The following is a 115,343-nucleotide window of genomic DNA, read 5'->3' as shown; positions in this document are numbered from 1 at the left end:
CCGGGCAACTGGCAGCAGTTCGCCGTCATTCAGCCCTTGTAATACTTTCAGCAGCTCGTCACGTTCTATAGACTGCCCGGCTCTGGCAGCCTTGGATAGCTGCCGAATGGTTTCAATCTTGTCCAGAAACGCTTCGCCGCGATCATCGCGGATGGTGTCACCCAGTAGTTGACCCAGAAGGTGAACATGACGACGTAACTGGGGATGAGTTTCCTGCATGCGATTCTCTCTGCTTCCCCCGGGGGGCGGGGATTGATTCGTAATAACTGTCTGAAGATCAGCATGTTAGCCAAGAAGCCTTCTGAAAAGTCATGCTGGTGCATAACAACCTTTCCCGTGTTGTGCTGACTCGGTGATTAGAACCCGTTAACAGTTCACGAGAAGGATAAAGCGAGGGCTTTATATCCCCGGCTGCCGGCAGCTTTTGCTGCGAGCAGGCTTTTCAGACGGCATCTGAGGCAGAATCATAGCATAAGAAAACTGAACGATAGCACTTATTACTTGTTGCAAAGTACCTCTGGACTGAGAGTGTTATTCGATAGCTGCAGAAGCGGAGATTCCATAACTACCCAGATAACGCCAGTGATGACTATCCAGCAAATAACCCTGCAATGCCGGTGGGCTGGTATAACGGGCATCCAGCGCCATTAGCCAACTTGCGTCATCCGGCCCCAGTGCGGCCTGCCAGGCAGCTATCACCAATGTGGTGCAGGCCATCCCGGTCGCAGCCAGCGTTCCGGGATGATACTGCAATTCAGCCGGAACATCTGAAGCAAAGGTCGCCAGACGGGTTACAAACGCTCTTGCTCCAGAACCATAACCGCTGTTATGAAGGTAGTGTGGAACACCATAAGTATTGGGAACATACAGCTCCATGCTGCCCGAATAAGCCTGTTGTTGCCATTCAACATAACAGAATCCATGTTCATCACACTCCTGCTCTTCCCGCATAACCAGAGCCGATTTCTTTGAAACCACACCCTGATGGTTCTGCACCCAGCTTCGAGCAATATGAGCCGCAGATACCGCATATGCCTGATACCCTTCACAACGAAAAACATGCCTTTTTTCCCCGGACTCGTATCTTTCAGACAGATTTTTTCTAACCAGGGCAATGCCACAATTAAGGGCGTGAGCCACCAGCATGCTGGTATCCGTTACTTCGACCACAATCGCGGTGTGGATGCTTCTAACAGAACCTTTACGAATGGCTGCGCCATGAAAAGTTAACCACGACAGCTTTCTTACTCTCTGGTGATGAACAACATCACCATCAATATCAGTGGCTCTGATATTTTCATAAACAAGAATATCACCGGGTATGAGATCAGCCGCAGCGACTGGGGATGAAAGCGTTGTTCCTGCTGTACACATAACAAGCAGCTTTACTCTCACCAAGGTCAGTAACAAATAACGGCCAATATTGAAAAACCAGCTTAGCTGATATTGCCAACGACACATTAAGTTTTATTTTTTGCTTTCATACACATAGTTTGCGACAGAGTCCTGTAATCCACTCACGTCAAAGCTACTTGGCAATTCTGCAATTTGCAGAATTTAGAACATAAAATGTATAACAGGCAGGAGAACTTGTTGTTATCACTGCCACCGTTTTCCACTCAATCCATTAGCAGAAAGTCAGTCAAAATTATTCGATTTTATTTAGAAGTAGAAAAGCAATTGAAGAAACTTGAATGCCAAACTGATTGAGATCAACAAGTTTTTGAGATTGCAGAGAATTAGGGCTTCTAGCTGCCTGCCACCTGATCAAAAAACAGACCGGCAGGCAACTTTAATCTCAAACAATAGCGATATTAGCGCTGTCGACCACGACGCTGACTGGCAGCAGACGCCTTGCTACCATGCTTGGAACGAGTCTTCTCACCATAACGCTGCGGCTTCTTACCTGGGCGCTCGGCACGCTTGGTCGCACGACGCTGTGCCGGCAGTCCAACCAGCTCGGCCAAAGCATTGATATCCTTGTCTTCCAGCTCGGTCCAGCGACCTACACGCAGGTGATCCGGAATAATCAGTGAGCCGTAGCGTACCCGCTTCAGACGGCTGACCTGCAGTCCCTGGGATTCCCACAGTCGACGCACTTCACGGTTACGGCCTTCCATGATGACAACGTGGAACCAGCGGTTAATACCCTCACCACCGGACTCAACGATATCGGTAAAACGAGCCTTGCCATCTTCCAGTTCAACACCGGTAAACATGTTGTGCAGGTGCTCTTCGGTGACATTACCCATAACCCGCACGGCATATTCACGCTCAACGGTGTAGGACGGGTGCATCAGACGGTTGGCCAGTTCACCGTCATTGGTGAACAACAGCAGGCCAGAGGTGTTGATATCAAGACGGCCAATACTGATCCAGCGGCCAGTGCCCGGGTTCGGCAACTGATCAAATACGGTTGCACGCCCTTCCGGATCACGACGTGAGCACACCAGACCTTCAGGCTTGTTAAAAGCCAGTACCCGGCGCGGATGTTCTTCAGCCTGGAATTTCACCGGACGGCCATCGACCCGCACCACGTCGGTATCAACCACACGATCACCCAATGTGGCGGTACGGTCATTAACCATCACCCGGCCATCAGCAATCCAGCGTTCCAGCTCACGACGGGAGCCCAGGCCTGCACGGGCCAGTACCTTCTGCAGTTTCTCACCTTCCGGTGCGAGTTCTTCACCCAGTGGCAGTTCGGCATCAAGGGGGGAGTTTATATCGGTCATATACTGCTTATACATCTCACGCCCTGGATTTACCTTCGTATGTAAATCCAGGGCAACATCAAATTAAAAACAAGAATCAGATATCGTCGCTTTCGACATCTGCAGCGGTTGATGCCTCGGCATCCGGCACAGGCTGTTGCTCATTATCCGTCAGATCAGCATTTTCTGACAGTATTTCTGCATCCTGCTGATCACTTTCCGGCTCCAGGCTTTCTACTTCGAGATGCTCTGCTGACAGCTCATCCTCATCCAGACCTTCAGCCTCAGCTGCAACGACATGTGTGTCATCTGCGTCAGTGTCAGCTTCATCAACAGCCAGCAGCTCGGCCACTTCTTCCGGAGAGATATCCTCATCCAGCGGCTCGGTAGAGGTTTCAGAGGTTGCTTCCTCTGCTTCGCCTTCTGCCTTCTGCCTGGCTGTTTCTTCAGCGGCCCGTTTGATCAGGTCATCGAAGTTATCCGGCAGGGAAGCTTCCAGTTCATCCAGTTCGGCAAAAAGTTGTGCCGCACTGTCTTCATCTGAAGACAGCTCATCACCCTCTTCTGCACCTTCGCCGGTTGCAGCCACCTGACCTTCTTCACCGTCAGGAACATCCAGTGGAATGCTGGCCTGCAGTGCTGCTTCAGCAGCCTGCTGTTCTTTCAGCCGTTCTTCCTGTTGCTCCAGATCACGAATTTCGGACAGTGTTGGCAGCTCATCCAGATTGCCCAGATTGAAGTAATCCAGGAACTGACGGGTGGTCGCAAACATGGCGGGCCGGCCCGGTGCTTCACGGTGCCCGACAACCCGAATCCATTCCCGCTCCAACAGTGTCCGAATAATATTGGAGCTGACACTGACACCCCGAATATCTTCAATTTCACCCCGGGTAATGGGCTGACGATAAGCCACCAGTGCCAGCGTTTCCAGCAAGGCCCGGGTATAACGGGGCGGTTTTTCATCCCACAGCCGGCTGACCCAGGGCGCCAGATTCTGGCGTACCTGAAATCGGTAACCACTGGCCACCCGTTTCAGTTCAAAGCCCCGTCCTTCACAATCATGTGACAGTTCAATCAGGGCGTCCTGCAACTCTGAAGCATCTGGCTGTTCATGTTCATCAAACATCGCCAGGAGCTGTTCCAGTGTCATCGGTTTGGACGCTGCCAGCAGAATGGCTTCAATAATCTGTTTCAGTGGCGGCCGTTCACCGTTGGGGCGCAGCCGCTCTTTCAAATCTGAAGCGTTCCGGCTTGATTCCACGCTACTCAGTTGTTCACACTCCAGCTCGGTTACATCATCAAAATCAGCTGTGACATCGACATCATCAGCGTGTTCACTGTCTATACCATACTCACTGTCCCTGTGTTCAGGATCATCCTCCACCAGCACATCATCAGCAAACAGGTCATTAGTTTCTGACAAGTCGCTGCTCTCGGATGATTCGCTTTCCAACAGCTCACTTTGTGCCTGATCATCGTCTACATAATCATCTTCTACATGATTATGTTCCGGCAGTTCACTGCTTTCCGGCAGGGCATCCTGATCAAAATCCGTTTCTGTCGTCATTCTCCGCGTGCCTTCACATGAATGGGGCCATAAGCCTCGCTCTGTACCAGCTCAACCAGAGATTCCTTGATCAATTCCATAATGGCCAGAAAGGTTACGACAACGCCTAGCCGGCCTTCTTCAACTCGAAACAGGGTTACAAACGGGGTAAAGCGCTCAGTGGTCAACTGACTCAGCACCTCTGCCATCCGCTCCCGGGTGGACAGAGCTTCCTGCTCGACCTGGTGATGCTCGAACATATCAGCCCGACGCAATACCTCGGACAATGCATGCAGCATTTCTTTCAGGTCGACATCCGGATAGACGGTTCGGGCTTCGATCTCCGGCGGATGTACATCCGCCTGATGAATTTCCCGTCCCATTCGCGGCAGGCTGTCCAGGTCTTCGGCCGCCTGTTTGAACTGTTCGTATTCCTGCAGTCGCCGGATCAGTTCGGCGCGTGGATCTTCCTCTTCCTCTTCGACACTTTCCGGTCGTGGCAACAGCATTCGTGACTTGATTTCAGCCAGGGTTGCAGCCATCAACAGGTATTCTGCTGCCAGCTCGAACTGGTTGGACTTCATCAGTTCGATATAGCCCATATACTGCCGGGTGATCTCTGCCACATGGATATCCAGAATATCCATGTTGTTGCGCTTGATCAGATACAGCAGCAGGTCCAGCGGCCCTTCAAAGGCATCCAGAAATATTTCCAGCGCATCGGGGGGAATATAAAGATCCTGCGGCAGCTCACTGACGGTTTCACCACGCACCAGTGCCAGTGCAAGCTCGCCCTGGTCACGCATTTGCTGCAGGCGATGCGGGTGATCACCAGACTGTTCATCGACAGCCTGCTCATCGCCAGCCGGCAACTCGTCTCCGGTTTGCGGATGACCTTCCATGTCTGTCTTCTCTTCCACTTCAGCGGTCTCAGCGTCCATGCCAGTCCTCAGCGGTAGTCCAGACCCATGGCCTCGCGCACATCCCTGAGCGTGTCGCGGGCTTCATCCCGGGCTTTTTCAGTGCCTTCGGTCATAATGTTGCGCACAACATCGGGTGTATCTTCCAGCTCCCGGGCCTTGATCCGCAGCGGAGTCAGTTCTTCCACCACGGCTTCAATGACCGGTTGTTTGCAATCGATGCAACCAATCCCTGCGCTCTTGCAACCATCCTTTACCCATGCACAACGGGCATCATCGGAGTACACCTGATGCAGCTGCCACACCGGACAGTTGTCCGGGTTGCCGGGATCGTTTCGCCGAATACGCGCCGGATCGGTTGGCATCCGTCGTATTTTTGTGGCGATGGTATCCGGCTCATCACGCAGCTCTATTGTATTAGCATAGGACTTGGACATCTTCTGTCCATCCAGACCCGGCATTTTTGATTCAGTTGTCAGCAGTGCCTGCGGTTCTGTCAGGATAACCTTGCCGGTACCTTCAAGATAACCTAACAGTCGCTCCTGATCACCCAGAGTAATATTCTGCTGTGCTTTCAACAGAGCCTGAGCCCGTTCCAGCGCTTCATCATCACCCTGCTCAACATAGGCACGACGAAACTGGCGATAAAGCTTCGCGGTTTTTTTGCCCATCTTGTCAATGGCGGTTTCGGCATTCATTTCAAAGCCAGGTTCACGACCATAGAGGTGATTAAACCGGCGGGCAATTTCCCGGGTAATTTCAATATGGGCTTCCTGATCGGCTCCGACCGGTACCCGTCCGGCACGGTAGGCTAGAATGTCCGCACTTTGCAGCAGCGGATAACCCAGAAAGCCATAAGTTGAAAGATCTTTCTCTTTCAACTTTTCCTGTTGATCCTTATAGGTCGGAACCCGTTCCAGCCAGGATAACGGTGTCATCATCGACAGCAGCAGATGCAACTCTGCATGCTCCGGTACCCGTGACTGCAGAAACAGGGTGGACGCGCCCGGGTTAACACCAGCCGCCAGCCAGTCAATCACCATGTCCCAGACACTGTCTTCAATCACCACCGGATCATCATAATGTGTGGTGAGCGCATGCCAGTCTGCTACGAAGAAAAAACATTCATACTCATGCTGGAGCTGAATCCAGTTTTTCAGTACTCCGTGATAATGGCCAAGGTGCAGACGTCCGGTTGGTCGCATACCGGACAATACCCTCGATTCGGGTTCAACAGCGCCCAATTTGTTCTCCTGCTACAACCCGGCGCCAACTGAAATTCAAAGTTGAACAGCTGCACCGGTGGTATATTACGTTAAGGCTTCCAGAGTACGACAGTTGGTGCGACAAGAAAAGCCGGAGAAACCGTTCCGGTCTGCTATTAATAAATAACTTTTCACTTTAAGCGGATTAGCATTCAATGCAGAAGTTTATGCGCCGGCAGGATATTCGCATTAGCGGCCGCCGGGTCGCTACCTATCATGCCGGCTCGGGTGATAATGTTTTATTGATGATTCATGGCGGGCCGGGCTGTTCAAGCCACTATCTGCACAGGGGACATTACCGGCTGACTGAACAGGGATTCCGGCTGATAACCTGGGACCAGATGGGAGGAGGTAATTCCGAATCACCTGTCGATCCCTATCCATGGCGAATGGAGCGGTTTGTCTCTGAAGTGGAATCCATCCGCCTCGCTCTGGAACTGGAAGACTTCCAGATACTGGGACACTCCTGGGGTGGTATCCTCGGGTTGGAATACATTCTGACCTACCCCAATATTGCCCGGTCATTTATCGCCGCTAACACCAGCTTTGACATGACTCGCTCCTGTCAGAGCTTTGAACGCTGCCGGGCAGCACTGGGGCGAGAAACCTGTCGAATGATGGCGTTGCGGGAAGCAGAAAACAGCACGGATCATCCGGAATATCAGGCAGCCCTGACACTGCTGCAATATCGCCACAGCCTACGACTGGATGAGTGGCCGGAAGAGTTTCGACACTGTCTCAACAAATACAATCAAAATATCAAGGCTTCAGTATTTGGCTCCCGCAACTACCGCCCATCCGGCTGGCTCCGGCATTACAACCGAATGGACAAACTGGACCGGATCAGAATACCGGTACTGTTGATTGCCGGTGAATATGATTTCCTTGAAGCCGACTGGGCTGACCTGGCTGCCGAGCAAATGCCCAGTGCTACCGTAAAAGCCTTCCGAGGCTGCTCTCACTCACCTTTCCTTGAAGCCCCTCAAGCCTATCTTGAGACTGTGGGTAATTTTCTTAAACAGCAGATATAAATCAGGCCTGGGGGCTGGCCACCTCCACGACACCTTCTCTCCGGGGATACAGCTTCAGCGCCAGAACAAAACCCAGGGCACTGAGAGCAGCCATAATGAAGAATGTTGTTTGTAATCCTAACAGGCTGCTGCTCCAGCCTGTTAGCAGATACGTAAAGAACCAGCAGAAGTGGGACAGGGAAAAATTAGCCGCAAAGAAAGCCGGGGCATCACTTTCTGAACATGCATTTTTCACCAGAGCCGCAGCCGGTGTCTGTACCATCGACAACCCCATTCCCAGCAATGCCCACAATAAGATAAATCCATTCCAGCCCGGCAACAGGCTGCCAGCCAAAAGGCAAACAGCAATCAGGAAGCTACCCTGTAGCAACAGGGTTCGAGGCGAGAACCGTTTCATCCAGGATGGCATCAACAACGCCACCAGCATAGAACCGAAACCTGCTGCCGAAAGTCCCAATGCAGCCTGTACCTCACCACCATCAAGAATATTTCGGACATAGACCACGGTATTAACAATAATCATGGCACTACCGCTGGCAACAGCAATGTACGTCGCCAGCAGTGCCCTTAATGTCGGTGTTCGCAGATAACCGGTAATACCGAAACCGAGATTCGTCCATATACCACGACGTCGTTCCGGTGCAGCTGCCGCAGGAATAACGACAGCAAATAACAGGGCTGCAGAAACAAGAAAGGTCAGCGCATCAGCTATAAATAATTGCTGGAATGACATCACTGACAGCAGAGCTGCTGCCAGTACCGGACTGATCAGCTGCTCCAGATCATAAGCCAGCCGACTGAAAGACAATGCCCGAATATATTGCGGCTGATCCGGCAGAATCTGCGGCAGGACTGACTGATAAACCGGCGTAAATCCGGCAGAGCAGGCATTAATGACAAAGATCAGAAGATAAACCTGCCAGATAGCCGTAACAAATGGCAGGCACAACACGAGCCCGAGGCGAATAACATCCAGCGCAATCAGCCATTGCTTTCGCGGTAACTTGTGAGCGAAGGCACCAAACACCGGAGCCAGTACAACATAGGCCACCATCTTCAGTGCCAGCGCCACACCCAGTACCGAACCGGCATTATCTCCGGCCAGTTCCCACGCCAACAGCGACAAAGCCACTGTACTGAGACCGGTTCCCGCCAGCGAAACGACCTGGGCCAGAAAAAAGCAGTAATAGTTTCTGTTGTGAAGCAGAGAGGATAACGATGAGCGCATACAAGCCCCGAACCCGATGAATATCAGAGTTATTCTACGGCTCGCCACATCATCAATTAAATTGGCAGTTTTGTTAGTACCAATCAGTTTTTTCGATACACCTGTTCATTCTTTTGGCTGACGGGCCAACATTGCTTTTTGGTTGCCATATCTCTGTTTACGGTATTTAATTACACAACCGTATAAATAAATGTGAGTACCTGAAAATGACACCCGTTGCCAGCCGGGGCCGTCCTGTCGACCCCGCAAAGCAGAAAGAGCAAAAGCAGAAGCTGATTCAGGTGACACTGACCCTGATGAATGAAAAGAGCTACCGGGATATTACGATCAGGGAGCTGGCAGCAGCTGCCGGAATTAATCCGGCAATGGTTCGCTACTACTTTGGCAACAAGGAAGCGCTGGTGCTGGAAAGCTTCAAGACTCTGTCCTCACAGTGTTTTGAAGATGTACAAGATATTTTTGCAGGTGATAACCCGGTCAAGTCACTGATTCATTTCATGCTGCAGCTACTGACCCGGCACGCGGGACTGGCACGTATTCTCCATGATGAGATGCTGAACCGGGAATCCAGCCTCAGTGAAGCGATTATTGACGGTTTTCCCAAGCGAATGGCTACAGCACTGCCGGAACTGATTGCGGCAGAAGCCAAAAGAATCAACCCGGAAGCCCGCATCAACGCCAAATATTCTGCGTTCAACCTGATCAGCATGATTGTGATGCCCATTGTCGGCGCCCCGGTCAGACGACAGGCCTGGGGCATTACAGATGCAGAAATTGCCAGCCCGGAATGGGCAGAACACATCTATCACCAGTTTATGTATGGCCTGACAGGAAAGCCGGTCGATGTCTGAATATCTGTCTAAAAAATGGCTGCTGCCGGGTATTGCTGCGGCCGGATTATTAATCGCCATTCTGTTCGTTAAACTGCAACCCTCGATGGTGCATACGGCACAGCAACAACCTGCAGTCCCCGTCAGTACCATCAAGGTTACCAGTCATATGATCAGGCCTGCCATTACCGGTTTCGGGGTCGTTGCACCCGACCTGAAACTACAGGCCAAGGCCGAAGTCAGCGGCCGTATTACCTATATACACCCCGGCCTGAAGAAAGGGGAGATTATTCCGCAGGGCACGCTGGTCCTGACCATTGATGACCAGGATTACCGGCTGGCACTGGAACAGTCCCGTTCAGACCTGCTGGCAGCACAGGCTGCACTAAAAGAGCTGGAGCTCAATGTTGAAAACAACAAGCTCGAACTCAAACTGGCCAACGAAAAACTGAAAGTGCGGGAAGATGAACTGAAGCGGTTTCAGAAACTGAAAAACAGTGGCTCGGTATCCCAGTCCAGGCTGGATCAGGAAAAACAGACACTGTTACAACAACGTCAGGAAGTACAGCAACTGGAAAACCAGCGATCCACCCTGCCCTCGGATATTGCAGTCCAGAAAACCAAAATTGATATTGCCAGATCCCGGGTTGAGCAAAGTCAGCGAGACCTGGACCGAACCCTCATCAAACTACCTTTCGATGCCCGCATCGCCACCGTCAGTGTTGAAAAAGAACAGTATGTTGCCAAGGGTAATCCGGTATTTGATGCGGTCGGGATCACCAAAGTCACAATCAACGCGCAGTTTCCCATTGACCAGTTTCGCTATTTCAGCTCGGGTATCGATCGCAGCAAAATAAACACGCAGGACTGGGCCGGTTTTCCCGGCATGAGCCGTTTACTGACAGACCTGGGCCTTACCGCAAAAGTTGAACTGGCCGGCAGCTCATTCAAGCCCTGGCAGGCCAAAGTCGAGCGTTTTAGCGATAGTCTTGATCTGCAAAGCAGAACCGTGGGTGTGATCGTATCGGTAACAGGCAGTTATCAGCAAGCCGAACCGGGTATTCGGCCACCCTTGCTCGAAGGTATGTACATGCAGGTTACCCTGCAGGGTAAAGCCCAGGAGTATCTGGCATTGCCCCGGTTTGCACTGCATGGCGAGGAAGTATTCAGACTGGCTGAAAACAATACCTTGCAACGGATAGCACTTGATGACCTGCAGCTTCAGGGTGAGCTGGCACTACTGAAGCAGCCCGCAACAAGCGGACTGGTAGAAGACGACAGCGTTATTGTATCTGATGTTTTCCCTGCCATTAACGGTATGAAAACCAGTCCGCGATCTGATAACGCTGTATCCAGTCAGCTACAGCAGTGGGTGGAGGCGGCGCAATGATCCGTTTTTTTGCTGCCCACCCGACAGCGGCCAATCTGGTCATGATCCTGTTTCTGGTGTTGGGTATTATCAGCCTGCCTGATATCAAGCGAGAGACTTTTCCCGATATCAAAAATTATACCGTGGAAATCAAGGTTCCCTACCCCGGTGCTGCACCGCTGGATGTAGAGCAGAGTATCTGTCTGCCGCTTGAAGATGCACTGGACGGGATCAGTTTTATTGAAGAAAAAACCTGTACTGCCCGTCAGAACCTCGGTCTGATGAAAGTAAAAATGCTGGAGCACGGAGACTTCAGCAAATTTATGACCGATGTCAAAACCGCCGTGGACGGAATCAGCGATTTTCCTGATCAGGCCGAATTGGCGACGGTGACCGAAACCGATCGCACCCAGGACGTGATCTCTATTGCGTTGGCAGCCGACATTCCCAAACCGGAACTCAAGCAACTTGCCGAACAGCTGAAACAGAAACTGTTACTGCATCCGATGATTCCATTGGTAGAAGTTCAAGGCTTTTCGGATCATCAATTATTGATTGAGGTTCCAGACTACAGTTTGCGCCGTTACGGTCTCAGCCTGCAGTCACTGGCCAGCCTGATAAAAAAGCAGGATCTGGACCTGCCTCTTGGCACCATTGAAACCACTGACCGGGAAATCCAGCTTCGCTTCAAGGATGAACGACGCAGTCCAGCCGAACTGGCTGAACTGGTGATTCTCACCGGCGAACAGGGCAATGATGTCCGGCTGGGTGACATTGCCATCATCCGTGATACATTCGAGCTGGCCGAGGACCGGATTGATTTTAATGGTAAACCGACAGCGTTACTGAAGATAAAGAAAAACACCATTGACGACAGTCTTGATGTACTGACAGCGGTTGAGTCAGCTGTTGCCAAACTTCAAACAGAATTACCACAAGGTATCACTCTGGAGCTCACTCAGGATGCAACCAGCATTGTCCGGGATCGTATCGGCATGCTGGTAACCAATGCCTGGCAGGGCCTGTTGCTGGTATTTGCTGTAATGTGGCTGTTCTTTACTATCCGCTATGCGTTCTGGGTCGTCATGGGCTTACCGGTTGCCTTTCTGGCCGGAGCCTTTGTTCTCGGATATCTCGGTATCACAATCAATATGCTTTCACTGGTGGCACTGCTGCTGGCACTGGGCATTTTGATGGATGATGCGATTGTGATTGCCGAATCCATTGCCAGTCAGATCCGGCGCGGACGTTCACCCCTTCAGGCAGCTATTGAAGGCACTCAGACCGTAGCACGGGGCATTATATCTTCGTTTGCCACCACGCTGTGTATCTTTGTCGGACTGATCTTTCTCGAAGGCAACCTCGGCCAGATATTAAAAGTTATTCCTATCGTACTGATTGCTGTTATTACAGTGTCGCTTGTAGAAGCCTTTCTTATTCTTCCCAGCCACCTGTACCACTCGCTCAGCCATGCTCATGAAAAGGAGATGAAACCGTTCCGGCGCAAATTTGAACACCGGTTTGAATTGCTTCGGCAGCACGTTTCTTCTTACGTTGAAGTGCTGGTGCAGTATCGATACGCTTTTATTGGTGGTGTATTTGCCCTGTTCTTTCTCTCTGTCAGTCTGCTTGCTTCCGGCTTTCTCAAATTCTCGGCTTTTCCCACTATTGAAGGAGACCAGGTTGAAGCGCGCATTCTGATGCCTAGTGGCACCCCGCTGAATCAAACAGAAACCGTTGTTAACCAGCTGTTAGTTGCGCTGAAACAGTCCGAGCAGGAGCTGGCTCAAAGTGAGAGCAAGCCTCTGGTCAAGGCCATTACCGTAAGTTATAACCAGAACGCTGATGTTACTGAAGCCGGGCCTCATCTTGCGACAATCGCCGTTGATCTGCTAACTGCAGAATCCCGAAATACACGACTGCAGGATCTGATCAACCTGTGGCGGGAAAACTCCGGTACAATTCCACAGGCACAGGCAATTTCTTTCAAGGAGCCGGTTATTGGCCCCAGCGGCCGGCCGATTCAGATCCGGCTTTCCGGTAATGATTTTGAGCAGCTGTCTGCAGCCGCTTTTGAACTACAGCACTGGCTCAGTGGTTACCCGGGAGTCAGTAACCTGGTCAACGACTTACGCCCGGGTCGCCCGGAGTTTTCATTACAATTGAAACCCGGCGCTCTGAATCTGGGTATTGATGCCGAAACCATCGCCAATCAGACCCGTGCCGCTTTTCAGGGAACAAAAGTACTGGAAACCTATATTGATCAGGAAACTTATGAGATCACTGTAAAGCTGGCACCTGAGTCTCGCGATGGTTTCAGTGACTTTGATACCTTTCCGATTATTCACCCCGGGACAGGCGCACAGATTCCACTCTCTACTGTGGCATCAATTGATCAGACCCGCGGCTATTCCAGTATTAACCGGGTTAATAATCTACGAACGGTCACGGTTTATGGTGATATTGATACCCGGGTCAACAACACTGCTGCAGTGATAAAGGATGTACAGCAACGCTGGTTGCAGTCATTCACCGAGAAACACCCGGATATTACTGTCAGCTTTGAAGGCGAAATCAAAAATGCAGGTACAACCCAGAAGTCCATGTTAAAAGCCTTCGTGCTCGGACTGGTTGGTGTTTTCCTGCTGCTTTCATTTCAGTTCAAAAGCTATATCGAACCGGTTATCGTGATGGCTGCCATCCCGCTGGCACTGATCGGGGTAATCTGGGGACATGTGATTATGGGGCTGAGTTTTACCATGCCATCCATGCTTGGATTTGTATCACTGGCAGGTATTGTGGTGAACGACTCGATACTGCTGGTTGAATTTATCAAACGCCGGATTGGTGAAGGCCTGTCTGTACATGATGCCGCAATCAAAGCCAGCTATGACCGTTTCAGAGCCGTTTTTCTGACCTCTGTTACCACCATTGCCGGTATGACTCCACTGTTGTTTGAATCCAGCCTTCAGGCTCAGGTGCTAATTCCGCTGGCAACCAGTATTGTGTTTGGTATTGCCACCTCGACCCTGTTGGTTATTTTTGTGATTCCCTGCCTGTACAGCATTCTGGAAGATTTCGGGTTTGCCCGATACAGCACGCCGTCAACAGAGCCTGTTGCCTGATCTAACTATTTCAAAATTTTCAGGGTCTTCAGAATCATTGCTGCTCTGCAGAGCAGCAATGATTCTGGCAATTACTCAGGCCCTCCGCTTCTGGAAAGCGTGTTTGCCAAGACTCATAAACATCTGTGCTACAACAACCCAGGCCGACAGATTAGCCTGCGGCAGTTTCTTGCTGCCTATGCGCTGCAACTGTGCTTCAAACCAGGTAATATCCAGCATCGCCATTCGATCCAGCGCCTTGACTCCAGTAGATGGCCGATTGAATGCAATGCGGTAGTTGCTATCGGCAATTGCCTTATTAGGCAGATCAGGCTGCAGCGCCATCGGCCGGGCAACACCGATCATATCGGTTGCACCTGACTGCAAGGCAGCTGTCATGGCTTCAGAAGAACGGAAACCGCCTGTAACTACCAGTGTCGTTTTAATCTGCTGGCGGACTTTTTCTGCATATTCCAGAAAGTAGGCTTCCCGACGACGAGTGCTTTCCCGAACATTAGCACCCATCATACTGGGTGATTCATAGGTGCCACCGGAAATTTCAATCAAATCGATGCCGGCTTCATCCAGTGCCCGAACCACAGCCATTGACTCATCCTCGGTAAAACCGTCTTTCATAAAGTCCGCCGAGTTCAGCTTGATGCCTACCGGGAAATCCTGCCCTACTTTTTCCCGAATGGCATGGTAGACCGCCAGCACAAACCGCATTCTGTTTTCAGCCGAACCACCCCACTGGTCGATTCTCTGGTTATGACGCGGGGACAAAAACTGACTGACCAGATAACCATGGGCACCGTGAATTTGGATACCACTGAACCCAGCCTCTTTTGCCAACCCTGCGGATGTCGCAAAGCGCTGGATAATGGCCTGTATTTCGGATTCGGTGAGGGCCCGGGGTGTATTGAATCCTTTTTCCAAGCCACCTGTCAGCGGGATGGCTGACGGTGCTACCGGCTCTTCGGTCAGAATAGCCGGAATCTGCTTACCCGGGTGGTTCAACTGCGCCCACAACTGGGTGTTATTTTGGGTGCCGCTTTTCGTCCACTGACGGAACAAGGCCAGATCACTTTGTTCATCCAGCACAACATTTTTCGGCTCTCCCAAAGCAGTACGATCAATCATCACATTGCCGGTGACATTCAAACCAACACCACCTGCAGCCCAGGTACCATACAATCGGGCCAGATCAGGTCTGGGATTATGCTGCTTGTCTCCCAGTTGCTCGCTCATCGCTGATTTAAAGAATCTGTTTTTTATAGTGACAGCAGAAGTCAGCTGCAGCGATGTATCCAGTTTCACGTTCTCACCCATGATTCACACCTACTCTCAATTCATTTATTAGACCGGTCGTCTTTAAATAAGACCAAAAAATACCCGGATATGCATCCGGGTGCTTAACGCGATAATCAGGGCCTGAACAGGTGATTCAGTGTCAGATCCAGAGCCCGTTTTAATGCCTCCGCAGAACCTTCAAGCTTCATCTGCAACAGGCCACCTTCCCACAAATTCCAGAACAGCTCAGTCAGTTCAGCCGCCGAAATATCCTGCCGGAATTCACCCTGCTGCTGTCCCTGCTCAATTAACACCACAAAATGGGACAACCAGGCTTGTCTCCCTTCCTGCAGCGCTTCAGTACATAGAGGATGTGTTCCTCCAACTTCTGCGGTCAAATCACCCAGAAGACATCCCTTGCGACAGTCATCCTGCTGCAGGTACTGGATAATAAAACTGTAGATATTATGTATTGTCTCTGCTGGTGAAGCCTTGCTGGCACCGATACCTGCCTCCAGCTGGGTCGTCATTCTGTCCGCGTAGTGTCGTATGACTTCGGCAACAAAATGTTCCTTGCTGGGGAAGTAATTATAAAAAGAGCCTTTGGGTACTTTCACCGCATCCAGAATCTGCTTCAATCCAGTACCGTGATAGCCCTGCTCTGACAGCAACTCTACTCCCTGCTCGAGAATGGATTGCCGACTGTGTTCACTGCGTCTTGGTCTTGCCATGGGGGAATAATATGACCGGTCGTCTTACAATGCAAGCTCTAAGAATCTCGGCTCCATGTCAGAAAACTGTCTAAGGAAAGTGACCACGTCTGCCAACCCTGGTCTTTGGCTTGCATCTGGGTGCAAAAGGTAGGCTGCCATTATAAGTAAAATACCATTTGTTGATATATTATCTAATGAGTAAAAGCAGCTTTCCGCTTTCAAATGACCTAACGAACTTGCATATAAATTATGAACACCATAAGCATGGATATTTGTTGTCACTTTCTTCTGAAGTGACCGGGAAAATTCTTTCATGTTTATATTATCAGGACCTTCCAATGCATCAGGAAGACTCCCGCAATAGAACTGATAGAAAAAGTCGATGTCTGCCATCATCCCCAAAATAATAGCCAACTGCCACATAGAAACAGAAAGAGATGCTTCATATCTTGGTTCTTCATCTTCTCCAAATATAATCTCGGGCGGTAAAAAAGTTTCAGGACAATCAATATCATTTACCTGGGTTCCTTGCGGAAAAATTGCATCAAGACAACCGATTAAAACATGACTCTGGCTTTCGGCGCTATCATCTTCAACCACATCAATCAAACTAGGAAAAAGACAAATATGAACAGCTCCATGATCTCTATTCAGGCTTAAGATACCACCCAATAGATTGTAAACATATCCCAGCAACAGCTCAGGTTTAATACCAATATATTTACTTGATTTATCCGAAGGAACTAATAAATCCATCAAACTTTTATCATATCGGGAAAAAACCTGACAAGTGGGTTCCGGATCGTTTGTGTTAAAATCTCCACCAAAAGCACAATATAGTTCAGAAAAAAAATCATAGCTCCATAATTTTCTACCCCACTCACACTCTCGTTGAAATGAAACCCATTCTCTAGAGTCTCGAGTAATAACCGATGCATCATACACAACAATAGGCCAGAGGAGCTCATTATAGATAACATCACCCTCCAGAGTCACAATACTTCCATCCCTTCCACTTTCTGGGATAGAGCCATTTCTTAATTCAGCTAGAATCACCTCAACCAGTTCTCTTGTTTGAGTATTAGTGTCATAGGTTAAGGAGTTTCTTTCAACCCTATAAGAAATTTCTGCTATCGAAGATGAGTATGTTTGTCCAACTCTTCGTTCAGGTCTATTTCTCCTACAACAACTCAAAAATGGGCCTGCAATAAGACTATCCGGCGCGAAATTAAAATAACGAAGATCAGGAAAAGAATTATTCTCTAGCACATGCGACAGCATTTCATATTCTAAAAATGCTGAGCTTTCAACACATGAAAAATAATCCTTAATTTGTTCTAAAGGTGTAAAACTATCAGAAGTTTTATTTTTATGTAGACCTGCAGAGACGGTAACAGCAAAGAAAAGGCATAAAACAAGTATTCCCCCTGATTTATACATTAATTCTCTCCGCAATTAGTGAACTTATGATTTAGCATCCTAGATCAAGTGCGGAATTAATAAATAAATACCATAAAAAAACCACATCCTGATTCAAGTCAGGATGTGGTTTTTCAAATTTACAGTACTTTGGTTACTCTAGTGTTCAGGAAGTACTGATCCGATTCTCAATCAAATGATCAACCACACTCGGGTCAGCCAAGGTTGAGGTATCTCCCAGACTGTCACACTCATTAGCAGCAATCTTGCGCAGAATCCGGCGCATGATCTTGCCCGAACGGGTCTTGGGCAGATCCGGTACCAGCTGGATAATATCCGGCGTAGCAATCGGACCGATTTCCTTGCGAACCCAGGCTTTCAGGTCAGCAACCAGAGTGTCATAGCACTCGACATAATGGTACAGGGAAGCATACACATAGATGCCCTGCCCCTTGATATCGTGCGGATAACCAACCACTGCTGCTTCAGCAATACTGGTATGAGCAACCAGTGCAGATTCGATCTCTGCGGTACCCATTCGGTGACCAGATACGTTGAGGACGTCATCCACCCGGCCGGTAATCCAGTAGTAACCGTCTTCATCACGACGAGCGCCATCACCAGTAGTGTAAACACCATCAAAAGTAGAGAAGTAGGTCTGGATAAAGCGGTCATGGTCACCGAAAACAGTCCGTGCCTGACCGGGCCAGCTGTCCTTGATAATCAGGTTGCCATCGACTGCACCTTCCAGCTCATTACCCTCACCATCTACCAGTGCTGGCTGTACACCAAAGAACGGACGGGTTGCAGAACCAGGTTTCAGATCGGTCGCACCCGGCAGCGGAGTAATCATCGCTGCACCGGTTTCAGTCTGCCACCAGGTATCAACAACCGGGCAGGACTGGTTACCAATATGCTTGTAGTACCAGTGCCAGGCTTCCGGGTTAATCGGCTCACCGACAGAACCCAGCAGGCGCAGGCTGCTACGGTGGGTTCCCTTAACAGATTCTTCACCATCTGCCATCAGGGCCCGGATTGCAGTCGGAGCAATATACAGAATATTAACGTGGTGCTTGTCGACAATCTGGCTCAGGCGGTTCTTGGTCGGATACTGGGGAATACCCTCATGCATCACCATGGTTGCACCGTTCAGCAGCGGACCATAGGTGACATAAGAGTGACCGGTAATCCAACCGATATCAGCGTTACACCAATACACATCACCCGGCTTGTAGTCAAAGACATATTCATGAGTCATTGACGCATAAACCAGATAACCACCAGTAGTATGCAGTACGCCTTTAGGCTTGCCGGTAGAACCAGAGGTATAAAGAATAAACAGCGGATCTTCCGCATTCATCACTTCAGGTTCGCAGACCGCAGAAGACTGTTCAGACAGTTCACTCCAGTCCACATCGCGGGCATCGTTCCAGGCAATATCAGCCTTGGTATGACGGAACACGACCACCTTCTTGATGGTGTTAACGTCCGGATTTTCCAGCGCCAGATCAACATTGGCCTTCAGTGGCACAGATTTACCACCTCGACGACCTTCATCAGCAGTCAGTACCACCTTGGCGTTAGAGTCAATAATCCGACCAGAAAGGGCTTCGGGTGAGAAACCGCCGAAAACAACGGAATGAATAGCACCGATCCGGCTACAGGCCAGCATGGCTACCGTTGATTCGACGATCATCGGCATGTAGATCGCAACCACATCGCCTTTCTTCACGCCCAGGCTTTTCAGACCATTGGCCATGCGGTTGACCATTTCGTGCAGTTCACGATAGGACACTTTGCGCTCTGCACCCGGCTCGTCCGGTTCCCAGATAATGGCGGTCTGATCGCCCATTTTTTCCAGGTGACGATCCAGGCAGTTGTACGACGCATTCAATTCACCGTCGTAAAACCATTTGATATGCAGATCTTCTTTGGCGAAGGAGACATCCTTCACTTGGGTAAAAGGTTTGAACCAATCAAGACGTTGAGCCTGTTCACTCCAGAATCCTTCAGGATCTTCGACAGACTGCTGGTACATGGCAAGATAGCGGTCATTATCCGCAAGAGTTGACGACTTCACCTCCGGCTGTACCGGATAAACAGTTACTTCCGTCATGTTGTCCCTCTTTGTTTTTCTTATTCTTGTATCGCTTGTTTTTATTTTTAATATGAGAATGCAGCTCTATCAGGCTCTGTGGCACTGTTTATTTTTCGGTGTGAGCTGCATTTTCTGCTCACGGCTACTTGTTCCGCTCACGGCTGCTTGGTGCGATATCAATTCGCTGGCTGATGCAACTGCCATGTAAAGTGGGGGGCAATGCTACCAGCGCGAATTCTGTACTGCTTTTCCCAGATGGCTTGCAGAGTATCAGTAGTTTCCGCAGCAATCCAGAGTAAATATCACATTAGTTACATAATTATATACTTACGGCCGGGTATAACTTTGCCATCCAGATTCGTGACGACTTCAGTTCAAGGGCACCGGAAGCGGTTAAACAGAGGCCGTAAATGCCCTTTCTTCTTATCTGGACAATATCCAGAATTGCCCGCCCTTTTAATCATTAAAGAGATGATACTGATATGGCACGAGAGGCTGATTCCAGACTGTATGCCGTTGCCGAATACCTTGATGACCTGAGTTCAAGAACAGGTAAGCCCAAGACCGGAGGTCATGGAGAAGTTGGCTATACAACAATTATTAAAACAGCGTTTGGCACCAGAGGTTGTGCTGTAAGAATGCATCACTGGGTTGATGACCGGTTAACGATTAATCTTGGCGTTACACCTACCTGCCCTGACTCAGCGTCCGTTGATCGTTCTCTCGACTACCTGACCGAGCTGTTTGGGGCCTGCATCCAGCCTCCTGTCAAAGAGCCTCGGCTGGACGGGCAGTATTACCATATTGATGTGGCCAGATTTAATATCGATGAAATTCTGGATATGGTGAAAAGAATTCAGCAGAAGTTTGGTTGCTAAGAGCCAGCCTGCCCGAATGGCCGCCTGATAAATAAGGCGGCCGACATCAGCAACAATATTCGCTTCCTGATAACTATCAGTAGGCAAACGGCTCTACATCGCCTACACCTTCACGGATCACTTCCGGTACGGCGTCCGTCAGGCTGATCACAGTGGTCGGATCCAGTCCGCAATAACCACCATCAATAATCAGATCCAGCTGCTTCTCCAGCCGCCAGCGAATATCTTCACAGTCATTCATTGGTTCTTCTTCACCCGGCAAAATCAGGGAAGTACTCATTAAAGGCTCGCCCAGCTCAGCCAGCAGTGCCTGGGTAATGGCATGATCCGGAACCCGAAGACCAATGGTACGGCGCTTGGGATGCATCAAGCGACGAGGGACTTCTGTGGTGGCATTCAGGATAAAGGTGTAAGCACCCGGAGTATGTGCTTTCAACAGGCGATAGAGAGAGTTATCCACCTTGGCATAAGTCGCCAGTTCGGACAGATCACGGCAGATAAGTGAGAAGTTATGTTTATCACCCAATTGGCGTATCTGGCGAATCCGGTCCAGTGCTTTCTTCTCACCCATACAGCAACCAAGGGCATAGGCAGAGTCGGTTGGGTATGCAATAACACCGCCCTTTCGCAGAATTTCTACCGCATGCCGGATCAGCCGAGGCTGAGGTGTATCCGGATGCATTCTGAACAGCTGACTCATCCCTTTGGTTCTCCCCTTTGACGCACCACTTTGGCACCCGGGTCTTCACCAATCTAACCACGAGCAATAACAGGCGCCTGTTTGCTGACATGAAAACAGGTAACGTTTTCATGGTCATTCCGGTCCGGATTATGTCCGGGTCAATGCCGCGCGATTATACGGAGACAAACAACAACCGCAATCCCTGTAATTAATCATGACGACAACCCGCAAGCACAGAGCAAGAAACAAAAACCTCAAACGCAATTGATAATAATTATCATTTAAGTATTATTGCCGAGCCAATAATACTCACAAAGACGTAGTTCACCATGACCATACCAGCAAAGTTTCGTATATCACTCCTGTCAGCTGCTGTTATCACCCTGCAATCCCATGCAGCTACAGACCCGACTGAACTGAGTCCGGTTGTTGTAACAGCCAAGGCTCCGGTTTCTGCCGAAGACTTTGCCGGTACTGTCAGTGTTGTTACTGCGGAAGATATTGAGTTGAGTGGAGCCACCAATCTGCTGGAAGCTATTGAATCCCTGCCAGGCCTTTCCACCAGCCGGGTAGGCTCAGGCCGTGAAGGGATCAGAATACGTGGCATGCAAACTGATCACACCCTGATTTTGGTGGATGGCAAAAGAATCAGTGACACCGATGCCACAGTGCCGTTTTCAAATTTCCAGTATAACTGGGTACCTGTCGGCATGATTGACCGCATCGAAGTTATTCGCGGGCCGATGTCCAATCTTTACGGCTCTTCCGCTATCGGCGGTGTTATCAACATCATTACTAAAGGTGCGGGAAAAGAGTGGAAGCAGTCAGCCCGTGCCGAAGCATCAAAAATACACTCTGCAGATGGTGGTGACGAATATGCGGTCAGCTATAGTGCACGTGGCCCGCTATCTGACAAAGCAGATTTGAAGTTTTCCATTGAGCACCGGAAATCAGATCCATTCCAGAAAGAATTCAATGTTAACGGCAACCAGCTGAAATCTGCGGAACAGGGTAAAAAGCTGACCAATATTCTGGCCGAAACCGGTATCAATCTGCCCAATAACGATCTGCTGACACTGGGTATTATTTATGGAAAGGAAGAAAGGGAAGATCACCCATCAACCCCCTACTACGATATCAAACGTCATCAGGTAAGTGTCGGATACGAAACATCACTGGCCGGTTTCGATGTCAAGGCACTGGCTTATCAGAGTCAGTCCAAAAACAAGAACATATCCGGCGGCTATAACCGGAATATCACCGAGAATATGGCAACTCTGGATATTACCGGAAATCTGACTGATAACCAGATTCTCAGTGCCGGAGCCGAGTACTCTACAGAAGAGTCCGAACGTACTGATATTTCCTTCAAGGATAAGTTCACTAATCTGTCAGCTTTTGCAGAAGACCGTATTGCCCTGACTGATTCCCTGACATTTACAGCGGGTGCCCGCTACGATGATCACAAGCAGTACGGCAGCAAGTTCAGTCCAAAGGCTTATCTGAATTATGCATTCAATGATGCCATCGGATTCAAACTCGGGTATGGACAGGGGTTCAAGTCACCTTCCGTCAACGAAGGCTCAGAGAACTATATCTACACCAATAAAAGCGCCGGCTATCAGATTATCGGTAACGGCAACCTGAAGCCTGAAACCAGCAAAACATTTGAAGCCGGATTATCCATTCATACCGGTGATCTGAACTTTTCCACCACCCTGTTTTACAATGATGTGGAAAATCTGATTACAACTAAATCACTGGGCTTTGATCCGGCTCAGGGAGTAGTCCGGTTACAGTACACCAACGTCAATAACGCCAAAATCAAGGGTATTGAGACCACAGCAGGCTATCGGGTAAATGAAGCAATCCAGCTCGATTTCAGCCACACCTACCTTGATCCGAAAGACAAGGATACTGACGAGCGACTGGAAAAACGCTCTGATCACGAAGTATCTGCTGCAGTTACTTACAAGATGGCAGCTCTCGGCCTGAAGACCAAACTCGACTGGCAGTATATCGGCTCTCAATATGAGACCCGTTCAGTGCGTGGCCCGAATGCCCGATCCATAAAGGCCAAGATCCCCGGTTACGACCTGTTTAACCTGTCATTCCACAAGCGGTTTAACGACAACGTATCAGTCAACTTCGGGGTTAAAAACATGTTTGACGTGTACCCGGCAGAGAAAGACAAGAATAGCATTGCCGGAACGTATTCAGATACCGGTAGGGAACTGTTTGCAAACGTCACTGTAGATTTCTGATTATTGACCTGAAGGGGGAAGCCTTAACCAGGCTTCTCCTGACACTTGCTAATCCGTTGGAGATGAAGACACCATGCGTCTGATTACTTTCCTGTTCACTGTATTATTTTCCCTGACAACTGTCGCAGCAGATGGAAAACAGATAGAGGTCAGGGTACAACTGGCAGAATCGCTGCAGGCCAGTATGGATCCATCATGGCCAGTCTATGTCTATGCATCCCACCCGGGTAATAAAATACCATTGACTTCAGCTCAGCTAACCGTAGCCGATCTTCCTGATACTATTCTGTTGACTGAAGATATGTATATTCTACCGAACCTGACCCTTGCAGGGACTGACCGTGTTCGAGTGACAGCCAAAATTTCCAGCTCTGGAGATCCTCACAAGACCAGTGAGCTCGACAAGGTTGGCAAGACAGAAGCCTTTGACCTGTCAGAAGGACAGCAGGTAAAAACTACCGTTTTGATTAATCAGTCAGCACTGGAAAATTGATCCGCTCCTCTGATGTCAGAGTAGATAAAATACCCTCACCAGTAACAGATTGCTTTCAACCACAGCCTGCGTCCGGGTTCATTCACCCGGACCGCATCCGGGCTGAACGGATCTCTGGAAATACTGCTGATATGCCGCGCCCAGGTTTTATCGAACAGGTTTTCAAGGCCCGCCTGCAAAGCAAGTGACGGAGTTACTTTATATTCACTACTGAAATTCACCACACCATATCCAGGTGTTTCACTAGCATCCAGACCACTGGTTTTGTCTATTTTTGTTTGCCGCCTTGCCAACCACCAGTCCACACTGCAACGCAGCCCTTGATATAGATAATCCGCTCCCAATGTAAGTGTCAGTGGAGGTATCTGGGCCAGATCATGATGATTTGAGGTGTCCCGCCCCTTAACCCAGCTACAACCCGCACGATAATTCCAGGAATCACTGTAAGCAAACCTGCCACCAAGATCTGCTCCCCAGAGTCTGGCCCGAGTATTTTGATAGCGGGTCACACCCTGGTGCTGATAGCGCTCGATATAATTCGATACATCATCGCACCAAATGGTCCCCAGCCATTCCAGCTTTTGCTGTTGGTGTAACAATTCCATACTGTATTGCTGATGGGTTTCCGGTTTCAGCCCGGGATTCCCCACCCAGCTGCCACTACCACTGCAACATCCACCGAATGATGCAATATAACTCTCAGTAGCATCCGGACTACGACGGGTACGTGCGGTTTGAACAGACAAGGTGTCCTGCGAACTTAACTCACAACTCCAGCCCAATAGCAGACTGATATTATTATCATGCCGCGACAGTCTGCCGGAACCACTGTATTGATTGTAAAGGCGTTGAGGGTTGGCACGCTTTAATTCAGGTTTTACCGCGTTCCGGGCTCGGGTTTCGACATAGTCATAGCGCAACCCGGCTTTAAAACTGTTGCGGGCATCAATGTCATAATCCAGTTCGCTAAACAATCCAGCCTGCTGTATTTCAATATCCGGCCACAACATCGACACCAGACGATTATTAATAACGCCTTGTTTATCCACTTTCCAACGACTGGCATCCTGCTCAGTCCTTAGCCAATCGACACCACACGTTATGACAGCAGCATCATGATTAAACAAACCGGTAGCTCGGAAGCCTGTCGTTGTTGCTGTTGATGGTGCACGCACACCATAGCGACTGCCAGGCTTTCGATCTCGCAGGGTGTAATCATCCATTAAATGCCTGACTGCAGTTTGCCAGAAATTAACCTCCACACTGTCAAAACACCCTGCCGTTCCCTGCCACATCAATCGCCAGGATTCACTGTCGCCATAGGGTGCATCCATACCATTACCGGCATACAGCAGGTTTTTATCATTTACAGTTTCGATATTCAGCTCCAGTCTTGAACCACCAGCCAGTGGCAGTGCAAACAGCAATCCTCCGGAACTTCCTTTCCATGCGGCACTGACCATATTGCCATTGCCATCATGGTAGTTACCCTGATCCGTAGTTTCTGCATAAAGCCGTAACTGGCCAGTCAGCGATTCAAATCTGCAGTCGGCTTCACTATGCCAGCTGTCACGGTTGCTTTTATAGGCTGTCGATATCCGTCCGGAAGTGCCTGAGTCAGAAAAATGCCTGCGATCACGTTCAAAAAGAACAATGCCTCCGGAAGGTGAGGCACCATACTGCAGTGTTGATATACCTTGCAGCACGGTTACCCGGTCATATCCGGCAGGACTGAACTGCCCTGCCGGCGGATCCATTCTTGAAGGGCAGGCACCTGCCGCACGGGTACCATCAGTCAGAATGCTGATTCGGGATTGCTGCTGACCTCGAATGATCGGTTCAAATCCTCGCCCGCCCTTGCGACCCGACTCCAGTCCCTGCACATTATTCAGGGCTTCTCCCATGTCTGCAGCACTATTGAGGTTGAGACCTTCCAGTGACAGATTTTGCCCGGCAGTTAATGGTTCGGCCGGTGCGTTAATTTCAATCACGATTTCATTCAAGCCATCATCAGATCCGGCAAAGCTCAGACCTGGCAATCCGGCAACCAACATAACGAGAAATCTTGCCCGCACATTCACTGTACCCATAGCGCATTCCTGCCGCAGTATTTTTCTTTTGATCCGGCCGCTACCGGATAACTTTGGCTGCAAGTCTAGTCCACGAAACCGACCATTCAGCGGAAAAATTACCCAATCCATCGGGTCAACAACCCCTTGCAGAAAAATCACTTCCTAGAATCGGAAGTCCGGCTGCAAAAGATGGAGACCGCATTGAACTCTCTTATACGACTGCGCTTGATTACCTCATTGAGCTCAACCCTGGAGTTTTTTGATTTCACCCTGTTGATCTTTCTCGCTCCTGTACTGGCCCGCAACTTCTTTCCCGATCAGTCGGGGCTGGATCAGATCATGCCGGTATTGATGCTGTTCTTCGCTGGTTATCTGGCTCGTTTTGCCGGAGGGTTTCTGTTCAGTCACTGGGGCGATCGCTTCGGGCGAAAGCGTTACTATCAGTACTCCATCATCCTGATGTCCTTCAGCACGCTGGGTATCGCCCTGCTTCCTACTCATGCAACGCTGGGAAGTCTGGCCCCCTGCCTGCTGTTCATTCTTAGACTGCTGCAGGGCATATCACTGGGTGGAGAAATACCCGGCGCCGTTGTCTTTGCTGCAGAGCACAGTCCGGCGCGTAAGCGGGGCATTGTTACCGGATTAATTGTCAGTGGTGTAACTCTGGGCAATGTACTGGCTTCAGTCTTTGTGATGAGCTTGTTCAGTTACTTTGGGGAGGCTGCCGTTTATGACTGGGCTTGGCGGCTGGCGTTTGCTGCTGGAGCCATCCTGGGATTAATTGGTTATTGGCTACGGCAGTCACTGACAGAAACCCGTGCCTACAAAACCCTTCAATTACAGCAAAAACAGCAACAGTGGCCAGCCAAAGCCCTGATCAAACAGCATGGCAGAGCACTCTGGCAAGGCACCTTTCTTGCTGCAGTACCAGCCGTTTTTGTTTCAGTACTGCTGTTCTTTCCGCATTACCAGCAACACTACCTGAACCACTCTTTGATCACCTCTTTTTCAATTACCAGCATCGGTTTTTTATTGGTCGTCACCTTATCGATTCCTGTTGCTATTATTTCCGATCTATGCGGCCGGCTGACACTGATCAATACCTGTGCCTTGTTACTCACACCGGCATCATTTACCTGTTTTTACTTGCTAAACAACTCGGGAAGCGAATTTTATATCTGGCTGTGTTTTATTCTTATTGCGACGTCAATGTCGCTGGTTATGGGTGTTTACGAGGCCGCAATGATAGAACTGTTTCCTACCGAAGCGCGCTACTCCGGGGTGGCCTTCTGCCATAACCTTGCCTTTTCTCTCTTCGGCGGCCTGACCCCCTTGTTGCTGGAATGGCTATGCAACCACGGTGTTATGCTCGCACCGGGCATTATTCTTAGCACTTTTGCCATTAACTTGCTGTTTCTCACTTATAACTGGAAAGATCGGTATTATCTTAGTCTCAGAAAACTCTAATAACATTTTCATGCTCTATTTTTAGGTGGCAGAAAAATAGTATTTAGGTGAGTGACAACATGGCCAATATGAAAGAGTTTTTTGCGGTGATGCCTGGCCCGGGAACTTACCGACTGTATAATATGATTTTTGGCTGCAAAAACAGTGTTGGCTTTGTCGATTTGCACACGCTCAACAGTTGCAATGCCTATTTCAAGCTTGTCGGACGGATTCGTCCCTTCCCCCTGTTTCATCCCAAAATCCGTATTCAAATGGATGATATCAGCGCAGATGAAGGACATTGCGATATGCAGATGGGTCGCAGTAAGTTCACCTGTGAATACACGATCGACTCTAAAGTCTATGGACGTCGTTGTCTGCGTATCGTATTACCGGAAAATGCCAGCCCTATATTGAAACGGGTACGGATTGTATCTTACGATGACTCTGTCGCTGTCGGGGTCAAGATCAACCTTAGTCCAGCATATGTTTGGGCTCGGGTCAGTGGTGAAGCCGCTGAACAAGATTATCTGGCACCTTATATGACAGCTTTTGACAGGGTGGTTGGTCATGAGTACCGCTTTCTTGACCCTGGTGAACGGGATGTCTGAACTCACTTCAACGAATATTCATGCACTTCAACCCTGAAAAATACCGATTATCTTGATTTTACCCTCACTTATCTTGCCCACTAATAGAATCTATTCAGTTAACATAAAATAGCATTCACACATTGACCGTCTGATATTGGCTGTTGTGAGTGTGCAGATATGGCAGAACTGACAGAGTTTTTTGGCATTATTCCCAAACCCGGTATCTATAAACTCTACAGCAAAGCGGCTGATATCGGTTTTGCCGATATCCAGGTTCTCAGTGCCAGGCAGGCTTACTTCAAAGCCGTGGGCTGCATAAATCTGGGCATCAAGAAAATTGTGTTTCACCCCAGAGTGCTGATAAAAACAGATTCCGGGGCTGATGAAGGGCTCTGTTTTCTTAAAATCGGTGACAAGAAGAAAGACCGGTATCCTGAATGTCCCTATACCATTGAAAGCCAGACCTATAACCAGCGCTGTTTGCGGATTACGCTTCCTGAAGGCAGCTCGGTGGTGCAGCGTATTCGAGTGTTACGGTATCCTGATCATGTTGCGGTCGGCGTCAAAATCAGTTACTGGTTTTGCTATATCTGGGTAAGAATCAATGCCACCGAAGTAAACGACGATTATCTAGCTTTATACAAAGCCCATTTTTCAAGCGCCAACCGGGGCCGGGCGTATAAATTCAAATCCGGCAGTCCCGATTCCGATGTGGATCTATAAATGGTAATACAAAGTCAGATCCACCCGTACTGGTATCATCACACCGTCAGGTGGCGGTAATGGCAGCGCTTCCCGTACAGCCTGCAGACTGCTGTATTCAAACAGCGAGTCACCTTCTATCATTTCCAACACACTGGCCTGACCATCACCTTCAATCTGCAGCCTGAGTTTTACCTTTCCTTCCCGATGACGCAAGCGAGCCATCCGCGGATATCTTTTGTGCTGTTCAATCCTGCTACGCAGCAATTGACGGTAGGATATATCCTGATCGCTCTGGTTACTGCCAGCCGCAAGCGGCTGACTGTCGGTCTTTATATCCATTGAGGCCTGAATGGCAGCCTGATTAGTATCATCAGTACCCGTAGTCGGATTTTTATCCTGCAAGGGCTGCTCAGTATCTTCCTTCCTGATTCTGGCTTTATCAGTTTTTACTACATCTTGATCAGCAATCTCCAGCACAGGGGGACTTTTTACCGGTTCTATTGGAGTAGATGGAAGTCTATCTTCAGACGTTATCTTTTCATGCTTTACAACTTTTGATTCACTTTGTGTGACGATGGCCTCGGAAGATTCTGATACTTTTTGAGCAGGATTATCTTCAGACTTTCTTTCCTGCTCAGGTATCGGTTCTGGCCGGGTTACGATTTCTGGTTGTGCAGGTTCAGCAGGTGAAAGTTCAGCAGGGACAGCTTGCTGCAGGCCACTCTCGTCTGCCTTCTGCACAAGCGCAATCTGCAGCGGTTTCTTTACAGCCACCGTCGCAGCGGCCCCTGATAAATCCGGCTCCCAGTTTATCCCCAGCACACCGGCATGCAGCAGCAACGCCAACAGTACAGAAACAACCTTTACTCTGTAGCTATTGAGCAACCGGCTAGCCCTCTTTACTTATTCTCTCGTCCATCCACACCGGCTGACACCCTTCGGGGAGTTTGCCGACTTTGCCCAGTTCAATCCAACTACTATCGGGATGATGAAAATCACTGCCACAAGATGCCATTAATCCGAATTCATCCGCTAATCTGGCCATCTGCTCAGCCTGACCGGGAGGCTGCATACCGCCGGTTACCTCCATTGCTTCACCACCGGCCTCAGCAAAATCCTTGATAATGGCCCTGAGCTGACTGGGAGATACCCGGTATTTTCCCGGATGGGCCAGCACCGCAATACCGCCCATTTCCTTGATCCACTTTACAGCCTGTGACATATAGGGCCAGAACTTGCTCAGATTACCGACTTTATTTGCCCCGATATAACGACGAAAAGCCTGCTCCCGCTCGGAGACTGCACCTTTTTCTATCAGCCAGTCAGCGAAATGAGGCCGCACCGGCGGGTTACCACCACTGAATACCATGGTTTCCTGCAGCACGGTTTCCGCGGGTATTTTCATACGTCGCCCCAGTTTGCCGGCAATGTGTTCTGCCCGGCGCTGACGTGAGGATGCCTGCAGCCGCTCGACACTTTCCAGCAGTGGGGCCTTGATATTGAAGCCAAGACCCACAATATGTATCTCTTTGGTACCCCAGCGGGTTGATAGTTCAATCCCGGGAAGCAACCGGATATCTTCGGGAATGCCCTTATCCAGCAGTTCCCTCACCCCGCGGGTGGTGTCGTGATCAGTCAATGCCAGCAGGGAAACGCCCTGTTCCCGTGCGCGCTGAAGTACATCGGAGGGTGGCAGGGAGCCGTCCGATGCGGTGCTGTGACAGTGCAGGTCGACTTTCAGGGGCCGAATATCCGATAATTCACTGGAAGAATCGTGCAATTTACTATGCTCATGACTGTTTAACGTCAATGGTATTGCCTTTAAAATCTATGCTTATTGCGCTCAAGCCTTGCCCCCATGTTGGCATGATTTGAGTCTAATGGGCAGGTGTACCTTAATCAGGACAACCTGCCCCTTTAAATAATCAGGTGGAACAGCCAGAACTGATGAAACAGATTATCGACTTTATTCCGCTGATCTCATTTTTCGTTGTCTATAAAATGGATCCGCGCCTTATTTCTGTTGCCGGCAACCAGTATGAACTGGGAGGCCCGTTCAGTGCCACCCTGATACTGATTGTGGCATCCGTACTGGTGTATGGCCTGTTGTATCTGAAGCACAGAACACTCGAAAAAAGCCAGCTGATCACTCTGGTTGCCGTGCTGCTGTTTGGCGGCATGACGCTGGCCTTTCACAATGAAACCTTCCTCAAATGGAAAGCCCCCATTGTTAACTGGATCTTTGCTGTTGCCTTCCTCGGCAGCCAGTATATCGGGGAAAAGCCTTTGATTCAGCGTATGCTGGATCACGCCATGACACTGCCCGATGCCCTGTGGACCCGACTCAACCTGAGCTGGGTAGGGTTCTTTATTGCTCTGGGTGCCGCCAACCTGTTTGTGGCGTTTACCTTCCATGACATCTGGGTCGATTTCAAGGTCTTCGGCAGTCTGATCCTTACCATCCTGTTTGTGATCATCCAGTTTGCCTTTCTGGCCCGTTACCTCAAGCCGGAAGATACCCAGTCCTGATTTTTATATCTTCGCGGTGTTGATCTCAACACCGCAATCGAACAAGCAAGGAATAATGCAATGTTGTACGCCATTATCAGTGAAGATGTTGAGAACAGCCTGCCTCGCCGCAAGGCCAGCCGTGAAGCTCATCTGGCCCGTCTGAGTCAATTACAGGGTGCCGGCCGGCTGGTGCTGGCGGGTCCGCATCCTGCAATTGACAGTGACAACCCGGGTGAAGCCGGCTTTACCGGCAGTCTGATTGTTGCAGAATTTGCTTCACTGGAAGAAGCTCAGCAGTGGGCCGATGCAGACCCTTACATCGAAGCCGGTGTTTATGCCAAAGTAACTGTTAAACCGTTCAAGCAGGTATTTCCTCAGTGAAAGGACTCCTGAAAAAATCGATTGCTGCTTTTGCGTTGGTGTCCGGAGTGACACTGGCGCAGGCAGAAACTGTCTATATCACGGATGTGCTTTATGTCCCGGTCCGCTCCGGACCGGGCAATGAATACCGGATTATTCACCGCGGCATGCCCAGTGGCACTGCGATGACCGTGGTAGAACAAGGTGAAACCTTTACCAAGGTCAGATTGGAAAACGGACAGGAAGGCTTTATTCGCAGCCAGTATCTGCAGAATACGCCGGTAGCCCGTAATGAAATCAAGAATGTCAAAACCCAGCTGACACGTTTGCAACAAGAAAACAGCTCCTTGAAAAGTGATAAATCGGAGCTGAACAAGAAGCTGGGCTCCCTGGAAAAATCCTGGTCTACGGCCACTTCCGAACAGGAAAGTCTGGCCAGCGAGCTAAGACGTATCAAGGAAATTTCAGCCAGCAGCCTTGCCATTGATGAACGTAATAAGGTTCTGGTTGAAGAAAACCTGAAACTGAAAAACCAGTTACAGGTTGTTGAAGGTGAAGCCCAGAAAATGGCTGGCGACCACAAAGTAGCCTGGTTCCTGAGTGGAGCCGGAGCCATACTGGGTGGCGTCGTCCTGGGTCTTGTGCTGCCTAATATGCGTCCGCGTAAAAAGCGTTCTGACTGGGTATAAGTTCTCAGCCCCCGAATCGCTCTCGAAATGCTTAATATAAATGCCGCCGGAAGAAATCATCTGGCGGCATTTTTTCATCAAGGCTTGTTATGTATTCTTGCCCGCTATGTAATTCCGACGTCGATTCCAGCCCCTGGCATCAGGACAAGTTTCGCAGTTATGTTCGCTGCGCTGCTTGCATGCTGGTATTCGTTCCACCGGAGTTTCATCTTTCTTCTGAAGATGAGAAAGCTATATATGATCAGCATAATAACCAGGTTGATGACCCCGGTTATCGCCGTTTTCTCAGTCGAATATACGAGCCCGTTTGTGAGCGAATTACTTCAGAAGCAGAAGGGCTTGATTTCGGTTGTGGTCCAGGGCCGGCACTGGCCGAAATGTTCTCGGAAGCGGGCTACAGGATGAAGGTATATGACCTTTATTATGCTAACGACCCAACCACACTTGAACGGCAATATGACTTTATTACCGCTACCGAGGTTATCGAGCATCTGGCCAGTCCCGGGGAGGTCATAGACTTACTATTAAGCCTGCTGAAACCCGGTGGAACATTGGGGCTGATGACAAAACTGGTCAAAAACCGGGAGGCTTTTGCAAACTGGCACTATATTCGGGACCCTACACACATCTGTTTTTTTTCCAAAAGCACTTTTGACTGGCTGTCCAGTCGCTACGCCGTGAAAACTGAAGTTCTGGGGCAGGACACGATATTGATAAGCTCCAGATAGCTTGGCGTCTACTTCATATTACTTTTTCTATCCAGATTTTCTGTTCCTTGAGACAGCTTTGGCGGTGAAGTTGGGGTTTGAGTAACTCCTGACTCTGCTCTGTTTTCTACCGCCGCCGCAGTTGCTTCTTGCAGAAGCTGATCGATATCGTCTGGAACTGGATCTCAATAATTCTGCCTGCCCAATCCTGCAGCTCATTTTTTAGTACAGCCTCCAGAGAATGACATTTCGCAACATATTGAGATCACTCTTGATATTCAGGTATAGAAAGGTCTAATTATTTGTCTATATGACCAAGATTTCTTTCCGGTTCAATATAATCTCTCAGCCGTTGTTTAATCTGTTTTGGTTGTGGAAATCCACCATCTTCTTTCCTGTCCCAAATCTGCTTGCCATCGACACTGATTCGATACACGCCACCATATCCTGGCACCAGCTTTACTTCAGCAAGATCCTGACTGAATGTCATCAACAGCTCCTGTGCCATCCAGCCCGCCCTTAGCAGCCACTGGCAGCCGGTACAATATTCAATAGCAACAGAAGGTTTGGGGGTTTCGGTACTTATCACAGATTTACTCCACATCAATCGCCAACACTGTACAGTCGAGCAGCAGATAAATAAAATCTTCCGTCATTTTACCATCCCCGTTCAGAGACCCTCCTATGAGTGATGCTGAAAAAAGCCAGCCTCAGCCACAAACCATTGAACCTGCCGTTGCCATTACCCACCCTGAAGTCGAAGCTTATTGTGAACAGCTAACGACACCGGAACCTGAGCTGCTGCAGGAATTGGTAACATCGACTTATGACGTTATGGCCTGGCCGGGCAAACTGTCGGGGCGACTGGTTGGCCGTACCCTGAAGCTGCTGGCAGGACTGCTGCAGGCCAGAAATGTACTGGAGATCGGGATGTTTACCGGTTACTCCGCCCTGTCTCTGGCCGAGGCACTGCCTGATGATGGCAAGGTAACCTGCTGTGAAACCAACCCGAAAGCGATTGAATTTGCGCAGACTTTCTTTGACCGCAGTCCTCATGGCAATAAGATCACGCCATTGTTCGGCAATGCCATGGAAACAGTGCCGACACTGGATCAAACCTACGATCTGGTATTTATCGATGCCGACAAGCGTAACTACTTTAACTACCTGAAACTGACCGAGCCCAAGGTACGGGAAGGTGGTCTGATTATTATCGATAATGCCCTGTGGAAAGGTAATGTACTGAATCCGGAAGATGTGCGGGATCAGGCCATTGATGAAATGAATCGTTATATTGCCGAGTCACCGGTGCTTGAGAATGTATTCCTGCCAATCGCAGATGGTCTGAATGTTATTCGTAAAGTGACGCCCTGAAATATTCAGACTGCGGCTGAACCATTAGCCGCAGTCTGACTTGCATTATCACATCAGCAAGAAAACCCCGCCGATCACAAAACCACTAACAATAAGGTGCATCAGGCAGAAGCCCATAATATCCCGTGCCTGCAGTCCGGCTACAGCCAATGCCGGCAGTGCCCAGAAGGGTTGAATCATATTGGTCCAGGCATCACCCCAGGCAATGGCCATTGCCGCTTTGGCTGGTTCCACCCCAAGCTCAATAGCTGCCGGAATCATAATCGGTGCCTGCACCGCCCACTGCCCTCCACCGGAAGGAATAAACATATTCAGCAGGCCAGCACTGAGAAAGGTATATAGAGAGAAGGTTTCCGGGGTTGAAATCGATACAAACAACTCGGTGATCTGCGCGCCCAGTCCGGAAGAAATCATCATGCCCATAATGCCGGCATAAAACGGAAACTGGATAATAATGCCACCAGCGCCTTTGACTCCGGCAGTCACCGCGGCAATAAAGCGTCCAACATGAGCATGAAAGACCAGACCCAGCGCCAGAAACAGGAAGTTGACGATATCCAGTGTCAATGCCGGACCATTTAAATAGAAATACTGAATGGCATAGCCCAGCCCAAGTAATCCGGGAATAATAACAAGGGCACGACTGTGCTGGAGTTTACCCGCCGGGGTATCCGGTTCTTCATGTTCACGTATGGTATCGCTGTGAATCAAGTCGGCATCCACCAGAATCTGATCCCGGGTCTGAACCATCATCAAACGGTTCAACAACGGCATCACTACCAGAAGAATACCAAGAATCACCAGATTGAAATGGGAAAACAGGGTTTCAGAGGCAGGAATAATGCCCATGATTTCCTTCATAAAATGACCTTCAGTAGCCACCGTCAAAGGCACCGAACCGGACAGGCCACCATGCCATATCAAAAAGCCACTGTAGGCACTGGCAATCAGCAGGCGGTAATCAATCATCGGTTGATGCTTGCCCACATGGCGGGCAAACAGGGTTCCGGTAATCAGCCCGAAGCCCCAGTTAATCCAGCAACCTACAAAAGCCACCAACGTTACCAGCACAATGCCCTGCCCCGGAGTTTTGGCCAGTCGGGCCAATCGCTGCAGAAAGGATGAAACGATCGGAGCAACAGCCAGCACATAACCCGTAACCAGCACCAGTACCATCTGCATGGTGAAAGGCATCAATTTCCAGAAGGAGTCGCCCCAGTACTGCACCATCTGCAAACCGGAGGTATCTGTGGTCAGCATACCCAGCCCGAATGTCAGCAGCGTCAGAATAATGGCCAGTACGAATGGATCCGGCAGATAATGCCGCATCAAATGGTCAAAAAAGCCGGTCAGCCTTCGCATCATTTCATTAATCCTTATATCGCATTCCGTTGCTTAAGCACCCAGACACTTGCTTTCAAATATTTTGGCGGCGTCTTTTTCCACCCTTGCTGCGTTGCAGCTCTGGTCACGTAGCTACTGCTACGCTCCCGACGCTGCGCCTTGAAGGATGAAAAAATCCACACGCCAAAATACTCAAAAGAAAATGACCGGGCACTTAATTTATTAATACCACGGTATGCACAAAGGTGTAATGTTAGATGGGATTTAATAAATTGTTTTTAAAATACAGAATTAAACAAACTCAACCAATAAAAAAGCCTTTACCGAAATTACGGTAAAGGCTTTTTAAAACATCACTTTCTTATTTAGGCTCAGGCGGTTCTCAGGCTTCCTGCAGTAAACCAGTTACGGCACACCTGCATCCACATACCATACGGGCGGGCCATCAAGACCAGAGCACCAATCTGACCCACACAGGCGGTCACAACCTGCTCTCTGGAAGCCCCGGTGCCAGCTACCAGCATGGCGTAAACCGGCATCTGGAAGCTGATAAAAGCCAGGATATCCAGTACGGTGCTGCGCAGAAAACCGCCTTTGGCAGCCCCACCCCAGGCCAACAGCCAGTCCCGGTAAATACCGTAAGGACGGGCAATCACCATATTTACCGGAATACTCATCAGGCGGGATTGTAATGACTGGTCAATACTCAGGCCGGCAACAAACAATTCAACCGCCATTCCAATAATGAAACCAAAAGAAATCAATGAAAAGATATCAGCCAGAGATTCACGTTTTACAGACATTGATTCCTCCCGATCAAAACTCGTATCACACACAAAAGAATTTTTATTTGTTCGTATCTGAAAAATTCTTTTTAAAAATTCAAAAGAATCCGCTGGTACCAGATTGCGGGTTCCGGTACCAGACGGAAAAAAGCAGTCAAAAGCAAAGGGGGTCTGTCATTCTGACTGACAGAAATCGCTTCAACGGCACACTTGAGTCAATGATGAAAACAAGAGAACGGCTGTGCAGGGGAGCACAGAAAACCGAGACAGGCAGGACACCTGTACGACAAAGAAATTGCCTCTTGATTTGCGGGGCATAAGGTAGCGCCAAAACCCGAACAAGACAATAGTTGTTTTATTCTTACTTTTATTATTTTCAGATTATTACACCAACCAAAAACCACAAAAGCAGACACTAAAACCACAACTTCAATAAATATCTAGCTATAACACCTAAAGCAAATACCTCTCCTATACTCTTCAGTTCTGACCACAGCCTGAAGCAGGTGTAGAAAAACCCATGCTCAAATATCACCATCTCGGTATCCCGACGACAGAAAAGAAGCCCGGTGAGCGTCATCTACCACACCTGAAAATGTATGTCAGTGGCTATGAATCAAGCCCGTGGAAGATCGAATGGATGAGATTCGAGCCGGATTGCCCAACGCCCGAACTGGTAAAGACCGTACCCCACGTGGCATTTGAAGTGGAGGATCTGGACAAGGCTCTGGAAGGTCAGAAGGTTATTATCGAGCCGACCAGCCCCTCTGAAGGCTTGCGCGTTGCCTTTATCGAAGACAATGGCGCTCCGGTCGAGCTACTGCAATACGTCTCTACTAAGGAGAGTTGACAATATTCTCTCCCATACGGCAGGGTTACCTTGGGCGTTTTGAACAAGGAAGGTTATCCATGCAGCGTTACCCTGCCGGCACCGTATTGAAAATAGACTGTATCGCATTCTGGCATTTTGGCCTGGCCGATGGTGACGGTGGCGTTATTCATAACTCCCGCAAACGGGGCAAGGTTACCCGGGAAACACTGGAAGACTTCGCGGATGGCCGGGATATTATTGTCAGCGATATCATGGGAGATGACCCCGACAACGCAGTCAGACAGGCAAAGAAACTGTTAGGTACCCGCTACCGGGTAATGTCGGAAAACTGTGAGCACTTTGTTCGCCACGTTCATGGTCTGAACAAGGAGAGCCGTCAGATTCAACAATACGTCCTTGCCGCAGTAGGAGCTGGTACTGCACTGCTGACCAAAAATAAAATACTGAAAACAGCAGCTCTGACCATGGCTTCGGCAAGTCTTTCAACACCGGCCGAAAAAAAACCTTATCGACGCGCACTGGTTGCTGCCGGTCTTGCTGCAGGACAGGTCTGGTATAAGAATCGCAAAGCAAAAAAAACTGCAGCCAAGCAGCAGGACGAAACCAACAGCTCTCAAAAACAGTCCGAAGAAGAATCGCCCACTATCCAGAACTCAATAGAGTCTCAGGATTCGGTATAGTCTGTCCGTTTTGCAGATTCCTGTTCCTGTTTACTTATCCCCTGGCTGATATGCATCCCTACCAACCGGGCTACCATCACCGTCAGATAAATCTGCCCGGTAATCGCTTCCATAACCGCCAGTGACTGAGCGGGTGGCGTACGAGCGACAATATCGCCATATCCCAATGTCGTCAGGGTGACAAAGCTGTAATAAAAATAGTTGTACTCTGAAACCATGACGCCGGCAGAAAGCCCTTCAAATGACTGCGGCCAGATATGGTCACAGAGAAGATAAAGAAAGGTCCAGAAGTACCCAATCAACAGATAAACACAGATACTGCCGGATATGGTGTCCCGGGTTACCTGACGGGTACTGAACACCTTCGCAATCAGCTGCGCAATCACATAACCGAAAAACAGGGCATTAGTCGCGGTATCAAAAATACTGATGACCGGGTTGGGGTACAATTGAGCAAACCAGGTACTGCCAAATGTCGGTATTGCCAGTGCTGCGGAGGTAATCAACACCCGCCGTTGATGACTGAAGATATAGACCGAGGAAATCAGCAACAACGACAAGCCAATCCCGAGAAAATAACCGGCAAAGCGACTGTGAACGACATAGGGAAACAGCAGCTGGATGCCAATCATTCCGGTCAGCAGTGATGAAAAGCCAAATCGGGGCGCTTGCTGCATATTAATTTAGCCTTAATCTATACATGTCGTTTAACCTCTATTTTGTTATTTTTTAAACAGACTGCACCAATCATTTATCATAGCAAGCAAAGACCTTCCTCTCAGCAATGTATTACCCTGTATAACTGCTGAAGAGATATCAGGGCGCAGCCGGCAGCAATAACCGGACTTCCAACCCTCCCGGTTCAAGATTTTCGAGATACAGTTCGCCATCATGAATACGGGCCAGGCGTCTGGCATTCATCAGACCAAGACCACTGCCTTCCGGATTGACCTTTCGGCCATGTTCCAGCCGCACATAAGGCTTGAAGACCTCCATAAGCATATTGTCCGGTAAGCCCGGTCCCTGATCGATGATTGATATCTGCCAGTTATCTTCAAGTTGCCGTAAAGTAATTTCGGCATGTTCTCCATAACGCACGGCATTATCGATCAGGTTTTCCAGGCACCGGCGCAACGCCAGTGGCTTGCCAACAACAGTAGCGGTTATATGGCTAACCTGTTCCCTGTTAGCGGTGATACAGGCGTGACTCTCCGGATAACTGTCAACAATACTCAGCAACAGCGGCCCCAGTTCAACCCGGGTCGTGTTTTCGTGAATATCCGTATCCTTCATGGTTTGCAGCGCGCTCTTTACCATCAGGTCCAGATAATCCAGATCCTGCTCAAAGGCTTCCCGTTCAGCATCGTCATCCATCATGGCAACCCGCAATCTCAACCGTGTCAACGGGGTTTTCAAATCATGGGAGATACCACTGAACAGCTCCTTACGCTCATTCATATACTGCCGGATATTATCCTGCATCTGGTTAAAGGCATGGATTGTCTCCATCACTTCACGGCTACCGCTTTCAGGCAGAGGAACCGGCTTGAGATCACGACCAAAGGCCGATGCAGCCTTCGCCAGATTGCTGAAGGGTCGAATAATCTCCCGCACCTTCATCACCGTCAGCAATAACAGCAGGGTCAGAAGAATAGCGCCAAACACTCTGAACGAACGGTTATAACGAGCCTCGCGTCCCAGCAGCAGGCTGTCGGGAATCACAGTTGCTACATACAACCACTCTTCATTACTGATCGGTATCTGCAATACCAGCACCGGCAAATTGTAAGGCTGCAGCAGCTGAGTATGTGAATCCCAGTAATCCGGAAGGTTTTTCAGCAGGGTACGGTTATTGAAAACATGCAGCTGACGCGGATCAGCAAATTTGATATCGATCTCACCTTTTACCGATATATTCTGCTGCAGGGTCTGGCGAAAGCTGCTGATTACCAGTTGCTGATGCCTGTCTCTGGGCAGTGGTTCAATCTCGATATATTCCTGGTTCAGAGTGACAAAATAACTACCGCCACGCATCTCCCTTAGTTGGTCGAGAATAATATGTCGATAGCGTTTGGGTAGGGAGTTAAAGTACTCCACTGTTGCCGATACCCTGAGTGCCATATTGGTTGCCACTTCCCGTAGCGCAATACCGGACTCAACCCGCCACTCAACCTGCCAGATACTCCATACAATCAGCTGCGTCAGTAATACACTACCAGCTACCAGTAACAGTGTGCGGGCTAAGAAGGATCGGGTTATACGTTGCAGGCGACGCCCGACCTTTTCCTTAAAAGCGGCTTCAGGCATCACTGAAACTGACTTCAGTAGCCATTACATAACCTTTGCCACGCACAGTCTTGATAATCGACGGATTACGGGCATCGTCTTCCAGTTGGTGACGCAGTCTGCTGATCTGGACATCAATAAACCGGTCCATGGGCAGCACCTTGCGGCTGCGGGTAAGCCGGGCGATATCTTCCCGGCTTACGACCTGACCGGCATGCTCTACAAACAACATCAATAGACTGTAATCCGAGCCGGAAAGTCCTGCACAGCGGCCATCCGGTAACGTCAGATTTCGGCTCACGGTATCTATACAGAAATGATTAAACCGGCAGTAACGCTGGTCGGTCACACTTTTACCTGCATCCGGTACTTTTTCGTAGGCTTCAATTCGGCGCACAATAGCCTTGATGCGAGCCAGCAACTCTCTCGGATTAAAGGGCTTGGCCAGATAATCATCAGCTCCCAGTTCCAGACCTACAATCCGGTCAACATCATCAGACACTGCTGTCAGCATGATCACCGGAATCATCGACAGTTCCCGCAACCGGCGCACCACTTCATAACCGTCGATACCGGGCATCATAATATCCAGCACGACAAGCTGATGCCCTTCACTCCGTTCCGGGCAAGCGAAGTCTTGAAGAAAGCTTTCACCATCAGGATAAGCACTGACTTCAAAGCCATTCTTTTGTAAATAGCCTGCCAGCAGCTCCCGGATTGCATCATCATCATCGACGACAAAAATTTTGCCTTTGTCCGACATGGAAACATCCCAACCGTCTATTAAAACCGGTGAATACTACCTTAGTTCGGGGGAATTGAGTTTGTCGGATTCTACGCAGAATACTAAACAAAAGTTTATGTTTATTAATGTTTGTTGAGACAGCAGCCAATTGTAACAAAGTCTTGCAAAACGAAAGTTTGAAGAAAAAGATTTCGCGCCATAAGCCAATAATCACAAGGGATTTGTGCTCAATGCACTTGTCACCAACATCCCCGCTCAGACTCTGCAGGACTAACTGTCACTTTGTTACATTTTGACAGAGTGGCTTACCCCTCTACCTGTTTTTCATTGATAGGATTTGTCCGACATTTTGAATGTGAACAGATATAAACCTGTCCGGTCAGAACATCCGGATACAACTGATCACATACCTTCGACTTCTATCTCTGGAAACAGATATGAAAACCCTCTGCAGCCTGCTGTCAGCTTCAATTACCGCGCTACTTGTCAGCACTTCTGCTGTAGCTGCGGAGCTGGAAGTACTGCACTGGTGGACATCACCTGGAGAGCAACGGGCACTGAGCGAGCTTAAAGCTGCTGTTCACGATCAGGGAGACGAGTGGGTTGATTTTGCCATCATTGGTGGTGGTGGCGAGAATGCCATGAATGTCCTGAAATCACGGATTATATCCGGCAACCCGCCGACTGCAGCCCAGATCAAGGGCCCCACGATTAAACAATGGGGCAGTCTCGGACTGCTGGCAGATATAGACCCGGTCGCCAAAGCAGATCAGTGGGACTCGCTAATCCCGGAGCAACTACAAACCGATCTCAAGGTTGATGGTAAATATGTTGCAGCGCCTATCAATATTCACCGCAGCAACTGGATGTGGGTCAATCCTGAAGCTTTTCACAAAATTGACCGCCCTGTCCCGACAACCTGGCAACAGTTCTTTGATTCGGCTCCATTATTACGCAAAGCCGGCATAGAGCCTCTGGCTATCGGTCGGGAAGACTGGCAGCTGGCAACCCTGTTTGAAACCGTGTTGCTGGGTACTCAAGGTGTCGACTTTTATCGTAAAGCCCTGATCGAGCTTGATTCAGCAGCGCTCGACAGTGATCAAATGATTGCTGTATTCACGACACTGGCTTCCCTTCGCAATTTATTACCTTCCACTCCGGAGCAACGCTGGGATGCAGCAACTGTCCGGGTGATTGAAGGCAAGGCCGCAATACAGATTGCCGGCGACTGGGCCCGGGGTGAAATTATCGCTGCCGGCAAAGTTCCCGGAAAAGATATTCTCTGCAAGGCCGTGCCCGACACCGAAAACGATTTCATCTACATCATCGACAGTCTGGTGATGTTCAGAACAACCGACCAGCAGCAACAGCAGGCTCAGGCTCGACTCGCCCGGCTGCTAATGAATCCTGAATTTCAGCAATCATTCAGCCACTACAAAGGCTCGATTCCGATTCGCCAGATTATACATTCCAAAGCTGACAGCAAAACCGTTGATGCTTGCGCCCAAAGTGCCCGCCATGCGCTCGAGACCAGTGCCAAAGCCGGCAGCCTGCTACCCAGTATGGTGCACTCCATGGCGGTTAACGAACGGGTGAAACGCAGCTTTTTTGATGTCGTGGAACACTTTTTCAAAACACCCCGGATGACACCGGAGCAGGCCAGCGCCCAGCTGAAAGCAGCTGTCAGCGCCAGCCACTGAAATGATTGCGGTTTGTCTCTCCCAAACCGTATTCATATGACAAAAGACATTTTAACCATATAGAAGAGAAGCGGGGACAGAAGCCATGAATGTATTTGGCCTGTTACAGAAAGTCGGGCGCGCACTGATGCTGCCTGTTGCCATGCTGCCAGTGGCGGGTATTTTGCTCGGTATCGGTGCAGCTAATTTCAGCTGGATGCCAGAACTGTTAAGTCAGATTATGGCCCAGGCCGGTGGTGCCATTTTTGGTAACCTGCCACTGTTGTTCGCTGTCGGTACCGTACTGGGCCTGACCAATAACGATGGTGTTTCTTCTCTGGCGGCAATTGTCGGTTATGTGGTCATGCTCGGCACCATGGGCGTAATGGCTGGCATGTTGGGTGTTGAAACCAAGAGCATCATGGGCATCACCTCCATTGATACCGGTGTATTCGGCGGCATCCTGGTGGGTATCCTGGCTTCAGTCATGTTCAACCGCTATTACAAAATCAAGCTGCCGGAATATCTGGGGTTCTTTGCCGGCAAGCGTTTCGTACCGATTGTAACCGCTTTCGGTGCCATCGCACTGGGTATTGTGCTGGCCTTTATCTGGCCGCCAATTGGTAGCGCCATCGACTCTTTCGGTGACTATGCTGCTCACGGTAACCCGGTCACCATGGGCTTTGTTTATGGTCTGGTTGAACGTGCCCTGATTCCGTTCGGTATCCACCACGTATGGAATGTTCCGTTCCAGATGGAAATGGGTGAATTTGTCACTGCTTCCGGTACCGTTGTCACCGGCGACATTCCCCGCTTCTTTGCCGGCGACCCGACTGCCGGATTCCTGGCCGGTGGTTTCCTGTTCAAGATGTTCGGTCTGCCTGCCGCTGCCATTGCCATGTGGCATTGTGCCAAGCCGGAAAACAAGAAGCTTGTGGGCGGTATCATGATCTCCGCGGCACTGACTTCCATGTTGACCGGTATTACCGAGCCAATCGAATTCTCCTTCCTGTTCGTAGCTCCGGTACTGTACGCCATTCATGCCGTACTGGCGGGTAGCGCTTTCCTGATTACCAATTTGCTGGGCATCAAGATGGGCGCTTCATTCTCCCATGGCCTGATTGATTACACCCTGTTCGCCGGTATCGGTACCAAGTCCTTCTGGCTGATTCCACTGGGCCTGGTGTATGCCGCGATCTACTACAGCGTATTCCGCTTTGCCATCAGCAAGTTCAATCTGAAAACCCCGGGTCGTGAAGACAAGGTCGAGTCCAGCAACACTGCTACTGCTTCTTCCGGTCTCGCCAGCGACCTGATCATTGCCTTCGGTGGTGCAGCTAATATCAACAACCTGGATGCTTGTATAACTCGCCTGCGGGTCACTGTGAATGATCCGGCAAAAGTCGACCAGGACAAGATCAAATCCCTGGGTGCCAGCGGTGTACTGGTAATGGGTCAGAATATGCAGGCCATCTTCGGACCCAAGTCTGACAACATCAAAACCGAGATGCAGGAAGTGCTGCAGTCCGGCAGTGCTCCAGCCGGTGAACTGGCGACAGCCTGATAGCCGACTAATCTGATTCACTGGAGGGTTGTCATCCAATCCTCCAGTGAATACTTCCAGCCAGCCCCTCAAGCTGGCGATAGACCAACTTCCCGGCCGCAGTTTTCCAATGCTCTCCCTATAACTGCCTCCCGGAAGTTTGTTTGTCTCCCCTTTAACAGCCATCAACGGAGTGAACCGTCCTGTCAGCACTATCTCAATCAAAGCTGGCGAGCGGCAGAAAACCCTCCGATAAGCAGGTAACTGAAATGCAAATACTGGCACCGATCTCGGGTGTAATTTTTCCCATTACCGATGTTCCTGATCCGGTTTTTGCCGACAAGATGCTCGGCGACGGCATTGCTATTGATCCTGTAATCAACACACTCACTGCGCCTTTCAGCGGCCAGGTGATTCAACTACACCAGTCTCACCACGCATTGACCCTGCGTCATGAGTCCGGGCTGGAACTGCTGATGCATATCGGACTTGATACCGTCATGCTCAAGGGAGAAGGTTTTGACCCACAGGTAAAGCAAGGTGATCAGGTTAAAGCCGGTCAGCCCTTGATCCGGTTTGATGCTGACCATGTTGCCCAAAATGCCATTAGCTTGCTGACCATTATGGTGATTACCAGTCAGCATGAAGGTCTGGTTCTTACCCCGGGTAAAGGGCTTGTTACCGCATCTAAGGATACAGCCCTGACAGCTGATTTCGCCGGTGCAAATAACACCCAACCGGAAGTAGTTGTTGAGTCCACCGGTATTACCGTCACTGGCGATATTATTATTCCCAACCCGGCCGGACTTCATGCCCGCCCGGCAGCGGTATTGGCCAGTGTTGCCCGCGGTTTTAACAGTTCTGTCACCCTGAGCCTGGATGGTAAATCTTCCAAGGCTACCAGTATTACCGGACTGCTGGGCCTGGGCACTCAGTTGGGCAGTAAAGTTACTGTGACCACACAGGGCGATGATGCTGAAAAAGCACTGGAAGCAGTACTGGAAGCCATCGAAGCAGGTCTGGGAGAAAATGTTTCAGCCGTTTCGACTCAAACAGAAGAGAGCACAGAAGAAGCACCGCTGATTGGTCAACACAATACTGATCCAATGATTCTCGTCGGCGTCAAGGCGGCCGGTGGTCTTGCCATTGGTGAAGTGTTTAAAGTTGATAACCGGCGCCCGGATATTCCCGAGCAGGGCGAAGGCAGTGATGCCGAGATCACCCGTCTCAACGATGCGCTGATGTCTGCCCGTAAAGAACTGGAGATCCTTAAACAGGATCTGACAGAACAAGGTCATGACAGCCAGGTAGATATCTTTGATGCACACCTGGGATTGCTGGAAGATCCGGAAGTCACCGACAAAACCATGGAACAGGTTGTCCGGGGTAAAAGTGCGGCATATGGCTGGCATCAAAGTATTGCCGAACAGGTAGCTGCGCTGAAAGCACTGGATAACCCGCTGCTGGCCGGACGTGCTATCGATCTTGAAGACGTCGGCAACCGGGTACTCAAGCATATTCTCGGCGTAGGCGACAAGGACCGACAATTACCGAACAACTGTATTCTGGTAACAGACGATATCGCTCCTTCCGATATTATTACCCTCGATCGCAGCAAAGTGGTTGGTGTCGTCACCCGTGAAGGTGGTTCAACCTCTCATGCTGCCATCATTGCCCGCTCCATGGATCTGCCTTATGTGGTCGGTATGGGTGAGCAACTAGATCGTATGACCACCAAAGACCAGATTGTCCTGAATGCCAACAAGGCAAGGGTTAGACTCAACCCTTCCGACGAACTGATCGCTGCTATCCAGCAACAACAGCTGGATGCCAATGAGAAAAAGGCGGCTGACCTGGCTGTTGCCCACCAGCCGGCTACGACCACTGACGGTCATAATATTGAAGTTGTTGCCAATATCGGCAGCGCCAAGGATGCCCGGGAGTCACTGGAACTGGGTGGTGAAGGTGTTGGTCTGCTGCGATCCGAGTTCCTCTATATGGATCGTGCTACGGCTCCATCCGAGGACGAACAGACCGAAGTTTACAGTGAAATTGTCAAGGTCCTGGGCCCTGAACGTCCGATTATTATTCGCACCCTTGATGTTGGTGGCGACAAACCTTTGCAGTACCTGCCATTACCCGCAGAAGAAAACCCGTTCCTGGGTGAGCGGGGTATCCGTGTCGGTATTAACCGGCCATCAATTCTGCGCACTCAGGTCCGTGCCATTCTGAAAGCCTCAAAACATGGCCGGGTACGGATTATGTTACCCATGGTTGCATGTTTGAATGAATTCCGTGCCGTTAAGGAGCTGGTTGCAGAAGAGCAACAGAAGCTGGGTATTGATCAGGTTGAGCTGGGCATCATGATTGAAGTACCGGCTGCGGCACTGATGGCTCGCCAGTTTGCCAAGGAAGTCGACTTCTTCTCGGTCGGTACCAATGACCTAACCCAGTACACGCTGGCGATGGACCGGGGACACCCCAAAATGGCTTCACGCGCAGATGCCTTGAACCCAGCCGTTCTGAGTCTGATCGCACTGACTGCGGAAGCCGCTCATGCTGAAGGTAAATGGGTTGGTGTTTGTGGTGGTCTCGCCAGTGATACTGCCGCTGTTGGTATTCTGGTTGGTCTGGGTGTTGATGAGTTATCCGTCAGTGTTCCTTCCATTCCTGAGGTTAAAGCCCGGGTACGGGAGCTGAATCTGACTGACTGTAAGACACTGGCACAAAAAGCACTGGCAATGGATGGTGCTGATGATGTTCGTGAACTGGTAAAAGGCTGAGAGGAGCAAAGTCATGGGATTTTTCAGCAAGCTGTTTGGAAAGAGTGAACCGGTCCCCCAGCCTCAGTCATCGGCTCCGATAACACCACAAGCTCAACCTGCACCAAAAGCACCGGTATCGATCGATATTGATACCCAAGCCATTATCTCCGAGCTGGGAGGCAAAGATAATATTGCCAGTCTGCAAACCTGTGCAGTTACCCGGGTAAGAGTTGAGCTGAAAGCCGCGCATCAGGGTTCTGATGAAACACTGAAAAAAGCCGGGATCACAGCCAACATGAAGATTAATGAAACTGTTATTCATTTGTTGGCTGGACTGGAAGCTGACGCTGTATGTTCAGCACTTAAAGCAGAAATCACGTAAGTCGACAGGCTGATTGCCATAAAAAAACCTCCGGGCAAACAAACCTTTGTCCGGAGGTTTTCTTTTAGCCAGGTTCGACTCAGAGTACGCATTGTTATGTCCCCAAAGCAGCTCAATCAGAACCCTCTGCTTGCCTTATCGATGTTTTCAGGGAAAGCAGGTAGAAAATCCGATAAAAAATATAAGCCAAAACAGTAAAAATGCTATTTGCCGGGTTTCTGGACGGGTTCATAAACACAGGTTAAACCCCTTGCCCAAAGCGAATTCAGAACGCACCCTGCCAACTCATCAGGCAATTTTTATGTTTTCATAGGAAATAAAAAACGTCTTTCAAAATAGCCGGCAATTTACTGATATCTACTGCTGTTCATAAAGCCTGCTATGCTCTTTTTTCGCCTGTGTTTGCTATGACCTGTCTGCTGACAGTGACAATAGGTAGTTTCAATTTAGAGAGCGTTTACCTGCTGGACTTATCTTAACCGTTGACTATGTTTCAGCACTATTGCAACTGAATCGTTACCCGCCAAGCCTGAATAAAATCAACTGTTTGAGGGTATTGCCGATGTCCAGTCGAACCCAGACATTACTTATTGCTGCCGCTGCAGCGCTGTCCGGCCTGTTGTTTGGATATGATGCCGGGATTATTGCCGGCGCCCTGCTCTTTATTCGTGAAACTTTTGTAATGTCAGAGACACTGGAAGGTTTTATGGTCAGCTGTGTACCGATTGGTGCCATGCTGGCCTGTCTGATCAGTGGCCGGATATGTGATATTGCAGGACGGCGCATGACCCTGTTTTTAACCGCCCTGTGTTTCTCGATTGGCTCGATTATCAGTGCCCAGGCCGATACTGTTAACAATCTGATTGCCGGTCGTCTGTTACTGGGCATCGCTATTGGTATTGGTTCCTGCGTTGCACCTGTCTATGTATCCGAACTGGCAGACCGGACGCGGCGGGGGCAGCTGGTTAATCTGTTTGTATTTTCAATTCAGCTGGGTGTATTTCTTTCGTTTCTTTCATCCTGGCTGCAATCCGATACCGGTTCATGGCGGGTAATGATTATGCTCGGTATTATTCCTGCAGGATTGTTATTACTCGCCTCTTTTATCTTGCCTGAAAGTCCCCGCTGGTTAGTACTTCGAAACCGCAAGAGTGAAGCCAGAAAGGTGCTGATCAACTTGCATGGTAATGATGAAGGATGTATCGAACTGGAGGAAATCGAGCAGGTCGCCAGAGAAGAGAATAAAAGCGACTGGCGGCAGATATTTCAGCCACAATATTTCAAAGCCGTGCTGATTGCCATTGCTGTGAGCTTTTTCACCCAGACGGTCGGCATCAATGCGATAAACTATTATGCCCCGACCCTGTTCCAGAGCACCGGATTTGCAACGCCTTCTCAAGCCACCCTCGCAACAACAGTCATCGGCTTTATGCTGGTTGTGTCCACCACCAGCTCATTATTTTTTATTGACCGTATTGGTCGCCGCCTGCCCCTGCTACTTGGCACCATTGGAATATTGATCAGTCTTGGCCTGATTGCCGGCGCTTTCACTCTAAGTGAAGATCCAATGATCAGAGCCTGGTGCATGTTTGCTGGCGCCCTGCTATTTATGGCCTTTCACGGTATCAGTATCGGACCGGCCTGCTTTCTGATTCCCTCGGAGGTTCTTCCTGCCAGAGTTCGGGGTGCCGGAATGGGACTTGCTGTCGCATTTAACTGGGGGGCGAATGTACTGGTCGCCTTTTTCCTGCCGGTGGTACTGGCCGAATATGGTGTCGCCACCCTGTTCTGGACATTCTTTGTTATAACCCTGATCGGGCTCTATGTTTTCTGGCGCTTTATCCCGGAAACCCGTGGAGTTTCACTGGAGCGGATCGAACTGAATCTGCTCAAGGGCACTCGCCTGCGCAATATTGGTCAGCCAACTACTGAGCACTAACCATTATGCCTATCCGTCGCTTGGAAAATAAAACCATCCTGATTTCTGCTGCCGGTCAAGGGATTGGCAGGGCTGCAGCTATCGCATTTGCTCGGGAAGGAGCCCGAGTACTGGCAACAGATATTAATAAAGAGGCACTGCTTTCACTTGAAGCCGAAGCTTCAAGTATTGAAACCATGCCACTGGATGTCACCGACAGTCAGGCCGTCGCCTGTCTGAGTCACGAGATTGATACGCCGGACGTATTGTTTAATTGTGCCGGGTATGTCCATCATGGCGACTTACTCAGTTGCGATGAAGAGCGCTGGCGCTTCTCTTTTGAACTGAATGTTCACAGCATGTATTACATGTTGCAGGCTTTCCTTCCGGGTATGCTGCAACGACAACGTGGCAATATCATCAATATGTCTTCCGTTGCTTCAAGCCTGAAAGGTGTTCCTGTTCGCTGTGCCTATAGCACAACCAAAGCAGCCGTCATTGGCCTGACCCGCTCTGTTGCGTGTGACTATGTTAAACAGGGTATTCGCTGCAATGCCATCTGCCCCGGCACAGTTGATACACCCTCATATAATGATCGCGTCCGGGCAATGGGAGGAAACCTTGAGGCTAACCGAAAACAGTTTGCGGCCCGTCAACCACAGGGACGAGTAGGAACGGCTGAAGAGATTGCAGCGCTGGCAGTGTATCTCGCTTCAGATGAGTCGGCATACACTACCGGTGCTGTTCATATTATTGATGGTGGATGGAGTAATTAACGCCTAATCTTTTATCTTAACCTTTTGTCACTTTATCCAGTGCATGACTACCCCAGCCATCCAGCTTGTTTTCAATAAATACCAGAGGAGTACATTCATCTTTGGAGGTGTAGTTGTCAGCTTTAACCCGGTGAGTTCTGTAATACAGAACCCGTACTTCCTGATTATTTACTTTATAAAGTTCAGTGAACTCAGGAACCCCTAGTTTGACTTTGACATCCGCCATTAGCTCACCGGTCTTCAACCGGGAAATTTTCTCTCTGCGAACCTGATCTGCTTTTTCTATGGCAGAGACTTTGTGCCCTGAGCCACCCTCAGTATTTCCAACCTTGATAGAACAACCGGCCAGAATCACAACACAGAGCACCAAAATACACTTAACGAATCTTGTTATTATCATGTTTTTCTCGTTGAGTAATTTGATCTATCAGGCAGTAGCAGTGGTATCGGATTCGCTATTTTCCTGCCGCTTTTTATCTAAATCCCGAAAGTCACGAGCCATTTTCAGGTGACCAGAAGTAATACAGCCTTCAAGCCCTGATACTCTTTTTTCAAGTCGCTTCAACCGACGAGCCATTTGCTTGACTGCCGGCCGGGTCAGTTTAGGATAGCTGTCAGCAGGTTCACTCATGTCAGCCGCTTGTTGCCTTACCTGTCCGGCTGCCTCACCTGAATGAGCTGCTTCCCTGGCCTTCTTCCTTTTCTTTCTGGAGCCGCGAGTGGTGCTGCCACTCATACTCAGCAACACACCAATAGTGATATAGGCCAAAATGGCTCTTGAGGTCGAAGTAAAAAAGTAAGCTCCGCCTACCGTCGCAATCCGCACCGCCAGTACATCCAGGTGAAAGCGGTTGGCAATATAACTGCAGACTCCCATGATAGCCGGAGAGGCCTGACTATCCTCCTGCTGGGTAAAGATCTCTTTCAGAATTCTTTTCATGCCCGGTTTCTCCAGTCCGGCACTTCGGCATCCAGGATACGCTCCAGTGTATGAACTCTGTCTTCCATCACTTCCATACGGTGAACCGTGGACTCAAACAGCTCCTGAGACTCTTCATCCAGACGCTTGGATTGCCTGATCTGGGTAACGTAGTGAAACACCAGCCAGGGCAAAAACAGGAACAGCACCAGAATGGCACTGATGGGAACAAGCTCTTCGATGATTACGGCTTCCATCCGGAATGAAACCCTCCAGTTAAATTGCCATGTCGGATGCTGTTCTTTTGCTGCACATTTTCTTTCAATACAGCAATGATCTACAAACAGCTCGTTACGGCTTTTTATTATTTCTTTATAACAGACGTTTATATCAGACAGAGTAACCTGAATAACCGCTGGACTCTAGACTAACCCTGTCTTTTATATTTACTTGAAGTGCTGTGCCTGTTATTGCTTCAGGCTGTTCTTCAGAGCTTCCAGCTCTTTATCAATCGCACTGTTCATCTCCAGCTCCTGCAGTTCGTTACTCAGCTTGGAGTCGCCCATATCAAAGGCATCCAGCTGCCCTTCCAGGGCATCAATATCCCTTTCCATATGTTCAAACCGCGCTTCCTGCCGCAACCGGTTTTCTTCCCGGGTCTGCTCACGCATTTTCAGACGGTTTGTGCCAACCTGTTTTCTCAGACGGATCGAATCAAGTCGCTTGCGTGCATCTTTCATTGCACCCTGCAGTCGCTGGATATCTTCATCTTGCTTATCCAGCTGCTGCTCCATTTCAGATAAATAAGCCTGCTTCTCTTTTACCTGCAGCATGACTTTCTGTTTTTCTGACAATGCATGCCGGGCCAGATCTTCCCGCTCATGCTGCAGTGCCAGTGCTGCCTTTTCAGCCCATTCCTGAGCACTTTGCTCCAGTCTGATTAACTGTCGTTCAGTTTCTTTCTTGTCAGCAATTAACCGGGCGGCATCAGTGCGAACTTCAACCAGTGTTTCTTCCATTTCCTGCAGCATCAGACGCGCCATTTTTTCAGGGTCTTCTGCTTTATCCAGCAATGCTGTGATATTGGCATTCATGATATCGCTGAGGCGTGAAAAGATGCTCATCTTGTTTAACTCCTTAAAGCTGCTGCTCTGAATATTGTTTAATCTCTGCAGCAACAGCCTGTTGTTCCATCTGCTCTTCTGGCATTGCATCCAGCATCAGCTGATGCAGCTTGGCAATTTCAGCAGGAATACTCCGTTTGATGTCTTCTTCGATCCGGGCCATGGACTCGTTCTTCAGCACCTGCAATTCATCCTGCGGAATTGCCTTGGCAGGTTCGGCGTCAGGACCAGCCACCGCTGATTGACTTACGACAGGCAACGCCAGAACCAGAGCGACAATAACAGATTGCAAGTGACCTTTCATGATTGTGTTCCTTTCCGTGATCAGAAGTGAAGGTTTTTTCACCTTCTTGCCCTTATACATTTCACATATCGTGCCAACTTCAAATAACAACATAACCTGTTGTTTATTAAGGAAATATTTCTTTTACCAAAAATTTACTTAAATTTAATCATGGTTTTTAAAACCACCCTGTGGTGAGATAAACCAACTCTTGGTGAAAATCACAACAACAATTACAAACCATAAAATGACTAACCACAGAAAAGGACTGATCGGCTCATCCTCGGCATTTCTGGAGATGATGGAGTCCGTTTCCCGCTATGCCCGCCATCATCGCCCGGTACTGGTTATCGGGGAACGGGGAACCGGCAAGGAAGAAATCGCCAGTCGTCTGCATTACCTGTCGCCACGCTGGCAGCAAAATCTGGTGAAGCTGAATTGTGCCGCCTTTAATGATGAGTTACTGGATTCAGAACTGTTCGGTCATGAAGCCGGAGCGTTTACCGGTGCCCGCCAGAGTCGAGCCGGACTGTTTGAGGAAGCCGACGGTGGCACCCTGTTTCTGGATGAGCTTGCCACCATGGGGCCACGGCTGCAGGACAAACTGTTGCGGGTAACGGAGTATGGCGAGTTTTACCGGGTTGGCAGTTCCCGGGTTATTAAAGTCGATGTCCGGGTTATTGCCGCAACCAATGAAAACCTTCCTGAGCTTGCTGCTGCAGGAAAGTTCAGACAGGACCTGTTGGATCGACTGGCCTTTGATGTGATTGCTATCCCGCCTTTACGTGTTCGCCAGGATGACATTCTGCAATTGGCTCATCACTTTGCCCTGCGAATGCAACATGAGCTTGCCGATGAGATGTCGGATGCTGAATTCAACGGATTCTCCGAAACAGCTATTGAAACGTTAATACACCACCACTGGCCCGGTAATGTCCGTGAGCTGAAAAATGCGGTTGAACGTAGTGTTTGTCATGCAGGATCAGATGGTTATATCGAGCGGATTATTCTCAATCCCTTCGATTCACCCTGGCTAAAAAGCCTGGAGCAGCGTGTTGAAACAGAACCTGCGCAACCAGCTGCCAACAATGAAAAAACACCTGACCTGGGTGTACTGGAAAGCAGTCTGGAACAGCTGACAGAGGGTTGTTCAATCAATCTCAAACAGATTCAGATTGATGTTGAAAAAGCACTACTGAACCGTGCGCTTGAAGCCAGTCAGTTCAAACAGCGCAAGGCCGCTGAAAAACTGGGACTGACTTATGATCAGCTTCGAAGCCTTATACGCAAGTACCCACAAACTGAAGCCGAAAGCTGAATATTAACCCGCTTTAGAGTTTGCGCTTACTCCCGCTGCCAACTACGTTTTCTGACTCAGGTGTTGCAGCGGAGACTCGAACGCAGTGAAGCTTTTACGCTATGGTCCTCCCGGATCTGAAAAGCCCGGCATACTCGACAGTCATCATGTAATTCGAGACCTGAGTGCAGTGGTACCGGATATCAGCGGTGCAACTTTATTGCCGCGGCAACTGGATATATTGCGTCGGGTTGACCTGGAAACACTCCCTGCGGTTACTGGCAACCCCCGCATTGGCGCCTGTGTCAGTGGTACCGGCAAACTGCTATGCATTGGTCTGAATTATGCAGATCATGCTGCAGAATCCGGAATGCAGGTACCTGAAGAGCCGGTACTGTTTGGTAAAGCCACCAGCGCCATCAGTGGTCCTTTCGACCCGGTTATGATTCCCCTTCACTCAACCAAAACAGATTGGGAAGTCGAACTGGGCATTGTGATTGGTCAGCCCGCAAAGCATGTATCTGAAGCTGATGCAATCAACCATATTGCCGGTTACTGCATTATTAATGATCTGTCCGAACGCCAGTGGCAACTTGAAGGCACCGGACAATGGATCAAGGGCAAAAGCTGTGACACCTTTGCACCACTTGGCCCCTGGCTGGTAACAACCGATGAAATACCCGATCCACAAAATCTGGATATCTGGCTGGAAGTAGACGGTCACCGTTACCAGAATGGTAATACCAGCACCATGGTTTTTGGTGCTGCAGCCCTGGTCAGTTATCTCAGTCAATTCTTCACTCTTCACACCGGCGATATCATTTCGAGTGGTACTCCACCAGGCGTGGGATTAGGCCAAAAGCCGGAACCGGTTTACCTTAAGCCCGGTCAGGTTATACGACTGGGCATCAGTGGGCTGGGTGTTCAGGAACAACAAACCTGTCTGGAAGAATTACCCATCACACCAGCCGAGCATTCTTCTATAGCGGTGGCAGAGGGGCGGGTTTAAATATGGCCAACTCTTCGTCAGTTCTTATTACTGATATTCATATTCACGATATTCGTTTTCCAACCTCGCAAACTTTCAGTGGCTCGGATGCTATGCATACGGCACCGGATTACTCTTGTGTGTATGTCATTCTGGAAACCAGTATGCCCAGCCTGCATGGTTATGGTCTGACATTTACCCTGGGTCGTGGCAATGAAATCTGCGCTGCAGCGGCTGAAGCGTTATCACACCATATCACCGGGAAAAAACTGGAAGATATCTGGGCAAATATGGGGCAGTTCTGGCATCAGCTGGTTAATGATGACCAACTGCGCTGGCTGGGACCCGAAAAAGGTGTGATTCATCTGGCTGCAGCTGCTTTGGTAAATGCCTTATGGGATCTTAAAGCCAGACAGGAAAATAAACCGGTATGGCAGCTGGTTTATGATATGCCGCCCGAAGAGATCATTCGCTGTATCGATTTCAGCTATATCAGTGATCTGTTGTCACCCGCAGCCGCACTTGATCTGTTGGAGTCACGACGAGCCAATCGCGAACAGCGGCTACAACAATTACAGTCAAACGGCATACCCGCTTATACCACCAGTCCCGGCTGGCTGGGTTATTCTGACCCGAAACTGCGTGAACTTTGTGAGCAGGCGGTCAACGATGGCTGGCGCCATATCAAACTGAAAGTCGGTCAGTCACTCGAAGATGATATGCGTCGCTGCCGAATAGCCCGTGATGCACTGGGCAACAATGTTAAGTTAATGCTGGATGCAAACCAGATCTGGAATGTCGATCAGGCGATCGAATGGATGGATGCACTGACCGAGTTTAATCCCTGGTGGATCGAAGAACCCACCAGCCCGGATGATATTCTTGGCCATTGCCGAATACGCTCAGCCATTCATCCGGTGAAGGTGGCAACCGGAGAGCAATGCCAGAACAGGGTTATGTTCAAGCAGTTTCTGCAAAGCGGCGCTATGGATATATGCCAGATCGACAGTTGCCGTCTTGGTGGTGTCAATGAAGTGCTGGCCGTACTGTTACTTGCGGCATTTCATAATATTCCTGTCTGCCCTCATGCCGGAGGGGTCGGGCTTTGTGAGTATGTGCAACATCTGGCCGCTATCGACTTGCTCTGCATCGGGGGACAGCAGAATCAAATCGTCGAGTATGTCGATCACTTGCATGAACATTTTGTTGATCCGGTAAGAATCAAGAATGCTCATTACCGGCTTCCCAAGCTGCCGGGCTACAGCGCACAATTACACGACAAAAGCATCTCAGAGCATAGCTGGCCTGATGGTCATTCCTGGAGCCGTAACTGATGCCCGGCATCATTGAAAGTAATCGCTCACCTGCAGGCTTCCCGCTGAGCATCGGTCCGATAACTTTCGGAGGCGCTTCAATTGGCGGCCTTTATCATGCCATTTCAGATGCTGATGCACACAACACTTTACAAACAGCCTGGGATCTGGGTATTCGCAGTTTTGATACTGCCCCTGAATATGGGCGGGGTTTGAGTGAACGGCGTCTTGGAGACTTTTTACGACAAAGGCCTTATAACTCCTTTATTCTCAGCAGTAAAACCGGAGAGCAGCTACTTCCAGGAAGAGGCGGTAAAGCCAGCAAGTTCATCGGCTCCCTGCCTTTCAGCAAAGCCTTTGACTTTACCGCATCCGGTATTGTCAGAGGCTTCGAAGACAGTTTGCAGCGTTTAGGGCTTGAGCAACTCGACATACTGCTGCTGCACGATCTGGACCCCATCATTCTCGGTGATCGTTTTGAAGCACACTTTCAGCAAGCCATAGACAGCGGTTTTGACGCGCTGATGCGACTGAGAAAAGAAGGTCATGTCAAAGCCATTGGGTTAGGCGTTAAATGTCATCGGGTTTGCGAACGGGCACTTGATTATGCTGATCTGAACTGCTTCATGTTGCAGGGTAGTTATACGCTACTGGAACAGCCAGCCAACGCTTTTATTGAACGTTGCGGAAAAGAACAACGAGCTGTTTTTATCGCTGGTCCTTTTGCATCCGGAATTCTTGCTTCAGGCCCGGTAGCAGGTGCCTACTTTCATCATCAACCGGCTCCGGCAAAGATTATTGAAAAAGTAAAACGTATTGAAAAGGTCTGTAAGCAGTACAAGATTTCCCTTCCCCAGGCAGCCCTTCACTTTCCACTCAGAAATCCCGATGTAACATCCGTTGTTTGTGGCTTTCACAGTGCAGAACAAGTTAGCCAGGTTTGTCAGTGGCTGAGCCAGAATATTCCCGAAGCGCTGTGGCAGTCCCTTTATGAGGAGGAACTGATATGCAATCCGGCACTATAAACAAAAACCCCGACATGATTGATGCCCACCAGCATTTCTGGATGCTGCCCAGAGGGGATTATGGCTGGCTGACGCCGGAACTGAAGCCTCTTTACAGAGATTATATGCCGGATGACCTGGGCCATATTCTAAAAATGGAAGGCATTGCAGGAACGGTACTTGTTCAGGCAGCACAGACAGAAGATGAAACCCGGTTTCTGCTGGGGCTGGCCAATCACTATGACTTTATTCAGGGTGTTGTCGGCTGGATGGATATGACCCGAGAGGATGCAGCAGATCAACTGGATGAACTGCAAATGAATCACTGGCTGAAAGGCATTCGCCCCATGATTCAGGATATTCCGGACCCAGACTGGATACTGCAACCCGCTCTTGATAACTGCTTTGCTTTAATAGAATCCCGTGATCTTGTCTTTGATGCATTAGTACGCACAGAACATCTTCCTCAGCTGCTAAAGCGAATAGAAAAGTATCCGGATCTAAAAGTGGTGATTGATCATGCAGCAAAACCACCCATTGCAGCCAACCATATGGAGCCCTGGGCCAGTTATATGAAGCTACTTGCCCAGGAAACCAGCGCCTGTTGCAAGTTCTCGGGCATTCTTACCGAAGCCGGTCAGCACAGCAGTTTTGAACGATTACAGCCCTGGATTGATCTATTGTTTGAATACTACGGTCCGGAGCGTCTGATATGGGGCAGTGACTGGCCGGTATTAAATATGGTCACCAGCTACGATCAGTGGCTGGCACTGGCACAGCGGTTTTGCGAAGCTTTCAACAGTCAGGAACAGGCCGCTATATTCGGCGACAATGCCCGTAGTGTCTATCAGCTGCAACCTTGACACCTGTTTAACTCATTGCTTGAAAGGAACACTTGTTCAGGATTATTGTCGAAGCCTGAGCAATACGTTAATGGATAACCTTATTAATCGTGAATACAAATTCCGACAGCTATGATTCACTGGCACACATCATTTCAAACCACCCAGCTAAAACACCTTTGAGAGTTGCTATCGATGGTGTCGATGCTTCAGGAAAAACCTGGCTGGCAGACAAGCTTGCAAGCCTGATCCAACGTCGACCGGTGATACGTTCTTCTATTGATTATTTTCATCAGCCCAGAGCCATACGTTATCGTCAAGGTGATTTATCTGCCAAAGGCTACCTGGAAGATTCTTTCAACTATGAAGCCCTGACCCAATGCATTTTGGAACCGCTGTCACCTGACGGCAGTCGTCAGTACCAGCTTAAAGCTTTTGATCATTACAAAGATGAGGTCGTATGCTCTGACACTTTAATGGCCGCAGAAAATAGTATTCTGCTGTTTGACGGTATCTTTTTGCAGGTTCCGGAGATTAAAAACTACTGGGATCTGGTTATTTTTGTTGATGTCGACTTCAGCTACTCGTTACCCCGCGCTATAGCGCGTAACCAGGAGCAGGCCGATGACATTCAACTCCTGAAAAAGCGCTATCTGCAGCGTTATATTCCCGGTCAGCAGCTTTACTTTGAGCAATGTGATCCAAGGGAAAGGGCTGATATTGTCATTAACAACAATGACCTTACCTGCCCTACCCTTGAGTTCAACAGAGATATCAGAACAGAGCCTCAGTAGACGCACTGACTTTTACTGCAAAATCCTTTTACGACTGCAGTGCCCCATAAAGCCGGGCATAAAGGCCATCCTGCTGAATCAGTTCTTCATGCTCTCCCTGTTCACTGATCATGCCGTTTTCAAAAACATAGGCCCGGTCAGCACGGCGTACTGCACTCAAACGGTGAGCGATAATCAGGGTGGTGCGTTCTGCCAGGAATGATTCCAGTCCCTGCAACACCATATATTCGGTTGCGGCATCCAGTGCAGATGTCGCTTCATCAAGAATCACCACTTTAGGATTGGCAATCACCATTCGGGCAATGGCCAGTCGCTGACGTTGACCTCCAGATAATCTGACACCATCCCGGCCCACCAGTGTCTCCAGACCTTCATCCATTTCTTCAATGGTGTGACGTAGCTGGGCTACTTCCAGTGCCTGCCACAACTGCTCATCTGTAGCATCACGCCCCAGAGTCAGGTTTTCCCTTACAGTGGAGTTAAACAAGGCTGGATGTTGCAGTACTGTCGCTACATTTTCCCGAATACAATCCAGGCCGGCTTTTTCCAGCGGTACATTATTAAAGGCGATACGCCCCTGATCAGCCTGATAAAGCCCCAGCAAGACCTTGACCAGTGTCGACTTGCCTCCACCACTGGCACCCACCAGTGCCACCTTTTCTCCGGCCTTGATATGCAGGCTGACACCTTTCAGGACCTTTTTATCACCATAGCTGAAGTGGACATTTTCAAGATCAACATCTGCAGTCGTGTGTTCAGCAAAAGGGTCCTGCTCACAGGCCCACTGCGGCTCTTCTTTCATCGAAAGCAGACTGTTGACGCGCTTTAACGCTGCCCGGGACGCATAGTAGCCATACTGCATGCTCAGCAGTTCCTGCACCGGCCCCATCATAAACCAGAGATAACCAAATACGGCCATCATCTGCCCTACCGTCAGGTCCGACAATAGTACCGTCATCATGGCGCCTGCCCGGAACAGATCAATACCCAGCATAAAGATCAGAAAACTCATCCGGTTGGCAGCATCAGTTTTCCATTCAAATGCTGATGAGTGATCACGCACATGCCGGGCATGCTGCAACAGGCGAGAAAGGTAATGCTGTTCTCTGTTGGCTGTTCGCAGTTGCTGAATACCATCCAGGGTTTCTGTCAAAGCAGACTGAAAAATTTCATAAGCCTTGTTCTGGTCACGCTTCAGATCTTTAACCTTACGCCCCATCACCGTCGTAAAATAAATCACAATGGGATTGAACAGCATAATAACCAGAGCCAGCTGCCAATGGAGCCAGAACAAAACACATGCCGTACAAATTAATGTCAGCGAAGCAACCAGCAGCCGACTGACAGTAGAGCCGATAAAGCGATCGATGGTATCCAGGTCAGTAACAAAGCGTGAAGCTACACCTCCACTACCCGTCATCTCATATTCAGCCAGTGCACTATGCCCGAGTTTGTTAATCAGGCTCTTACGGATGCGGAAGATGACTTCTTTGGAAATAAAGGTAAATTGCCGGGACTGCCAGACATTAAAAGCCAGTGCCATAAGACGCAGCACAATAGTGATGGCCAAAATCGACATAATAAAAACGACTTCTGTCTCAAGGTCATCCGGAATAACAGCCTTCAGCACTTCCAGCGCAGTACCCGGATCATTCAGCAGAATCTCATCCACCAGCAGCGGCATCAGCAAGGGCGTTGGCACACTGGCCAGTGTTGCCATGACAGCAATCAGGTTGGCAATCACCAGTTCCCGCTTGTGCTCCAGTGCAATGCGCCAGATATTTCCCCAGTTATAAGTTCGCGTATTTTCGGGCAAGCCTGCTACAGCCTCGCCTCCTTGTTGTTGGTCCGTCAAAAACATCTCCCGGTAACAAATACTTATAAGTTATTGATATTCATTCTCATTATAAAGAGAGTCAGCCTGAACCAAAACAAGCATTATCCAATGCCTGGTATCGGAATCTGACTATTTCACACCTGACTATTTCAAATCCGCCTGTTTCAGCTTTACCTGTTAACAGCACAACGTCATCGTTCAACATGTTCCCGTAAGTGCTTGGGTACTTAATCACAAGATCTCACAAAACAGGCTAACTTTTCCGGTTTTATGTTTAAACAAGTAAAAAATGCTGGCTCTAACTGGACAAAAGCGTCATTTAGCCTAGAAATAAAGTTTTAACTGATAACAGACAAGGTATGCCGCAAACGAAGTTACCTTCTTCATTTCAAATCATCCTGCTGCTGGCACTGTTTCTGTCCCTGACTTTTTCTTTCACCAGCTTGCTTGATCTGCCTATTCAACTGGCTCTGTTTATTGGCTGGTGCCCTGTTGTTCTACTGGGACTCCATCTGGGTCACACTTATCAGCATCTTGAAAGTGCTGCTATGAATGGTATCTCCCGCGGGTTGGGGGCCGTATTTATCCTACTTGCTGTCGGCGCCCTGACCGGCAGCTGGCTGACCGGGGGAGTTGTACCCGCCATTATCTATTACGGGCTGGATATTCTTGATCCTTCACTGTTCCTGCCTATGTCGGTATTACTTTGTGCTGCCATGGCACTGGTTACCGGTACTTCCTGGGGCGCAGCCGGTACAGCCGGGATTGCAGTGATGAGTATGGGAGAAGGTCTGAATATACCGGCACCTCTTTGTGCCGGAGCCGTACTTTCCGGCATCTATTTTGGAGATAAACTCTCTCCACTTTCAGACAGCGTACTGTTAGCTTCATCTATGTCCGGAGTTGAAATTGTCAGTCATATCAGGGGCATGCTACCGATCAGCCTGATCAGTATGGCCATAACCCTGCTGATTTTTGCTGTAGTCGGGTTTGAATACAACAATGAATTGAACTCAGAGCGTATTGTCTCTATTCGAGCTGAGCTGGAGAGCTATTTTAATCTGACGCCTGCCACCCTTATTCCTATTATTCCCGTCGTTGTTTTACTGGCCCGTCGTAATCCGGCACTACCGGTTATGGCTCTCGGGGCTTTTCTCGGCATTCTGTGGGGCATCTGGCAGCAACACCTGGATCCCTCCCATGCGGTTCAGGCAGCCTGGAATCCTATAACACCCGACCATCTGCAGTTTCCTCTGATAGCTGACCTGCTGGAAAAAGGCGGCATGGAAAGAATGCTGGGATCATTAGTTGTGATTGTGCTGGGGCTGGGTTTTGGCAGTTTGCTGGAAAGCATTGGGGTCGTAACCGTTATAGCCAACTATCTACAGCGTATGACGCAAAGTGAGGCCGGATTAACATCGACCACTCTGCTAACCGGTTTTTTGGGCAATCTGTTTGGCAGCGCCATGTATGTTTCGCTCATTCTTACCCCTCGACTGCTTATTGGCAGTTATGATCGAATCAATGCCGATCGCCGGCTGCTGTCCCGCAATACCGAGTTTGGTGGCACCCTGACCTCCGGTATGGTGCCCTGGAGTGATAACGGCATCTTTATGACGGCTGTTCTCGGTGTCCCCACAATGATGTATCTGCCCTATATGTGGCTGTCCTGGGTCTGCATCGGTCTGACATTAATATTTGCCTGGCTGCAGCACCTGGGCATTGCACCGGCTCTTATGCAGCGCTTTTCACTCAAGAGCCCCTGAAGCCAGGGGCTTCAAGAGCTGTCGGGCTTCAACATCCCCGTCAGATGCCGATAATAACGGGAGTACTTTCAGAGTCGGCAATGGATATGCCTGGCAACAAGATTCCATCTAACCCGTCTGTAACCCCCAATGCAGGGCTTAACCCTCAGCCCCCTGCGACCGGCAATACCTCATCCGAAAGCGCTCAGGCTTTTGGTCGCAAAACCAGTACATCTACCGGTGTCCGGGGCTTCCTGAAAAAAACATGGCAAAAGCTCAGCCTGAATAAAACCAACCGGTCACTGATTGGACGCCGGATCAAATCCATGTTCAGCGCACTCTGGCGATTATTCCGTGGGCGCAAGGTAGCACCAGAAAGCAAGATGCCCAGCCTGCGCAAAGAAGAACAAGCCCGGGGTGTTTTACCTGAGTATCAGGGCCTGGTGAAAAGTCCTCCTACACTCAAGAAACACCGAAAGGGTGAGATGCTGGGAAAAGGTTCTTTTGGCAGTGTCTCTCTGGTAACCAACAAACGAGGGAAAGAGCCTGAAAAGCCACTGGATAAAGTCTACGTTGAGAAAACCCAGAAAATACCGGCAAATAATGCTCACCGGACAAGGGAGATTAATAGCGAAGTCCGCCTGCAACGGGAGTCACCGTCAGCCCCTGAAATATACGAAGAAAAAATGAGTAAACCCAAAACAGGTGATGACGGGAAGCAGTATCAGGAACATCGCATGATAATGGAATATGGCGGCGCATCTCTTTCAAAATTAATGCAAAGCTGGATGCCCGCCAAACCCGATATGTTCAATATGACGACTGCCGAGAGAAAGTACTGGAAAAGATCCAAATTCAGTGCAAGCAGGGAGGAGAACATAGGCCTGCCACTGAATCTGACACGAAATGTTGTTTTACAGCTGATGTCTCACCTGGTTGATCTGCATGCAGAGCACAAGATCCACCGGGACCTGAAGCCCGATAATATTTTGATTAATCACAAGGGAAAGGTCAGCCTCGCAGACTTTGGTCTTGCCACACAAAACAGACCGCAGCCGGGAGAAGATCCTGATAATGCTGCCATCAGCTCAGACAGGGCTGGCAGCCGGCTCTGGATGGCTCCCGAAGTCATGGCCAAACAACCTTACGGCACCAAAGTGGATATCTGGTCTGCCGGTATGGTTTTACTTGAGCTGCTGACCGGCGAGCGGATTGACCATTATCTTCGCGGGCAAAAGCATGAAATCGTTTACAACCCCTCAGCCCACGTTCAGCTACTTCAGTTTATTCAGGATGACCCCAGGCTAAACCCTGAAGCCAAAAGCCTGATCCGGCAGATGGTTGATGAGGACCCGATGAAGCGCCCCACCGCAATCGAGGTTTTAAACCACCCTTTTTTTCAGCAAGCCCAAAATATACAGAGCGCCTCTTACGCAGACCTTCAGTCCCAACACCTGCAGGCTTTCAGCCAGCTGGCAGCTCAAGAGCAGTTATTAGCTGATATAGAAGCAGGCAAGGCACCAGAGGATGCCCCCAATCTGGACACTGTTCGTAATACTGTCAGTCAGCTAGGTGAGACAGTGCGTCAGTTAAAACAACGAATGAATGAACTTGACCATATCAACAGATAGTAGAGTTCCCCGTTATCTTTCTTTTGATTAACCTGTTTTAGTCTCCGGCTCAGGTGGTAAAACCGGCATATGACGACGGAAGTACTGCCAAGACCGTAACTCATGATAAAATCAGGCTCCAGCCCCCCCCCGGAGAAGCAACAAAACATTCATAATTCCAACAGAAAATAAACCCTGCCCGCGCCCTATAAAATAAAGATAAGCCAGAAGGGAAAAGGCCAATGTGCCAATACTGCAATAAAGAGACGAAGCTGTACCGAATAAAGCGTACTTTTTTTGAGAAGACAATATCCAACCGCAATCGAAAAAAATTTCAGTGTTCCGATTGTGGTCGTATATTTTTCACAGAGACAGACGACAAATTAAAAAAAGGCTTTATTACCTGATTCAACAGCAGGTAACTATATCCTTCGACTGACCGCATAGATCTTCCAGGCGGGCAGACAGGCAAAACTGAAGCCCGCCATAAACACCAAAAGAAGCCATGACACCTGCTGCAGTGAAAGTTCAAGGCCAATCATCGCAGGAAAGAAATAGTGCAGTCCCGCACAGGCAATAAAGTAGGATAGAGTGCCAATTATAATGGCCACGATTACCTGCCCCACAGGTTCAGCTAACGTCAGGCTTGCTATCTGGATCGGACGAGCTCCAACCATACGTAACAGCTCAAGCTCCTGACGCCTTTCAGCAAAACTTGCTGATAAATTGAAGAAAACCATAACAAGGGCCAAAGCACTGATAATGGCAATCATGGCCATCATTACAGTGTTAATCATTTCTTCATAATCCGTGAGCAACTGCAGCTCAACGGCAGGAATGGCGACCTCAACCGGGGCACCTGCCTGTCGTGAAAAGACTTGCTGCATTGCAAGTAAAGCCTGCCGGTTATGAAGTTTAACCATGATATAACTGATAATATTCGACGCTGCGAGACCATGTTGGGCCCGGGCAAAAGTCAAACCTTCTATGGGTACCAGAATGGTATCATCGATAGTTGTTCCTGTTGCCGGCAATATCTGCTGAATCACAAAACGAGTCTGATACTCATCTTCATATGAAGGCATAAAGCCGGCAGCAACTGTCAATAATTCACCTTCTTTATACTTCAGACTGGTTGCAACATTAGAGCCTATCAACACGGACAGCCTGTCACTGAAAGAAGGTAAACCCGTTGAACCATCGGCATCACCCGCCTCAGTATTCAGGTGCAACATATCGAAGTAGCCCGATGTAACGCCTGTCACAACAAAGCCGCGGTGGCTTTCCCTCACCGAAACGGCCACTGCTCTTGATACCTCTGGGTTATCCCTCAAATTATTATAAATATCTGAAGGCAGGTCAGGTGGAGGAGTACCAATACCAAACAAACTGTACAGCACCAGATGAGAGGACTGCGCAGGAGCCCCTACAACAAGATCGGTACTGGCTGACAAGTGCTTTGCATAACGGTGAACAACAGCGTCAATATGTACCAAAGTCAGCAGCAACATCACACTGAAGGCCAGTGCAAGCGTGGACACTACCAGCCTTACTTTTCGTCTGACAAGACTGCTTCGCATGATTTTAAAAAGAATCACCGGATTTCAGGCTCCTTTGCCAGATTTAGCTCACCCATATCAAGGTAACGGTCAAAACCCATATCCGACATATCATCATGGGTCGTACAAACCAGCGTGGCACCTGTTTCCCGGCACTCATTGAGAATCAACTCATAAACGGCCCGCTTACCTTTGGTATCCATGGCCGAAGCAGGCTCATCAACCAGCACCAGTCTGGGATTACCAATAAGCGCTCTGGCAATAGCAAAGCGTTGTTGCTGTCCGGCACTATAGTCGGATGCATTTTTTGAAAGTCTGGAGGGGTCTTTAAGGCTTAATTTACGAATGAGGCGAAATGCATCTTCTGATACTTTTTGCATTATGGCAGAGTCTTTTCTCTGACCAACAGATGGCACATCAATATGCTTCGCTGCTGCCCTTCCTATTGCCTCCCGGCGGCGGCGGGCAGAGAAATGACAAGGCAGCATAATATTGTCAAAAGCACTCAGATAGGGGACAAGTCGGTAGTACTGGAATACAAATCCGATATAGTCAGCTCTCAGCCGCTCAAGCTCCTGGTATTTAATACTGGCCAGATTTTGGCCTAAAACGGATACCGAACCCTTGCAGTTTTTTCCCAGCCCCGCCATCACCCGTAACAGAGATGTTTTGCCTGAGCCATTCTCTCCCTGCAGACAAATTGTTTCCCCCGGGCGTATCTGTAGCTGCGGTATATTAAGGATTTCACTGTTCTGATGGCTCTGCTCCAAAGCTGAAATATCAATGCCATTGTCTTTCTTGCCAATATCTTCCATTAGAGCAACTCCGGCGAGAGAACAAGTAACTCACTACCTGAATGAATGACCTGCTTATTCTGCCAGGTGTCTGTGATCAACCAGACATCCACTTCCTGCAACTCCGGAAGTACTTCAAACAGCTCCAGTTTGATAGTTTCTAATGCTTCAGGCCTGCTGCATTCAAGAGACTGGTAGCCATTGATATTATGCTGAGCATCAACATGAATACGAAAACGCTCTGCAGCACAGTCTGCTGAGCTTGCTGGAATGACTAAACGATTGATACTTTCAAGCTTCTGAACCAGCTTTTCAACCGGCATATTGCCGGAAAGGTAAGGCAAAGAGCGGGAAGCGATTGAAACCAGAAGTGTAAGGTTTTGGCCCTTGAGATTAACATCCAGACTAATTCGTGCCGGGGCAACAGCCGGGTGAACAATCGGTTCTGCTTTTACCGGCACAACACAGAATATGAACAATACACTCAGGACAATCCCGGTGAAGAGCTTGCATTCTCTCATCAGTCCAGACTCCCTGGTCATTTTCCTGGATTATTTTTACCTAGACTACTTATCCCGCAGATGTTTGGCTCCGGAATCCACCAAAGCTGTATCCGTCAGGTAGTTTCTGCCAATTAACAGCTGCTGAGGGAATTTATTCCGATTGATCAGCGAGACTTCGAGAAATCGCAGCGTATCGCCAATCGCAATTGTATTCTTGACCACCGCTCTCTCTGCCGGGGGGCCTTTATGAGTCAAAACATAAGCGACTCTGGAAACTGGTTGATGCATGGATACGGTTTTACCACTGCGCTTGTGCTCAAAGTCATAGTAAACCCAGCGCTTACCCTGCCGGTTCACATACATTCTTATATTGCGGGCATCCATTGAGGTTGTGGTTGCACCGGTATCGATCAGAGCATCAACTTCAAGCTTCTGCAGATTTACCAATCGGGCGGTTTCCAACATACCGAAAACGGGCAACGGTGAGGCACAAGTACAGGCTTGTGCCCTGGGAGCACCAGAATAAAACAAGCTGATAAGCGCTATCGCACAAATCCAGCCTGAAAAAAATCGGAAATTCAAAAAACTGATATTCATACTCAGAATATCGGTCATACAAAAAAATAATTTAATTAAAAAATATATTTGTCGTAATGCATTTTTTAATTAAATAAAAAAACGCCCGAATGGTTATTCGGGCGTTTTTTATCAAGACGCTGATCAAAATTTCATTTCAATCAGAGCTTTTAAGCAGCATATGCAATTTGCTTAGTTCGGGCTGACAACCGGCGGCTTGTCCGGAGTAGGAGCAGTGGCAGGAGGCGGCGGAGGCGGAGCGATCGGGGCAGCCTGCTGAGGTGTCTCAACTTCAGTGTTTTCCGCTTCAGCTTCAGCCTGAGCCGGGTTACCTGCAACCTGAGGAGCAGCAGCCTGCTCTGCAGCTTGCTGAACAGCAGCCTGAGCAGCCGGGTTATCAGCCAGCTGAGCGACAGCTGCATTGGTGATAGCTACTTTCTGAGCCGGAGCTGCACTTACTGCAACACCTACAATCTGGGCAGCCTGTTCAGGATAAGCCTGAACAGCAGCACTAACCAGTGCAGACAGCAGTGCAGGGCTGCCCTGCAGCTGGGCTGCCGCATCAGCAATCAGCGCTTCTACAGATGCACCACTTTCCACGGCTTTAGCCAGAGCTGCGTCAGCAGACATAGTGTTCAAATCAGTTGCCAGATCAGCCTGGGCAACACCGGCCATAGCTGCTGCAAGAGCCAGAGCCGCAGATGCAACAAATTTTGTTGGTTTCATTTGAATTCCTTTACCATCCCAAGAAAATCGAGGGTAACAGAAGTGCAGACAATTCTGTTGTTACCTAGATTATTATCCTGTACTTGCGTGGAGTAATGTACAAAAAAAAACTACGCTCTGCGATAGGCTGGTAGCGGAAAAGCAAAAACATTAATTTTTTTGAACTGTACAAACTCTAACGCTGGAAATTATATTTATCCGGCCATTATAATACAATGCAAAATCAGGTTGGCATTGAAATTTAAGAATATGAAACTTTGTTCGTATACATATTCGTAATAAGCAACAATGCATGTGCCACCTATTTTCATCCGTAAAACTCAAGGCGTAGAATTTAATATGAAAGGGATAAGCAAACTCAGCCTGGCCGTTGCCCTCGCTGGATATGGACTGAGCGCTGCTGCAGCTGTTGAAGATGCCGGCCACCTGACTCTGGGTGCCTTCGAAGTGACTCCTGAACTGCGTACTGCCATCGGTTACGATGACAACGTATACCGTGACGGCAACACCGTTGGCCTGAAAGAGAAAGGCTCTTTTGTTTACAACATTAATCCTTCTGTAGAGTTCAAGGCCCAGAAAGGCCTGAGCACTTACGCCCTGACTCTGGACGTAAACGACAAGCGTTTCTCTGCTGAAAGCGATGCCAACTTCACCGATTACGCGCTGCTGGGCGATGTTCACCAGGAATTCAACAGCCGTAACCGTCTGGACCTGGGTTTTGACCTGGGCGTTTACCACGACGAAGGTTCCACCATTAACGGTGCTACTGACAAGGACGCTCCTGAGTACACCCGCAAGCAGGCTGACATCAAGTACGGCTTCGGTTCCATGGAAGCCAAGGCACGTTTCGACGTTTTCGCCAGCATCAACGACCAGGATTACGACAAGAAAAACGGCAGCTATGAAGGCCGTAGCCGTAAGACTACTGAATTCGGAACCACCGTATTCTACAAGGTAATGCCGAAGACCAGCGCACTGGTTGAAGTCAAGAAACGTGATCTGGAATATGACAAGCGTTCCGGCGACACCGCTAAGCCAGGCTACGAAATCACCAGTTACCTGGTCGGTCTGGAGTGGGAAGCCACTGCCAAGACTACCGGTTACGCCAAGATCGGTCGTCGTCATCGCAGTGCTGACGCCAAAGGTGTTGATTCCGAAAACTTCACCGGTTGGGAAGTCGGTGTAAGCTACATGCCGGTTGATCACTCTGTATTCCAGCTGAGCACTACCCGTGACTACGGCCTGGAATCTGACAACCCGGCCAATGCTGACTTCACCAAGGGCACCAGCACTACTCTGAGCTGGATGCACAGCTGGACTGACCGCATCAGTACCAACGCTGGTTACACCTACACCGACGAAGAAGTTCAGCGTTCCGCTCAGACCATCAAGGATCGCGACATCAACACCTTCAAGCTGGGTGCTGACTGGAAACTGCGTCGCAATCTGACCCTGTCTCTTAACTACGAGCACAGCAAGCGTGATGAAGACCGCAAGGTAAGCACCGTAAGCGAAGACGGTTACAGCCGTAACGTTTACATGCTGACTGCTGAACTGGCGCTGTAATTTAATTTACAAGCACCAGCTCAACGCGAGCTATAATACAGGCCGGTGATCCGGCCTGTATTTTTTTGGTCTGTCAGTTTTACCTTTGGCACGCCCATCCCTGACAAGTAACAGGTTGCTGTATAAACCTCTCGTATTTGCTCACAAACGCTTGCGTCCCGAATACAAACGAACGACAATCTCCCGCCATTAAAATAGAACGAATGTCATGCTGCCTGCAGCAATTCTGAAGGTAACCAACCCAATGCCTGCTTTTATTAGATACCTGACACAAAGCACATTACAACTGAAGAGAATGCTGCTGGCCACGCTGTTGCTGATCGCTACATCAATTCATGCTGCAGACCCTGTAAGCTTTTCCACTTACGGCCTGAGCTCCGGTGATGAAATCCATATTACGGTTTTCGGTGAAGATGATATGGATGTGACCACCCGCTTGACGGATGCCGGCACTATCTCTTACCCCTTCCTGGGAGAGATTCGCGTTAAGGGTATGACCGTCGGTGAATTACAGAAACACCTGACGAACCAACTCAAGCCAGACTACTTTGTAGATCCACAAGTCAACGTATCCATCACTGAATATCGCAAGTTCTTTGTAAGCGGTGAAGTAAAAGATCCGGGCGGTTTCTCATTTGAACCTGGCCTGACACTTGAAAAAGCAATTGCACTGGCTGGCGGCTTCACGCAGCGCGCAGACAAAAAAGCGATTCAGGTAACCCGCGAGATTAATGGTCGCCAAGTAGAGCGCACCATGAAGCAGGATGATTCAGTGCTTCCCGGCGATATCATCAATATCAAAGAAAGCTTCTTCTAATTGAGCGATGCAGCGCCTCGTATATCAGCACAAGCTGACTCGACCGGGGCAGTCACCTGAACGTTAAAATTTATTCTATTTAAATACGAAGCAAACAATGAGTAGCGATACGCAACTGGCCATGCCCGGACAGGGCTCGCCTAACCCAGCCCCTCAACAGGATGATGATGTGATTTCCCTGCGGGAAATTTTTCATGTTCTGACTACGCACAAATGGGCAATTATTGGCTTTACGCTGGCAGTCACCTTGATTACGACACTAATCGTCTTCAAGCTGACCCCCATTTATCAGGCAACAACCGTACTTCAGATCGAACAGGAACAGGCCAAAGTCGTATCGATTGAAGAGGTTTATGGTATTGATGGCGGCGGAGACAGCTACCTGAACACCCAGTTCGAGGTATTAAAGTCACGCAGCGTGCTGGAAAAGGTAGTTGAAAAGCTTAATCTGACACAAAACCCTGAGTTCAATACCAGCCTGCAGGAAACCGCATGGTATGCTAACTATATTAACTGGCACAGTTGGTTCGGGCTTGAAGCACCCGTTGAAGAAGATGTTGAAGACATCACACTACGTGACACCATTAACACCCTGAGTGAACATATCTCGATTGCTCCTGTTAAAAAAACCCAGGTTGTCCGGATTCACGCTACCTCTGAAAGTGCCAAACTGGCTGCAAAAATCGCCAATGCAGTAGCGGACGCCTATATCGAATCTTATATGGAGTCCAAGCTATCCCTCACCCTTAATGCTACCAGCTGGATGCAGGGTCGCCTGACTGAACTGTCTGATAAGCTGCGCGTTGCAGAGAAAAACCTGCAGGCATACCGCGAACAGGAAAACCTGGTTGACCTGGAAGGTGTACTAACGCTTTCCAGCAACGAACTGAAAGCCCTGACCACAGAACTGGTCCAGGTACGTCGTAAGCTGGCTATTTCTGAAACCATTTACAAACGTATTCAGTCAGGCAAGCTGCGGACGGCAGAAGATTATGAATCCCTGCAGGCTGTACTGTCTCACCCATTGATTCAGGAGTTGAAACAGGAACAGGCAAAGATCGAGCGTCAAATTTCAGATATGTCCCGCCGCTATGGCCCGAAACACCCTAAAATGCGCTCGGCACGTAGTGAACTGGCCAGCATTCAGCAAAATATTAAAATGCAGATTCGTAATATTGTACAGGGTGTTGAGCGTGATTATGAGAATGACAAGGCCAACGAGCGTAGCTTGAGCCGCCAGGTAGCTACAGCCAAAGCAAAAGTACAGGAAATTAACCGCAGCCAGTTTAAGCTGCGAGCACTGGAACGTGAAGTTCGCACCAACAAAGATCTCTATGATGCTTTCTTCAAACGTATTCAGGAAACCAGCGCAACCAGTGACTTACAAACCGCTAATGCACGTGTGGTAGACAAAGCTTTCACACCGGAAAAGCCGGTTAAACCCAAAAAGAGCTTGATTATTGCACTGGCAGCTATTCTTGGCCTAATGATTTCCTGCGGTATCGCCTTCCTGCTTGAAATGCTCAATAACACTATTCGCAGCACTCGGGATATTGAAGACAAACTGAACCTGCCAGTACTGGGAATTCTGCCAAAACTGAACCCGAAACAGGCAACAGGCAGAATGCACAACCTCTTTATGGATAAAAACGAGCATGGCTTTGGTGAAGCGGTTCGTACCATTCGCACCAGTGTGAACTTGACGGCAATGGACAAGGAACACCGACTGTTTGCCATCACTTCAACCATGCCCGGTGAAGGTAAATCGTCGACCGCATCTAACCTGGCACTTTCACTCGGTCAGCTGGGTAAAACCCTCCTTGTAGATTGTGATCTGCGTCGCCCGACCGTTGGCAAAAACTTCAGCATTAAAGGCGGCTCTGTTGGTTTAGCTAATCTGCTGGCAGACACTGCAACCACTGATGAATGCATACATCATGCTGATGGCATCGACCTGATCCCCTGCGGCATGCTCCCCCCCAACCCACAGGAACTGCTAGCGTCCGAAAAGTTTGTGGCTGTTATTGAAGAACTGAAGCAACACTACGATTACATCATTCTGGACTGTCCACCGGTACAAAGTGTAAGCGACGCCCTGATGGTCTCCCGCTTGTGCGACGGCCTTCTCTACGTAATCGAAGCCGGCCGAGGCCAACTGAGCGCCATCCAGAACAGTGTTGGTCGCCTGCTACAAGCCCGCGCCCCACTAACAGGAGTTGTACTCAACAAAATCGACCCCACAAGAAAAGACGCCTACGGATATAGCCAGGGCTACTACGACTACGAAGGCTACCACTCAAAAGAAGCCTAGACAGAAAAAACTGAAGGTGAATGGTCTAATAAAATTGAGACCATTCACCAGCCAAAACAGTACAATCCACACTTCCTAATTTCTAAAAGCGATCTATAATTTTTAGCCTGCTAAAGATGATGTACATACGATAATGTATACGTCATAATACGTCCGCTCAAAAAATACCGCATATTTTTAATCATGAAATGCGGAACAACCTACCTCTATATTTTTATGATTTCGGAGAAAATTACAGCCTATCGCGGACTATAAATTAGATGTCATTTTGAGCCATCATGATGCCATTTTTTATCGTCCTCAAAAGCATACGATTCATAACTATAAGCTCCATCGCAGTTCCGGCATTTGCGTCTATGAGTCGGCGGGCGGTAGCGTGTCTAAAAAGGCATGTAAAACTGTAAACGCTAAGCTAGATAGCTTAGTGAAATATAGAGTAGCTAAACAAAAGCTATAAAAGCACACAAGCCGTCTGAACATTATGCCATTAATGCATTTTACGTGGACGGGCTAGAGTATTTTGGTAGCTCTTCGAAAACGTCAACATCCTTCAGGCAATGAAAGTCTGCTCTACTACCCAATAATGATTCTGAACAGTGAGTTTATCTGAAATCTATTTAGGTAAGTAACCATATTTATCTTCTGAAATATTCGATTTTTGCTTTCATCGTCGCCACAAACAATCGTTGTATTGAATCCTTAACCTTGAGTATCAATGCTACTGGTTTTGGTTTACTTATGGAGAAAGCTCAAATTAAAAACCCATCAAAACCAAAAATAGCACCACCTTGATACACTATCATCTTAAACTAATAGTAACATCTGATTAAAACATACAAGCTGAAAAATAACAGATACCTACTTCCCTGATATTTAATTAAACAATATATATACTCAAGGAATTAGACCTACTTTTTGTGACAAGAAGTATTTAAACCCAAAATAGAAAAATCATCATCACTGACAAATACAAATATAAAGAAACATTTAGCAAGTATAAATACTAGGACACATAAAAGAAACTCCAACAAAATAATTTACTAAATCCTACCTATCACTTTTATCAATATAGATGTTAAATATATAGTTATAAAAACGGATCAGGTTACAAATAAGGGACAGCATTCATCATTAACCCATTCTAATGAGACATCAATTTCTCTACAAAATTTCTCCAATATTATTTTCTCGATGAATCAGATTTTTTGATGAAATATAGAATCCAACTAAAATACTTGAGTTCTTACTCCCGAAACAGACCCAAAATAACAATCTCATTAATTTTATAGCGTCAAAATACTCTCCCATAAAACTTAAACTATTAATGAAAAACAGACAGGAAAAAAAATGTGTGGATTCTTTATAACAAACAACCCTAATGTTGATCACTCTCACTTAAGCATAATTGAAAGTACCTTAAGGTTCAGAGGGCCTGATTGCTCATCTGGTTTATTAGAACATAATAGCTGGAAAGCATATCATTCAAGACTGGCAATAATAGACGTTTACAGTGGTGTAAACCAGCCTATCATTGATTCTGAAGGGGGAATGCTAGTTTTTAATGGTGAAGTACTCAATTATAAGGAACTAGGAAAAAAATATTTCAACAGGAACTATACAAGTGATACTAAATTACTTAGCGATTTATTAGCAAGCAATAAAATAAATCTAAATGAAATTGATGGTTTTTTTGCATTTGTTTACATAAATAAAGACGGAAAAGTTCAAAAAGCTGCCAGGGATAAATTCGGAGTTAAACCTATTTTTTACCATAGAGATGGTAAGTACTTAAGTTTTTGTTCTGAACCCATTACACTTAAAAAAATATTTAAACTATCAGTAAATCACAACACAATAGACGAATATAGAGCCACAAGAGCTCCTATTTTTTCAGGATCATATTTTGATGGCATAAATACAATACAACCAGGAAATTGTTTTATTGACGGAGAATATTTTAATTGCTGTGATTTTTTAGAAAAAGAATATATTGAAAATACGGAAAACGATGTAGAGCTTGCAATAAGAGAAGGCATCAGGACTAGACAAATATCGGATGCTCCTGTAGGCCTATTACTCAGCAGAGGAATAGACAGCAATTTATTAAAAGAGTTTGGAAATATAAAAAGGTGTTACTCCATAGGATTCGAAGGTGATGAAGATATAGAGTATCTGAAAAAAGAAGAAACAAAAAATTTAAAAATCATAGAACAAACGGCTGAAGGTTACTTAAATGATTTTAAACATCTGATAGAACTCCGAGGTGAGCCGATGTCAGTACCAAACGAGGTTCTATTATACCGTATCTCTAGAGAAGCCGCGAAAGACGGAATTAAAGTATTACTTTCTGGCGAGGGTGCTGATGAATTTTTTGGCGGCTATGACAGGATATTTCAATGGGCATTAAAAGAAGATTTTTGTATTGATAAATTCATAGAAATGTATTGCTATGAACCGCCCAAAAAAGGGTCCAAACTATATCAAAGGTTTAAAAATCTATTCCTTGAATTAAAAGTTAACTCTTCATTTGAAATGGTCAGATGGTTTTTCATCAAATATCACATGCCTGTACTATTTAGAAGATTAGATTTTGCTTTAATGGCAGCAGGAATTGAAGGAAGAGAACCACTTGCTAATAAACATACTTTTGAAATCGCGACAAAAATATCACCCAAGAGCTTAATGGGTGATGTTTTGGGAAAGATACCTCTAAGAAATATAATTTCAAAATACAAAGGAAATGATTTTGCGTATGAAAAGAAAGTTGGATTCCCTGTAAACCTTAAAAAAGTTTTCAAAGACAAAAGCCATCTTAGCTCATACGAAATCTGGTTCGAAGAAAATATAAAGGTACTATATAAATGATTATTGGATACACTAGCGGCGTTTATGATTTATTTCATGTTGGCCATGTTAATTTATTACGTAATGCAAAAGCCATGTGCGACAAACTTGTAGTTGGGGTTACCATAGATGAGCTTGTAGCATACAAAGGAAAAAGTCCAGTAATTCCTTACCATGAGAGAATAGAAGTAGTTAGGGCATGTCGATATGTTGATGTTGCTATTCCACAAAATAATATGGACAAAGCTGCCGCTGCAAAAAAAAATCATGCTAGCTATTTATTTGTTGGAGACGACTGGTATGAAACACCAAAATGGCAAGATCACGAAAAAGATCTATCTGAGGTCTCATGCAAAGTAATTTATTTCCCTTATACTAAAGGTGTATCAAGCACATTAATTAACAAAACCTTAGTATCACTAAGAAAGTAATTATCGAACAATATATTACAAACTGTTAATTGGCTTTTCATGCTCAAGGAAAATTAATCCTCAATGAGAAAAGCCGATTAACTGCTAATTTTAAACAAATATGAATCACCAATGGATTCATATTAAGCTTCTAATTACCGCTCTATCCACATTCACGACTACAGTTAGATTTCATAGATGTACTCAACGACATCATTCTCCCAGGTACAAAGAACAGAGGCTAACTGAAAAACTGTAGTTATCCAGAACTGATACAAGGGCAAAAATAGATACGTTGAAACAAGCCATTATTTTCAACGATCTACTCCTGCTATTCCGAAATATTTGATGACTATTTTGCTCTATTTGATATCAAATTAGTAGTACAACATCAGTGCATCAAGGGTAGGTAGGTTATTTAAATCATGTATGTCATGTAAAATTTGAGTGTCAATTTTACATTGATTTTTTATCTAAGGGTGAAAATCTGTAATAAATAAAGCCTATGCAATCACGAAGTAACATCAATTTTAAAAACCATTCTATAATCTTCAACTTTTAGAACACTAAACATACAAGATAAAATTTTAAATTAGGTTATAAAGTATCACATTAGAGGGGAAAGCTGAACAAAGCTATCAATTTAATCATGACTAGCAAAACCAAAATGGAAACAAGGCAAATCAAGTGTTAAGCACTAGCATTAAAAAACTTAAAACTCACAGTGTTACAAAAAACGCCGTAGCACTCTTATTTATGCAAATCTCTAATACAATAATTCCTTTTATCGTCTATCCATATCTAACAAGACATCTTGGAATAGATGAGTTTAGTAATTTTGCTTTGGTAATGGCCTTAATTCAACTTTCTTTTGTCATTACTGATTATGGCTTTTCATTATCTGGTGCTTATGAGATTGCTACAAATCAAAATAACAAAAGTCATATTAGTCATTATTTAGCCTCTGTTTTTATTGTAAAATCATTAATGACTTTTGTGTCATTAATGCTATTTGGTTTATATCTAAAATACTACTCAAATATTGAAAATACCATGCCCCTATTCTTGGGCGGAACACTCGCCATCGTAGGCCAGGCATATCAATGGACATGGTTTTTTCAAGGAATAGAAAAAATGAAAAACGTGACTATTTATCATTTTTTTGTGAGACTACTGTTTGTTCTCTTAGTATTTTACTTAGTTGATGAAAAAGGAGATGGTTTTTTAGCAATTTACGCTTGGGGCTTTGCTCAGGTATTTGGTGCCATTCTATCCTTTTATATGATTTATACTAAGGGCTTTTATTTTTCCTCACCTACAAAGGAAAATATAATTGGATGCTTCACAAAGGGCTGGCATTTTTTCTTCTCTAGAGTTTCGGTCTCACTCTACACAACTGCGAATATAGTTATTTTAGGACTAACTGGTTCAAGTACTTATATAGCGCATTACTCAATTTGTGATCAGCTGTATAAAGGTGGGCAAGCAATCACATCGCCATTAAGCCAGGCAATGTATCCATATATGGCAAGAACAAAAGATTGGAATTTTTTTTATTATGCTATAACGTTTACAGGTATATCTCTAGCAGTAATTTGTTTATTATTTTCTTTATTCTCAGAAGAATTCTTAGTTTTACTTTACGGAGACAGCCTGAAAAATGCGGGAAGCTTATTTGATATATTTTTAATAATAACAATAATTAATTTCTTTGGATCCGCTTTTGGTTATTCGGCAGCATCCGCAATAGGCAAAATAAACATAGCAAACCACTCGGTAATAATAGGCTCACTTATTCACCTATCCGTTGTTGCTCTTCTCTACGCATTAGACAGAATCACACCGTATACTCTAGCTTTTAGCTTATTGACTGCTGAGCTATTTGTAATGATGATCAGAATTTTTCTTATTCGCTATCATTACAAAATAAGCAATTCTCTATCATAGATCTTTTATCAAATCATACAGCATACAAAAATATATGTTACAGTTGTTTTTTTACCCACTTATATTTATTTCTAGCTTGTTTATCCCAAAACAAAAATACAAATGGTGTTTCGGTGAATGGTTTGGAGAAAAGTTTTGCGACAACTCAAAATATTTATTCGAGTACACTAAAAACAATACTAATATAATACGACCAATTTGGATAACCAAAAACAAAGACATAAGACTAGAACTAAAAAAAAATGGCTACGAAGTATATCTATCCACATCTATAAAAGGCATCTGGCATCAATTAACAGCAAAAGTTTTTTTTTCAAATGTAAATTCAAAAGATTTCTTTTATCCTTGTATAACTCCAAGATCAATTTATATACAGCTATGGCACGGATCTCCAATAAAAAAAATTGGCTTTGATACTATAAAGCCTAGAAGTGTAAAGTACTATATATCTAATTTAAGAACAAAAACCATTGACAAATATAGATACATAGTTTCACCCTCTAGAACTTTTGATGCAATTTTTAAAAGTGCATTCAATCTTGAAAGCAAAAACATTATTAGATCTCCATATCCAAGGTGTGATGGCCTTTTTTTAAATGAAAATCACAAGAAAAAGATCATTAAAAAATTAGCACTATCTCAGCATAATAAAATAATCTCTTACATTCCAACTCATAGAGATGAGGGAAAATCAGCTGACACTATTAAAATAGTAATTAAAGAAATATTAAAAAACGATGCCTTTTTAAAAGAAAACAAGATTACATTTATATTTAAACCTCATTTTTATGACTCCCATTTTTTCACAAACATTAAGAGCTCTGAAAATCTAAAAGTAATAATGCCCAATGACAATTTTGATTTATATGAGCTTTTATCTATTACTGACATAATGGTCACTGACTATTCAAGCATATTCTTTGATTTTGATATAACAGGAAAAGAGACAATCTTTCATGCACCAGATCTATCATCCTATATCTCTAAAAATAGAGATCTGTATTTTGATTATAAAGATCTGTGCGGAAACTATACAACAAATACTCGTGAGCTATTGCTCAGAATAAAAGAAGGTTCAAACTTCGAAAAAACCGATGATTCTATATTCAATGAAAACAAAACCAACAAGTGTTCAGAATTCCTATATAAGAAGTTAATGGTTATTTTGTATGATAAAAGTGAGTAACAAATGTTTTATAACAAATTTACTTCTTACATGGGGAGTTATATTTTCTATAGCATCACTCATTCTAACCAAACTCAGCTTCCCAGCTTTCATATCATATGGAATTAAAGATCTATTTATTTACGCTATATTCTTATTATTTATAAGAAGCTGGCCAATATCAAAAAAATTTATCACAACATTTTTTCTATTGTTTTTGTTTTTATACTTTCTGATATTAAACTATTTAATTTTAAATGAAAACTACTCAGCACCAATCAACAATATAAGGCAAATATTTTCACCGATATTAATTTTATTTGTACTCTTTTCTCTTAAGGCAACAGAGCCTTTCCCCTATAGAAAAATTAAAACTTTAATCATAATTATTTTTTCATTTGGAATAATAGAGTTAGTATTTTCAATCTGGGAGTATGTCAACTTAAAAGATTTCTTTAACAATAAAGGTATCCCTGTAGATAGTAATGGGCTTTCATATATGTTTTATGAGCCAATGATTGGTTATGCCAAGAGGATGTCATCAACATTTATTGACCCTATCAGTCTTGGGCATTTCTTTGCAACATGTGTATTGATACTATCATATTCTTTAGAGGACTCAGAAGCTTCTAGAAATGAAAAATATTTTTACATACTGATTTCTATACTCGGACTAATACTCAGCTTTTCAAAAGGAGCAATGCTACAGCTATTCCTAGGTATAATTTTATTAGAAAATAGAATCAATTTTGCGTTTCGAAGCTTACTATACTTTATTCCCCCTCTACTATTAACATTAATACCTCAAAACCTTTTACATGGTATATACATACATTTTGAAGGAGTTATTAATTCCATAACTTCAATTAGCTTATTTGGTTATGGAATCGGTAGTGTTGGAAATTATACGAAAATGTTTTCCACTGACCTCTCTGTATATAATAAATTGCAAATCAGTGACACATTTCTAGGGTCAATTATAGGGCAAATAGGATTAATCGGTTTAATTCTATGGTTAATGATAATTTTCTATATTATTCATACATTTTCCTCAAGTAGGAAAAACTTCATCACATCATCGAAGATATTGATTTCGATTTTGGCTATATCAATGATGTCAGAAAACACGCTGAATGTAACTTCGTTTTATCTTCCTGCTCTATTATTAGCAATTATAAACTCAACCTCAAGAAGGATTAATTAGATTGAAGGAAATCAAAAAAAACAAATTGATTATCCTTGGCATTAGAGGCTTACCTGCTGAACATGGTGGGTTTGAAACTTTTGCCGAGCACTTAAGTCAGTATTTAACTAAGAAAGGATGGCAAGTAACGGTTTACTGTCAAGAAAATGGTTCAGGTAATATATATGAAAAAAGCTGGGAAAATATACGGCTTATACATGTTCCTGTAAAATTAAGTGGCGCTATAGGGACAATAATCTTTGATCTTCTTTCTATAATCCACTCATTAAAGCAGCCAGGTCTTATTTTAACTTTAGGTTACAACACAGCTTTATTTAACTTAATTCACCGTGTATTTAATCGAACAAATATCATTAATATGGATGGTATTGAGTGGAAACGACAAAAATGGGGTAAAATTGCAAAGGTATGGTTCTGGTTAAATGAAAGATTTGGTTGCTGGTTCGGTAATCATCTCATTGCCGATCACCCTCGAATAGAAGACCATCTAACTACTCGAGTAAGAAGCAAAAAAATTACCATGATACCTTATGGCGCTATCGAAGTTACTAATGCCCAAAAGATGCTTTTAGATGAATATGATTTACAAGCCAATAAGTACTCAATACTAATTGCACGGCCAGAGCCAGAAAACTCCATTTTTGAGGTGGTCAGCGCTTTTTCACAAAAAAAACGTAACCAAAAATTAGTTGTACTTGGAAAATTCGATTTTGAAAATAATAATTATCATCGCCAGGTAAGAAATATTGCTAGTAGCGAGGTTATATTTCCTGGTGCAATATATGATGCAAAGAAGATAGCCTCATTACGCTTTTATTCCCGCTTTTATATACATGGTCATAAGGTAGGTGGAACAAACCCTTCGCTCGTTGAAGCACTTGGTGCTGGCTGTGCAGTGATTGGTCACAAAAATCCGTTCAACCAGTGGGTTGCTGGTAATGCAGGTTGGTATTTTGATTCAACAGAATCCTTAGCCTTGTTCTTTGATAAAGAATATTATGATGAGACTTTACTGAAAGAAAAAAAATCAAATGCTGCTCAACAATTTCGGTCACGATTTAAGTGGGATTCAATTCTCTCTGAGTATGAGAATCTACTCCTTAAATTCATCAAATAACAGGTTATTATGAAAATTCTTATAACTGGTGGTGCTGGCTTTATAGGTAGTGCTGTTATTCGTTACATCCTTACTAATACTAAAAACACTGTTATAAATCTTGATTCTCTCACATATGCAGGAAACACTGAATCAATACCTACCAAGCTCAAAAGTGAAAATTATTTTTTTCAAAAGAAAGATATCTGCAATGTCAACGACCTAAAATTTATTTTTAATACATATCAGCCTGATGCTGTTATGCATCTAGCTGCAGAAAGCCATGTTGATCGTTCTATTGATGGTCCAGCTACATTTATCCATACTAATCTGGTAGGCACTTTTAACATGCTGGAATGTGCCCGTAACTATTGGCAAAAACTGCCTGAAGACAAGCGCGCAAACTTTCGCTTTCATCATATATCTACCGACGAGGTTTATGGCGACTTACATGGCACCGATGATCTGTTTACAGAAACTACGCCTTATTCACCTAGCAGCCCATATTCTGCCAGTAAAGCAGGTTCTGACCACCTAGTAAGAGCTTGGCACCGAACTTACGGGCTGCCAGTAATTGTGACTAACTGCTCTAATAACTATGGGCCTTATCACTTCCCTGAAAAACTGATTCCTCATATGATCTTGAATGCCCTGCATGGTAAGCCTCTGCCTGTTTATGGTGATGGTTGCCAGATCCGGGACTGGCTATATGTAGAAGATCATGCCCGTGCACTTTATAAAGTTGTGACTGAGGGAGAGGTTGGCGAAACCTACAATGTTGGTGGTCATAACGAGAAAAAGAATATTGATGTGGTCAACATGATTTGTGATCTGCTAGAAGAGCTGGCACCAGAGAAACCTGCGGGTATCAACGAATATCGTGAGCTGATTACTTTTGTTACTGATCGCCCCGGGCATGACGCACGTTACGCCATTGATGCCTCTAAAATTGAGTGTGAGCTCGGCTGGGTACCAGAAGAAACTTTTGATACAGGCCTGCGTAAAACGGTTCAGTGGTATCTGGATAACCGACAGTGGTGGGAGAGAGTACTTTCTGGTAAATACCAGCTTGGCCGCTTGGGCGTCAATGATTAATTCTTTTAGGTTAAGAAATTTCTTTATCCTCCTTCGTAACTTCACACTCTAATTCCCCTTTCTGACTTATGAAAAAATACAAAGGTATCATCCTTGCGGGTGGTTCTGGCACACGTCTGCACCCGATTACAATGGGTGTATCCAAGCAGCTCCTCCCTGTTTATGACAAACCGATGATTTATTATCCGCTGTCGGTTTTAATGCTAGCTGGAATACAGGATATCCTGATTATATCAACACCAGATGATTTATCCGGTTATCAACGATTATTTGGTAATGGGAGCCAGTTCGGTATTTCTATTTCCTATGCAGTTCAACCAAGTCCTGACGGGCTTGCTCAGGCATTTCTAATTGGTGAGCGGTTTATAGGCAATGACAATGTAAGCCTTATACTAGGTGACAATATTTTTTACGGGCAACATTTCTCAGAAAAATTACAACAAGCTTGCAGGCAGGAAAACGGTGCCACTGTTTTCGGATATCATGTAAATGACCCTGAGCGATTTGGTGTTGTTGCCTTCGATAAAGATGGCAAAGCAACTAGCATTGAAGAAAAACCGGCATCACCAAAATCCAATTATGCCGTCACTGGTCTCTATTTCTATGATAACAGCGTCATCAGTATTGCCCGGGATATTAAACCCTCTGCCCGTGGTGAGCTGGAAATAACGGATGTGAATAACGCATACCTGCAAGCAGGTAAGCTCAATGTCAGCCTACTCGGACGCGGATTTGCGTGGCTCGATACTGGTACTCATGACTCCCTAATGGAGGCGGGGCATTTTGTTCAAACCATAGAACACCGGCAAGGGCTTAAAGTAGCGGCACTGGAAGAAATTGCTTTCCAGCAAGGATGGCTAACGATCGATCAACTTGCAGAATCAGGCAAGAAGCTTTCAAAAACAGGCTATGGCCAATATCTCTTGAAAATTGCTGAGGGGCGTATCTGATGAAAATCATCCCTACTCGGATTTCTGATCTTATCATTATTGAGCCAAAGGTTTTTGGCGATGACAGGGGTTTTTTTTTGGAAACCTTTCAGGCCAAACGCTATCGCGAGGAGGTTGGCATTGAATATGATTTTGTTCAGGATAATCACTCCCGTTCATCATCCGGTGTCCTGAGAGGACTGCACTTCCAGAAAAGCAAGCCTCAGGGAAAACTCGTCAGAGTTGTGAGTGGAGAAGTTTATGATGTAGCTGTCGACATTCGTCCCGGTTCTCCAACATTCGGGCAGTGGGAAGGAGTCATGTTATCAGCAAAAAATAAAAAACAGTTTTGGGTTCCACCCGGCTTTGCCCATGGGTTTGTTGTTATATCTGATACAGCTGATTTTGAATACAAGTGCACAGATTATTATGACCCTCAGGATGAAGGTTCATTCCGTTGGAATGACCCGGACATTGCTATACAGTGGCCGGTTGAGTCACCATCACTTTCACTAAAAGATGAAAATGCACCTGCTTTCAAGGAGTTGTTTTAATGTCCCGAATGAAAGTGCTGATTAGCGGAGCACAGGGTCAGCTGGGGCAATGCCTTCTCGATCGCGTTGACACCAGCCTTATGGAAGTTATTGCCGTTGACCGTGAACACCTTGATATCACCAGCCGTTCTCATGTCCTTGATTTTTGCGAGCAAAACAAACCTGACCTGATTATTAATGCTGCTGCTTATACTGCTGTAGACAAAGCTGAAGATGAGACAGAGCTGGCATATCGTGTAAATACTGAGGGTCCGAGACACTTAGCAGAAGCCTCTTCAGTACTCAACATTCCTTTAATACATGTTTCTACCGATTATGTTTTTGATGGTAGAGCCATTCAGGCGTATAAACCTGGCGCAAACACGTCACCACAAAGCATTTACGGAGATAGCAAGCTTGCAGGGGAGCAAGTTGTTTCTGAACTGAACCCTAAGCATGTGATCATTCGTACTGCATGGGTTTTCAGTGAATACGGACATAATTTTGTGAAAACTATGTTGAGACTGGGTAGTGAAAGGGATTCACTCTCCGTGGTTGCAGACCAGTATGGCTGTCCGACATACGCTGGAGACCTTGCAGATGCCATCTTAAATATTGCACTGTATCTTAAGGGGCAGACCACGAACACTTCTCTGTTCGGTATTCACCACTTCTGTGGAGACGAAGCAACTAGCTGGCATGGGTTTGCACGAGTTATTTTTCAAGAAGCCTTTGAACAAGGTTTTCTTGCTACAAAACCTGCCTTAAATGCTATCTCCACCAGTGCATATCCGACACCTGCGCAACGGCCTGAATACTCTGTTCTGGACTGCTGCAGCTTTCCAGTAAGCAATGTTAACCGTGACTGGAAAGTAAGCCTTAGGTCAGTCATCAGCGAGCTTCAGAAAAGGTAATCTCACCACCCTTCGCTCCTGCTGCTCTCTAATACAGACATATATAACGCATTTAGTCAGTTCAGTATGGTTGAGTTTAAGGCAGCATGAGCGGGATTTCTAAGTTTGGGGAAAAGTGCAACACTGTGCTTCAAATTAATCTATTTAAGCTGATGATCCTGTAGCCTTTCAGAAAGTGATATTGAGTTCCCTCTTTCAGGGCTAATTACGTTTATACACATTTATTCATTCAAAGATCAGTGAACGACATTAATTTTTAAATTCATACCGATCACCGATCACCGATCACCACTTTAGTATTCAACAAAAAAGATGCCTAATTCACTGATGCATGGCCGCTCCCAGTTGCCTGTTTTTGTACTTGTTGTTCTGGATGTTCTTCTGGCCTTTAGCTGTGCGGAATTATCAGAATTTTTCCGCTTTGGCAGTAACTCTATAGAGCAATATCGCATTATAACTATTCAGGGATTGTTAGTAGTGATGTGTTCCTTTCTGCTGGGTGTTTACGACTCCTGGCGTGGACGTCATCTGGGTGAACGGATCCTGAAAGTATGGCTGGCATGGGTTATATCTTTTGTAGTACTTGTTGCCTTTATGGTGATGACAAAAATTACTGAGAGTTACTCCCGCCTGTGGATTGGCACCTGGATTCTGACCTCCATAACACTGGCTGTCACCATCAGAATCGGACTTTACCTAGCACTAGTTCGTGTTCGGAAGCGGGGCCATAACGTCAAACAAGTTCTGGTTATTGGTTCCGGGCGTAATTTCAGTAATGTTGTTGAAGAGTTCAGTCATCATAATGCTCTAGGGTTCAGGGTTAAAACAGTTGTTGAACATACAACTAAAGAAGCAACGCTTATTGAGCTGGAAAAGTTGATCGACAGCGGCCAACATTTTGACGAATGCTGGCTTTGCCTGCCTCTCAAAGAGGGTACACTGGTTCAACCCGTGCTCTATGTTCTCCGACATCAAACCATGGACATTCGGTTTATGCCTGGTTTGCGTGACCTGCCTCTACTGAATTACAAGGCAACACCGATTGGTGAGTATTATTCACTGGATATCAGCTGTTCTCCGATGCAGGGTCATAACTGGATTCTAAAACGGATAGAGGATGTCGTTGTCAGCACTATTATATTAATCGGCATAACTCCCGTACTGGCGGCGGTAGCTTTGGCTGTGAAACTCTCTTCTCCCGGCCCAATACTCTTCAAGCAGAAACGGCATGGGGCAGATGGCAAGCCCATCAAGGTATACAAATTCCGCAGTATGAAGGTCCATCAGGAAAACAAAGGTACTGTCACTCAGGCTACCAAAGGTGATTCTCGTATCACTCCTGTTGGTGCATTTATACGACGCACCAGCCTGGATGAGCTGCCTCAATTTATTAATGTACTGCAGGGGCGTATGTCCATCGTTGGCCCTCGTCCTCATGCGCTGGCCCATAATGAATATTACAAGGATCTTGTTCAATCCTACATGCAGCGACACAAGATCAAACCAGGCATTACCGGGCTGGCACAGGTGCGGGGTTTCCGGGGTGAAACGGAAACAGTTGATAAAATGGCCCGCCGGGTTGAGTGTGATCTGGAATATATCAATAACTGGTCGGTTGGGTTTGATTTGAAGATTATATTTATGACGGTGTTTAAGGGGTTTGTGAATCCTAATGCTTATTGATTTTGGTGAACGGTGAACGGTGAACGGTGAACGGTGAACGGTGAACGGTGAACGGTGAACGGTGAACGGTGAACGGTGAACGGTTGTTAGTGTGATTTTCTCTTGGGCTATGTGCAAGTTTTTTATACTGTTAACTGTTCACCATTCAACCCTTCCCAAAATAAAAGTATCATTCCCGTTTTTACCTTCAGACCACAAATGACTTATCACAAAACACTGTTTTGGCTGTTTCTGGCCATTTTGTTCTGGCTGCCTTTGCCTTCAGCCAGTAAACCCGAATGGGCGATGGGGTTATTGGCAGCATTGTCTTACTTGCTGGCGGGATTATGGCTGATTGGTTTTGCTCTGGGACGGCTGGAATTATCTGAAGCTTTTCGCCGTACACAATGGCTTCATATTGGTTTTCTGTTCTTTTGCTGTTGGGTCTGGTTACAACAAGTACCGTTGCCCGTTGAATGGGTTAATCCCGTTTCACCGACTTCAGTAAGTATTCAGAACACTGCAGCTTTAGCTCTTCAACTCCCCTCCCCTGAATATGCGACGTTATCTATCGATCCTCACGCTACTCGCCTCAGCGCTATGTTAACGCTCGCCTATTACCTGTTATTTTTCATGACTTTACTTTTGGTCACTGACTCCAGTAAAGCAAAGCTCTTTGCCTGGCTATTTGTTATTCAGGGTACATTTCAGGCTGTGTTTGGTTCTCTGAGCACTCTTTCCGGAATGGAAATGCTGTTATTCAGTGCTAAGGAAACCTATTTCGATGTGGCAACAGGGACTTATGTCAACCGGAATTCATTTGCCGGTGGTCTGGAGATGATGCTTGCTATGGGCATGGGACTTTTAATCGCCCAACTCAGTGATAAAAAGGCCCACAGCTGGAGTGAATGGTTACGTCAGGTGCTGTCTACTCTTATGAGTAACAAGGTTTTGTTACGTACGGCACTTGCCGTTATGGTGGTAGGGCTTGTTTTGAGCCGATCCCGCATGGGAAATACTGCTTTCTTTTCCAGCCTGATGATTACAGGTCTGCTTTATGTTGTTCTGCGTAAACGTCTGACTCGCGGCATGGTCATTTTGTTTGTCAGCTTGATTGTCATTGATACTGCCATTATCAGTCAATGGTTTGGCCTGGAAAAGGTAGTACAGCGCCTGGAGCAGACCTCCATCAATAAAGAGACTCGACCAGAAGTTGCAGAAATGACTCTTAATGCCATTTCATCGGACTACACACTTACAGGTTCTGGTGGCGGATCTTTCTATACCACATTACCTGGTTACCACAACGGCAGCTGGCATGGTTTTTACGATCTTGCTCATAATGACTATCTGCAGTTTCCTCTGGAGTTTGGTATACCGGGGTACCTGATACTAGTACTAATAGTTCTGGCTTCTGTTTGGCAGGCCGCACAAGCCATAAAACAACGTAGAAACACGTTGATGATCGGAATGGGTTTTGCCAGCTTTATGGGAATTCTGGCGATTATGATTCATTCAACGGTGGATTTTAATTTGCAGATTCCGGCTAACGCAGCGATGTTTGTTTGTTTGATGGCTTTGGCCTGGGTTGCACGATTTATGCCTAGTAAACAATAGGATAAGTGATTGGGTTTCAGTTTTGTTGCACTTGTTACACATATATTGCGATCTGTGATCGTTATTCATTTACCACTTCCGGATGCCCCTTTACTATTAGCCTCTTAAAAAAAGGATGTACTAATGCTTAAGAAATGCCTCTTCCCTGCTGCCGGTTACGGCACACGGTTTCTACCGGCAACTAAATCCATGCCAAAGGAAATGATGCCGGTCGTCAACAAGCCCTTGATTGAATACGGTGTTGATGAAGCGTTGGAAGCTGGTCTAAATGAAATCTGTATGGTAACAGGCCGCGGCAAGCGCGCTCTGGAGGATCATTTCGATATTAACTACGAGCTGGAGCATCAGATCGAGGGCACTGGTAAAGAAAGCATGCTGACAGATATCCGTGAGATTATGGATCGCTGCACCTTTTCCTATACCCGCCAGACTGAAATGAAAGGCCTGGGCCATGCAATCCAGACTGGTCAGACATTGGTAGGTGACCAACCCTTTGCCGTCGTTCTGGCAGATGATTTGTGCGTAAACCCCGGAGGCCCCGGTGTTCTGGCACAAATGGCTGCACTCTACCGCCAGTTCCGCTGCTCCATTGTCGCAGTGCAGGAAGTACCTGAGGATCAGGTTCACCGCTATGGTGTAATCGCCGGTGATACCATCCGTGACGATATTATCCGGGTTACCGATATGGTCGAAAAGCCATCAAAGGAAGAAGCCCCTTCCAATCTGGCGATTATCGGTCGCTATATCCTGACTCCTGATATTTTCGATCTGATTGCTGACACAGAGCCTGGAAAGGGTGGTGAAATCCAGATTACCGATGCTCTTATGAAGCAGGCGCAACAAGGCTGTGTACTGGCTTATAAATTCAAGGGTACCCGTTTCGACTGTGGCAGCGTTGAGGGCTTTATTGAAGCCACTAATTACTGTTACGACACCTTTTATCGCGGCTGATTAAAATAATAAGCCCGAGGGAATGGTATGAAACTTGCGTTTCTCATACTATTCCCGATTAACTTTTGAACCCGCACTGCCATATCCGATGATCGATATTCATAATCACATTATCCACGGCATAGACGACGGCGCACAAACGCTTGATGATGCACTGGAATTACTGCAGCTGGCGACTGAAAACGGTATTTCCCACCTGATTTGTACGCCTCACATGCATCCCGGCCGGTTTGATAATAACCGCGACACCATTGCACCGCCTTTTGCTGAGCTGGACGCGGCCGTTAAAGAACGGAACATGCCAATCAAAATCGCCATGTCAGCAGAAGTGCGCATCAGTGATGAATTTATGATTATGCTGCGTCGGGGCAAAGTCCCGTTTATCGGCCAGTGGGAAGGTATGGATTGTGTGTTGCTTGAAATGCCTCATTCCAATGTGCCAGTCGGTATCGAGAACCTGTTAAGTTGGCTCAAGAAACAGAATATTCGCCCGATTATTGCCCACCCGGAGCGTAACAAAGAGATTATGCGCCATCCGGAGCGCAGCCTGAAACTGGCTGAACGAGGTGCATTGTTCCAGTTGACTGCGGGATCTGTTGCCGGTCATTTTGGCAGTCAGGCACAGGAAATCAGTCAGTGGATGCTGAGTCAGGAAAAAGAGCTGATCCAGTTTGTTGCGTCCGATGCTCACAATGTTAACCGTCGTCCACCGGCTATGCGTGAAGCGGCTGTTGTGCTGGATCAGTGGGTAGGTGAAGCACAGCGTGTGATGTTAACTGAAACCAACCCTCATCAACTGACCGCCAGTCTGTTTGGGGAAGCCTCATGAGTATTGATTCCTCCAATCATTCTGAATCGGGCCACGCTGAATCAAGACACTCTGATCCAACTAAAAAGCGGCGACGCCGCAGGCGTTCTTCCCGTAGCAATAAGAAGTCTTTTGATATAAAGCCTAGCCGAGCGCTCTTTGCGCTTGCAGGTATTGCATTACTTTTTCAGGCCTCTCAAACCTCTCTGGCTTTAATCAAGGCCGGAGCACTGAACAGCCAGACTAATCAGTATCTGGAATATTGGCAGGGAAAGGAAAAGAAAGACCCTCAGGGCTTTCAGCCAAAGCCGCATGACTATGAAGTCGCGCTGAAAGGTGCCGAACGCGCACTGGAAACCTTGCCGGATTCACCGGAACAGTGGGTATTGAAAGCTCGGGTTCTGGAGTGGGGCCAGCGTTATAACCTGGAACCGAAAGTTGATGATTTGCAGCAGTCTCCCCTGCTAACCAGCTGGGAAACAGCGATTCAACTGCGGCCGGCCTGGCCTTATGCCTGGGCTGACTATGCCATGGATCGTGCTCAGTATTCCCTGATAGATGATAAATTTACAGCTGCATTAATGCGCGCTAATGAGTTGGGCCCCTGGGAGTTACGAGTGCAACAACTGTCAGCCACTTTGGGTCTGCACTACAAAGGTTTTTTGGCACCGGAACTACAACACACACTGGATGCCAGCCTGCAGCGTTATGAAAAGCTTGATCCCCGGGCAGCAAAAAAGCTGATTGAGCAATATACGAAATAATCGTTCAGTCGCATAAAAAAGGGCGCTAAATTAGCGCCCTTACAAATTCCCTTTTAAAACAGCATTCCCTGCCCTTCCCTCATACGCATCACTGCGAACTCGTCCTTTCAGGAAATTAAACCCTTTAGAAGAAACCTAGCGGGCTGGTGTCATAACTCACCAGAACGTTTTTGGTTTGCTGGTAGTGTTCCAGTGCCCGTTTATGGGTTTCACGACCAATGCCTGACTTTTTGTATCCGCCAAATGCCGCGTGTGCGGGATAAGCGTGGTAACAGTTGGTCCAGATTCTTCCCGCCTGAATGCCTCGTGCCATACGATGCGCCCGGTTGATATCCCGGGTCCATACACCGGCGCCCAGACCAAATTCGGTATCGTTGGCGATTTCCAACGCATGGGCTTCGTCCCTGAATGTGGTTATCCCAACCACTGGTCCAAAAATTTCCTCCTGAAAAACTCGCATATCATTCGTACCCTTCATCAGGGTCGGCTGGATATAGAATCCTTTGTTGTATTCATCTCCCAGACTTTCACTGTGGCCTCCGGTCAGAAACTCCACGCCTTCCTTTCTGCCCAGTTCCAGGTAACCCATGATCTTCTCATGCTGTTCCTGTGAGGCCTGGGCACCCACCTGGGTTTCTGTATCCAGCGGGTTGCCACGTTTAATTTGCAATGCCCGGTCAACCACCAGCGGGATAAACTCGTCGTACATAGACTCCTGGACCAGCGCCCGGGAAGGACAGGTACACACTTCACCCTGGTTAAAGAATGCCAGCACCAGGCCTTCTACCGACTTGCTCAGGTAGTCATCTTCCTGCCTCATAACATCATCGAAATAGATATTCGGTGACTTGCCACCCAGTTCGACGGTTGACGGAATAATATTATCAGCTGCACATTTCAGAATATGTGAACCAACCGGGGTAGAACCGGTAAAGGCGATCTTGGCAATACGTTTGCTGGTTGCCAGTGCTTCACCGGCTTCCTTACCGTAACCGTTGACAATATTGATCACACCTGCAGGGAACAGATCCCCCACCAGCTCCATCAATACCAGAATGGAAGCCGGGGTTTGCTCCGCCGGTTTCAATATCACACAGTTACCTGCGGCCAGTGCCGGTGCCAGCTTCCATGCGGCCATCAGAATGGGGAAGTTCCAGGGAATAATCTGCCCTACGACACCCAGCGGCTCGTGGTAGTGATAGGACATGGTGTGCTGATCTAGATCGGCACTGGATCCTTCCTGCGCCCGAATGCACCCGGCAAAATAACGAAAATGGTCAGCTGCCAGCGGAATATCCGCTGCCAGCGTTTCCCTGACCGCCTTGCCGTTGTCCCAGGTTTCTGCCACGGCAAGCATTTCTTTGTTGGCGTCGATAATGTCCGCCAGCTTTAACAGTATGTTTGAACGTTCGGTTACTGAAGTTTTACCCCAAGCTTCTTTTGCTGCATGGGCGGCATCCAGTGCCAGATTAATATCTTCTTCAGTGGAACGGGGAACTTCACAAATTGCTTCACCGGTTACCGGGGTAATATTCTCAAAGTACTGTCCCTTAACCGGTGCAACCCAGTCACCCCCGATAAAATTCTGATAACGGTTCTTGAAGCTGACCACAGCTCCTTTCTGACCGGGATTGGCATAGATCATGAAACGGCCTCTTTTTTATTCTTTTTTTGTTTTGGCATGCGTTTCAGCATGGACAGCTATACGTTATCGGTAGTACAAAAGGCATGCTTTGCTGTGATTCCGCAAAACTTGCCTCTCAGTCCAGCAAACGGTCCAGCGAATTATCATAGCGACAACAACAAAAATAATAATGGCGGCTGTGAGTTTTCCTCACAGTCAGATAAGCAAGGTATTCTATCGTGGCTCATTTTCTGCCCGGCTCCCGACAACCCAAGAAACTGGTTGAAAACAGGATCAGCTTTCATGGCTCCAACTCGGCCCTGAGTATTTACGACACATGGCAGCCCGAAAGCAATGTGACGTTTGAATCTGACGTACTGCTACATTGCAGTATGGTCAGTGGGCAAAAAATGCTGCATTGCAGTGGCAGCAGTCAACCCTTTCTTCCTGGTGAGTCCTTCATTCTGGCACCAGAAAATGAAGTAACGATCGACTTTCCCCAAGCGGCAATGGATAACCCGACTACCTGCCTCGCATTGGAAATTGACCGACAATGTGTAACCAAAGTGGCTAATCGTTTATACGATAAAGACATTCTTACTGAAGAAGCACTTTCTGATTTCTGCTTTTATCATCTACAGCACACGACAGACACTCAGCAGCTGATAGAACGCATCTGGCAGACATATCTGCAAGATAACCCGGACCGTACGATTTTGATTGAACTGGGTATCACCGAACTTTTGGTCCGACTGATGCGAGACGAAAGCCGGCACATGTTGCTGGATTACAGCCGTAGAGTACCTGACGCCAACGGATTCAACGCGGTGTTGCATGCCATTGACCGTCACCCGGAACAGCCTTTGGATATGGATACTCTTTGTACCATTGCCTGTATGAGCCGCAGCCGCCTTTACAGTGAGTTTCAGCGCAAGCTGGGTGTCTCTCCGGCGGAATATCAAAAACAACAGCGAATGAAAAAATCATTGGAGATGTTAAAGCAGGGCCGTTCCGTCACCCAGACCTGCTTTGACCTGGGATTTCAGAACCTGAGTCATTTCAGCCGGTTATTTCGTCAGTTCTATGGCGCTTCACCCAGAAATTATCTGAAACAGCATGCTTGAATGAGTAATATTTGTTGATAATACCTTTTAACTCCAGAAAGCCCTGAAGATCCTATGACACAAGACAACCGTAACCGTCTGTCCAAAATTTATACCCGCACTGGTGATAAAGGCACGACCGGTCTTGGTGATCAGCGCCGGGTATCCAAAACCCACGAGCGGATTGAAGCAATCGGTACTGTCGACGAACTGAATACCTGGGTCGGGCTGCTGATCAATGAAATCAAGACGACGCAGTTATTGGCAGAAGAGCTGCATGCGCCGCTGGAAAATATTCAGCACCGGCTGTTTGATCTGGGTGGCGAACTGGCCATGCCCGGATATCAGCTTATTCAGGAAGATTTTGTAACTGATCTTGAAACCATGCTGGATCAGTTCAATAAAGACTTGCCAGCCCTGAAGAACTTTATTTTGCCAGGAGGTTCTCAGTTAGCCTGCTATTGCCATATGGTGAGAACGATTGCCCGCCGGGCTGAGCGTCGGGTTATTGCGGCCAAAGAAGCGGGGGAAGATATCAACCCTCCACTGATGCAATACCTGAACCGGCTGTCTGACCTGATGTTTGTGCTGGCGCGGGTCACGGCCCGGGAATCCGGCGGTGAAATACTGTGGCAGCAGTCAGACAAGAACAAGGTCTGATTTCTGAAGGCAAAATTGTACCCTCTATACTGAGCCTTCTATAAGGGTATTTTCGCATAAAAGGTTCAATATAGAAGGTACAATCTAGTCTCGATTAACGAACCAGTTTCCGGAAGAATTCCTCCGTCGGTGCCGGAATAACCGTTCGGCCAATTTGCATTCCGGCTTCCCGCGCTGCAGCCTCTCCGGCATCGACTGCCGTTTGCACCTGTTCCAGGTCTCCGGTCATAGTCACATAGGACTTGCCGCCAATTGCCATGGCCAGCCGGACATCAATCATTTTTACATCAGCAGCCTTCGCTGCAGCATCTGTAGCGACCAGCGCTGATGCCACACTGAAAAACTCCAACACACCAACAGGCCCAACGTCAGGAAAAGTCTCAGAGCCATTCAGGCCTGACAGCACTTCCGGATGAATATCAGTCATCAACAACCGGTCAACTACCAGCTGCTTTCCTTTGTCTTCCCCGGCCTGAACCGATGTTGCCACTGTGTGCAGATTACCGGACACAATGACCAGATACTTTCCGGGGCAAACTGTTTTTGCCTCCTCCAGTTTTATCGCCGCCACTTTGGTCATGGCATCGGCGGCTTCCATGCCTTTTGCAATGCTGGTGAATTCCAGCAATCCCAGCGCCTTGTTCATTAGGCCTGATCTCCTGTAATACCCAACTTCCGGGTATTAACCTGAATTACATAACAACTCATAAGGGTGTAAACCATAGGACTCGGCATGATTAGCATAAATAATGCCAAGAGGCACTTTATTTTGTGAATGAATGATTTTTTCTTGATCTGTGCAGGATAGCCGTAGAGCCCATTTATAACGGCATAGAAACATCTCTTTAGCATCACTCTTTTTCTACTATGCTTCCTGCTTGGTGCTTATGAGCTGAACGAAAAATGAAATATGCACGACACCTGCCTGCTTTACTGATTCCATTAACTGTGTTGTTTTCGCTGCTGACAGGGTGTGCTGGACGAGATCCCTATCCTGTCACTATCCGCCAGTTTGGTGATGATGATCGCAGCTGTGCTTCACTGGAAGCTGAATTAAGATCCATTGAGTCCGAGATTAATCACCGTTTACCCAAAACCAATAAAACCGGGAAAAACGTCGCTCTGGGTATTACCGGCGTATTCTTTCTTGTGCCCTGGTTCTTTATGGATCTGACCCAATCCGAACAAATCGAAATCGATGCCTATCGCCAGCGCTACAACCATTTGGTTGCACTGTCTGCAGAGAAGTCATGCAGCACCCAGAGCCGGCAGAAGATACCGAACTTTCGTGACACTGCAGCGTTTCAGGCTTATCAGGAAGAATACCTGAAACGTCAGCAGGAACAGCTCAATTTACTACGCCAACAACAGTTACAAAATATGCAGCAACTTGAGTTACAGAAACAAATCGAACAGCAAATCCAGCTACAGCAGCAACAGATGAATAAGCCCTCCAAATAACGGCTGTTTTCTGAACGTTCTTACTGGTGATCCCCGAAAATGGATCTATGCTTGGTATTCAACATAATCATTAGAAATACCCAGCCTTTTCTGGCATGCGATGGATCCTGAGGTTGAAGAACGGATGTTGAAGAACGGGTTAAGAGGAGACCGTCACTTCATCAGTAATGATTCGGAGGGCGTACCTTGACCAGTTTTTTGCTTTCCCTTGTGGCCCTGATTCTGGGCTATCTCACTTATGGTGCTCTGGTTGAACGACTGTTCGGCGCTGATCCGAATCGACCAACACCTGCACTCGAGATGACAGACCATGTGGACTTTGTACCCATGAGCTGGCCTCGTATTTTCCTGATTCAGTTTCTTAATATTGCAGGGCTTGGCCCGATTTTTGGTGCCATTCTCGGTGCACTATACGGACCTGCTGCCTTTGTCTGGATTGTCTGTGGATGTATTTTTGCCGGCGCTGTACACGACTATTTTTCCGGCATGATGTCAGTGCGGCATGAAGGCAAGAGTATTCCCGATGTTGTCGGTATTTATCTTGGCAGCCGGGTCTGCCAGTTTATGCGTCTGATGTCTATTATCCTGTTGCTGCTGGTTGGAACAGTATTCGTTGTCGGCCCGGCTTCCCTGCTTTGTAATCTTGGCTTTACCGGCATCTTTGCCACCAAAGCATTCTGGATAGTGGCAATTCTGGGCTATTACTTTATCGCGACCATTGTTCCTGTCGATAAACTGATTGGCCGCATCTACCCCCTGTTTGCTGTTGCCTTGCTGTTTATGGCGCTGGGTATTGGCGGCATGCTGGTATTCAAGGGGCTGCCTGTTCCGGAAATCGGTACACCGTCAGATCATCCGGCTGGCTTACCTGTCTGGCCCATGCTCTGTATTACCATTGCCTGTGGTGCCATCAGCGGATTTCATGCTACCCAGTCACCCATAATGGCACGTTGCATTTCTACCGAAATGTATGGCCGCCGGGTGTTCTATGGCGCAATGGTGGCAGAGGGTGTGATTACCCTGATCTGGGCCGCGGCGGCCATGGCCTTTTTCCCGGATGGTATTCAAGGGCTATCCATAGTGCTCGACAAGGGCGGACCGTCCATGGTGGTTAATGAGATTGCCGTGGGCTTGTTAGGAACGCTGGGTGGTTTTCTGGCCATTCTGGGTGTGATTGCCTGCCCGATTACATCCGGTGATACCGCTTTTCGCAGTATCAGGCTGATTTTTGCCGATATGCTAAAACTGTCTCAGTTTCCAGTATTTAACCGGTTATTGCTGGCCGTTCCGGTATTTCTTCTTGGTTACGGTCTGACACTTGTCGACTTCTCCGTTATCTGGCGTTATTTCGCTTTTTCCAACCAGGCACTGGCAACCATTGTCTTGTGGTCTGCTGCTGTTTACATGGTGTATCACAACCGTCCTGCATGGATCGCACTGATTCCGGCAACCTTTATGACCGGTGTCTGCAGTACTTATATTCTAATGGCGCCGGAAGGGCTGGGGTTATCAACGACTCATGCCTACCCGATGGGTGCCGTTGCTGCTGCACTGGCCTGTGCCGGATTCACCCTGCGCTTTTACTGGAACAAGCCAAAACCGGTCGAAGACGAGCTGGTTTAAGGTTTATATTTTCCCAAACAAAAGGCACCTGTCATCAGGTGCCTTTATCGAAACAAAAACCCTGTAAAACTCAATGTACCGAGTTTTGTGCCATCGCCAACTGATGCGATGGAATCCCTGTCATCGTTGCCACTGAACCGGCTCTTACTGATGCAGCCGGTGTCACTTCCACTGCCTGAGCATTAAGCCATTGACGTACAGCCTCCAGATGATCGGCACAGCTTTGGCAGACTGGATGTCGCTGGGAAAATTCCAGCAGAGGAATCGCTGTATAACGTAACGCCCGTAACAGATCAAAATGAAATGCTTCCGACATATCACTGGCCTGCAGCAGTGACAGTACTCTGCGGTACGGAAGAAACAGAAACGGGCTGGCTGTTTCCGGTTCATCCAGGCGCTCAAACAACGATGCCAGATTATGCATACTGACAATCCATGCCATCATCAACTGAGTATCCTGTGGCTTGCTTGCCCACAGTTTTGCCAGCTGTTCGGCTGCATCCCGGTAGGCTGATTCTGCCTGAAGCCAGCGACAGCTGTTGAAATCAGCATTGCCCTGCCGGAGTTTTTGTTGCCAGGTCGACATAACTTTTCTCTTTATTGCAAATGAGAACAGTTATTATTTGTATTAGAAAACTGCAACGTTGTAAACTCTACGCCGTACTTTTTACAACAAAGTTTCTATCCGGCAAGTACCAATCCCGCGAGAAGCTTGTTGTAGAAATTACTGCGAAAACCTTTTGGTCCCCGTGAGGAGATGAAGAGCCAGACCGGAGGGAGAACGTTGTGTCCAATCTGAATGATCCTGCTGTTGCCCGACTGCGCAGAATCGTGCGCTATGCCGAGCAACCCGACAATCCAGCGACTCTCCAGCTATGGCTGGAACTGGAGGCAACAACCTATTCTCAACCCAGGCGTCAGCGCTGGGCGGTCAATATCGCCTGTACCCGGTTATTACTGGAAGCCTTTGCCGATGATCTGAATCCGGCTCACTGGCGCTGTCTCTGTCTGGATAATATTTACCAGCCATTAATGGAACTGCAGCGGCTGGCTCTGACAGAACAGAACCAGACTGAACTGCGGCAGTTAATGCAGGAAGTCAGAACGGTCAGTAACTTTTTTAATCCCTACGATCACACCTGACTCGCACGACGATAGGGCTGTATAACCTGACGTTATCAGCAGACCAGATATAAGAAGACCAAAATATTTGACGGGCAGCCGGTTCTGCTGACATAAGTTGAGTAGCACCTTGTCTCGCTGCCTTTTTAACGCCTGTTCCTGATCCTTCATAAAAGGGGTCGCCTATGAACAGGTGCTTCAACATAACAAGAGGAAGATTCTGTAATGGAAACCCGTCTTGAAAAAGACAGCATGGGCGAACTGGAAGTTCCGGCTCAAGCATTGTATGCCGCTCAGACCCAACGCGCCGTTAATAACTTCCCCATCAGCGGCCAGCCCATGCCTGAAGCCTTTATTCGTGCTTTACTGCTGGCGAAAAAAGCGGCGGCAAAAACCAATGCCCGGCTGGATCTGGTTGCAGGCCCAATGGCTGTCGCCATATCCGATGCTGTCGACGAATTGCTGCTGAGTCCGGATCTGATCCAGCACTTCCCGGTTGATATCTTCCAGACCGGATCCGGTACCAGTTCTAATATGAATGCCAATGAAGTACTGGCAACGCTGGCCAACAAGAAAATTTCGGCCAGCCAAAAAGCGACTGAAGCCGTCAGCCCCAACGATCATGTAAATTATGGTCAGAGCAGCAACGATATTATTCCCAGCACCATTCATATCAGTGCCGCACTTGAACTGGAGCAACGGCTTCTGCCCGCACTGGAATACCTTTCTACCGCAATAAAGAATAAGGCAAAGACACTAAAGGATCAGATCAAGACCGGACGTACTCATCTGATGGATGCCATGCCGGTTCGAATGGAACAGAGCCTGCTCAGCTGGGCCACCCAGATTGACCAGAACATTACGGCACTGGAAAGTATGCAACCGGCACTGCAAAGCCTGGCTCAGGGCGGTACCGCTGTTGGCACGGGTATCAATGCCCATCCGGATTTTTCTGCCGGCTTCTGTCAGGAGTTAAGTGAGATTACCGGCATTCAGTTTACGCCGGCAGCTAATCTGTTTACCCATATTGGTACTCAGGATATAGCCGTCTCGGTCTCCGGACAGCTGAAAACCACGGCAGTGTCACTGATGAAAATTGCCAATGATCTGCGCTGGATGAACTCCGGCCCTCTGGCAGGACTCAGCGAGATTGAACTGGAAGCGCTGCAGCCGGGTTCATCGATTATGCCTGGCAAAGTCAATCCGGTTATTCCGGAAGCTACGGCAATGGTTGCCGCTCAGGTGATCGGCAATGATGCAACGGTTACCGTTGCAGGACAGTCCGGAAACTTTGAGCTCAACGTAATGTTGCCGGTCATTGCCCGTAACCTGCTGGAAAGCATCAGTCTGTTGTCTAATGTTTCCCGTCTGCTGGCTGACAAAGCCATCAGCAGTTTTACCGTCAATGAAAACAACCTGAAACAGGCTCTGTCTCGTAACCCTATTCTGGTTACAGCCCTGAACCCGATTATCGGTTATCTGAAAGCGGCAGAGATTGCCAAGCAGGCTTATAAGGAAGGACGACCGGTGATTGATGTTGCCCTTGAAAATACCGATCTTTCCCGCAGTGAATTGGAAAAACTGCTGGATCCGGCAAAGCTGACAGAAGGCGGTATCTAGTCGCCGAGTAATAAAAGGGGGAGGAAATATCCTCCTTTTTTATTTTCAGCCACAAAAAAATAAGGCTGGTCACGGGTGATGACCAGCCTTTTGGTTAACCAGATCAGAAGATGGGGCCCGGACCTGACTAACCACTACTCGGAAAACGCGGAAATGTGGTTCCGCTTCCTTGCGGCCTCAGTACAAAAATCCTGTTTGTACATCGCTACCGGTTAAGCGTTAACGGATCAAAATGACAGCACAAAATACGTTAAAGGTAGTGCTTCCCTGCACCGATTCACTACAAATCCGATTTGTACCTCGCCGTGAAGCTTTAAACGATAAACAGACCTACAACCCAGGCTTGTTCCTTTTTCCTCTATTCAGGGTGTTGAGTAACTTCTCAACCAAGCCTTAATGAGAATTATTATCATTTAAAAAATGACGTCCGTCAAACCTTTTTCCAGAAAAAATTCACTTGCTGACAGTTACCTTTTGTGTGTCATCTTTCAGGTCAATATCATGATCATTTAGAATAATCTGATCACTCCCAAAGCACTTTTACGGAGCCTGTTTGAACACCAGCCCGATTATCGAGAATGGATTTCTCCTCAGTCGTCATAGCTATGACTGCAAGCACAATATAAATCAGGACTTTAAAGATAAGAGTTCTACAGATCAGAGCTATACAAAAATTGTGCTGTGGGTTATGACTGCTCACCAACCTGCCAGACTGGTGATTGAACAGGAACGGCCGGTGTTTTTTATTGCCACCAGCAACCTGACCAAAGCTGCAAAGCTTCTGAAGCAGTCAGCCATCCCCGTTTATCACAGATCACTAGAGCTGCAAACTTTTGACCAGCAACAAGTAACAGCACTGTACTTTGACACCATCAGACATGCCCGGAATGCTGCCAACATATTAAAGACGTCCAGCATTACCTGTTATGAGTCAGATATTCGGCTACATGACCGTTTTCTGATGGAGCGGTTTATTACAGGTGGCCTGAGCTTTACTGCAGAAACTATTGAGCAGCACCAGGGCTATATCGAGTACCGGCAGGTCAGAGTACGCCCTGACAGTTTCACTCCGTCATTCAAGGTTATCTCGCTGGATATAGAATGCTCTGAGCAGGGATCGCTCTACTCTATTGGTCTGCACGGACCCGATACAGCTGAAGTATTGATGATTGGCGATCCCGAGCCGGAAAGGGATGATATTAATTGTGACATTCACTGGGTGCAGGGCGAAAAGCAACTGCTACAGTCACTGGTCGACCGTATCACCCAGCTGGATCCGGATATTATCATTGGCTGGAATGTGATTAATTTTGACTTCCGACTGCTGGTAAAAAGAGCTAAACATCGCGGCATCAAATTATTACTGGGACGGGGACAACAGGAAGCCCACTGGCGTGACCGGAGAGATGAGAGTGAACAGGGTTTTATCACTCTGCCCGGCAGAATGGTGATTGATGGTATTGATGCCCTGAAAGCTGCCACCTGGCACTTTGACAGTTTCAGTCTGGAGCATGTATCGCAGGTGTTGCTGAACCGGGGCAAAGCAACCGAAGATGTGGACAATCGCATGGAAGCCATCACACATGACTTCCACCATAACAAGCAGAAGCTGGCTAAATACAATATCGAAGACTGCCGTCTTGTTTCCGATATTTTTGAGCATACTCATTTGCTCGATTTTCTACGACTACGCAGCCAGCTGACCGGACTGGAACTGGATCGTCAGGGAGGATCTGTTCAGGCTTTTACCAATCTCTATCTGCCCAAGCTGCACCGTGCCGGTTATATCGCGCCCAACCTGCCCCAAAGCGGTGGCCTAACGTCTCCCGGCGGTTATGTGATGGATTCCTTTCCGGGGCTTTATCACAATGTACTGGTTCTGGATTTCAAAAGCCTTTACCCGTCGATTATCCGCACCTTTAAAATTGACCCTATGGGCCTGATTGAAGGGCTTAAGCAATCCGATGACAGTATTCCCGGTTATCGCGGTGCTGTCTTTTCCAGAGACCAGCATTTTCTGCCGGATATTATTTCCTCCCTCTGGCAGCAGCGGGATAAAGCCAAACAGCTGGGTGACAGTGCCTGCTCCCAGGCGATCAAGATCCTGATGAATTCATTCTATGGTGTACTGGGATCCGGTGGTTGTCGTTTTTATGATCCCCGTCTGGCCAGTTCTATTACCATGCGTGGTCATGACATTATGAAACAGACTGCACAATGGATTGAGCAGGCCGGACATAAGGTTATCTACGGCGATACTGACTCAACCTTTGTATTACTCAACAAGGAGCTTGATCATAATCAGGCCGACTGTATTGGAACCGCACTGGCAGCGGATATAAACCGGCGCTGGGAAGAAACCTTACAGAAAGAATATCAGCTGGAATGTCATCTTGAGCTGGAATATGAAACTCACTACAGTCGTTTTCTAATGCCAACCATCAGGGGCTCTGAAACCGGCAGTAAAAAGCGCTATGCAGGGCTTAAAGTTGATGCCAAAGGAGAAACACTGGTTTTCAAGGGATTGGAAACGGTACGTTCCGACTGGACATTACTTGCCAAGAGCTTTCAAACATCTCTGTATCAGCAGGTGTTTGCAGATCAGTCACCTGAAGCTCTGGTGCGTGAAACGGTGCAACAGACACTGGCAGGACAAAAGGATAATCAGCTGATCTATCGTAAAAGGCTTCGCCAGAGGCTGGATCAGTATGTAAAAAATATCCCGCCCCATGTCCGTGCTGCCCGTCGTGCAGATGAGTTGAATCAGCAGGCAGGCAAGCCCCTGCGTTATCAGAACAAGGGCTGGATCAGCTATATCATTACAGTGAACGGGCCGGAAGCCGTCGAACACTGTTCCAGCCCTGCCGACTATCAACATTATATCGACAAACAACTCAAACCGGTTGCAGATGCCATTCTACCATTTGCCGATCTGGACTTTGACCAGCTGATTGATGGCCAGCTGGGACTATTCTGAGGTCAGTTTGCCTTGGGATCTTCTGCTTCAAAAGGTCCGTTACATCCCAGCTCGGGATGACGGGGCTTGTGAGCGAGGAAGAAACGATGCATATCTGTAAAGTCCTGATCCTGGTTACCACTCAGGCTGATAGGCTCCCCGATCACGACCTGGCGGTTTTCAAAATCAAGGGCAACCGGTAAAACCGGCACACCGGCCTTGAGCGCAATATGGTAGAAACCTGTCTTCCACTTACTGACTTTGGAGCGGGTCCCTTCCGGTGTAATCACCAACACAAAATTATCCGACTCCCGAATAACCTGGGCGGAATGTTCGACACGGTTCATCTTTTCGTCACGCTTGATCGCAATGCCTCCGAACCCTTTCATCAACCAGCCAAGAGGTGGAACGAATAAGGAGTGTTTGGCAAAGAAGCGTATCCGCAGGCGCAGGATCAGTTTGGCAGCAATAGCCACCACAAAATCCCAGTTAGACGTATGGTGGGCAACAATAATGACGCATTTATTGATTCGCGGAATACTGCCAACGACTTTCCAGCCTCCCATCAACCATAAAACCAGTCGACCAATGGCTTCCTTGAACCCGTTTTTCGCTACAAAGTTGTTGTGGAAAAAGGCGTGTTCTGTCTGTTTTCGATCCTGACTCATATTCCTTGTTTTACTATTCCTTTGACTAGCAGGGTCCATATTATCAGTGAGGCAACTCAAATCTGTTGCCTGAATATCAAGCACCTTCCAGGGAAGATGCTTGATATTGTACAAAAGAACAGGTTTTAAAGCGCCTGAGTATATTTACCTTACGTTTCAAAACTCATTTTTCAGCTTTAAAGCTTGGACCATGAAAAGTCCGTCGCGGATTACCACGCTCCAGCTCCCAGTGTTGTTGTCTGCGGACATTGCGGTTTCTGGCATCCTGTTCATGGCCCTGCTGTTCCAGCTTGTGCAGCAACAGTGCTGTAGCCAGCCGCTTGTTGGCATGCTGACTGCGCTCGGACTCAACCCTGACACTCAAACCTGTCTCGATATGTGTCGCCTGGACAGCACTGTCGGTTTTATTCACATGCTGACCACCCGCACCGGACGCCCGGCAGGTTTTATAGCGAATCTCATGACTGACTTCCTGCGAAGACACCTCATAACACTCCCCGCCAAAAAACCAGTTTTTACGCCTGTGAGCCGGTCGATAAGGACTGGGACAGATCCATAGAAAACTGCCGGTCCATTGTTGTGCAAGCGAATGACTGCCTTCGCCTTCCAGCGCAACCAATACCGATTTATAAGTACCTGAACGTGCTCCCTGCTGGCTCTCAATAATCTTTACCCTGACCTGTTTTGAGTGGGCTTCGGCTTCCAGCCGGCGCAGGCCGAGCGCAACGGCTCTGGCACATTCCTCCGGTCCCTGCCCGGCAGATAACTGCAGAATAATCATCCTTCACCTCCGTGTCTGGTTGGCTTCCTGGCCTTTCCAGCTCTACCTGCATTACCTGTTTTATAAGTCACAACAGGTTTAAACCGGGCAACTGGACGAATAAGCCCTGCAGTCTCGAGATCACGAATAACATCGTCACATTTCTTGTAGGCTTCCGGCGCTTCGTCGTACAACAGGGTTTTATCCGCACAGACAACCTGACTGCCAAAGCGGGTTTTATATAACTCACTCTGCTGATATTTACCCGTTAACCGGTTGCGGCAATCTCCCCTCGCCCATTTCCGTCCTGCACCATGGGCAAGAGAATACAGCGAAATTTCCGAAACAACGGGTTGTACCAGATAGCTGAAATCACCACGGGAGCCGGGAATCATTACCAGTCCCTGAGTAGCCGGTGTCGCGCCCTTGCGGTGCAACCAGCCCGCTTCTCCTTCAACAGTTTCAGCGGTCACAAGGTTATGGGTTACATCCAGCAGGCATGATCCATCACTCCGAACGGCCTGCAGAAAGCGTTCTGCAATCAGCTCCCTGTTTAGCTCGGCCCAACGCACAGCTTCGTCATGCTGACTTACATAGTCATTAAATTCCGGAGTATCCTGCACCAACCCCTGATGCCCAAAGCAGGTGTCATGCTGTTGCAGAATATGCTGCCCCAGCCCACGTGAGCCCGAATGAACCAGCAGCTGCAGGCGTCCTGAGTCAATGCCGGCCAGATGGCATTGCTCCCGATCGTAAATCTCATCAAGCTGCTGGAATTCGGCAAAATGATTACCACCGCCAATGGAACCCAATGCCGCATCAAATCCAGCAGTCTTGATTTCCTTCTCATTCTTGCCAGCACTGACCCGATCCTGCCACTGCTCATCAAGGGGCGTTTCAAGGTTTGCATGCTGTAGTTTTGCTGCAAGTTTTTCCGGACGGTATTTGGCAGTTTTCAGCGAGGTCTGCCATAGCCCAATTCCACAGCCGATATCATTTCCGACCAGCGCCGGATAAATTCTTTGTGAAGTAAAAAATGCTGCGCCAACCGGATATCCACGCCCCGGATGCAAATCCGGCATACCGGATACCCGAATCATGTCTTCGAGTTCAGCTGTCGTCAGCAGTTGTTGAATGGCCTTGCCTTCAATCCAGCTGGAGGAAGACGCAACAAGATTGGCTTTTAATGATAAAGCCTGAACACAATTGTCCATTAACCAATTCCTGAGAAAGGTTCAGAGAAATAAAACTGGAATTGGCAGGCCTGATGGCCGGGTGACTGTTACGAGTACGCGGCTGAGCCTGCAAAGGAATTGTTGAACGTCATTTTTTTATCCTCCTTTGCATTGCTAATGAAATGGTGAAACTGGAACAGGAATACTAAACAAGGCCCTTATGAAAAGCAAACAACCTGTTCCAATCTTTTGCAGACAAATTTACGTTTACAGCTTCATATCAGCCTGACACTTCAATCCGGCAGGTATCCGATTTTCAGGATTATCCAGTACCAGACGAACTCCGAAGGTTGACGACGCGGCATCAATCACAGCGTCAACCGTATCAACCCTGGCTTCATGATGGCCTCCCACCGGATCAGCCAGAATGACACTGATTTCATTGCCTTTCTGAACCGAGCCAAACAGGCTGGCTGGCAGCACCAACTCAACATGCAATGGATTGAGGCGGGTTACAGTCATAATCGGGTCTTCACCCACATACTCCCCCTGATCCAGCAGCTTCTCAGTCACGATACCACTGATGGAGGAACGGATTGTTTTCTGATCAATCTGAGCCTGAATCTGGGCCATTTCCAGCGCAAAAATCCGGTTATTGATTTCTATCTCGTCCTTCTCCTGCTCCGAGATCAAATTGCGCCGGTATAGCTCTTCATTCCGGCTGATGGTTCTTTTACCGAACTCGGTCTGGGCCTTTTTCAGGGCCAGTGATGCCTGTTCAACTTCGGAATGAAGTCTGATCAGAGGCTGCCCCTTGCGAACATAATCCCCTTCTCGCACTTCTACCGAATGAATCACCCCGACTACCGGGCTGGCGACAGAAACCTCAACACTGGGTACCAACAAACAATCCATAACCGCCTGATCACCGGCGACTGGTGTCGATAATGTTGGCTGGATTTCTCCGGTTTTCATTTCCAGCAGTGCTTCTATTTCTGCCTGGGTTTTGGCTGCTGCCGGAACAGTAAAAATACCCAGCGCTATTGATATCAGGCTGCTGTCTCTCAGCCACTTCCCCATTTTGGTGTGCGTATACAACATTGCTTATATTTCTCTTTTATTCACTTTGCCCGGCAAAAGCCAGTGCATCGCTCTGACTGGTATCATGTTTGAATGTTGCCTTGCGGGCAAAGTAATTATCCTGCTCGGTCTGCTTCTGTTGCATTCGAAGGATATATTTTGCAGCGTATTTGCCCGGTAGGGATGAATAGCCACATAACCGGATAATTTGCAGGCAGGCTTTTATCGGTAAGGAATCGAGCTTCAGTTCTTCTGTAGTCAGGATCATTTCAAAGCTGCCGGGATCACCCTGACGGGCACAACGACCTTCCAGCTGACGATCCACCCGGCCGGATTCATAATGCTCGGTCAGAATTACATGCAGACCACCAGCGTCCTTTACCGATGTCGCCAGTTTAATATCGGTACCCCGCCCGGCCATATTGGTCGCAATGGTAACCCGACCGGGCTGACCGGCGGCCGCAACAATATCGGCTTCGGTTTCATCCTGCCGGGCATTCAATACCTGATGACAGATTTTGGCTATATGCAGAACCTGACTGGCCTGCTCTGATGCGGCCACAGAATGAGTACCGATTAGTACCGCACGCCCGGCCTGAACCTGTTGTTTGACACTGGCAGTGATGGCCTGCCACTGGCTATCGGCATCCGGATAAATCTGAAACGGCAGGTGTTGTCTGCGGTTTTTCCTGTTGGGCGCCACAATGCTGACTCTCAGACCATAAACATCCCACAGCTCACGACAGACTTCGGTTGCTGTTCCGGTCATGCCGGCCAGATGGAAGTAGCGCTGAAAAAAACGCTGATAGCTCATTTTGATCAGTGTGGTTCGCTGGTCAGTCAGTTCACACTCTTCTTTCAGCTCCACCATCTGATGCAGCCCCCGCTCCCAGGAACGCCCTTCCATGACCCGTCCGGTCAGTGGATCAACCAGTTCGACCTTGCCTTCCCGGATCAGGTAATCCCGGTCTTTTTCAAACAGAAAACGGGCACTCAGGGCTTTCTTGATAATCTCTTCCCGGCGTACCGAACCTCGCCACAAAATAGCCACCGGTTGATCGCCGAGAGATTCCACCAGCTGTTTGACCTGCTGTTCAAGCTGCTTTTGTCCCGATTCGGTTAATTCGATCTGTTTGGTTCGGGGAACAATCTGAAAGTGTTCAGTTTGATTCAGGTGTTGTGCCAGATCCCAGGCTTGCCGAATAAACGTCTGCTCTTCTTCATTGGACTGACTGCCGGAAATAATCAGCGGTGTTCGTGATTCATCAATCAATACACTGTCAGCCTCGTCTACAATGGCAAAGTGTAACCCGCGTTGCAGCAACTCGGATTCGACTGATTTTCCGGTCAGGTAAGCCGCGTGTTTCTGCAGAGAGCTGGCACGGGGCTGTTGCATTCGATCCCGCAAGTAATCAAAGACCAGTTCTTTACCGGTGATATAAAGAATATCGGACTGATATTGCTCGCAACGGTTGCCATGTTCCACCTCATGAGTAATTACACCCACACTCAGGTTAAACAACTGATAGAGCGGTACCAGTGATTCAGCATCACGGGCTGTCAGGTAATCATTCACGGTCACCACATGCACAGGTATTCCTGCCAGCGCCGCAGTAACAGCAGGCAAGGCAGCCGTTATGGTTTTACCTTCCCCGGTCTGCATCTCGGCAATACGACCATTGACCATCACCCAGCCGCCCAGCAACTGACTGTCATAGTGGCGCATTTCAAGTACACGGCCGGTGAGTTCCCGAATGATGGCAAAGCATTCGGCAACCAGCGGATCAATAAATCCCTTGCTTCGTATCTGCAAACCAAGCTCAACAGCACCAGATACCAGATCAGGCGTTGATGTTTTCTGAATACACACAGAATGCCGGTGAACCGCCCGAAGAAAGGCTTTTTTTCGGGCAAACTGTAACAGGCCAATAAAAGGCAAACGCCCGGATATCCAGGCCACAGCCTGATCCAGCTTGCCTTCAGTTGCTCTTCGTTTTTCAGGCTGATGCCGTATATCCGCCGGCGCACAGGTAGCCGTCCACGACATGGTCAGAACTCCAGTTCCCGCAGCATAACCCGTCGAAACTGACGATAGAGTCGAATTCCTGCCGGCTCGGGGCTGTGTTCAAACCGGACATAGACTCGCTCCCCTATTCTGTGGGCCGGGACCTGAGATAACTGAACATCAAACAGAAAGACCGGGTCAAAGGCCTTCGGCTTGTCCCTGGACTCGGGATCAAGCGCAAACAGGCCACCACCTTCAACGCCCAGCGCCGGGCTGGGCAATACCTTCTGGGCTCCAGGTACCTCCGCTATAACAGAGGCCGGCAGACTGGTTTCATACTGTTCTGCCAATCGAACCCTGACTTCCTGGACATCGGCACGCACATCCTGTACTTCATCCTGATCAACGGCCACGGTTACCCGGTATTCTCCGGGCTCCAGCACATAACCCAGCAAAGTGCCACGGGGCAGAAATCTTCCTTCCGGTTCCACCGGCAAAGCAATTGAAAAGGTGCCATTGGCCGGACTGCGGGTCGTCAATTGTTGCTGTTCATCCAGAACCCTTTTTAGCTCTTCCCGGGTAGATTCCACTTCCTCAGCAATTACCCGCGCTTCAACCCGCCGGTCTTCGGAGACAGCGGTCTGATAGGTCAGAAACAACTCTTCCAGCCGGGCAGCGCTTTCTTCTACCTTGGCATCAAGGTCGGGGTTGGTATGTTGTATAAGTGGTGTACCAGTCGTGACATAACTGCCGGGTTCTACCAATAGCTCAGTGAAAAAACCGTTGGTACCCGACAGTACCCGGTTACCTTCCGGTGCAGAAACCACACCATGGGCCACCGTAAGTTTGGGAACCGGAACAACAAACAGCATTGAGGCCAGAATACCAAGGCCTAAAAGAGTGGCTCCCCATACCCGGAATCGCCGGGTGCGGATAGCCGGATCAGCAATCAAGAAATGCAGCATATTCAGTAATGGCTTGAAAAAAACGTTGTACAGCGACCAGCATGCCAGCATCACACCAATAAAAAACAGTTCACTGGCTACAAACAGGGCAATGGTCAGGGTAATAAAAATACGATAGCCAAATGCCAGCACCGCATAGGTGCCCATCCAGCGGGCTTCGCCCCGACTGTCTGCAGGCGATGTTTCGGTATCTATTCCCAATAACCAGCGCCGGGCCAGATAACCAATCTGACGGTTACCCCGCTCGGCCATATTGGGAATTTCCAGCCAGTCGGCCAGCACATAGTAAGCATCAAACCGCAGCAGCGGATTACCATTAAACAACAGGGTGGAAACACCACAGATCAGCAGAATATTGAATGCCAGACTTCGGGCCAGCCCCGGCTCAGCATTCACCCACAGTATCATTGCCAGTGCGGCGATAAAGGCTTCCGTCAGAATGCCTGCCGCCGCTACCGTCATTCGTTGATATTTACTGCGAAATGCTGCAGAGCTGCTGGCATCAACATAAGGTACCGGGATAAAGATCAGAAACATCAAACCCATTTCATGTACTTCACCACCCCAGCGTTTAATCGCCCAGGCATGCCCCAGTTCATGCACCAGTTTGACCAGCGGATAAATCATTGCCAGCAGCAACATATTTTCTGTCGCCAGTACCCTGTCGGCCAGATTGCCGGTGAGAGCATCCCAGTGAACCGCTGTCTGTACCAGCGCCCAGCCGACACATAACAGCCAGATCAGGCCTGTTAACGGATTAAACAGCAAACGTGCAACCCATTGGGTGCGGTTCAGAAAGGATTCAGGGTCGAGCAGGGGAATCTTTAGAGCCAGCGGCGACTTCAGGATTGCCATCCACTTTCTTTTTTTGATATCCCGCGACCGTCGAGACAGTTCCTCAATATCCGGCATGGAGCCTGCCTGCAGTGCACCGGCACGATACAGCTCTCCCAGCAGGCGGATGACCTCATCCTGGGAGGGCATATCATCGCCCAGTCGTTCACCGGAACGATGCCAGATTTCATCGACGGTAGATTCACCGTCCATCAAGCCGATCAGGGCGTAGGCTTGTGGAGAAAAACGGTGTAATTTTCCCGACACTTCATCCTGCAGCACATACCAGACTTTACCGCGGAAACTGTGACGGTGAATATTGGCATGGGTTCTTAACTGTGGCTGAATATCAGCAACCCGATACCAGTCGGCACTGAACATGGAACCTGACATATCAGGGCCACCATTCCCAGGCTTTCAGCTCAAGCCACTGCAGCAATGGCCGGGTCCAGATCCAGATCAGTTTGGCATCACCGGCAGAAACCTTGGCAATACCCTGCATGCCCGGACGCAGATGAAGGTCATCGTTTTCCAGTGCTGCTTCTACCCGGAAATAGTTTCCGCCATCTTTCGCTTCAGTAATGGAAGTGATTCTGGAAACCTTCAGCGGATAAGTGTCATCAGGGCGCGCATTCAACACCAGTTGCCCCGGCATACCGTCACTGATATCGCCGATCTGATGCTCATCAACCCAGAGAATAACCCGATAGGAATCCAGCGGCGCAATTTCAAACAGCACCTCTCCCTGTTCAACGACACCACCCAGCTGCTGACTGAGGTCACCACTGACAATCAGACCATCAAACGGTGCGGTGAGGCGGGTACGTTGCAACTTGCTTTCAGCCAGCTTTAACCGGGCGGCCGCCTGCTCGATCTGAGCCTTGATAACCATGGCTTCAGCCGGCTTGCCTCTGGCCATGGCTTCTTCATACTGACGTTTTAATTTGGCCTGCTCACTGAACAGACTGATTCGATCCAGTCTGAAATCCCGGTCATCCATCTGGCTGAGCAGCTCACCGGCACTGACCTGATCACCAGCCCTTGCCGGAGCCGTCTCAATATAACCTTCAAAGGGAGCGACAATGGCCCGACGAACCGTGCCTTCCAAAGTGCTGTCGGCAGCAATCCGGTAGTCGCCCTCGGCCACAGAAAAGAATGCAATAAGTATTAGCAAACCGGCAGCTGTCAGCTTACGACCGAAGTAGCCTTTGCCTATTAACCGTTGCAGCTGGGTTTTCAATGCCAATCCGGTTTGATTCAAGATTGACCTGTCCCGCTCCTTACGATCTCGTAACAGCTCCCCGCATAAGGCGGTTACACTCTGAACCTGCGCGATCTGTGCGGCTGACAATGATTCTGTTCCTGCCGCTTCCAGAATCACTGCTCCATAATAATCTTCACCCGAGTGAAGAGGCACAGTGAGCAAGGTGCCAGTTTCATATTCTTTAGCCAGTTGCCGGTGTTCGCGCAGCACCAGCGATTCGGTTTGCTGATTCTCCCGGGGTGGCCACTGCACCATTGTCCGTTGCAGAATGGCTTCATCCATAACCTGCCCCAGACTGCGCACCAGATTCATTTTGTGGCCGAACTCTGCCGAATGAGACAGCGCAACCACCTTGCTGTATTCACCCTTGCGGAATCCCAGACTGACACGTTGGCAGTTGAAACGAATTGCCAGCTCATTTACAAACGCCATGGCTGCCGCATCAAATTGCTGCTCGGCCATTACCGCAGCCAGACACTCCAGTGCCGTCGACATGCGTTTGATATCATCATCCTGACCTTCGCTGCGGACACGATACTGTAACAGCTCAACCCATGCCCCTCCCCATTGCAGTTGCTCCATAATCGCGGGCAACCGTGCTGCGTCACAACGGATTTTCATTGCGATCACAGCCATCAGTTCACTGTCCATCCGTAATGGCAGGGCAAGCATGAATATTCCGGATGCCTGTGGCTGTACCAGACCACTGTCTTTTTCAACCACTTCTTCCAGTAATGACAGGAGAGCAGGATCGGGAGGATTATCGGCGGGACAGGTTGCTACCGGCTGCAACTGTTGTTCAGTGCAAAGGGTTAATAAAGCGCCTTCAGCCCCGACTCTGGCGGCCTGAAGTTCCAGCCATGATTGATAGTAGTGTTCCAGCCGGTTGGCCTGACTGAATTCTGTCCATAGCTGTTTTAACTGCTCTACAGGAGCTTCTTGCTGCATCAAACCTTCTACTGCCTGATTCTTTTTCACTAAACCAGTCAACTTTTAACTGAACTGGCTATCATTACACTGGCAACTTCAAGCCAGAAAGCGTCAGAAGCCTGATATTTTTATAATCCGGGCTCCTGACGTTCAGGCATTATCAGGCAGTGGTTTTCTTTTCATCTACAGCAGCGGGGATGTTACCGAAGCGCTCTTCATACTGTTCCAGTACATTATTCAGCAGCACCGCCATACGCTTGGCTGCATGAGGGTTCAGAATGATCCGGTCAGACAGCTCAATGGTCAGCTCTTTCTGTTGAGCATTCCACGCCTGGTTCAGACCAAACAGCATGGTGATTTCTTCGCGGGTGCTGGATACGTTGCACACATTGGCATATGTGCTGCGCATTTTGGAATCATCCCACTTGATTTTGGTTTCTGCGTTTTTGGTTTTATCAGACATAAACCGTCTCCTTTACTACCGGTTTTTAATCGTACTTCTAACAAACAGTACTTCTAACACTTCGAATGTCGTTTCAAACCGGCTTGTGAAACGACATTCTGCAGCCATTACTGGCGATTCAGAGCCTGTTCCCATTCAACCGTAACAGGTTGGTCAGGAGAAGCCAGTGTTTGCGTTTCTTCATTCCACAGCCAGCTGTCTTTTCGTGATGCTGTTGCGGAAGTCATTGTGCTTCGGTTCAGGCTTTGTGCAGACCGGCCCTTGCGTTCCGCCACTTTCCAACCGGCAAAACCGGCAATGGCAACGGCTGCAAGCTCATTATCATTTGCGGGCTCCAGTTCAAGCGGTTCCTGACCTTCAGCATCCGGTGCCGCTTCTTCAGGGTTTTGATCCGGCTCACACTGCGCCCCCTCATTGCCTTCACAACGGTTTTCATCCGTAGCATCTACCGGAGCTTTTGGCTCTTCCGGTGCAGTTTCCGGTTCCTGAGGTGTATTTTCATCTCCGGCTGCGGTCCCCGGCAGATTCTCGATAATGTCATAAATGGACACGACAGCAGAGTCACTGTTACGACTGAATGATTCCCTGCCGGCATCAGCAACGACATCAAAGGCCTGTACTGTTGGCTGGAACAGCTCTCCCGGTGTAGTAACCACCTGCTCAATCGTGCTGAAGCCGATACCCGGAGTCTGCTGGTTGTAGAGATCAAACTGGGTTCGACCGATCAGATCCAGATCACCCTGTCCCAGACGAACAACAAATACTCCCTGGTCAAACTGATCAGAGTTGGATGAGATCAATGCACGGCCATACTCACCCATCAAACCGTCTTCGGACAGGTCAGCAACAAACAAGTCATTACCAAAACCACCGAACAGCAGATCGTTATCAGCACCGCCGTCAATCCGGTCAGCTCCGCCGATAAACAGCTCTGTGGTTTCAACACTTGTGCGACCGCCATTTGTCAGCAGTACCTGACCACCGTCACCTGAAATAAAGTCATCTCCGGCATTACCGGACAGCAGGTCAGCGCCTGCACCACCGATAATGGAGTCACCACCGGCGCCACCCTGGATTTCATCGGCATCACCATTGGCTGAGTTTTCAGAGTTGACTTCAGTAATCGCCAGCTCATTACCCGTAGGCACGGTAGCCAGAGCAAAGCCCAGGTCGCCGAGAATCAGGTCACTGCCATCACCACCGAAGATTTGTTCGGCACCCAAACCACCGAAGATCAGATCTTCGCCACTGCCACCCCGCAGAATGTCATTACCTGAAGTAGCTACTGTAGTATCAGTTGTTCTGTAGCTGACTGCATGGCCATTACTATATTCAGCAACACCATTGTCGCCGAAAATTACATCTCTGCCGGTTCCGGTTTCGACAATATCATCACCCACACCGGCCATTACCAGTGAGTCACCACCGGCCGTGGTCAGGCGGTCAACATCACCTATAGTACTGATATCACTGGCTACACGCTGTCTCAGACCTGCAGCATCGTAGGTTATAACACCGTTGTCACCCAGCAGGGTTTTGTCACCGTCGGTACCGGTGGTAACGGTGTCACTGCCAAAGCCGGCAATAACCGTCTTGGCACCATCGCCAAGGGTAATAGTATCGTTGTCACCCTGGCTGGAATCAGTTGAAATAACCTGCTGTGCCAGACCGTTTTGCCAGGTCATCCGGCCATTATCGCCGATAACGAAGTCGGTGCTGGTGCCAGTTGTGATGCTGTCAGCCCCGATGCCACCGATTACGACATTGACATCATTGCTACTCTGGCCGCCTAACACCAGGGTGTCATCACCACCCACTGTGCTGGTGCTGACGGCACGCTCAAGGATGTTGTTGCTGTCATAAGCAATTTCACCTTCATCACCCAATACATAGCGGGTGCCCTGGCTGTTTTGCGTGGTTGTAACGGTATCGTTGCCAACACCGCCAATCACGACCTTGTCGCCACTGCCCAGAGTAATGCGATCATCCCCACCGCCGGTATTCAGCGTACTGGTCATGCTGTACAGGAACTCACTACCGGCATTACCGCGATACAGCATGGTGCCGTTGTCGCCCAGTACATGATCCTTGCTGATTCCGGAGCTGACGGTGATTTCATCACTGCCGGCGCCACCGATCACCTGGTTAACATTACCGGACAAGCGGATGATGTCATCACCACCTTCGGCTTCATCAGTGCTGCGCAGGGTACGCAGGGCTCCGGCATCCAGTACCATTTCACCGTTATCACCGATCACTCGGTGTGTGCCCTGCTGGCCACTGGTAACCGTATCGTTACCAGTACCGGCAATGACCGTCTTGGAGCCATTCCCCAGATTTATGGTGTCATTACCGCTCTGGCTGGCATCAGTTGAAACAGCTTGCACAAGCTGGCCAGCCTGCCAATGCATCTGACCATTGTCGCCGAGAATAAAGTCGGTACTGTC

General features: G+C 47.9%; 99 protein-coding genes and 1 pseudogene (1 of these 100 running past the window's edge). 56 read left to right on the top strand and 44 right to left on the bottom strand.

The genetic code is table 11. The features are described 5' to 3' along the window. The 6 genes from ppc to ACYZZ0_RS10740 form a co-directional block, all read right to left on the bottom strand. Positions 1 to 219: the 5' portion of a phosphoenolpyruvate carboxylase gene (ppc, locus tag ACYZZ0_RS10765; protein WP_461536626.1), read on the bottom strand. 2,412 nt of this gene lie to the left of the window's left edge; only the first 219 of its 2,631 coding nucleotides appear in the window; its start codon is at positions 217 to 219; its stop codon lies beyond the left edge, outside the window. 312 nt (positions 220 to 531) lie between these two features. Then, on the bottom strand, positions 532 to 1,374 hold the full coding sequence (locus ACYZZ0_RS10760; protein WP_461536625.1) for a hypothetical protein: 843 nt from the start codon (positions 1,372 to 1,374) through the stop codon (positions 532 to 534). A gap of 440 nt (positions 1,375 to 1,814) precedes the next feature. After that, entirely contained in the window at positions 1,815 to 2,735 is a 921-nt protein-coding gene (gene rluB / locus ACYZZ0_RS10755) for a 23S rRNA pseudouridine(2605) synthase RluB (RefSeq protein ID WP_461536845.1), read from the bottom strand. Positions 2,736 to 2,811: 76 nt separating this feature from the next. Then, the gene (gene scpB / locus ACYZZ0_RS10750; RefSeq protein ID WP_461536624.1) at positions 2,812 to 4,281 is read right to left on the bottom strand and encodes an SMC-Scp complex subunit ScpB; all 1,470 of its coding nucleotides are present in this window, start codon (positions 4,279 to 4,281) and stop codon (positions 2,812 to 2,814) included. After that, on the bottom strand, positions 4,278 to 5,201 hold the full coding sequence (locus ACYZZ0_RS10745; protein ID WP_461536623.1) for a segregation and condensation protein A: 924 nt from the start codon (positions 5,199 to 5,201) through the stop codon (positions 4,278 to 4,280). The genes scpB and ACYZZ0_RS10745 overlap by 4 nt, the downstream gene beginning before the upstream one ends. Positions 5,202 to 5,209: 8 nt before the next feature. Continuing rightward, positions 5,210 to 6,424, bottom strand: coding sequence for a tryptophan--tRNA ligase (locus ACYZZ0_RS10740; protein WP_461536622.1), 1,215 nt, complete (start codon positions 6,422 to 6,424; stop codon positions 5,210 to 5,212). A 176-nt stretch (positions 6,425 to 6,600) separates the two neighbouring features. On the opposite strand from ACYZZ0_RS10740, the gene ACYZZ0_RS10735 reads away from it, so the two are divergent. Then, positions 6,601 to 7,476, top strand: coding sequence for a proline iminopeptidase-family hydrolase (locus ACYZZ0_RS10735; protein ID WP_461536621.1), 876 nt, complete (start codon positions 6,601 to 6,603; stop codon positions 7,474 to 7,476). Position 7,477: 1 nt separating this feature from the next. On the opposite strand, the gene ACYZZ0_RS10730 is transcribed toward ACYZZ0_RS10735, so the two are convergent. After that, positions 7,478 to 8,704: an MFS transporter gene (locus ACYZZ0_RS10730; RefSeq protein WP_461536620.1), complete on the bottom strand. Its 1,227-nt coding sequence runs from the start codon at positions 8,702 to 8,704 to the stop codon at positions 7,478 to 7,480. Positions 8,705 to 8,910: 206 nt separating this feature from the next. Here ACYZZ0_RS10730 and ACYZZ0_RS10725 point away from each other — a divergent pair, with 206 nt between their 5' ends. From ACYZZ0_RS10725 to ACYZZ0_RS10715, 3 genes are read left to right on the top strand one after another with little or no spacing between them, the layout of a single operon-like run. Then, positions 8,911 to 9,555, top strand: coding sequence for a TetR/AcrR family transcriptional regulator (locus tag ACYZZ0_RS10725; RefSeq protein ID WP_461536619.1), 645 nt, complete (start codon positions 8,911 to 8,913; stop codon positions 9,553 to 9,555). Beyond that, positions 9,548 to 10,924, top strand: a complete 1,377-nt coding sequence (locus ACYZZ0_RS10720; protein ID WP_461536618.1) for an efflux RND transporter periplasmic adaptor subunit — start codon at positions 9,548 to 9,550, stop codon at positions 10,922 to 10,924. Before ACYZZ0_RS10725 ends, ACYZZ0_RS10720 begins: the two co-directional genes overlap by 8 nt. Continuing rightward, on the top strand, positions 10,921 to 14,028 hold the full coding sequence (locus tag ACYZZ0_RS10715) for an efflux RND transporter permease subunit (protein ID WP_461536617.1): 3,108 nt from the start codon (positions 10,921 to 10,923) through the stop codon (positions 14,026 to 14,028). Before ACYZZ0_RS10720 ends, ACYZZ0_RS10715 begins: the two co-directional genes overlap by 4 nt. A gap of 75 nt (positions 14,029 to 14,103) precedes the next feature. Here the strand turns inward: ACYZZ0_RS10715 and ACYZZ0_RS10710 are convergent, their stop codons facing one another. From ACYZZ0_RS10710 to acs, 4 genes are all read right to left on the bottom strand, one after another. Then, positions 14,104 to 15,336, bottom strand: a complete 1,233-nt coding sequence (locus tag ACYZZ0_RS10710; protein ID WP_461536616.1) for an NADH:flavin oxidoreductase/NADH oxidase family protein — start codon at positions 15,334 to 15,336, stop codon at positions 14,104 to 14,106. Between the two features lie 95 nt (positions 15,337 to 15,431). Next, positions 15,432 to 16,028 (bottom strand): TetR/AcrR family transcriptional regulator, encoded by a 597-nt coding sequence (locus tag ACYZZ0_RS10705; protein WP_461536615.1) that lies wholly within the window; start codon positions 16,026 to 16,028, stop codon positions 15,432 to 15,434. A gap of 24 nt (positions 16,029 to 16,052) precedes the next feature. After that, entirely contained in the window at positions 16,053 to 17,450 is a 1,398-nt protein-coding gene (locus ACYZZ0_RS10700; protein WP_461536614.1) for a hypothetical protein, read from the bottom strand. Between the two features lie 145 nt (positions 17,451 to 17,595). Further along, entirely contained in the window at positions 17,596 to 19,545 is a 1,950-nt protein-coding gene (gene acs / locus ACYZZ0_RS10695) for an acetate--CoA ligase (protein WP_461536613.1), read from the bottom strand. 464 nt (positions 19,546 to 20,009) lie between these two features. On the opposite strand from acs, the gene ACYZZ0_RS10690 reads away from it, so the two are divergent. Further along, the gene (locus tag ACYZZ0_RS10690; protein WP_461536612.1) at positions 20,010 to 20,405 is read left to right on the top strand and encodes a hypothetical protein; all 396 of its coding nucleotides are present in this window, start codon (positions 20,010 to 20,012) and stop codon (positions 20,403 to 20,405) included. A gap of 76 nt (positions 20,406 to 20,481) precedes the next feature. On the opposite strand, the gene ACYZZ0_RS10685 is transcribed toward ACYZZ0_RS10690, so the two are convergent. Further along, a complete protein-coding gene (locus ACYZZ0_RS10685; protein ID WP_461536611.1) occupies positions 20,482 to 21,105 on the bottom strand; it encodes an L-threonylcarbamoyladenylate synthase in 624 nt (207 codons plus the stop codon). A 311-nt stretch (positions 21,106 to 21,416) separates the two neighbouring features. On the opposite strand from ACYZZ0_RS10685, the gene ACYZZ0_RS10680 reads away from it, so the two are divergent. Both ACYZZ0_RS10680 and ACYZZ0_RS10675 read left to right on the top strand, forming a co-directional pair. After that, the gene (locus ACYZZ0_RS10680; protein WP_461536610.1) at positions 21,417 to 23,351 is read left to right on the top strand and encodes a TonB-dependent receptor plug domain-containing protein; all 1,935 of its coding nucleotides are present in this window, start codon (positions 21,417 to 21,419) and stop codon (positions 23,349 to 23,351) included. Between the two features lie 73 nt (positions 23,352 to 23,424). Next, complete coding sequence (locus tag ACYZZ0_RS10675) at positions 23,425 to 23,844, top strand: c-type cytochrome biogenesis protein CcmI/CycH (RefSeq protein ID WP_461536609.1); 420 nt, start codon at positions 23,425 to 23,427, stop codon at positions 23,842 to 23,844. A 35-nt stretch (positions 23,845 to 23,879) separates the two neighbouring features. Here the strand turns inward: ACYZZ0_RS10675 and ACYZZ0_RS10670 are convergent, their stop codons facing one another. Continuing rightward, entirely contained in the window at positions 23,880 to 25,934 is a 2,055-nt protein-coding gene (locus tag ACYZZ0_RS10670) for a TonB-dependent receptor domain-containing protein (protein WP_461536608.1), read from the bottom strand. 183 nt (positions 25,935 to 26,117) lie between these two features. On the opposite strand from ACYZZ0_RS10670, the gene ACYZZ0_RS10665 reads away from it, so the two are divergent. From ACYZZ0_RS10665 to ACYZZ0_RS10655, 3 genes are all read left to right on the top strand, one after another. Continuing rightward, the gene (locus ACYZZ0_RS10665; protein WP_461536607.1) at positions 26,118 to 27,383 is read left to right on the top strand and encodes an MFS transporter; all 1,266 of its coding nucleotides are present in this window, start codon (positions 26,118 to 26,120) and stop codon (positions 27,381 to 27,383) included. Between the two features lie 47 nt (positions 27,384 to 27,430). Further along, on the top strand, positions 27,431 to 27,973 hold the full coding sequence (locus tag ACYZZ0_RS10660) for a hypothetical protein (protein ID WP_461536606.1): 543 nt from the start codon (positions 27,431 to 27,433) through the stop codon (positions 27,971 to 27,973). A 159-nt stretch (positions 27,974 to 28,132) separates the two neighbouring features. Continuing rightward, on the top strand, positions 28,133 to 28,678 hold the full coding sequence (locus ACYZZ0_RS10655) for a hypothetical protein (RefSeq protein ID WP_461536605.1): 546 nt from the start codon (positions 28,133 to 28,135) through the stop codon (positions 28,676 to 28,678). On the opposite strand, the gene ACYZZ0_RS10650 is transcribed toward ACYZZ0_RS10655, so the two are convergent. Together ACYZZ0_RS10650 and ACYZZ0_RS10645 are read right to left on the bottom strand one after the other, a co-directional pair. After that, a complete protein-coding gene (locus ACYZZ0_RS10650; RefSeq protein WP_461536604.1) occupies positions 28,673 to 29,545 on the bottom strand; it encodes an energy transducer TonB in 873 nt (290 codons plus the stop codon). The genes ACYZZ0_RS10655 and ACYZZ0_RS10650 overlap by 6 nt on opposite strands. Positions 29,546 to 29,549: 4 nt before the next feature. After that, positions 29,550 to 30,440 carry a PHP domain-containing protein gene (locus ACYZZ0_RS10645; RefSeq protein WP_461536603.1) on the bottom strand — a complete coding sequence of 297 codons (891 nt, stop codon included), beginning with the start codon at positions 30,438 to 30,440 and terminating at the stop codon, positions 29,550 to 29,552. 167 nt (positions 30,441 to 30,607) lie between these two features. On the opposite strand from ACYZZ0_RS10645, the gene ispZ reads away from it, so the two are divergent. From ispZ to ACYZZ0_RS10625, 4 genes are all read left to right on the top strand, one after another. Then, a complete protein-coding gene (gene ispZ / locus ACYZZ0_RS10640; protein ID WP_461536602.1) occupies positions 30,608 to 31,189 on the top strand; it encodes a septation protein IspZ in 582 nt (193 codons plus the stop codon). Positions 31,190 to 31,249: 60 nt separating this feature from the next. Next, entirely contained in the window at positions 31,250 to 31,552 is a 303-nt protein-coding gene (locus ACYZZ0_RS10635) for a YciI family protein (RefSeq protein ID WP_461536601.1), read from the top strand. After that, complete coding sequence (locus tag ACYZZ0_RS10630; protein WP_461536600.1) at positions 31,549 to 32,220, top strand: TIGR04211 family SH3 domain-containing protein; 672 nt, start codon at positions 31,549 to 31,551, stop codon at positions 32,218 to 32,220. The genes ACYZZ0_RS10635 and ACYZZ0_RS10630 overlap by 4 nt, the downstream gene beginning before the upstream one ends. 179 nt (positions 32,221 to 32,399) lie before the next feature. Further along, positions 32,400 to 32,948, top strand: coding sequence for a class I SAM-dependent methyltransferase (locus ACYZZ0_RS10625; protein ID WP_461536599.1), 549 nt, complete (start codon positions 32,400 to 32,402; stop codon positions 32,946 to 32,948). Between the two features lie 277 nt (positions 32,949 to 33,225). Here the strand turns inward: ACYZZ0_RS10625 and ACYZZ0_RS10620 are convergent, their stop codons facing one another. Next, on the bottom strand, positions 33,226 to 33,516 hold the full coding sequence (locus ACYZZ0_RS10620; RefSeq protein WP_461536598.1) for an Rdx family protein: 291 nt from the start codon (positions 33,514 to 33,516) through the stop codon (positions 33,226 to 33,228). Between the two features lie 95 nt (positions 33,517 to 33,611). On the opposite strand from ACYZZ0_RS10620, the gene ACYZZ0_RS10615 reads away from it, so the two are divergent. Beyond that, positions 33,612 to 34,301, top strand: a complete 690-nt coding sequence (locus ACYZZ0_RS10615) for an O-methyltransferase (protein ID WP_461536597.1) — start codon at positions 33,612 to 33,614, stop codon at positions 34,299 to 34,301. Between the two features lie 48 nt (positions 34,302 to 34,349). Here ACYZZ0_RS10615 and ACYZZ0_RS10610 read toward each other — a convergent pair whose 3' ends face one another. Together ACYZZ0_RS10610 and alaE are read right to left on the bottom strand one after the other, a co-directional pair. After that, positions 34,350 to 35,666: a short-chain fatty acid transporter gene (locus tag ACYZZ0_RS10610; RefSeq protein WP_461536596.1), complete on the bottom strand. Its 1,317-nt coding sequence runs from the start codon at positions 35,664 to 35,666 to the stop codon at positions 34,350 to 34,352. Between the two features lie 350 nt (positions 35,667 to 36,016). After that, a complete protein-coding gene (gene alaE / locus ACYZZ0_RS10605; protein ID WP_461536595.1) occupies positions 36,017 to 36,448 on the bottom strand; it encodes an L-alanine exporter AlaE in 432 nt (143 codons plus the stop codon). 502 nt (positions 36,449 to 36,950) lie between these two features. Between alaE and ACYZZ0_RS10600 the strand changes: the two genes are divergently transcribed. Then, positions 36,951 to 37,280 carry a VOC family protein gene (locus ACYZZ0_RS10600; RefSeq protein ID WP_461536594.1) on the top strand — a complete coding sequence of 110 codons (330 nt, stop codon included), beginning with the start codon at positions 36,951 to 36,953 and terminating at the stop codon, positions 37,278 to 37,280. Between the two features lie 59 nt (positions 37,281 to 37,339). Beyond that, entirely contained in the window at positions 37,340 to 37,942 is a 603-nt protein-coding gene (locus ACYZZ0_RS10595) for a lecithin retinol acyltransferase family protein (RefSeq protein WP_461536593.1), read from the top strand. Here the strand turns inward: ACYZZ0_RS10595 and ACYZZ0_RS10590 are convergent. The 3 genes from ACYZZ0_RS10590 to ACYZZ0_RS10580 all read right to left on the bottom strand — a co-directional run bounded on the left by ACYZZ0_RS10590 (position 37,927) and on the right by ACYZZ0_RS10580 (position 40,991). Next, on the bottom strand, positions 37,927 to 38,619 hold the full coding sequence (locus tag ACYZZ0_RS10590; RefSeq protein WP_461536592.1) for a potassium channel family protein: 693 nt from the start codon (positions 38,617 to 38,619) through the stop codon (positions 37,927 to 37,929). The two genes, ACYZZ0_RS10595 and ACYZZ0_RS10590, sit on opposite strands and share 16 nt — an antisense overlap. A gap of 139 nt (positions 38,620 to 38,758) precedes the next feature. Continuing rightward, on the bottom strand, positions 38,759 to 40,249 hold the full coding sequence (locus ACYZZ0_RS10585) for an ATP-binding protein (protein ID WP_461536844.1): 1,491 nt from the start codon (positions 40,247 to 40,249) through the stop codon (positions 38,759 to 38,761). After that, positions 40,242 to 40,991 (bottom strand): response regulator, encoded by a 750-nt coding sequence (locus ACYZZ0_RS10580; RefSeq protein WP_461536591.1) that lies wholly within the window; start codon positions 40,989 to 40,991, stop codon positions 40,242 to 40,244. The genes ACYZZ0_RS10585 and ACYZZ0_RS10580 overlap by 8 nt, the downstream gene beginning before the upstream one ends. Positions 40,992 to 41,410: 419 nt before the next feature. Between ACYZZ0_RS10580 and ACYZZ0_RS10575 the strand changes: the two genes are divergently transcribed. The 6 genes from ACYZZ0_RS10575 (at position 41,411) to ACYZZ0_RS10550 (ending at position 50,036) form a co-directional block, all read left to right on the top strand. Beyond that, positions 41,411 to 42,673, top strand: coding sequence for an ABC transporter substrate-binding protein (locus tag ACYZZ0_RS10575; RefSeq protein WP_461536590.1), 1,263 nt, complete (start codon positions 41,411 to 41,413; stop codon positions 42,671 to 42,673). 85 nt (positions 42,674 to 42,758) lie between these two features. Further along, positions 42,759 to 44,216, top strand: coding sequence for a PTS glucose transporter subunit IIBC (gene ptsG / locus ACYZZ0_RS10570; RefSeq protein WP_461536589.1), 1,458 nt, complete (start codon positions 42,759 to 42,761; stop codon positions 44,214 to 44,216). Positions 44,217 to 44,464: 248 nt separating this feature from the next. Then, positions 44,465 to 46,978 (top strand): phosphoenolpyruvate--protein phosphotransferase, encoded by a 2,514-nt coding sequence (gene ptsP, locus ACYZZ0_RS10565; RefSeq protein ID WP_461536588.1) that lies wholly within the window; start codon positions 44,465 to 44,467, stop codon positions 46,976 to 46,978. A 13-nt stretch (positions 46,979 to 46,991) separates the two neighbouring features. Further along, positions 46,992 to 47,342 carry a PTS transporter subunit EIIB gene (locus tag ACYZZ0_RS10560; RefSeq protein ID WP_461536587.1) on the top strand — a complete coding sequence of 117 codons (351 nt, stop codon included), beginning with the start codon at positions 46,992 to 46,994 and terminating at the stop codon, positions 47,340 to 47,342. Between the two features lie 562 nt (positions 47,343 to 47,904). After that, positions 47,905 to 49,281, top strand: coding sequence for a sugar porter family MFS transporter (locus ACYZZ0_RS10555; protein ID WP_461536586.1), 1,377 nt, complete (start codon positions 47,905 to 47,907; stop codon positions 49,279 to 49,281). A 5-nt stretch (positions 49,282 to 49,286) separates the two neighbouring features. Further along, a complete protein-coding gene (locus ACYZZ0_RS10550; protein ID WP_461536585.1) occupies positions 49,287 to 50,036 on the top strand; it encodes an SDR family oxidoreductase in 750 nt (249 codons plus the stop codon). Between the two features lie 16 nt (positions 50,037 to 50,052). Here ACYZZ0_RS10550 and ACYZZ0_RS10545 read toward each other — a convergent pair whose 3' ends face one another. From ACYZZ0_RS10545 to ACYZZ0_RS10525, 5 genes are all read right to left on the bottom strand, one after another. Beyond that, entirely contained in the window at positions 50,053 to 50,436 is a 384-nt protein-coding gene (locus ACYZZ0_RS10545; protein ID WP_461536584.1) for a DUF3192 domain-containing protein, read from the bottom strand. A 27-nt stretch (positions 50,437 to 50,463) separates the two neighbouring features. Continuing rightward, on the bottom strand, positions 50,464 to 50,976 hold the full coding sequence (locus ACYZZ0_RS10540; RefSeq protein ID WP_461536583.1) for a PspC domain-containing protein: 513 nt from the start codon (positions 50,974 to 50,976) through the stop codon (positions 50,464 to 50,466). Beyond that, entirely contained in the window at positions 50,973 to 51,212 is a 240-nt protein-coding gene (gene pspB / locus ACYZZ0_RS10535) for an envelope stress response membrane protein PspB (protein ID WP_461536582.1), read from the bottom strand. The genes ACYZZ0_RS10540 and pspB overlap by 4 nt, the downstream gene beginning before the upstream one ends. A gap of 210 nt (positions 51,213 to 51,422) precedes the next feature. Continuing rightward, positions 51,423 to 52,079: a PspA/IM30 family protein gene (locus ACYZZ0_RS10530; protein WP_461536581.1), complete on the bottom strand. Its 657-nt coding sequence runs from the start codon at positions 52,077 to 52,079 to the stop codon at positions 51,423 to 51,425. A 13-nt stretch (positions 52,080 to 52,092) separates the two neighbouring features. Continuing rightward, positions 52,093 to 52,383, bottom strand: coding sequence for a hypothetical protein (locus tag ACYZZ0_RS10525; protein ID WP_461536580.1), 291 nt, complete (start codon positions 52,381 to 52,383; stop codon positions 52,093 to 52,095). A gap of 226 nt (positions 52,384 to 52,609) precedes the next feature. On the opposite strand from ACYZZ0_RS10525, the gene pspF reads away from it, so the two are divergent. The 6 genes from pspF to ACYZZ0_RS10495 all read left to right on the top strand — a co-directional run bounded on the left by pspF (position 52,610) and on the right by ACYZZ0_RS10495 (position 58,600). Beyond that, positions 52,610 to 53,680 carry a phage shock protein operon transcriptional activator gene (pspF, locus tag ACYZZ0_RS10520; RefSeq protein ID WP_461536579.1) on the top strand — a complete coding sequence of 357 codons (1,071 nt, stop codon included), beginning with the start codon at positions 52,610 to 52,612 and terminating at the stop codon, positions 53,678 to 53,680. Between the two features lie 85 nt (positions 53,681 to 53,765). After that, positions 53,766 to 54,668, top strand: a complete 903-nt coding sequence (locus tag ACYZZ0_RS10515; RefSeq protein ID WP_461536578.1) for a fumarylacetoacetate hydrolase family protein — start codon at positions 53,766 to 53,768, stop codon at positions 54,666 to 54,668. 2 nt (positions 54,669 to 54,670) lie between these two features. Further along, complete coding sequence (locus ACYZZ0_RS10510) at positions 54,671 to 55,981, top strand: enolase C-terminal domain-like protein (RefSeq protein ID WP_461536577.1); 1,311 nt, start codon at positions 54,671 to 54,673, stop codon at positions 55,979 to 55,981. Next, entirely contained in the window at positions 55,981 to 56,985 is a 1,005-nt protein-coding gene (locus tag ACYZZ0_RS10505; protein WP_461536576.1) for an aldo/keto reductase, read from the top strand. Before ACYZZ0_RS10510 ends, ACYZZ0_RS10505 begins: the two co-directional genes overlap by 1 nt. Continuing rightward, positions 56,967 to 57,827 (top strand): amidohydrolase family protein, encoded by an 861-nt coding sequence (locus ACYZZ0_RS10500; protein WP_461536575.1) that lies wholly within the window; start codon positions 56,967 to 56,969, stop codon positions 57,825 to 57,827. Before ACYZZ0_RS10505 ends, ACYZZ0_RS10500 begins: the two co-directional genes overlap by 19 nt. Positions 57,828 to 57,916: 89 nt before the next feature. Further along, the gene (locus ACYZZ0_RS10495; protein WP_461536574.1) at positions 57,917 to 58,600 is read left to right on the top strand and encodes a nucleoside/nucleotide kinase family protein; all 684 of its coding nucleotides are present in this window, start codon (positions 57,917 to 57,919) and stop codon (positions 58,598 to 58,600) included. 28 nt (positions 58,601 to 58,628) lie between these two features. Here the strand turns inward: ACYZZ0_RS10495 and ACYZZ0_RS10490 are convergent, their stop codons facing one another. Beyond that, entirely contained in the window at positions 58,629 to 60,455 is a 1,827-nt protein-coding gene (locus ACYZZ0_RS10490; RefSeq protein ID WP_461536573.1) for an ABC transporter ATP-binding protein, read from the bottom strand. 341 nt (positions 60,456 to 60,796) lie between these two features. Between ACYZZ0_RS10490 and nhaC the strand changes: the two genes are divergently transcribed. Together nhaC and ACYZZ0_RS10480 are read left to right on the top strand one after the other, a co-directional pair. Continuing rightward, positions 60,797 to 62,203 carry a Na+/H+ antiporter NhaC gene (gene nhaC, locus ACYZZ0_RS10485; RefSeq protein WP_461536572.1) on the top strand — a complete coding sequence of 469 codons (1,407 nt, stop codon included), beginning with the start codon at positions 60,797 to 60,799 and terminating at the stop codon, positions 62,201 to 62,203. An 86-nt stretch (positions 62,204 to 62,289) separates the two neighbouring features. Further along, positions 62,290 to 63,813 carry a serine/threonine-protein kinase gene (locus ACYZZ0_RS10480; protein WP_461536571.1) on the top strand — a complete coding sequence of 508 codons (1,524 nt, stop codon included), beginning with the start codon at positions 62,290 to 62,292 and terminating at the stop codon, positions 63,811 to 63,813. A gap of 401 nt (positions 63,814 to 64,214) precedes the next feature. Here the strand turns inward: ACYZZ0_RS10480 and ACYZZ0_RS10475 are convergent, their stop codons facing one another. From ACYZZ0_RS10475 to ACYZZ0_RS10455, 5 genes are all read right to left on the bottom strand, one after another. Next, on the bottom strand, positions 64,215 to 65,390 hold the full coding sequence (locus ACYZZ0_RS10475) for an ABC transporter permease (protein WP_461536570.1): 1,176 nt from the start codon (positions 65,388 to 65,390) through the stop codon (positions 64,215 to 64,217). After that, positions 65,387 to 66,166, bottom strand: a complete 780-nt coding sequence (locus ACYZZ0_RS10470; protein ID WP_461536569.1) for an ATP-binding cassette domain-containing protein — start codon at positions 66,164 to 66,166, stop codon at positions 65,387 to 65,389. The genes ACYZZ0_RS10475 and ACYZZ0_RS10470 overlap by 4 nt, the downstream gene beginning before the upstream one ends. Beyond that, entirely contained in the window at positions 66,166 to 66,666 is a 501-nt protein-coding gene (locus ACYZZ0_RS10465) for a ZrgA family zinc uptake protein (RefSeq protein WP_461536568.1), read from the bottom strand. Before ACYZZ0_RS10465 ends, ACYZZ0_RS10470 begins: the two co-directional genes overlap by 1 nt. A 45-nt stretch (positions 66,667 to 66,711) precedes the next feature. After that, positions 66,712 to 67,113 (bottom strand): putative ATP-dependent zinc protease, encoded by a 402-nt coding sequence (locus tag ACYZZ0_RS10460; RefSeq protein ID WP_461536567.1) that lies wholly within the window; start codon positions 67,111 to 67,113, stop codon positions 66,712 to 66,714. A 303-nt stretch (positions 67,114 to 67,416) separates the two neighbouring features. Beyond that, positions 67,417 to 67,950 carry a hypothetical protein gene (locus tag ACYZZ0_RS10455; protein ID WP_461536566.1) on the bottom strand — a complete coding sequence of 178 codons (534 nt, stop codon included), beginning with the start codon at positions 67,948 to 67,950 and terminating at the stop codon, positions 67,417 to 67,419. Between the two features lie 339 nt (positions 67,951 to 68,289). On the opposite strand from ACYZZ0_RS10455, the gene ACYZZ0_RS10450 reads away from it, so the two are divergent. The 18 genes from ACYZZ0_RS10450 to ACYZZ0_RS10365 all read left to right on the top strand — a co-directional run bounded on the left by ACYZZ0_RS10450 (position 68,290) and on the right by ACYZZ0_RS10365 (position 90,583). Further along, positions 68,290 to 69,516 carry an outer membrane beta-barrel protein gene (locus ACYZZ0_RS10450; RefSeq protein ID WP_461536565.1) on the top strand — a complete coding sequence of 409 codons (1,227 nt, stop codon included), beginning with the start codon at positions 68,290 to 68,292 and terminating at the stop codon, positions 69,514 to 69,516. Positions 69,517 to 69,760: 244 nt separating this feature from the next. Beyond that, positions 69,761 to 70,333 carry a polysaccharide biosynthesis/export family protein gene (locus ACYZZ0_RS10445; RefSeq protein ID WP_461536564.1) on the top strand — a complete coding sequence of 191 codons (573 nt, stop codon included), beginning with the start codon at positions 69,761 to 69,763 and terminating at the stop codon, positions 70,331 to 70,333. Between the two features lie 97 nt (positions 70,334 to 70,430). Continuing rightward, positions 70,431 to 72,644, top strand: a complete 2,214-nt coding sequence (locus ACYZZ0_RS10440) for a GumC family protein (protein WP_461536563.1) — start codon at positions 70,431 to 70,433, stop codon at positions 72,642 to 72,644. A gap of 1,347 nt (positions 72,645 to 73,991) precedes the next feature. Beyond that, positions 73,992 to 75,509, top strand: a complete 1,518-nt coding sequence (locus ACYZZ0_RS10435; protein WP_461536562.1) for an asparagine synthetase B family protein — start codon at positions 73,992 to 73,994, stop codon at positions 75,507 to 75,509. Continuing rightward, positions 75,506 to 75,919: an adenylyltransferase/cytidyltransferase family protein gene (locus ACYZZ0_RS10430; protein WP_461536561.1), complete on the top strand. Its 414-nt coding sequence runs from the start codon at positions 75,506 to 75,508 to the stop codon at positions 75,917 to 75,919. The genes ACYZZ0_RS10435 and ACYZZ0_RS10430 overlap by 4 nt, the downstream gene beginning before the upstream one ends. A gap of 666 nt (positions 75,920 to 76,585) precedes the next feature. Next, positions 76,586 to 77,845, top strand: a complete 1,260-nt coding sequence (locus ACYZZ0_RS10425; protein ID WP_461536560.1) for an oligosaccharide flippase family protein — start codon at positions 76,586 to 76,588, stop codon at positions 77,843 to 77,845. 34 nt (positions 77,846 to 77,879) lie between these two features. Further along, entirely contained in the window at positions 77,880 to 79,031 is a 1,152-nt protein-coding gene (locus ACYZZ0_RS10420) for a CDP-glycerol glycerophosphotransferase family protein (protein WP_461536559.1), read from the top strand. Next, positions 79,015 to 80,214: a hypothetical protein gene (locus ACYZZ0_RS10415; RefSeq protein WP_461536558.1), complete on the top strand. Its 1,200-nt coding sequence runs from the start codon at positions 79,015 to 79,017 to the stop codon at positions 80,212 to 80,214. The genes ACYZZ0_RS10420 and ACYZZ0_RS10415 overlap by 17 nt, the downstream gene beginning before the upstream one ends. Position 80,215: 1 nt before the next feature. Next, on the top strand, positions 80,216 to 81,331 hold the full coding sequence (locus tag ACYZZ0_RS10410; protein WP_461536557.1) for a DUF1972 domain-containing protein: 1,116 nt from the start codon (positions 80,216 to 80,218) through the stop codon (positions 81,329 to 81,331). A gap of 9 nt (positions 81,332 to 81,340) precedes the next feature. After that, positions 81,341 to 82,405, top strand: a complete 1,065-nt coding sequence (gene rfbB / locus ACYZZ0_RS10405) for a dTDP-glucose 4,6-dehydratase (protein ID WP_461536556.1) — start codon at positions 81,341 to 81,343, stop codon at positions 82,403 to 82,405. Positions 82,406 to 82,473: 68 nt separating this feature from the next. After that, positions 82,474 to 83,355 carry a glucose-1-phosphate thymidylyltransferase RfbA gene (gene rfbA, locus ACYZZ0_RS10400; RefSeq protein ID WP_461536555.1) on the top strand — a complete coding sequence of 294 codons (882 nt, stop codon included), beginning with the start codon at positions 82,474 to 82,476 and terminating at the stop codon, positions 83,353 to 83,355. After that, complete coding sequence (gene rfbC / locus ACYZZ0_RS10395) at positions 83,355 to 83,888, top strand: dTDP-4-dehydrorhamnose 3,5-epimerase (RefSeq protein ID WP_461536554.1); 534 nt, start codon at positions 83,355 to 83,357, stop codon at positions 83,886 to 83,888. The genes rfbA and rfbC overlap by 1 nt, the downstream gene beginning before the upstream one ends. Beyond that, on the top strand, positions 83,888 to 84,781 hold the full coding sequence (rfbD, locus tag ACYZZ0_RS10390; protein WP_461536553.1) for a dTDP-4-dehydrorhamnose reductase: 894 nt from the start codon (positions 83,888 to 83,890) through the stop codon (positions 84,779 to 84,781). Before rfbC ends, rfbD begins: the two co-directional genes overlap by 1 nt. Before the next feature lie 312 nt (positions 84,782 to 85,093). After that, a complete protein-coding gene (locus ACYZZ0_RS10385) occupies positions 85,094 to 86,464 on the top strand; it encodes an undecaprenyl-phosphate glucose phosphotransferase (RefSeq protein WP_461536552.1) in 1,371 nt (456 codons plus the stop codon). Positions 86,465 to 86,662: 198 nt separating this feature from the next. Beyond that, the gene (locus tag ACYZZ0_RS10380) at positions 86,663 to 88,060 is read left to right on the top strand and encodes an O-antigen ligase family protein (RefSeq protein WP_461536551.1); all 1,398 of its coding nucleotides are present in this window, start codon (positions 86,663 to 86,665) and stop codon (positions 88,058 to 88,060) included. A 123-nt stretch (positions 88,061 to 88,183) separates the two neighbouring features. Then, positions 88,184 to 89,011, top strand: coding sequence for a UTP--glucose-1-phosphate uridylyltransferase GalU (gene galU / locus ACYZZ0_RS10375; protein WP_461536550.1), 828 nt, complete (start codon positions 88,184 to 88,186; stop codon positions 89,009 to 89,011). A gap of 88 nt (positions 89,012 to 89,099) precedes the next feature. Beyond that, positions 89,100 to 89,840, top strand: coding sequence for a tyrosine-protein phosphatase (locus ACYZZ0_RS10370; RefSeq protein ID WP_461536549.1), 741 nt, complete (start codon positions 89,100 to 89,102; stop codon positions 89,838 to 89,840). Next, the gene (locus tag ACYZZ0_RS10365) at positions 89,837 to 90,583 is read left to right on the top strand and encodes a hypothetical protein (RefSeq protein WP_461536548.1); all 747 of its coding nucleotides are present in this window, start codon (positions 89,837 to 89,839) and stop codon (positions 90,581 to 90,583) included. The genes ACYZZ0_RS10370 and ACYZZ0_RS10365 overlap by 4 nt, the downstream gene beginning before the upstream one ends. Before the next feature lie 124 nt (positions 90,584 to 90,707). Here the strand turns inward: ACYZZ0_RS10365 and exaC are convergent, their stop codons facing one another. Then, complete coding sequence (gene exaC / locus ACYZZ0_RS10360; RefSeq protein ID WP_461536547.1) at positions 90,708 to 92,228, bottom strand: acetaldehyde dehydrogenase ExaC; 1,521 nt, start codon at positions 92,226 to 92,228, stop codon at positions 90,708 to 90,710. A gap of 218 nt (positions 92,229 to 92,446) precedes the next feature. Here exaC and ACYZZ0_RS10355 point away from each other — a divergent pair, with 218 nt between their 5' ends. Both ACYZZ0_RS10355 and ACYZZ0_RS10350 read left to right on the top strand, forming a co-directional pair. Continuing rightward, a complete protein-coding gene (locus tag ACYZZ0_RS10355; RefSeq protein WP_461536546.1) occupies positions 92,447 to 93,331 on the top strand; it encodes a helix-turn-helix domain-containing protein in 885 nt (294 codons plus the stop codon). A gap of 54 nt (positions 93,332 to 93,385) precedes the next feature. Next, entirely contained in the window at positions 93,386 to 93,970 is a 585-nt protein-coding gene (locus ACYZZ0_RS10350; protein ID WP_461536545.1) for a cob(I)yrinic acid a,c-diamide adenosyltransferase, read from the top strand. A gap of 94 nt (positions 93,971 to 94,064) precedes the next feature. Here the strand turns inward: ACYZZ0_RS10350 and ACYZZ0_RS10345 are convergent, their stop codons facing one another. Then, on the bottom strand, positions 94,065 to 94,616 hold the full coding sequence (locus ACYZZ0_RS10345) for a BMC domain-containing protein (RefSeq protein ID WP_461536544.1): 552 nt from the start codon (positions 94,614 to 94,616) through the stop codon (positions 94,065 to 94,067). Between the two features lie 257 nt (positions 94,617 to 94,873). Between ACYZZ0_RS10345 and ACYZZ0_RS10340 the strand changes: the two genes are divergently transcribed. Both ACYZZ0_RS10340 and ACYZZ0_RS10335 read left to right on the top strand, forming a co-directional pair. Then, entirely contained in the window at positions 94,874 to 95,431 is a 558-nt protein-coding gene (locus ACYZZ0_RS10340) for a hypothetical protein (protein WP_461536543.1), read from the top strand. A gap of 186 nt (positions 95,432 to 95,617) precedes the next feature. Further along, positions 95,618 to 97,054, top strand: coding sequence for a carbon starvation CstA family protein (locus ACYZZ0_RS10335; protein WP_461536542.1), 1,437 nt, complete (start codon positions 95,618 to 95,620; stop codon positions 97,052 to 97,054). A 70-nt stretch (positions 97,055 to 97,124) separates the two neighbouring features. Here ACYZZ0_RS10335 and ACYZZ0_RS10330 read toward each other — a convergent pair whose 3' ends face one another. Next, positions 97,125 to 97,640 (bottom strand): hypothetical protein, encoded by a 516-nt coding sequence (locus ACYZZ0_RS10330; RefSeq protein WP_461536541.1) that lies wholly within the window; start codon positions 97,638 to 97,640, stop codon positions 97,125 to 97,127. Positions 97,641 to 97,840: 200 nt separating this feature from the next. On the opposite strand from ACYZZ0_RS10330, the gene ACYZZ0_RS10325 reads away from it, so the two are divergent. From ACYZZ0_RS10325 to ACYZZ0_RS10315, 3 genes are all read left to right on the top strand, one after another. Next, positions 97,841 to 98,197, top strand: a complete 357-nt coding sequence (locus ACYZZ0_RS10325) for a hypothetical protein (RefSeq protein WP_461536540.1) — start codon at positions 97,841 to 97,843, stop codon at positions 98,195 to 98,197. A gap of 204 nt (positions 98,198 to 98,401) precedes the next feature. Then, a complete protein-coding gene (locus tag ACYZZ0_RS10320) occupies positions 98,402 to 99,796 on the top strand; it encodes a class II fumarate hydratase (protein ID WP_461536539.1) in 1,395 nt (464 codons plus the stop codon). A 553-nt stretch (positions 99,797 to 100,349) separates the two neighbouring features. Further along, on the top strand, positions 100,350 to 102,773 hold the full coding sequence (locus ACYZZ0_RS10315; RefSeq protein WP_461536538.1) for a DNA polymerase II: 2,424 nt from the start codon (positions 100,350 to 100,352) through the stop codon (positions 102,771 to 102,773). A 2-nt stretch (positions 102,774 to 102,775) separates the two neighbouring features. Here ACYZZ0_RS10315 and ACYZZ0_RS10310 read toward each other — a convergent pair whose 3' ends face one another. The 9 genes and pseudogenes from ACYZZ0_RS10310 to ACYZZ0_RS10270 all read right to left on the bottom strand — a co-directional run. Next, positions 102,776 to 103,420 carry a 1-acyl-sn-glycerol-3-phosphate acyltransferase gene (locus ACYZZ0_RS10310; RefSeq protein ID WP_461536537.1) on the bottom strand — a complete coding sequence of 215 codons (645 nt, stop codon included), beginning with the start codon at positions 103,418 to 103,420 and terminating at the stop codon, positions 102,776 to 102,778. 163 nt (positions 103,421 to 103,583) lie between these two features. After that, positions 103,584 to 104,201 carry a peptide chain release factor H gene (gene prfH / locus ACYZZ0_RS10305; protein ID WP_461536536.1) on the bottom strand — a complete coding sequence of 206 codons (618 nt, stop codon included), beginning with the start codon at positions 104,199 to 104,201 and terminating at the stop codon, positions 103,584 to 103,586. After that, positions 104,198 to 105,394: an RNA ligase RtcB family protein gene (locus ACYZZ0_RS10300; RefSeq protein ID WP_461536535.1), complete on the bottom strand. Its 1,197-nt coding sequence runs from the start codon at positions 105,392 to 105,394 to the stop codon at positions 104,198 to 104,200. Before ACYZZ0_RS10300 ends, prfH begins: the two co-directional genes overlap by 4 nt. Before the next feature lie 228 nt (positions 105,395 to 105,622). Next, entirely contained in the window at positions 105,623 to 106,456 is an 834-nt protein-coding gene (locus ACYZZ0_RS10295; protein WP_461536534.1) for an efflux RND transporter periplasmic adaptor subunit, read from the bottom strand. A gap of 16 nt (positions 106,457 to 106,472) precedes the next feature. After that, positions 106,473 to 108,482, bottom strand: coding sequence for a preprotein translocase subunit SecA (locus ACYZZ0_RS10290; protein ID WP_461536533.1), 2,010 nt, complete (start codon positions 108,480 to 108,482; stop codon positions 106,473 to 106,475). A 2-nt stretch (positions 108,483 to 108,484) separates the two neighbouring features. Beyond that, positions 108,485 to 110,632 carry a site-2 protease family protein gene (locus ACYZZ0_RS10285; protein WP_461536532.1) on the bottom strand — a complete coding sequence of 716 codons (2,148 nt, stop codon included), beginning with the start codon at positions 110,630 to 110,632 and terminating at the stop codon, positions 108,485 to 108,487. 1 nt (position 110,633) lies between these two features. Then, positions 110,634 to 112,481, bottom strand: a complete 1,848-nt coding sequence (locus ACYZZ0_RS10280; protein WP_461536531.1) for an efflux RND transporter periplasmic adaptor subunit — start codon at positions 112,479 to 112,481, stop codon at positions 110,634 to 110,636. Between the two features lie 112 nt (positions 112,482 to 112,593). After that, positions 112,594 to 112,896 (bottom strand): DUF3467 domain-containing protein, encoded by a 303-nt coding sequence (locus tag ACYZZ0_RS10275; protein WP_461536530.1) that lies wholly within the window; start codon positions 112,894 to 112,896, stop codon positions 112,594 to 112,596. Between the two features lie 107 nt (positions 112,897 to 113,003). After that, positions 113,004 to 115,343 (bottom strand): annotated as a pseudogene (locus ACYZZ0_RS10270) (hypothetical protein); the annotation flags it as partial.

It is taken from the genome of Spongorhabdus nitratireducens (genome assembly GCA_947387575.1).
In the GTDB taxonomy this organism is placed as follows: Bacteria; Pseudomonadota; Gammaproteobacteria; order Pseudomonadales; family Endozoicomonadaceae; genus CANDOC01.
The sequence above is the reverse complement of the archived record's forward strand: the minus strand, read 5'-3'. Positions and strand labels throughout refer to the sequence as shown.

Coding starts and splice junctions, on each gene's coding strand:
- ACYZZ0_RS10600 (WP_461536594.1), top strand. CDS start 36,951: ATGCTCAAATATCACCATCTCGGTATCCCGACGACAGAAAAGAAGCCC.
- ACYZZ0_RS10275 (WP_461536530.1), bottom strand. CDS start 112,896: ATGTCTGATAAAACCAAAAACGCAGAAACCAAAATCAAGTGGGATGAT.
- ACYZZ0_RS10450 (WP_461536565.1), top strand. CDS start 68,290: ATGAAAGGGATAAGCAAACTCAGCCTGGCCGTTGCCCTCGCTGGATAT.
- ACYZZ0_RS10730 (WP_461536620.1), bottom strand. CDS start 8,704: ATGCGCTCATCGTTATCCTCTCTGCTTCACAACAGAAACTATTACTGC.
- ACYZZ0_RS10385 (WP_461536552.1), top strand. CDS start 85,094: ATGCCTAATTCACTGATGCATGGCCGCTCCCAGTTGCCTGTTTTTGTA.
- ACYZZ0_RS10440 (WP_461536563.1), top strand. CDS start 70,431: ATGAGTAGCGATACGCAACTGGCCATGCCCGGACAGGGCTCGCCTAAC.
- ACYZZ0_RS10295 (WP_461536534.1), bottom strand. CDS start 106,456: ATGTTGTATACGCACACCAAAATGGGGAAGTGGCTGAGAGACAGCAGC.
- ACYZZ0_RS10285 (WP_461536532.1), bottom strand. CDS start 110,632: ATGTCAGGTTCCATGTTCAGTGCCGACTGGTATCGGGTTGCTGATATT.
- ACYZZ0_RS10340 (WP_461536543.1), top strand. CDS start 94,874: ATGAAATATGCACGACACCTGCCTGCTTTACTGATTCCATTAACTGTG.
- ACYZZ0_RS10330 (WP_461536541.1), bottom strand. CDS start 97,640: ATGTCGACCTGGCAACAAAAACTCCGGCAGGGCAATGCTGATTTCAAC.
- ACYZZ0_RS10715 (WP_461536617.1), top strand. CDS start 10,921: ATGATCCGTTTTTTTGCTGCCCACCCGACAGCGGCCAATCTGGTCATG.
- ACYZZ0_RS10705 (WP_461536615.1), bottom strand. CDS start 16,028: ATGGCAAGACCAAGACGCAGTGAACACAGTCGGCAATCCATTCTCGAG.
- ACYZZ0_RS10465 (WP_461536568.1), bottom strand. CDS start 66,666: ATGAGAGAATGCAAGCTCTTCACCGGGATTGTCCTGAGTGTATTGTTC.
- ptsG (WP_461536589.1), top strand. CDS start 42,759: ATGAATGTATTTGGCCTGTTACAGAAAGTCGGGCGCGCACTGATGCTG.
- ACYZZ0_RS10525 (WP_461536580.1), bottom strand. CDS start 52,383: ATGAAAGGTCACTTGCAATCTGTTATTGTCGCTCTGGTTCTGGCGTTG.
- ACYZZ0_RS10365 (WP_461536548.1), top strand. CDS start 89,837: ATGAGTATTGATTCCTCCAATCATTCTGAATCGGGCCACGCTGAATCA.
- ACYZZ0_RS10320 (WP_461536539.1), top strand. CDS start 98,402: ATGGAAACCCGTCTTGAAAAAGACAGCATGGGCGAACTGGAAGTTCCG.
- ACYZZ0_RS10510 (WP_461536577.1), top strand. CDS start 54,671: ATGGCCAACTCTTCGTCAGTTCTTATTACTGATATTCATATTCACGAT.
- ACYZZ0_RS10680 (WP_461536610.1), top strand. CDS start 21,417: ATGACCATACCAGCAAAGTTTCGTATATCACTCCTGTCAGCTGCTGTT.
- ACYZZ0_RS10445 (WP_461536564.1), top strand. CDS start 69,761: ATGCCTGCTTTTATTAGATACCTGACACAAAGCACATTACAACTGAAG.
- ACYZZ0_RS10550 (WP_461536585.1), top strand. CDS start 49,287: ATGCCTATCCGTCGCTTGGAAAATAAAACCATCCTGATTTCTGCTGCC.
- ACYZZ0_RS10530 (WP_461536581.1), bottom strand. CDS start 52,079: ATGAGCATCTTTTCACGCCTCAGCGATATCATGAATGCCAATATCACA.
- ACYZZ0_RS10470 (WP_461536569.1), bottom strand. CDS start 66,166: ATGGAAGATATTGGCAAGAAAGACAATGGCATTGATATTTCAGCTTTG.
- ptsP (WP_461536588.1), top strand. CDS start 44,465: ATGCAAATACTGGCACCGATCTCGGGTGTAATTTTTCCCATTACCGAT.
- ACYZZ0_RS10745 (WP_461536623.1), bottom strand. CDS start 5,201: ATGGACGCTGAGACCGCTGAAGTGGAAGAGAAGACAGACATGGAAGGT.
- ACYZZ0_RS10480 (WP_461536571.1), top strand. CDS start 62,290: ATGCCTGGCAACAAGATTCCATCTAACCCGTCTGTAACCCCCAATGCA.
- ACYZZ0_RS10420 (WP_461536559.1), top strand. CDS start 77,880: ATGTTACAGTTGTTTTTTTACCCACTTATATTTATTTCTAGCTTGTTT.
- ACYZZ0_RS10380 (WP_461536551.1), top strand. CDS start 86,663: ATGACTTATCACAAAACACTGTTTTGGCTGTTTCTGGCCATTTTGTTC.
- ACYZZ0_RS10725 (WP_461536619.1), top strand. CDS start 8,911: ATGACACCCGTTGCCAGCCGGGGCCGTCCTGTCGACCCCGCAAAGCAG.
- acs (WP_461536613.1), bottom strand. CDS start 19,545: ATGACGGAAGTAACTGTTTATCCGGTACAGCCGGAGGTGAAGTCGTCA.
- ACYZZ0_RS10545 (WP_461536584.1), bottom strand. CDS start 50,436: ATGATAATAACAAGATTCGTTAAGTGTATTTTGGTGCTCTGTGTTGTG.
- rfbA (WP_461536555.1), top strand. CDS start 82,474: ATGAAAAAATACAAAGGTATCATCCTTGCGGGTGGTTCTGGCACACGT.
- ACYZZ0_RS10610 (WP_461536596.1), bottom strand. CDS start 35,666: ATGATGCGAAGGCTGACCGGCTTTTTTGACCATTTGATGCGGCATTAT.
- ACYZZ0_RS10460 (WP_461536567.1), bottom strand. CDS start 67,113: ATGTTGGAAACCGCCCGATTGGTAAATCTGCAGAAGCTTGAAGTTGAT.
- ACYZZ0_RS10760 (WP_461536625.1), bottom strand. CDS start 1,374: ATGTGTACAGCAGGAACAACGCTTTCATCCCCAGTCGCTGCGGCTGAT.
- exaC (WP_461536547.1), bottom strand. CDS start 92,228: ATGATCTATGCCAATCCCGGTCAGAAAGGAGCTGTGGTCAGCTTCAAG.
- ACYZZ0_RS10540 (WP_461536583.1), bottom strand. CDS start 50,976: ATGAAAAGAATTCTGAAAGAGATCTTTACCCAGCAGGAGGATAGTCAG.
- galU (WP_461536550.1), top strand. CDS start 88,184: ATGCTTAAGAAATGCCTCTTCCCTGCTGCCGGTTACGGCACACGGTTT.
- ACYZZ0_RS10670 (WP_461536608.1), bottom strand. CDS start 25,934: ATGGGTACAGTGAATGTGCGGGCAAGATTTCTCGTTATGTTGGTTGCC.
- ACYZZ0_RS10415 (WP_461536558.1), top strand. CDS start 79,015: ATGATAAAAGTGAGTAACAAATGTTTTATAACAAATTTACTTCTTACA.
- ACYZZ0_RS10615 (WP_461536597.1), top strand. CDS start 33,612: ATGAGTGATGCTGAAAAAAGCCAGCCTCAGCCACAAACCATTGAACCT.
- rfbB (WP_461536556.1), top strand. CDS start 81,341: ATGAAAATTCTTATAACTGGTGGTGCTGGCTTTATAGGTAGTGCTGTT.
- ACYZZ0_RS10625 (WP_461536599.1), top strand. CDS start 32,400: ATGCTGGTATTCGTTCCACCGGAGTTTCATCTTTCTTCTGAAGATGAG.
- ACYZZ0_RS10500 (WP_461536575.1), top strand. CDS start 56,967: ATGCAATCCGGCACTATAAACAAAAACCCCGACATGATTGATGCCCAC.
- ACYZZ0_RS10370 (WP_461536549.1), top strand. CDS start 89,100: ATGATCGATATTCATAATCACATTATCCACGGCATAGACGACGGCGCA.
- ACYZZ0_RS10635 (WP_461536601.1), top strand. CDS start 31,250: ATGTTGTACGCCATTATCAGTGAAGATGTTGAGAACAGCCTGCCTCGC.
- scpB (WP_461536624.1), bottom strand. CDS start 4,281: ATGACGACAGAAACGGATTTTGATCAGGATGCCCTGCCGGAAAGCAGT.
- ACYZZ0_RS10655 (WP_461536605.1), top strand. CDS start 28,133: ATGGCAGAACTGACAGAGTTTTTTGGCATTATTCCCAAACCCGGTATC.
- ACYZZ0_RS10430 (WP_461536561.1), top strand. CDS start 75,506: ATGATTATTGGATACACTAGCGGCGTTTATGATTTATTTCATGTTGGC.
- pspB (WP_461536582.1), bottom strand. CDS start 51,212: ATGGAAGCCGTAATCATCGAAGAGCTTGTTCCCATCAGTGCCATTCTG.
- rfbD (WP_461536553.1), top strand. CDS start 83,888: ATGTCCCGAATGAAAGTGCTGATTAGCGGAGCACAGGGTCAGCTGGGG.
- ACYZZ0_RS10580 (WP_461536591.1), bottom strand. CDS start 40,991: ATGTCGGACAAAGGCAAAATTTTTGTCGTCGATGATGATGATGCAATC.
- ACYZZ0_RS10300 (WP_461536535.1), bottom strand. CDS start 105,394: ATGGACAATTGTGTTCAGGCTTTATCATTAAAAGCCAATCTTGTTGCG.
- ispZ (WP_461536602.1), top strand. CDS start 30,608: ATGAAACAGATTATCGACTTTATTCCGCTGATCTCATTTTTCGTTGTC.
- ACYZZ0_RS10350 (WP_461536545.1), top strand. CDS start 93,386: ATGACACAAGACAACCGTAACCGTCTGTCCAAAATTTATACCCGCACT.
- ACYZZ0_RS10310 (WP_461536537.1), bottom strand. CDS start 103,420: ATGAGTCAGGATCGAAAACAGACAGAACACGCCTTTTTCCACAACAAC.
- ACYZZ0_RS10290 (WP_461536533.1), bottom strand. CDS start 108,482: ATGTCGTGGACGGCTACCTGTGCGCCGGCGGATATACGGCATCAGCCT.
- ACYZZ0_RS10720 (WP_461536618.1), top strand. CDS start 9,548: ATGTCTGAATATCTGTCTAAAAAATGGCTGCTGCCGGGTATTGCTGCG.
- ACYZZ0_RS10675 (WP_461536609.1), top strand. CDS start 23,425: ATGCGTCTGATTACTTTCCTGTTCACTGTATTATTTTCCCTGACAACT.
- alaE (WP_461536595.1), bottom strand. CDS start 36,448: ATGTCTGTAAAACGTGAATCTCTGGCTGATATCTTTTCATTGATTTCT.
- ACYZZ0_RS10575 (WP_461536590.1), top strand. CDS start 41,411: ATGAAAACCCTCTGCAGCCTGCTGTCAGCTTCAATTACCGCGCTACTT.
- ACYZZ0_RS10560 (WP_461536587.1), top strand. CDS start 46,992: ATGGGATTTTTCAGCAAGCTGTTTGGAAAGAGTGAACCGGTCCCCCAG.
- ACYZZ0_RS10505 (WP_461536576.1), top strand. CDS start 55,981: ATGCCCGGCATCATTGAAAGTAATCGCTCACCTGCAGGCTTCCCGCTG.
- ACYZZ0_RS10555 (WP_461536586.1), top strand. CDS start 47,905: ATGTCCAGTCGAACCCAGACATTACTTATTGCTGCCGCTGCAGCGCTG.
- ACYZZ0_RS10455 (WP_461536566.1), bottom strand. CDS start 67,950: ATGAAACCAACAAAATTTGTTGCATCTGCGGCTCTGGCTCTTGCAGCA.
- nhaC (WP_461536572.1), top strand. CDS start 60,797: ATGCCGCAAACGAAGTTACCTTCTTCATTTCAAATCATCCTGCTGCTG.
- rluB (WP_461536845.1), bottom strand. CDS start 2,735: ATGACCGATATAAACTCCCCCCTTGATGCCGAACTGCCACTGGGTGAA.
- ACYZZ0_RS10435 (WP_461536562.1), top strand. CDS start 73,992: ATGTGTGGATTCTTTATAACAAACAACCCTAATGTTGATCACTCTCAC.
- ACYZZ0_RS10700 (WP_461536614.1), bottom strand. CDS start 17,450: ATGTATAAATCAGGGGGAATACTTGTTTTATGCCTTTTCTTTGCTGTT.
- ACYZZ0_RS10690 (WP_461536612.1), top strand. CDS start 20,010: ATGGCACGAGAGGCTGATTCCAGACTGTATGCCGTTGCCGAATACCTT.
- pspF (WP_461536579.1), top strand. CDS start 52,610: ATGACTAACCACAGAAAAGGACTGATCGGCTCATCCTCGGCATTTCTG.
- rfbC (WP_461536554.1), top strand. CDS start 83,355: ATGAAAATCATCCCTACTCGGATTTCTGATCTTATCATTATTGAGCCA.
- ACYZZ0_RS10735 (WP_461536621.1), top strand. CDS start 6,601: ATGCAGAAGTTTATGCGCCGGCAGGATATTCGCATTAGCGGCCGCCGG.
- ACYZZ0_RS10590 (WP_461536592.1), bottom strand. CDS start 38,619: ATGCAGCAAGCGCCCCGATTTGGCTTTTCATCACTGCTGACCGGAATG.
- prfH (WP_461536536.1), bottom strand. CDS start 104,201: ATGATTATTCTGCAGTTATCTGCCGGGCAGGGACCGGAGGAATGTGCC.
- ACYZZ0_RS10345 (WP_461536544.1), bottom strand. CDS start 94,616: ATGAACAAGGCGCTGGGATTGCTGGAATTCACCAGCATTGCAAAAGGC.
- ACYZZ0_RS10585 (WP_461536844.1), bottom strand. CDS start 40,249: ATGCCTGAAGCCGCTTTTAAGGAAAAGGTCGGGCGTCGCCTGCAACGT.
- ACYZZ0_RS10685 (WP_461536611.1), bottom strand. CDS start 21,105: ATGAGTCAGCTGTTCAGAATGCATCCGGATACACCTCAGCCTCGGCTG.
- ACYZZ0_RS10710 (WP_461536616.1), bottom strand. CDS start 15,336: ATGGGTGAGAACGTGAAACTGGATACATCGCTGCAGCTGACTTCTGCT.
- ACYZZ0_RS10595 (WP_461536593.1), top strand. CDS start 37,340: ATGCAGCGTTACCCTGCCGGCACCGTATTGAAAATAGACTGTATCGCA.